The organism is Paludibaculum fermentans, from assembly GCF_015277775.1.
GTDB lineage: Bacteria > Acidobacteriota > Terriglobia > Bryobacterales > Bryobacteraceae > Paludibaculum > Paludibaculum fermentans.
Genome location: NZ_CP063849.1, coordinates 4,150,350 through 4,265,692 on the forward strand (window position 1 = coordinate 4,150,350; position 115,343 = coordinate 4,265,692).

General features: G+C 62.7%; 94 protein-coding genes (2 of these 94 cut by a window edge). 37 read left to right on the plus strand and 57 right to left on the minus strand.

Annotated elements, in window-relative coordinates; all coding sequences use genetic code 11:
• Both IRI77_RS16210 and IRI77_RS16215 read left to right on the plus strand, forming a co-directional pair.
• A protein-coding gene (locus IRI77_RS16210) for an outer membrane beta-barrel protein (RefSeq protein ID WP_194453084.1) crosses the window boundary here: on the plus strand, positions 1 to 372 show its final stretch. 2,886 nt of this gene lie to the left of the window's left edge; the window shows 372 of its 3,258 coding nt (coding positions 2,887–3,258); the start codon falls outside the window, past its left edge; the stop codon is at positions 370 to 372.
• Between the two features lie 78 nt (positions 373 to 450).
• On the plus strand, positions 451 to 1,707 hold the full coding sequence (locus tag IRI77_RS16215; protein ID WP_228486761.1) for a DUF3500 domain-containing protein: 1,257 nt from the start codon (positions 451 to 453) through the stop codon (positions 1,705 to 1,707).
• A gap of 3 nt (positions 1,708 to 1,710) precedes the next feature.
• Here the strand turns inward: IRI77_RS16215 and IRI77_RS16220 are convergent, their stop codons facing one another.
• Complete coding sequence (locus IRI77_RS16220) at positions 1,711 to 4,098, minus strand: DNA polymerase domain-containing protein (protein ID WP_194453085.1); 2,388 nt, start codon at positions 4,096 to 4,098, stop codon at positions 1,711 to 1,713.
• Between the two features lie 107 nt (positions 4,099 to 4,205).
• Between IRI77_RS16220 and IRI77_RS16225 the strand changes: the two genes are divergently transcribed.
• Positions 4,206 to 4,685: a hypothetical protein gene (locus tag IRI77_RS16225; protein ID WP_194453086.1), complete on the plus strand. Its 480-nt coding sequence runs from the start codon at positions 4,206 to 4,208 to the stop codon at positions 4,683 to 4,685.
• A 7-nt stretch (positions 4,686 to 4,692) separates the two neighbouring features.
• Here IRI77_RS16225 and IRI77_RS16230 read toward each other — a convergent pair whose 3' ends face one another.
• Genes IRI77_RS16230 through IRI77_RS16240 form a run of 3 tightly spaced genes read right to left on the minus strand, consistent with a single transcriptional unit; the run spans position 4,693 to position 6,667 of the window.
• Positions 4,693 to 5,271, minus strand: a complete 579-nt coding sequence (locus IRI77_RS16230; RefSeq protein ID WP_194453087.1) for a class IV adenylate cyclase — start codon at positions 5,269 to 5,271, stop codon at positions 4,693 to 4,695.
• Complete coding sequence (locus tag IRI77_RS16235) at positions 5,222 to 6,202, minus strand: SPFH domain-containing protein (protein ID WP_194453088.1); 981 nt, start codon at positions 6,200 to 6,202, stop codon at positions 5,222 to 5,224. Before IRI77_RS16235 ends, IRI77_RS16230 begins: the two co-directional genes overlap by 50 nt.
• Positions 6,203 to 6,220: 18 nt before the next feature.
• Positions 6,221 to 6,667, minus strand: coding sequence for an NfeD family protein (locus tag IRI77_RS16240; RefSeq protein ID WP_194453089.1), 447 nt, complete (start codon positions 6,665 to 6,667; stop codon positions 6,221 to 6,223).
• Between the two features lie 113 nt (positions 6,668 to 6,780).
• On the opposite strand from IRI77_RS16240, the gene IRI77_RS16245 reads away from it, so the two are divergent.
• From IRI77_RS16245 to IRI77_RS16255, 3 genes are all read left to right on the plus strand, one after another.
• Positions 6,781 to 8,118 carry a Gfo/Idh/MocA family protein gene (locus IRI77_RS16245; protein ID WP_194453090.1) on the plus strand — a complete coding sequence of 446 codons (1,338 nt, stop codon included), beginning with the start codon at positions 6,781 to 6,783 and terminating at the stop codon, positions 8,116 to 8,118.
• Positions 8,119 to 8,266: 148 nt separating this feature from the next.
• Positions 8,267 to 8,608: a PadR family transcriptional regulator gene (locus IRI77_RS16250; RefSeq protein WP_194453091.1), complete on the plus strand. Its 342-nt coding sequence runs from the start codon at positions 8,267 to 8,269 to the stop codon at positions 8,606 to 8,608.
• A gap of 3 nt (positions 8,609 to 8,611) precedes the next feature.
• Complete coding sequence (locus IRI77_RS16255) at positions 8,612 to 11,239, plus strand: ABC transporter permease (protein WP_194453092.1); 2,628 nt, start codon at positions 8,612 to 8,614, stop codon at positions 11,237 to 11,239.
• Positions 11,240 to 11,243: 4 nt separating this feature from the next.
• On the opposite strand, the gene IRI77_RS16260 is transcribed toward IRI77_RS16255, so the two are convergent.
• Together IRI77_RS16260 and IRI77_RS16265 are read right to left on the minus strand one after the other, a co-directional pair.
• Entirely contained in the window at positions 11,244 to 12,593 is a 1,350-nt protein-coding gene (locus tag IRI77_RS16260; RefSeq protein WP_194453093.1) for a Gfo/Idh/MocA family protein, read from the minus strand.
• 2 nt (positions 12,594 to 12,595) lie between these two features.
• Entirely contained in the window at positions 12,596 to 14,386 is a 1,791-nt protein-coding gene (locus IRI77_RS16265) for a M2 family metallopeptidase (RefSeq protein ID WP_194453094.1), read from the minus strand.
• Between the two features lie 95 nt (positions 14,387 to 14,481).
• On the opposite strand from IRI77_RS16265, the gene IRI77_RS16270 reads away from it, so the two are divergent.
• Together IRI77_RS16270 and IRI77_RS16275 are read left to right on the plus strand one after the other, a co-directional pair.
• Complete coding sequence (locus IRI77_RS16270) at positions 14,482 to 15,015, plus strand: GbsR/MarR family transcriptional regulator (RefSeq protein ID WP_194453095.1); 534 nt, start codon at positions 14,482 to 14,484, stop codon at positions 15,013 to 15,015.
• Positions 15,016 to 15,119: 104 nt separating this feature from the next.
• Positions 15,120 to 16,115: an SRPBCC family protein gene (locus tag IRI77_RS16275; RefSeq protein WP_194453096.1), complete on the plus strand. Its 996-nt coding sequence runs from the start codon at positions 15,120 to 15,122 to the stop codon at positions 16,113 to 16,115.
• Here the strand turns inward: IRI77_RS16275 and IRI77_RS16280 are convergent.
• The 9 genes from IRI77_RS16280 to IRI77_RS16320 all read right to left on the minus strand — a co-directional run bounded on the left by IRI77_RS16280 (position 16,013) and on the right by IRI77_RS16320 (position 26,250).
• A complete protein-coding gene (locus tag IRI77_RS16280) occupies positions 16,013 to 16,882 on the minus strand; it encodes an Fpg/Nei family DNA glycosylase (protein ID WP_194453097.1) in 870 nt (289 codons plus the stop codon). The genes IRI77_RS16275 and IRI77_RS16280 overlap by 103 nt on opposite strands.
• The gene (locus tag IRI77_RS16285) at positions 16,875 to 17,510 is read right to left on the minus strand and encodes a glycerophosphodiester phosphodiesterase (RefSeq protein ID WP_194453098.1); all 636 of its coding nucleotides are present in this window, start codon (positions 17,508 to 17,510) and stop codon (positions 16,875 to 16,877) included. The genes IRI77_RS16280 and IRI77_RS16285 overlap by 8 nt, the downstream gene beginning before the upstream one ends.
• Positions 17,511 to 17,538: 28 nt before the next feature.
• Positions 17,539 to 19,329 carry an aspartate--tRNA ligase gene (gene aspS / locus IRI77_RS16290; protein ID WP_194453099.1) on the minus strand — a complete coding sequence of 597 codons (1,791 nt, stop codon included), beginning with the start codon at positions 19,327 to 19,329 and terminating at the stop codon, positions 17,539 to 17,541.
• A 69-nt stretch (positions 19,330 to 19,398) separates the two neighbouring features.
• The gene (locus tag IRI77_RS16295; protein ID WP_194453100.1) at positions 19,399 to 21,018 is read right to left on the minus strand and encodes a cytochrome b N-terminal domain-containing protein; all 1,620 of its coding nucleotides are present in this window, start codon (positions 21,016 to 21,018) and stop codon (positions 19,399 to 19,401) included.
• A gap of 2 nt (positions 21,019 to 21,020) precedes the next feature.
• A complete protein-coding gene (locus IRI77_RS16300; protein ID WP_194453101.1) occupies positions 21,021 to 21,521 on the minus strand; it encodes a QcrA and Rieske domain-containing protein in 501 nt (166 codons plus the stop codon).
• Positions 21,522 to 21,593: 72 nt separating this feature from the next.
• Positions 21,594 to 21,998 carry a YybH family protein gene (locus IRI77_RS16305; RefSeq protein ID WP_194453102.1) on the minus strand — a complete coding sequence of 135 codons (405 nt, stop codon included), beginning with the start codon at positions 21,996 to 21,998 and terminating at the stop codon, positions 21,594 to 21,596.
• Positions 21,999 to 22,061: 63 nt separating this feature from the next.
• The gene (locus IRI77_RS16310; RefSeq protein ID WP_194453103.1) at positions 22,062 to 24,554 is read right to left on the minus strand and encodes a [protein-PII] uridylyltransferase family protein; all 2,493 of its coding nucleotides are present in this window, start codon (positions 24,552 to 24,554) and stop codon (positions 22,062 to 22,064) included.
• Positions 24,526 to 24,864: a P-II family nitrogen regulator gene (locus tag IRI77_RS16315; protein ID WP_194453104.1), complete on the minus strand. Its 339-nt coding sequence runs from the start codon at positions 24,862 to 24,864 to the stop codon at positions 24,526 to 24,528. The genes IRI77_RS16310 and IRI77_RS16315 overlap by 29 nt, the downstream gene beginning before the upstream one ends.
• Before the next feature lie 12 nt (positions 24,865 to 24,876).
• A complete protein-coding gene (locus IRI77_RS16320) occupies positions 24,877 to 26,250 on the minus strand; it encodes an ammonium transporter (RefSeq protein ID WP_194453678.1) in 1,374 nt (457 codons plus the stop codon).
• Between the two features lie 314 nt (positions 26,251 to 26,564).
• Here IRI77_RS16320 and IRI77_RS16325 point away from each other — a divergent pair, with 314 nt between their 5' ends.
• Together IRI77_RS16325 and IRI77_RS16330 are read left to right on the plus strand one after the other, a co-directional pair.
• Entirely contained in the window at positions 26,565 to 27,797 is a 1,233-nt protein-coding gene (locus IRI77_RS16325) for a cation:proton antiporter (RefSeq protein ID WP_194453105.1), read from the plus strand.
• 44 nt (positions 27,798 to 27,841) lie between these two features.
• The gene (locus tag IRI77_RS16330; protein ID WP_194453106.1) at positions 27,842 to 28,243 is read left to right on the plus strand and encodes a hypothetical protein; all 402 of its coding nucleotides are present in this window, start codon (positions 27,842 to 27,844) and stop codon (positions 28,241 to 28,243) included.
• A gap of 15 nt (positions 28,244 to 28,258) precedes the next feature.
• Here IRI77_RS16330 and IRI77_RS16335 read toward each other — a convergent pair whose 3' ends face one another.
• From IRI77_RS16335 to eat, 4 genes are read right to left on the minus strand one after another with little or no spacing between them, the layout of a single operon-like run.
• A complete protein-coding gene (locus tag IRI77_RS16335) occupies positions 28,259 to 30,325 on the minus strand; it encodes a hypothetical protein (RefSeq protein ID WP_194453107.1) in 2,067 nt (688 codons plus the stop codon).
• A 47-nt stretch (positions 30,326 to 30,372) separates the two neighbouring features.
• Positions 30,373 to 31,056, minus strand: a complete 684-nt coding sequence (gene eutC / locus IRI77_RS16340; protein ID WP_194453108.1) for an ethanolamine ammonia-lyase subunit EutC — start codon at positions 31,054 to 31,056, stop codon at positions 30,373 to 30,375.
• The gene (locus IRI77_RS16345) at positions 31,041 to 32,330 is read right to left on the minus strand and encodes an ethanolamine ammonia-lyase subunit EutB (protein WP_194453109.1); all 1,290 of its coding nucleotides are present in this window, start codon (positions 32,328 to 32,330) and stop codon (positions 31,041 to 31,043) included. The genes eutC and IRI77_RS16345 overlap by 16 nt, the downstream gene beginning before the upstream one ends.
• Entirely contained in the window at positions 32,327 to 33,736 is a 1,410-nt protein-coding gene (eat, locus tag IRI77_RS16350) for an ethanolamine permease (protein ID WP_194453110.1), read from the minus strand. The genes IRI77_RS16345 and eat overlap by 4 nt, the downstream gene beginning before the upstream one ends.
• Positions 33,737 to 33,992: 256 nt before the next feature.
• On the opposite strand from eat, the gene IRI77_RS16355 reads away from it, so the two are divergent.
• The gene (locus tag IRI77_RS16355) at positions 33,993 to 34,367 is read left to right on the plus strand and encodes a CTP-dependent riboflavin kinase (RefSeq protein WP_228486763.1); all 375 of its coding nucleotides are present in this window, start codon (positions 33,993 to 33,995) and stop codon (positions 34,365 to 34,367) included.
• Positions 34,368 to 34,620: 253 nt separating this feature from the next.
• Here the strand turns inward: IRI77_RS16355 and IRI77_RS16360 are convergent, their stop codons facing one another.
• The 4 genes from IRI77_RS16360 to IRI77_RS16375 all read right to left on the minus strand — a co-directional run bounded on the left by IRI77_RS16360 (position 34,621) and on the right by IRI77_RS16375 (position 39,603).
• Entirely contained in the window at positions 34,621 to 34,929 is a 309-nt protein-coding gene (locus tag IRI77_RS16360; RefSeq protein ID WP_194453111.1) for a hypothetical protein, read from the minus strand.
• A gap of 377 nt (positions 34,930 to 35,306) precedes the next feature.
• Positions 35,307 to 35,675 carry a hypothetical protein gene (locus IRI77_RS16365; protein ID WP_194453112.1) on the minus strand — a complete coding sequence of 123 codons (369 nt, stop codon included), beginning with the start codon at positions 35,673 to 35,675 and terminating at the stop codon, positions 35,307 to 35,309.
• 1,309 nt (positions 35,676 to 36,984) lie between these two features.
• Complete coding sequence (locus IRI77_RS16370; protein WP_194453113.1) at positions 36,985 to 37,371, minus strand: hypothetical protein; 387 nt, start codon at positions 37,369 to 37,371, stop codon at positions 36,985 to 36,987.
• 201 nt (positions 37,372 to 37,572) lie between these two features.
• Positions 37,573 to 39,603: an RHS repeat protein gene (locus IRI77_RS16375; RefSeq protein WP_194453114.1), complete on the minus strand. Its 2,031-nt coding sequence runs from the start codon at positions 39,601 to 39,603 to the stop codon at positions 37,573 to 37,575.
• 1,342 nt (positions 39,604 to 40,945) lie between these two features.
• On the opposite strand from IRI77_RS16375, the gene IRI77_RS16380 reads away from it, so the two are divergent.
• Both IRI77_RS16380 and IRI77_RS16385 read left to right on the plus strand, forming a co-directional pair.
• Positions 40,946 to 41,344 (plus strand): DUF6788 family protein, encoded by a 399-nt coding sequence (locus IRI77_RS16380; protein ID WP_194453115.1) that lies wholly within the window; start codon positions 40,946 to 40,948, stop codon positions 41,342 to 41,344.
• An 8-nt stretch (positions 41,345 to 41,352) separates the two neighbouring features.
• Positions 41,353 to 42,657 carry an ISKra4 family transposase gene (locus IRI77_RS16385; RefSeq protein WP_228486836.1) on the plus strand — a complete coding sequence of 435 codons (1,305 nt, stop codon included), beginning with the start codon at positions 41,353 to 41,355 and terminating at the stop codon, positions 42,655 to 42,657.
• Positions 42,658 to 42,965: 308 nt separating this feature from the next.
• On the opposite strand, the gene IRI77_RS16390 is transcribed toward IRI77_RS16385, so the two are convergent.
• From IRI77_RS16390 to IRI77_RS16425, 8 genes are all read right to left on the minus strand, one after another.
• Positions 42,966 to 43,613, minus strand: a complete 648-nt coding sequence (locus IRI77_RS16390; RefSeq protein ID WP_194453117.1) for a hypothetical protein — start codon at positions 43,611 to 43,613, stop codon at positions 42,966 to 42,968.
• Entirely contained in the window at positions 43,610 to 45,388 is a 1,779-nt protein-coding gene (locus tag IRI77_RS16395) for an RHS repeat-associated core domain-containing protein (RefSeq protein ID WP_194453118.1), read from the minus strand. The genes IRI77_RS16390 and IRI77_RS16395 overlap by 4 nt, the downstream gene beginning before the upstream one ends.
• 16 nt (positions 45,389 to 45,404) lie before the next feature.
• Positions 45,405 to 45,626, minus strand: coding sequence for a hypothetical protein (locus tag IRI77_RS16400; RefSeq protein ID WP_194453119.1), 222 nt, complete (start codon positions 45,624 to 45,626; stop codon positions 45,405 to 45,407).
• A 112-nt stretch (positions 45,627 to 45,738) separates the two neighbouring features.
• Positions 45,739 to 46,842 carry a WD40/YVTN/BNR-like repeat-containing protein gene (locus IRI77_RS16405; RefSeq protein ID WP_194453120.1) on the minus strand — a complete coding sequence of 368 codons (1,104 nt, stop codon included), beginning with the start codon at positions 46,840 to 46,842 and terminating at the stop codon, positions 45,739 to 45,741.
• 219 nt (positions 46,843 to 47,061) lie between these two features.
• Positions 47,062 to 47,406, minus strand: a complete 345-nt coding sequence (locus tag IRI77_RS16410) for a hypothetical protein (protein ID WP_194453121.1) — start codon at positions 47,404 to 47,406, stop codon at positions 47,062 to 47,064.
• 610 nt (positions 47,407 to 48,016) lie between these two features.
• Positions 48,017 to 49,627 carry an RHS repeat-associated core domain-containing protein gene (locus tag IRI77_RS16415; RefSeq protein WP_194453122.1) on the minus strand — a complete coding sequence of 537 codons (1,611 nt, stop codon included), beginning with the start codon at positions 49,625 to 49,627 and terminating at the stop codon, positions 48,017 to 48,019.
• A gap of 215 nt (positions 49,628 to 49,842) precedes the next feature.
• Positions 49,843 to 50,349: a hypothetical protein gene (locus tag IRI77_RS16420; RefSeq protein WP_194453123.1), complete on the minus strand. Its 507-nt coding sequence runs from the start codon at positions 50,347 to 50,349 to the stop codon at positions 49,843 to 49,845.
• The gene (locus tag IRI77_RS16425; RefSeq protein ID WP_228486764.1) at positions 50,346 to 54,644 is read right to left on the minus strand and encodes an RHS repeat-associated core domain-containing protein; all 4,299 of its coding nucleotides are present in this window, start codon (positions 54,642 to 54,644) and stop codon (positions 50,346 to 50,348) included. Before IRI77_RS16425 ends, IRI77_RS16420 begins: the two co-directional genes overlap by 4 nt.
• Between IRI77_RS16425 and IRI77_RS38655 the strand changes: the two genes are divergently transcribed.
• A complete protein-coding gene (locus IRI77_RS38655; RefSeq protein WP_407674117.1) occupies positions 54,606 to 55,271 on the plus strand; it encodes a tyrosine-type recombinase/integrase in 666 nt (221 codons plus the stop codon). The genes IRI77_RS16425 and IRI77_RS38655 overlap by 39 nt on opposite strands.
• 662 nt (positions 55,272 to 55,933) lie before the next feature.
• Here IRI77_RS38655 and IRI77_RS16435 read toward each other — a convergent pair.
• The 3 genes from IRI77_RS16435 to IRI77_RS16445 are packed head-to-tail and all read right to left on the minus strand — an operon-like array spanning position 55,934 to position 62,419.
• Complete coding sequence (locus IRI77_RS16435) at positions 55,934 to 56,548, minus strand: hypothetical protein (RefSeq protein ID WP_194453125.1); 615 nt, start codon at positions 56,546 to 56,548, stop codon at positions 55,934 to 55,936.
• A 25-nt stretch (positions 56,549 to 56,573) separates the two neighbouring features.
• Positions 56,574 to 62,117, minus strand: a complete 5,544-nt coding sequence (locus IRI77_RS16440; protein ID WP_194453126.1) for an RHS repeat-associated core domain-containing protein — start codon at positions 62,115 to 62,117, stop codon at positions 56,574 to 56,576.
• Positions 62,117 to 62,419 (minus strand): hypothetical protein, encoded by a 303-nt coding sequence (locus IRI77_RS16445; RefSeq protein ID WP_194453127.1) that lies wholly within the window; start codon positions 62,417 to 62,419, stop codon positions 62,117 to 62,119. Before IRI77_RS16445 ends, IRI77_RS16440 begins: the two co-directional genes overlap by 1 nt.
• A gap of 1,324 nt (positions 62,420 to 63,743) precedes the next feature.
• Between IRI77_RS16445 and IRI77_RS16450 the strand changes: the two genes are divergently transcribed.
• Positions 63,744 to 64,514 carry a hypothetical protein gene (locus tag IRI77_RS16450; RefSeq protein ID WP_194453128.1) on the plus strand — a complete coding sequence of 257 codons (771 nt, stop codon included), beginning with the start codon at positions 63,744 to 63,746 and terminating at the stop codon, positions 64,512 to 64,514.
• A gap of 499 nt (positions 64,515 to 65,013) precedes the next feature.
• The gene (locus tag IRI77_RS16455; protein WP_194453129.1) at positions 65,014 to 65,337 is read left to right on the plus strand and encodes a DUF4870 domain-containing protein; all 324 of its coding nucleotides are present in this window, start codon (positions 65,014 to 65,016) and stop codon (positions 65,335 to 65,337) included.
• Between the two features lie 25 nt (positions 65,338 to 65,362).
• Here the strand turns inward: IRI77_RS16455 and IRI77_RS16460 are convergent, their stop codons facing one another.
• The gene (locus IRI77_RS16460; protein ID WP_194453130.1) at positions 65,363 to 66,163 is read right to left on the minus strand and encodes a hypothetical protein; all 801 of its coding nucleotides are present in this window, start codon (positions 66,161 to 66,163) and stop codon (positions 65,363 to 65,365) included.
• A 110-nt stretch (positions 66,164 to 66,273) separates the two neighbouring features.
• On the opposite strand from IRI77_RS16460, the gene IRI77_RS38490 reads away from it, so the two are divergent.
• Positions 66,274 to 68,562, plus strand: coding sequence for an NADP-dependent malic enzyme (locus IRI77_RS38490; RefSeq protein ID WP_194453131.1), 2,289 nt, complete (start codon positions 66,274 to 66,276; stop codon positions 68,560 to 68,562).
• A 7-nt stretch (positions 68,563 to 68,569) separates the two neighbouring features.
• Here IRI77_RS38490 and IRI77_RS16470 read toward each other — a convergent pair whose 3' ends face one another.
• Both IRI77_RS16470 and IRI77_RS16475 read right to left on the minus strand, forming a co-directional pair.
• Entirely contained in the window at positions 68,570 to 68,980 is a 411-nt protein-coding gene (locus tag IRI77_RS16470; RefSeq protein WP_194453132.1) for a hypothetical protein, read from the minus strand.
• Positions 68,977 to 69,762 (minus strand): 3-keto-disaccharide hydrolase, encoded by a 786-nt coding sequence (locus IRI77_RS16475; protein ID WP_194453133.1) that lies wholly within the window; start codon positions 69,760 to 69,762, stop codon positions 68,977 to 68,979. The genes IRI77_RS16470 and IRI77_RS16475 overlap by 4 nt, the downstream gene beginning before the upstream one ends.
• A 9-nt stretch (positions 69,763 to 69,771) precedes the next feature.
• Here IRI77_RS16475 and IRI77_RS38070 point away from each other — a divergent pair, with 9 nt between their 5' ends.
• The 5 genes from IRI77_RS38070 to IRI77_RS16495 all read left to right on the plus strand — a co-directional run bounded on the left by IRI77_RS38070 (position 69,772) and on the right by IRI77_RS16495 (position 75,468).
• The gene (locus IRI77_RS38070; RefSeq protein ID WP_228486765.1) at positions 69,772 to 70,896 is read left to right on the plus strand and encodes a DUF309 domain-containing protein; all 1,125 of its coding nucleotides are present in this window, start codon (positions 69,772 to 69,774) and stop codon (positions 70,894 to 70,896) included.
• Positions 70,893 to 72,425 (plus strand): hydantoinase B/oxoprolinase family protein, encoded by a 1,533-nt coding sequence (locus tag IRI77_RS16480; RefSeq protein WP_228486766.1) that lies wholly within the window; start codon positions 70,893 to 70,895, stop codon positions 72,423 to 72,425. Before IRI77_RS38070 ends, IRI77_RS16480 begins: the two co-directional genes overlap by 4 nt.
• 7 nt (positions 72,426 to 72,432) lie before the next feature.
• Positions 72,433 to 72,810: a DMT family transporter gene (locus tag IRI77_RS16485; RefSeq protein WP_194453135.1), complete on the plus strand. Its 378-nt coding sequence runs from the start codon at positions 72,433 to 72,435 to the stop codon at positions 72,808 to 72,810.
• On the plus strand, positions 72,807 to 73,160 hold the full coding sequence (locus IRI77_RS16490; RefSeq protein WP_194453136.1) for a DMT family transporter: 354 nt from the start codon (positions 72,807 to 72,809) through the stop codon (positions 73,158 to 73,160). The genes IRI77_RS16485 and IRI77_RS16490 overlap by 4 nt, the downstream gene beginning before the upstream one ends.
• A 136-nt stretch (positions 73,161 to 73,296) precedes the next feature.
• Positions 73,297 to 75,468, plus strand: coding sequence for a hybrid sensor histidine kinase/response regulator (locus IRI77_RS16495; protein WP_194453137.1), 2,172 nt, complete (start codon positions 73,297 to 73,299; stop codon positions 75,466 to 75,468).
• On the opposite strand, the gene IRI77_RS16500 is transcribed toward IRI77_RS16495, so the two are convergent.
• The 5 genes from IRI77_RS16500 to xerD are packed head-to-tail and all read right to left on the minus strand — an operon-like array spanning position 75,418 to position 81,339.
• Complete coding sequence (locus IRI77_RS16500; RefSeq protein WP_194453138.1) at positions 75,418 to 76,200, minus strand: phosphatase PAP2 family protein; 783 nt, start codon at positions 76,198 to 76,200, stop codon at positions 75,418 to 75,420. The two genes, IRI77_RS16495 and IRI77_RS16500, sit on opposite strands and share 51 nt — an antisense overlap.
• Entirely contained in the window at positions 76,200 to 77,795 is a 1,596-nt protein-coding gene (locus tag IRI77_RS16505; RefSeq protein ID WP_194453139.1) for a hypothetical protein, read from the minus strand. The genes IRI77_RS16500 and IRI77_RS16505 overlap by 1 nt, the downstream gene beginning before the upstream one ends.
• Entirely contained in the window at positions 77,741 to 78,994 is a 1,254-nt protein-coding gene (locus tag IRI77_RS16510; RefSeq protein WP_194453140.1) for a BamA/TamA family outer membrane protein, read from the minus strand. Before IRI77_RS16510 ends, IRI77_RS16505 begins: the two co-directional genes overlap by 55 nt.
• Before the next feature lie 16 nt (positions 78,995 to 79,010).
• Entirely contained in the window at positions 79,011 to 80,333 is a 1,323-nt protein-coding gene (locus tag IRI77_RS16515) for a CCA tRNA nucleotidyltransferase (RefSeq protein ID WP_194453141.1), read from the minus strand.
• Between the two features lie 43 nt (positions 80,334 to 80,376).
• Positions 80,377 to 81,339, minus strand: a complete 963-nt coding sequence (gene xerD, locus IRI77_RS16520; protein ID WP_228486767.1) for a site-specific tyrosine recombinase XerD — start codon at positions 81,337 to 81,339, stop codon at positions 80,377 to 80,379.
• Between the two features lie 32 nt (positions 81,340 to 81,371).
• On the opposite strand from xerD, the gene IRI77_RS16525 reads away from it, so the two are divergent.
• Positions 81,372 to 81,857 (plus strand): DUF6982 domain-containing protein, encoded by a 486-nt coding sequence (locus IRI77_RS16525; RefSeq protein WP_194453142.1) that lies wholly within the window; start codon positions 81,372 to 81,374, stop codon positions 81,855 to 81,857.
• Here IRI77_RS16525 and IRI77_RS16530 read toward each other — a convergent pair.
• The 3 genes from IRI77_RS16530 to IRI77_RS16540 all read right to left on the minus strand — a co-directional run bounded on the left by IRI77_RS16530 (position 81,835) and on the right by IRI77_RS16540 (position 83,624).
• Positions 81,835 to 82,416: a 2'-5' RNA ligase family protein gene (locus IRI77_RS16530; RefSeq protein WP_194453143.1), complete on the minus strand. Its 582-nt coding sequence runs from the start codon at positions 82,414 to 82,416 to the stop codon at positions 81,835 to 81,837. The genes IRI77_RS16525 and IRI77_RS16530 overlap by 23 nt on opposite strands.
• Positions 82,417 to 82,486: 70 nt before the next feature.
• Positions 82,487 to 82,825: a hypothetical protein gene (locus tag IRI77_RS16535; protein WP_194453144.1), complete on the minus strand. Its 339-nt coding sequence runs from the start codon at positions 82,823 to 82,825 to the stop codon at positions 82,487 to 82,489.
• Between the two features lie 34 nt (positions 82,826 to 82,859).
• Positions 82,860 to 83,624 (minus strand): patatin-like phospholipase family protein, encoded by a 765-nt coding sequence (locus IRI77_RS16540; protein WP_228486838.1) that lies wholly within the window; start codon positions 83,622 to 83,624, stop codon positions 82,860 to 82,862.
• 23 nt (positions 83,625 to 83,647) lie between these two features.
• Between IRI77_RS16540 and IRI77_RS16545 the strand changes: the two genes are divergently transcribed.
• Together IRI77_RS16545 and IRI77_RS16550 are read left to right on the plus strand one after the other, a co-directional pair.
• Entirely contained in the window at positions 83,648 to 84,187 is a 540-nt protein-coding gene (locus IRI77_RS16545) for a hypothetical protein (RefSeq protein WP_194453146.1), read from the plus strand.
• Between the two features lie 10 nt (positions 84,188 to 84,197).
• Positions 84,198 to 85,409 (plus strand): efflux RND transporter periplasmic adaptor subunit, encoded by a 1,212-nt coding sequence (locus tag IRI77_RS16550; RefSeq protein ID WP_194453147.1) that lies wholly within the window; start codon positions 84,198 to 84,200, stop codon positions 85,407 to 85,409.
• Positions 85,410 to 85,426: 17 nt separating this feature from the next.
• Here the strand turns inward: IRI77_RS16550 and IRI77_RS16555 are convergent, their stop codons facing one another.
• Both IRI77_RS16555 and IRI77_RS16560 read right to left on the minus strand, forming a co-directional pair.
• Positions 85,427 to 86,338 carry a DnaJ domain-containing protein gene (locus tag IRI77_RS16555; protein ID WP_194453148.1) on the minus strand — a complete coding sequence of 304 codons (912 nt, stop codon included), beginning with the start codon at positions 86,336 to 86,338 and terminating at the stop codon, positions 85,427 to 85,429.
• Positions 86,339 to 86,448: 110 nt separating this feature from the next.
• Positions 86,449 to 87,465, minus strand: coding sequence for a peptidylprolyl isomerase (locus tag IRI77_RS16560; RefSeq protein WP_323745367.1), 1,017 nt, complete (start codon positions 87,463 to 87,465; stop codon positions 86,449 to 86,451).
• A gap of 118 nt (positions 87,466 to 87,583) precedes the next feature.
• Between IRI77_RS16560 and IRI77_RS16565 the strand changes: the two genes are divergently transcribed.
• The 5 genes from IRI77_RS16565 (at position 87,584) to IRI77_RS16585 (ending at position 96,325) form a co-directional block, all read left to right on the plus strand.
• Positions 87,584 to 89,338, plus strand: coding sequence for an ABC transporter ATP-binding protein (locus IRI77_RS16565; protein WP_228486768.1), 1,755 nt, complete (start codon positions 87,584 to 87,586; stop codon positions 89,336 to 89,338).
• A gap of 40 nt (positions 89,339 to 89,378) precedes the next feature.
• The gene (locus IRI77_RS16570) at positions 89,379 to 91,709 is read left to right on the plus strand and encodes an ATP-binding protein (RefSeq protein ID WP_228486769.1); all 2,331 of its coding nucleotides are present in this window, start codon (positions 89,379 to 89,381) and stop codon (positions 91,707 to 91,709) included.
• A 294-nt stretch (positions 91,710 to 92,003) separates the two neighbouring features.
• On the plus strand, positions 92,004 to 94,424 hold the full coding sequence (locus IRI77_RS16575; protein WP_194453150.1) for a TonB-dependent siderophore receptor: 2,421 nt from the start codon (positions 92,004 to 92,006) through the stop codon (positions 94,422 to 94,424).
• Between the two features lie 15 nt (positions 94,425 to 94,439).
• Positions 94,440 to 95,120: a Fe2+-dependent dioxygenase gene (locus IRI77_RS16580; RefSeq protein ID WP_194453151.1), complete on the plus strand. Its 681-nt coding sequence runs from the start codon at positions 94,440 to 94,442 to the stop codon at positions 95,118 to 95,120.
• Between the two features lie 11 nt (positions 95,121 to 95,131).
• Positions 95,132 to 96,325 carry a PepSY-associated TM helix domain-containing protein gene (locus IRI77_RS16585; protein WP_194453152.1) on the plus strand — a complete coding sequence of 398 codons (1,194 nt, stop codon included), beginning with the start codon at positions 95,132 to 95,134 and terminating at the stop codon, positions 96,323 to 96,325.
• Here the strand turns inward: IRI77_RS16585 and IRI77_RS16590 are convergent.
• The 3 genes from IRI77_RS16590 to IRI77_RS38660 all read right to left on the minus strand — a co-directional run bounded on the left by IRI77_RS16590 (position 96,322) and on the right by IRI77_RS38660 (position 98,083).
• Positions 96,322 to 96,918, minus strand: coding sequence for a J domain-containing protein (locus IRI77_RS16590; RefSeq protein WP_194453153.1), 597 nt, complete (start codon positions 96,916 to 96,918; stop codon positions 96,322 to 96,324). The genes IRI77_RS16585 and IRI77_RS16590 overlap by 4 nt on opposite strands.
• Before the next feature lie 551 nt (positions 96,919 to 97,469).
• On the minus strand, positions 97,470 to 97,811 hold the full coding sequence (locus IRI77_RS16595) for a cupin domain-containing protein (protein WP_194453154.1): 342 nt from the start codon (positions 97,809 to 97,811) through the stop codon (positions 97,470 to 97,472).
• The gene (locus tag IRI77_RS38660) at positions 97,808 to 98,083 is read right to left on the minus strand and encodes a 4Fe-4S binding protein (RefSeq protein WP_407674088.1); all 276 of its coding nucleotides are present in this window, start codon (positions 98,081 to 98,083) and stop codon (positions 97,808 to 97,810) included. Before IRI77_RS38660 ends, IRI77_RS16595 begins: the two co-directional genes overlap by 4 nt.
• Between IRI77_RS38660 and IRI77_RS16605 the strand changes: the two genes are divergently transcribed.
• The 3 genes from IRI77_RS16605 to IRI77_RS16615 all read left to right on the plus strand — a co-directional run bounded on the left by IRI77_RS16605 (position 98,035) and on the right by IRI77_RS16615 (position 102,258).
• Positions 98,035 to 98,736: a Crp/Fnr family transcriptional regulator gene (locus tag IRI77_RS16605; RefSeq protein ID WP_228486770.1), complete on the plus strand. Its 702-nt coding sequence runs from the start codon at positions 98,035 to 98,037 to the stop codon at positions 98,734 to 98,736. The genes IRI77_RS38660 and IRI77_RS16605 overlap by 49 nt on opposite strands.
• A gap of 257 nt (positions 98,737 to 98,993) precedes the next feature.
• Positions 98,994 to 100,061, plus strand: coding sequence for a TIGR04053 family radical SAM/SPASM domain-containing protein (locus tag IRI77_RS16610; RefSeq protein WP_194453157.1), 1,068 nt, complete (start codon positions 98,994 to 98,996; stop codon positions 100,059 to 100,061).
• A 1,309-nt stretch (positions 100,062 to 101,370) separates the two neighbouring features.
• Positions 101,371 to 102,258 (plus strand): alpha/beta fold hydrolase, encoded by an 888-nt coding sequence (locus tag IRI77_RS16615; RefSeq protein WP_194453158.1) that lies wholly within the window; start codon positions 101,371 to 101,373, stop codon positions 102,256 to 102,258.
• Positions 102,259 to 102,292: 34 nt separating this feature from the next.
• Here the strand turns inward: IRI77_RS16615 and IRI77_RS16620 are convergent, their stop codons facing one another.
• Complete coding sequence (locus IRI77_RS16620; protein WP_194453159.1) at positions 102,293 to 102,736, minus strand: SRPBCC family protein; 444 nt, start codon at positions 102,734 to 102,736, stop codon at positions 102,293 to 102,295.
• Positions 102,733 to 103,083 carry an ArsR/SmtB family transcription factor gene (locus tag IRI77_RS16625; RefSeq protein WP_194453160.1) on the minus strand — a complete coding sequence of 117 codons (351 nt, stop codon included), beginning with the start codon at positions 103,081 to 103,083 and terminating at the stop codon, positions 102,733 to 102,735. The genes IRI77_RS16620 and IRI77_RS16625 overlap by 4 nt, the downstream gene beginning before the upstream one ends.
• Positions 103,084 to 103,142: 59 nt before the next feature.
• Between IRI77_RS16625 and IRI77_RS16630 the strand changes: the two genes are divergently transcribed.
• Entirely contained in the window at positions 103,143 to 103,814 is a 672-nt protein-coding gene (locus IRI77_RS16630; protein WP_194453161.1) for an FMN-dependent NADH-azoreductase, read from the plus strand.
• A gap of 751 nt (positions 103,815 to 104,565) precedes the next feature.
• Here the strand turns inward: IRI77_RS16630 and IRI77_RS16635 are convergent.
• A complete protein-coding gene (locus IRI77_RS16635) occupies positions 104,566 to 105,759 on the minus strand; it encodes a serine hydrolase domain-containing protein (RefSeq protein WP_228486771.1) in 1,194 nt (397 codons plus the stop codon).
• Between the two features lie 906 nt (positions 105,760 to 106,665).
• Here IRI77_RS16635 and IRI77_RS16640 point away from each other — a divergent pair.
• The 3 genes from IRI77_RS16640 to IRI77_RS16650 all read left to right on the plus strand — a co-directional run bounded on the left by IRI77_RS16640 (position 106,666) and on the right by IRI77_RS16650 (position 110,611).
• The gene (locus tag IRI77_RS16640; RefSeq protein ID WP_228486772.1) at positions 106,666 to 108,207 is read left to right on the plus strand and encodes a sulfatase family protein; all 1,542 of its coding nucleotides are present in this window, start codon (positions 106,666 to 106,668) and stop codon (positions 108,205 to 108,207) included.
• Positions 108,208 to 108,304: 97 nt separating this feature from the next.
• Positions 108,305 to 108,751, plus strand: coding sequence for a hypothetical protein (locus tag IRI77_RS16645; RefSeq protein WP_194453163.1), 447 nt, complete (start codon positions 108,305 to 108,307; stop codon positions 108,749 to 108,751).
• 375 nt (positions 108,752 to 109,126) lie between these two features.
• Positions 109,127 to 110,611 carry a B12-binding domain-containing radical SAM protein gene (locus tag IRI77_RS16650; protein WP_194453164.1) on the plus strand — a complete coding sequence of 495 codons (1,485 nt, stop codon included), beginning with the start codon at positions 109,127 to 109,129 and terminating at the stop codon, positions 110,609 to 110,611.
• Between the two features lie 128 nt (positions 110,612 to 110,739).
• On the opposite strand, the gene IRI77_RS16655 is transcribed toward IRI77_RS16650, so the two are convergent.
• The 4 genes from IRI77_RS16655 to IRI77_RS16670 form a co-directional block, all read right to left on the minus strand.
• On the minus strand, positions 110,740 to 112,008 hold the full coding sequence (locus IRI77_RS16655; RefSeq protein WP_194453165.1) for a hypothetical protein: 1,269 nt from the start codon (positions 112,006 to 112,008) through the stop codon (positions 110,740 to 110,742).
• Positions 112,009 to 112,261: 253 nt separating this feature from the next.
• A complete protein-coding gene (locus IRI77_RS16660; protein ID WP_194453166.1) occupies positions 112,262 to 113,566 on the minus strand; it encodes a histidine-type phosphatase in 1,305 nt (434 codons plus the stop codon).
• A gap of 63 nt (positions 113,567 to 113,629) precedes the next feature.
• Positions 113,630 to 114,934 carry a histidine-type phosphatase gene (locus IRI77_RS16665; RefSeq protein WP_194453167.1) on the minus strand — a complete coding sequence of 435 codons (1,305 nt, stop codon included), beginning with the start codon at positions 114,932 to 114,934 and terminating at the stop codon, positions 113,630 to 113,632.
• Positions 114,935 to 115,058: 124 nt separating this feature from the next.
• Positions 115,059 to 115,343, minus strand: partial view of a phosphoesterase gene (locus tag IRI77_RS16670; protein WP_194453168.1) — the 3' portion only. The gene runs 2,706 nt beyond the window's last position; the window shows 285 of its 2,991 coding nt (coding positions 2,707–2,991); the start codon falls outside the window, past its right edge; it ends in the stop codon at positions 115,059 to 115,061.

A 115,343-nucleotide genomic window follows, 5' to 3' on the forward strand; every position in this document is an offset into this window, starting at 1 on the left:
TCGACCAACCGCCCGGTCAAAGAAGACTACTTCGGCCTCGGCGAGAAGAACAGCTCCTACTTCTCCATCCCCATCAACGTGCCTGGCGGCACGGGCCCCAACCAGGGACGCTTCGGCACCCTGGGCCGAAACACGTTCCGCGGCCCCGCCTTCCATAACTTCGACTTCTCGCTCATCAAAAACACGCCCATCGGACCCCGGGGCAATGCCGAACGCGTCGCCCTTCAGTTCCGCTTCGAAGTCTTCAACGCGTTCAACATCACGAACTTCAGCCTGCCTTCGAATCTGGTTCTGGGCCCTGGCTTCGGAATCATCAGCCGCACCGCCGGTTCCTCCCGCCAGATTCAGGTTTCCATGAAGATCGTCTATTAGCGCACCGCCCTATCTTCCATCATTCGCGGCAGCAAACGGTGCTATTCGCTGTATACTGGCCCACACCTGGGATTCAGTATGAACACGCCTCACCCTCCGGCCAAGAAGCACGCGCCCCATCATCACCACCCGCCGCGCCTGTCGCGGCGCATGCTCTTCTCCACCCTGATCCCGGGCGCGATCCTTGCGCCGAATGCGTTCCCACAAAACGCCTCAACCATGGCCGAAGCCTTCCGCCGCAGGTCGGCCGAGGCTGAGAGCAAGGGACTCGCTGACCCGTTCAAAGGCATCACGGCCAACGGCGCCATCGAACCCGGACTCTACGATCTCCACTCCACCGGTGTCTCCACTGCGCCCGTTCGCACGGCCGTCGAGCGCTTCCTGGCCAGCCTCACCAACGAGCAGCGCGGCCGCACCATGTTCCCGGTGGACGATCCCGAGTGGCGCAAGTGGATGAACCAGCACTTCTACGTTCGCCAGGGCGTCAGCTTCCAGGAGATGTCGGGCACCCAGCGCGACGCGGCGTTCGGAGTACTGGAAACCGCGCTCAGCGCCCGCGGCCTGAAGCTGACCCGCGACATCATGCGCCTCAATGAGACCCTGGCCGAACTCAGCGACGACCATGACTTCCTGGGTGAGTGGCGCTACCACATCACCGTCATGGGCAAGCCCTCAGCCACCGAACCCTGGGGCTTCCAGCTCGACGGACACCACATCATCATCAACTACTTCGTCCTGGGCGACCAGGTTGTGATGACGCCCTTCTTCGCCGGGTCGGAACCCGTCACCGCCACCTCCGGCAAATACAAAGGCATCTCGATCCTGCAGGACGAGCAACAGCGCGGACTCGAACTGCTGCTGCATCTCGACAGGACCCAGCAGGCAAAGGCCATCCTCAATCCCGAGAAGACGAAGAACTACAACCTGACCGAGGCCTTCCGGGACAACATCGTCCTCGACTACGCCGGAGCCCGCGCCGCCTCATTCTCCCAACCCCAGCGCAGGCAGTTGCTCGAACTCGTCGACCTGTATGTCGGCAATATGGACGAGGGGCACGCCAAGGTCCGCATGGACGAGGTGAAGAGGCACATCGAGCGGACCGCCTTCGCCTGGATCGGCGGCTCCGACGATGCCTCGGTTTACTACTACCGTATCCATAGCCCGGTAATCCTCATTGAATTCGACCACCAGCAGCCCGCGAACCTGCGCAAGTTCGCCAAGGATCCGAACATGCCCACGCGCCAGCACATCCACTGCGTGGTGCGGACCCCGAATGGCAACGACTACGGCAAGGACCTGCTGCGCCAGCACTACCTGTCGCACGCCCACGCCTGAGCGCTACTGCCGGTTCAGCACGCTGTGGATCGTGTCCAGCGACGGCGCAAACAATGACAATTGCCCGGGATCCGCAAAGACCGCCGCATAGTCGGCTGGAGTGAAGGCCCGCGCCAGCCGCGACGCGAAAGTATCGCGCAGCAGCCGTGAATAGTGATCGGCGTCGTAGTCCCGACGGTCCGGGCCATCCGCCGCGTAGGCCGCGTGCTCCGGCGATTCCACCACTCCGCCGGAACCGCCCTTCGCGCGGTAAACCCGTACCTTGTCACCCACACTCCAGGCCGTACGTCCGCTCGCCAGCATCGCTTCGTAAGCCAACTCCCGCCGGCTGTCCCTCGTCTCCAGATACTTAGCCGGCGACTTCGTCAGGCGGACGAAGGAGGACACTTCGTATGTAGGCAGCTCGCGCCGGCGCAGCGCATCCAGGGTCGCCAGGTACACATCGCGGACACCCGGAATGTCGCCGGCCAGCAGCCTCTCAATCGCGCGGCGCAGGAACGTCTCGCCATAGGGCTCCGCGCGGCTGGACCGGAACGCGACGCCTTTTAGCAGCAGTTTCCCTCCATATGTCAGCAGCGCGTAATTCTTCGGCTCGTGCGACAGCATCGCCGCATAGCGGCCCTCGAACTCCAGGTGGACCAGCGGCGGCAACAGCGCGGCCACTTCATCCACCGTCCGCCGCTCATCCGCCTCGGTCCAACTCTCCGGCACGGCAAAATAGACGCCGTCCGTGTCCGCCTCCAGCAGCGTCACCCCGCGCGCGGCCAGTTCCCGGCACATCAGGTCCAGCGTTGCCCGGCCTCGGCGCGTCACTTCATTGGCCGCATGCACATCGGCGAATCGCGTCAATGTCCCGCCTGCCGCCATGTAGCCGTAAGCGGTGTTCACGACCAGCTTCATCGCGGCCGAGAGAGCCTCCTGCGTGTACCGTTCAACTGAGCCGGCAGCCGCGGCCTTCGCCGCCGCCTTGGCCGCCAGCCGCCGCTCCACCAGCCGGTCGACAATCGCCAGCAGCGCGCCCAGGTGATCGCGCTTCGGACCAATCCGGAAAGCCCGCATCAACGAAGGGTACAGGCTGGCCACATCCGCCTTCACAATGCGGCGCGCCACGCCGCTGGCGAACAGGTGTAGCGCCGCCCCCTGGTGCGGAGTCCCGTCGCCCGCCTGATGCGCCGGCAGCGCCATGCCCGCCCGCAGGTAAGCCCGCACCAGCAGCGGATCCAGGACACCCGTGGCCGCGCCCGCGTCCGCCAGGCGCTCATACCGCCGCGGAGCCATCCTCGCCAACGCAAACGCCGCCCCGCCCAGCATCCGCGCCACTTCGGCCACCTCCTCCACATCAGAGGTCGCATAGCGGCGCACCCGCTCCGGATCGCGCTGGTACACCTCGTGGATCCGGTCGCCGGGAATGTACTCACGGTCCTCTTTGGCGATGCCCAGGTGCCGCGCCACCGCCTTCAGGCCGTGCCCCGGCAGTTCGCGTGTCGCGAAGTCGTAACGCAGCACCGCGTCCAGCGTATCGATCAACTCCCGCCCCGGAGCGATGAAACGAACCCGCCGCCGCGCATCTCCCTCACTCGCCGTACCCCGCCGCGCCGCCCTTTGCCGCAGCCCGCCCGAGCCGATGCGGCCCAAGGCCAGCACCACGCCCAGCCGCTCCGCCCGCGTATCCAGAAACGGCAGGTCGAACCCATGCAGGTTGTGGTTCTCGATCACATCCGGATCCTCGGCCTGCACCACCGCCACCAACTGCCGGATCAGTTCCGCTTCCGCTTCATCGCTGTCGTCACGAGCCTCAAGCACCTGCGTCGCCCCGGACGGCGCGCGCACGGAGATCATGAAGATGCGGCAGCTCTCGGGGGAAAGGCCGGTCGTCTCCAGGTCAAACTGCATCCGGCGCAGCTTGTCGAAGGGCAGGTCGCGGAAATACGTCCGCCCGGTGGCCACCAGATACTGCTCCTCCGGCGACAGCGACAGAACCGTATCGTGGCCCAGGTCCCGCAGGTGCCCAATGCGCTTCCCCAGCCGTTGTGAAGCCCCGTGCAGCAGCGCCGAGGAAAGGGTACGCCCGTCTTCTGCGGACACCAGGAATCTCAGTTCCCCCGGCCCATCCAGCACTCGATATTCGATCAGGGCATCCGCCGACCCCGCCAGCCCCAGCCGGTCCCCGACATGCAGCAGATCGTCCAACCGGTCCAGCAGCAGCCAGGGCCGGAACCGGACCCGCTCGCGCACCAATTGGCCGGTCTCGGGCAGCCGCCGCCACACCAGCGCCCATCCGTCGTTCTCCGCCCACACGGAAACGATGCCTGGCGTGGGGTCCCAGCCCCACAGCCATTCGTCCTGCGATTGGCCGGCCTTATCACGATGCTCTGCCGACTCACTGTGCATGGAAATCAACTACCCGCCGATTGCTTACCCCACCCTCAGGTCCATTCTATCCATCGGCCGGGAACGCCCCCATTGGCCCCCGCCGCGGGCACTGCTACGATGACGCCATGCAGGGCGAGTATGCGGTTACCGTCGAGACGACCACGTGGCTTTCCGGCCCGATCCTGACGTTCATCAACAAACTATTGATGCCCATCGCCTGGTTCGGCTTTGTGATTGGAGTACCCGCCTGGGTCTTCATCACGGCAGGCCAGCTCGCCATCGCCCGCGACTTCTACTTCATCGTTGGTTTTGCGGTTGTGGCCACCGCGCTGTTGTCGTGGTTCACGGCCCACCTGCAATTGGTGGGTTATCAGGGCCGCTACCTGCTCGTCGCCAACTACTGGAAAAAGGCGGCCATTCCTTTCCAACAGGTGGAGGCCGTGGAATCGGTCTGGTGGTATCGGGGCCGCCTCGTGCGCATCCGCTTCAACCAGCCCACGCCCTTCGGCTCCGTTGTTTACTACATGCCGAAATGGGCCATGTTCCGGGGCATGTTCTCATCGCCGGAAAAAGAGCTTCAGTCGGTGCTGTACAACCGCGACTGACCCTGGCCTAGGCAAACACCATGTTCTGGCTGTGCCAGCTGTGTTTTTCGCGATACTCCCGGAACAAGCTCCCATAGCTCTTCAGGACGTAATGCCCCGCGTTGAACCCTAGCTCCACCGCTGTCTTGTCGATCCAGCTTGCCTCGCCCTCCAACTCCAGGAACACGCCAATCGGAGTCTCATCCAGCACCGCATGGCCCGGCTCGCCGACGCGTGCGAAGGTCGTGCGGTACTTCTCATACCGGAACGACACCTCGTACCCAAGCCCGTTCAGGATCCCCAGCGCCGCGTTCGCATCGGCCACGCAGGTCTCCACCTCGGGCCGCGTCTTGTGGGGACCGCCTTCCGGCGGCCCTTTAAAGGTCAGAATCGTCTCGCCGCGAAAATCGCGCAGCCGCAGCAGCCGGCGTGTGTGCATCAGCTCGCTGCCAGGTGTATCCAGCAGCATGTTCGCTTCAAACGCCCGTTCATGCGCGGCCACGAAGCCGGCGGCGGATAGCACCTGCAATGCCGCTTCGGCGGAAGGAACGGCCAGCTTAACCTCGGTCTCGCGGGGCAGGGGTTGGTCTGGTTGGGACTGGAGCATCCCCTCCAGTATGACCTTGCTTGTGGATCACGTTCATCGCCACGCTGAGCATTGAGGCCACATCGCCCAGATTCGACGGAACCACGATCGTCGAGCTCGCCTTCGCAATGCGTCCGAACTCGGTGACATATTGCTCCGCCACTCTCAACTGAACAGCCTCAAAGCCGCCGGGTTCATTGATCGCCTGGGCGACCCGCCGCAAGCCCTCCGCGGTCGCGCTGGCGATCGACAGAATCGCCGACGCCTGGCCTTCCGCCTCGTTGATCTGCTGCTGCTTGCGGGCTTCCGAAGCCTTGATCACCTTCTGCTTCTCACCCTCGGCCGTGTTGATGTTGGCGTCGCGGTCCGCTTCGGAATTCAGGATCGTGGCACGTTTCTCGCGCTCGGCACGCATCTGCTTTTCCATCGCGGACAGGATGTCCTGCGGCGGATTGATGCTCTTGATCTCATACCGCAGCACCTTCACGCCCCAGGGCTCGGTCGCCTTATCCAACTCGCTGACGACCAGCGCGTTGATATTCGACCGCTCCTCAAACGTCCGGTCCAGGTCGATCTTGCCGATCTCCGAACGCAGCGTCGTCTGCGCCAACTGCCGGATCGCGAAGCCGAAATCCGAAATGCCGTAAGAAGCCCGCTCCGGGTTCAGCACCTTCAAATAGAGAATGCCGTCCACCGCCACCTGGACGTTGTCCCGCGTGATGCATACCTGCTCCGGTATATCGATCGCCTGCTCCTTCAATGAGTGCCGGTAGCGGATCACGTCGACAAACGGCGTCAGGATGTGGAAGCCCGCTTGCAGCGTGCCTGCGTATTTGCCCAGCCGTTCCACTACAAATGCCGACTGTTGCGGCACAACGATCGCCGTTTTGGCGAGGATCGTGAGGACCAAAAGGATGAGAACGAGAACGACCAGCAGACCACCGATTTCCATAATCTCCTCCGGAATTACCTACAGACTTCTCACTTCGAGCGTCAAACCATCCACACGCTCCACCCGGCAGCGCGTGGACTTCGGAATGAGCGTCTCACTCACGTTGCGCGCGTTCCACGACGTGCCGCGCAGCTCCACTTTGCCGATGCCCTGCACCGGAATCTCCTCCATGGCGGAGGCAATTTCGTTGGTCAGGTTGTCCACGTCCGAAACAGGTGTCAGCTTGCGAAACCGCTCCAGCAGCGGCTTGCGGAAGAACATCAGGCCGGCCACCGAGGCGGCCACAAACAGCAGGCCTTCCAGCGCCAGCCCGAACTCGAATCCGAGCATCTTTACCAGCCCGACCAGCAATGCGGCCACACCAAAGAAAATGAGGTAGAAGCCGCCGGGCGTCAGAATTTCGCCGGCGAGCAGCAGAAGGCCGATCACCAGCCACGCCCACCACGTCATAAAGTAACTTCCCATACGGAAGGGATCTCCTTCGTGTGCAGATCATAACGCATCACGGACCTGAGCGTAGGCTCTCGCGCAGAGATAAGATAGTTAAGGATTCTGACCCCCTCGAGGTGTGTAAAACCATGTCAAGCGAAAATACGAACCGCCGGCAATTCGTGGCCGGTGCGGCAGCCCTGACGCTGGCCTCCCAGGCTATGGCGAAGTCGGGTGGAATGAACAAAATGGCCCCCGCCCGCGTGATCGGCGCCAACGACAAGATCAACGTCGCAGTGATCGGTGTCGGCGGACGTGGCGCTTACGTGGCGGACAAGTTCGACAAGTACGCACAAACCGTCAAGCCTGGCGCCTGCCAGATCGTCGGGGTCTGCGATACCTACCAGAAGCGCGTGACGGCCGCCAAAGACCGTTTTAAGTGCAAGGGCACGCTCGACTACCGCGAACTGATCTCCGATCCCGGCGTCGACGCGGTCATCGTTGCCACCCCTGACCACTGGCACGCCCCCATCGCCCTCGCCGCCATGGACAACGGCAAGGATGTCTACCTCGAAAAGCCCATGTGCCACACGGTGGACGAGGTCAAGCAACTGATGTCCACGGTCAAGGAAACCGGCCGCGTCCTGCAGGTCGGCTCCCAGACCACCTCCGCTGACCAGTGGTGGAAAGCCCGCAAGGCCATCGAAGAAGGCCGCATCGGCAAGATGATCATGAGCCAGGGCAGCTACCATCGCAACTCTACCGAGGGCGAATGGAACTGGAAGATCGATCCCGGCGCCGGCCCCGAAGGCAAGGGTGAGGACTTCATCGACTGGAAGATGTGGCTTGGCAAGGCGCCCAAGCGCTCCTTCGACGCCGACCGCTTCTTCCGTTTCCGCAAGTACTGGGATTACTCCGGCGGCATCGCCACCGACCTGTTCTTCCACGTCATGGCGCCCATGAACATCTGCTGGAGCGAGGCCCAGTTCCCGGTCAAGGTTTCCGGCAGCGGCGGCATCTACCAGTTCAAGGATGAGCGTGAAGTGCCGGATACGTTCCACTTCATGGCCGAATACGCCAAGGGCTTCTCCGTCGTGCTCACCAGCTCGATGGCCAACTCCCAGCACATCCCCGGCCTCATCCGCGGCCACGAAGGCACCATCGTCATGGTGGAGCACGGCATGTTCGAAAGCTCGACGCCCTTCATCACGGTCAAGCCCGAAAAGCGCGTGATGAGCGCCGACTACAAGTCCAAGTTCGGCGAAGAAGTCGTGAAGATCGACGTCGAGCAGAAGGACATCATGTTCGAGCACATCGGCAACTTCCTGGATTGCGTCCACAGCCGCCAGAAGCCGACCCTCAACGTCGAGACCGCCGGCCACGCTCAGGTCGTCATCACCATGGCCGTCCAGAGCTACCGCCAGGGCAAGGTTCTCTACTTCGACGAGAAGAACTTCAAGATCGTCGACAAGCCCGTCAAGGCGTAACTCTTCCTCCCTTCCGAAACTCGAGGGCCGGGGCCGCAAGCTCCGGCCCTTCGTGTCTTTACACCCGATTTGTTTACAGCGGCGCCGCTTGACGAATCCGGGCGTTTCAGGCCAAACTACCATCGACAGTCGATAGGAACGACCATCGATGGGAAAGAAACCCGCACCCCCGCCAGACCTCGTGCCCGGCACGCTGGAAATGCTCATCCTGAAGACGCTCACCCACGGCGCCATGCACGGCTACGGCATCGCCCAAAGGCTGGACCAGCTCTCCGAAGGCGTCCTCCAGGTGGGCGAAGGTTCCCTCTACCCGGCCCTGCAGCGCCTGCTGCTCAATGAGTGGGCCGAGGCCGAGTGGGCCGTCACCGAGAACAACCGCCGCGCGCGCTACTACCACATCACCGCCGCCGGCCGCCGCCGGCTTGCCCAGGAGCGCGCCGGCTACGACCGCATGAGCGTCGCCATCGCCCGCGTCATGGAGGCCGTCTAAGCCATGCGCCGCCTCTGGAAGCGCCTTCATCGGTTCCGCCATCGGAAGCAGTTCGACGCCGACCTCGCCGAGGAACTCGAGTTTCACCGCCGGCTCAAACAGGAAGAACTCCAGGCCGCCGGCCTCACCGAACCGGAGAGCCGCTACGCCGCCCAGCGCCGCATGGGCAACCTGGCCCTCGCCACTGAGGATGCCCGCGGCATCTGGCTCTGGCATAACCTGGAAACCCTCTGGCAGGACTTCGCCTACGGCCTGCGCGGACTCGCCCGCCACCGCGGCTTCACTCTCACCGCCGTCCTCACCCTCGCTCTCGGCATCGGCGTCAACACCAGCCTCTTCACCGGCTTCAACGCGATGGTTTTTCGATCCTGGGACGTGCGCGATCCCGGCCGCGTGGCAGGAGTCTTTACGGTGCACAGGACCCCTTCGGGCGAAATCCGGTATCGCGGCATGTCCTACCCGGAATTCTCAACCCTGCGTGACCAGACGAAGCAAATGGCCGGCCTGGTGGCGCTGAGCTACGGCGGCCCGCAAATGCGCACCGACCCCGGAGCATCGTCACGCCTCAGCATCAACTACGTTTCGGGCGACTACTTCCAGGTGCTTGGCGTCGATGCCGCCTGGGGCCGTACTTTCACGAGGGACGAAGACCAGCTTGCCGATCCCAGGGCCGTCCTGGTGCTGAGCCATGCGGCCTGGGTGAGCCAGTTTGGCTCGGATCGCTCCATTGTCGGCCGGACAATCTCGCTCAATTACAAACCGTTCGTCGTGCTGGGTGTGCTGCCGGAGAACTTCAAAGGCACCGACATGGTGGGCCCGGACCTCTGGACGCCTTTGGCAGCCATCAGAATCCTGCAGCCACGCAGCACCGAGCTCAGCAGCGCCGACCAATGCTGCGTGGCTGTCTTCGGCCGGCTTGCCCCCAATGTGGATCGCGCCCAGGCGCGCGATGAACTCACTGCCATCCAGCGTCAGGCCGCTGAACGGTTCAACCGCCCAGCCAACGAGATCTTCCTCACCCGCGCAAGCATCGTCGTTACACCCGAGCGCCAGAAGAAAATCATGCCCGCCATGCTGCTGCTGTTCCTGGCCGTCAGCCTGGTGCTGCTCATCGCCTGCGCGAATGTCGCCAATCTCCTGTTAGCCCGCGGCGCAGCCCGCCAGCACGAAATCGGCGTCCGCCTCGCGCTCGGAGCCGGGCGCCTCCGCATCATCCGCCAGTTGCTCACTGAGAGCCTGTCCCTTGGCCTGCTCGGGGGCGCCGCCGGTATAGGTTTGAGTCTCGTTCTTCCCGGTTTCGTACTCAACCATCTCGCCGACGAACCTCTCGCCCTCGATCTGCAGCCCGACTATCGGGTCCTCCTGTACACCCTCTTCCTCTCGATCCTCGCCAGCGTTGCCTGCGGTCTGGTGCCCGCCTTCCACACCACTCGCACCGACCTCCACGCCACCATGAAAGGCTCCGGCGGCAGGTCGGGCCGGCCTTCGTGGTTGAGAACGTCGCTGCTCGGTGCGCAGGTCGCCTTCAGCCTCGTCCTGCTGGCCTCCACTGGACTCCTGGTCCGCGGCCTGCAACGCGCCGCCCGCATCGATCCCGGATTTGATACCCGCGGCATAGTCCTGATGTCACTCGACCTCGGCATGCTTGACTACGACGCCGTACGCGCTCAGGACTTCCTCCGCCGCCTCACGGACCGTGTGTCGGCCCTGCCCGGAGTCACCTCCGTCTCCACCGCCGTCATCGCGCCGCTGGGCAACGCCAGAATGCGCACCAGCGTCGCCGTCAATGGACAGGAAGCATTGGCCAAAAACGGACTCAACAACGTCACCTTCAACGAAGTATCCCCCGGCTTCCTCGAGACACTTCGCATCCCCATTACCCAGGGACGCTCGTTTCAGGCTCAGGACCAGGGCCGCAAAGTCGCCATCATCAACCAGGCCATGGCCCAGCGCTTCTGGCCTGGCCTCAATCCGGTGGGCCGGACCTTCACTTCAGATGTCGCCTATGAAGTCATCGGAGTCAGTCGCAATGCCCAGGAAACACAACTCGGCAGGGCGATCGAGCCTTACTACTACTCACTCTCCAACGGCTCATCCAGCAGCCAGCTAGTCATTCGTTTCCAGGACACCTTCAACGCGCCCCTGTCCGAGCTGACCGCCCTGCCCACCCAGCTCGATCAGGCCGTTCGTCCCCGGTTGCGCCTCATGGAGGAGTCCATTCAGTCCCAGTTGCACGGCGCACGCATGGCCAGCTTCATCAGCGGCGGACTCGGTCTGCTCGCCCTCCTCCTCGCCTGCGTAGGCATCTATGGCGTGACCGCCTTCGTCGTCCAACAGCGCTTCCGGGAAATCGGCATACGCATGGCGCTCGGAGCTCAGCGCCGCGACGTCCTGTTCCTGCTGCTGAGCCAGAACCTGCGCATTGTCGTCGCGGGCGCCCTCGTCGGCGTGGCCGCCTCCGTAGCCGCCGCCTCCGCCTTGAGGGAGTTCCTCTACGGCATCAGCCCGCTGGACCCGGCCGCTCACATCGCGATGACGGCCATCCTCTTGAGCGCCGCCCTTCTCGCGACGTTCCTGCCGGCCCGGCGCGCCGCCAGCATTCAGCCCGTTGTCATCCTGCGACAGGAGTGATCTACTACAGCCCGGCCAGCGTCCACGGCTTGCGGTACTCACGCCGCAGCATCTCGTTGGCCTTCGCGCTGTTCTTGAATTGTTCTTTGGCGCCGTCCCACTGCAGCTTTTCGCCCGTGCGCAGCGCTATGTTGCCGATCAGGCACGTTGCCGTGCTGTGGTGCCCGATCTCGATGTCGCCCACCGGCTTCTCGCGCGATTTGAGGCAGTCGACGAAGTTCCGCACATGCGGCTGATGCTGGAAGGATGTGGTCGCCCGCTCCGCCATCGTCAGGCCCGTAAAGAACTGCCCCAGGCCGTTCAAATCGTCGTACGCTTCCCTCGAGCCCTGCGTCACCTTCTCCGAGTGCATCTCCATCTGCGGGATGATCTCGTACCCGGCCCGGTCGATGAACAGCGTCCCCTTGGTCCCCTGCAGCATGATCCCGTAGCTGCCGAAGCTCTTGTTGCCCGGATGCCCGTTCGGTCCAAAGCTATTGTGGACCAGTGTGGAATACCGCACCAGCAGGTTGCCCGGATACTCCCAGATCACCTCCTGCGTGTCCGCGCAGTCACGGCAGTCGTCGTAAAACCACTTGCCGCCCGAACTCGTCACCGTCAGCGGCGTGTCCACCTCCAACGCCCAGTGCACAATGTCGATCAGGTGGACACACCAGTTCGTCAATTCCCCGCCCGCATAATCCCAGAACGCCCGGAAGTTCCGCCGCGCCGGATTGTACGGAATCTTCGGCGCGGGCCCCAGCCACAGATCCCAATCCAGCCCCTCCGGCACCGGAGCATCCTCAGGGTGCCCCATGCCTTTGTTCGAGGCCGAGAATCCGTGATTCCAGCACTGCGCGAAGTGGACCTTGCCGATCCGCCCCTCCTTCACAGCCGCCACGGCCCTTTGGAAGTGCGCGCCCGACCGCTGCTGGATGCCCACCTGCATCACCCGCTTGTGCCGCCGCGCCGCCTCCACCATCAGCCGCCCCTCCCGCACATTGTGCGAAATGGGCTTCTCCACGTACACGTCCTTGCCCGCCTCGCACGCCTGGATGGCGATCAGCGGATGCCAGTGGTCCGGCGTTGCCACCACCACGGCATCCACGTCCTTGCGCTCCAGAATGCGGCGGTAGTCGTTGTAGAGGTCCGCCTTCCCGGTGAGCATCTTCGCGGCGGTCTCGGCGTTCGGCCGGTACACGTCGCAAAGCGCCCGGATCTCCACCTCGGGCTGCTTCTGAAAATCGGCCAGGTCGCTGCGGCCCATGCCGCCGCAGCCGATCAGCGCCACCCCGATCTTGTCGTTGGCCGCCACTGCCTCGGTTGCCGCCGCGGCCGCCACGGCCGGAGTCGCCAGGAAGGTTCTTCTGTTCATCGTTACCAGCCCACCGGCTTTCCTTTGTTCTGTTCGATCAGCCACTTCTCCAGCGGGGCGAAATACGCCCGCACCGCGTTGCCGTCCATCTGCCGCGTCCCGGTCAGCTTCTCCAGCGCGTCCGGCCAGGGCTTGCTGATGCCCAGCTCCAGCCCGTCGGCCAGGCGCTTACCCGCTTCCTTGTTGCCGTAGATCGAGCAGCGATTCACCGGATCCTTGCACCCCGCCGTCTCGCTCAACGCCTTGTGGAACTGGAACTGCAGAATGTGTGCCAGGAAATACCGCGTGTACGGCACGTTCCCCGGTACGTGATACTTTGCGCCCGGATCGAAGAACTCTTCCCCACGCACCGATGCCGGCGCCACGCCCTGATACTTCTGCCGCAGCTCCCACCACACCTGGTTGTACTTGTCCGGCGGCACCTGCCCCGAGTACACCTTCCAGCGCCATTGATCAATCAACAGCCCGAACGGCAGGAACGCCACCTTGTCCAGCGCCTTCTGCAGCAGCAGGCCGATGTCCTTCGACGCGTCCGGCGCCTTGTTGATCAGCCCCAGCTTTATCAGGTAGTCCGGCGTCAGCGACAGCGCGATCGTGTCGCCAATCGCTTCGTGGAAACCGTCGTTGGCGGAATTGCGGAACAGGAACGGCTGCTTGTTATAGGCGCGCTGATAGAAGTTATGGCCGAGCTCGTGGTGGATGACATCGAAATCCTCTTCCGTGATGTCGATGCACATCTTCACGCGCAGATCGTTGTCGTTATCCACATCCCAGGCGCTCGCGTGGCAGACTACGTCGCGATCCCGCGGCCGCACAAACAGCGACCGCTCCCAGAACGTCGGCGGCAGCGGCGCAAACCCCAGCGAAGTGAAGAACCCCTCGCCGTACTTCACCATCTGCTTTGCGTCAGTCTTCTTCGCCTTCAGAATCGCATTCAGGTCGTAGCCGACATCCGCGTCCTTCGGGGCCAGCAGCGGATACACGTTGTTCCATTGCTGCGCCCAGATGTTGCCCAGCAGATGAGCCGGAATCGGTCCGTTCTCCGGCACCGCGTCCTTGCCGTACTTCTCCCGCAGCTTCCAGCGCGTGTAGGCATGCAGTTGCAGGTACAACGGCTTCACCTGCTCCCACAGGCGGTCCAACTCTTTGGCGAACTCGTCCGGCGGCATGTCGTACTGCGAGCGCCACAACGCGCCCGTGTCGGCAAAACCAATCTCCTTCGAGCCCTTGTTGGCCAGTTCCACCAGCCGCACGAAATCCTTCTTCATCGGCGGTGAGATGCTGTGCCAGCCCGTCCAGGCCTCCAGCAGCTGCTTCGGATCCCGGCTGGTCGCCATGATCTTCGTGATGTCGTCGATGGTCATGCACTTCGACTGGTCGCCGCCCGGGCAGTACTTGCCCTTGCCGTAGGTGGCGTCCAGCGACGCGGCCAGTTTCGCCGTCTCGGCCGCTTCCTTCGGATCCGCCGGCGCCGGCAGCGTCAGGGACAGCTTCAGCAGCAGCAACTTGCGCCGCAGCACGTCGTCCACCTTCACGGCATCATACTTGGCCGCATCCTTTGCGTATTGCACCTGCAGCGCGGTGACGCGTTCACTCGCCTTGGCGTTCAAGGCTTCCGTATCCTGCGTGATGAAATTCTGCTGCACCCACTGGGCCTGGCCGGCCTCATTCGTGGCGGCAAACAGCTTCGCTTCCGCGTCATCGACAAACTTCTTCGCGTCCTCGGCCGTCGGCTGGTTGCCGCAGGCGGCCAGGAGCAAGGCAATTGGAACAAGCGCAATTCGGCGATCCATGTTGGGTAGTGTATTCCACTCCACAGGTGGCCCGTGCAAACCCCTTGACTTGATTCCGAAATTCCTGTAATTTCTGTTTAGACAGAAATTACAGTATGGAAAAGTTAAGCCCAACTTCGGAACGCTTTATCCTTCACTGGGGCGAACTCGGCACCCGCTGGGGTCTCAACCGCACCGTCGCCCAGATCCATGCGCTGCTCTACATCTCGCCGCAAGCCCTGCCGGCCGACGAGATCGCGCGCCTGCTCTCCGTAGCCCGCTCCAACGTCAGCACCAGCCTGCGCGAACTCCAGGGCTGGGGCATCGTCAAAGTCGTCCACGTCCTGGGCGACCGCCGCGACCACTTTGAATCCCTCAAGGACGTGTGGGAGCTCTTCTACGTCATCCTCGACGAGCGCAAGCGCCGCGAGATCGACCCCACGCTGGCCCTGCTCAAGGAGTGCGCCATGGCCGCCGGAGAAAGCACACCGGAAGACCGCGAAGCTCGCAAGCGCATCCGCGAGATGCTCAACTTCTTCGAAGAAACCAGCTCCCTTTACGACGAGTTCCGCCGCCTGCCCGGCGGAGCCCTGCGCCAGCTCCTCCGCTTCAAAGGCCAGCTCCGGCGCCTCTTTTCCACCGCCTCCTGACACCCGTCCCCGTCGACTGGAGGGCGGACCCCCAAGTCGGCGCAGGGTCCCCTGACCCTGCCTCTTCCGCTAACTCAGCCAACCCCACCGTCCCAGGAGGACCCATGTGGCGTAGCATTGCCCTGACCACGCTCTTTGCCGTTGCCGCCACGGCGCTCATCTCCAACTTCCCCGCCTACGCCCTCGGACTCTTCGTCCTCCTGCCCGTCTGCATCGGCGTAGTCGCAGCCCTGCTGGCCAACTCGCTCGACGATCAGCGCCGCGGAAAGACCGTTGTCCTCCTTGCCCTGCTTGCCGGTGCCCTCATCCTGGTCGCCATCATGCTCGAAGGCGTAATCTGCCTGCTGATGGCCGCCCCCATCGCCATCCCACTCGCCCTCCTGGGCGTGGCAATCGGCAACTCAATCCGCAACCCCAAGCACGCCCTGGCCCCGGCCCTGCTCCTGGCCCCCCTCTTCGGCGGCGTGGAAACCCAACTCCCCAACCACCCCGCCCTCCGATCCGTCGAAACCGTAGTCGACATCCAGGCTCCGCCCGAAACCGTCTGGCGGCATGTCATTGAGTTCCCCCATCTCCCGCAACCCCGTGAATGGTACTTCCAGGCCGGCATCGCCTACCCCCTCCGGGCCCGCATCGAAGGCCGTGGCCCCGGCGCCGTCCGCTACTGCGAGTTCTCCACCGGACCCTTCGTCGAACCCATCACCACCTGGGACGAACCCAAACTGTTGGCCTTCCGCGTCACCAGCAACCCCGAGCCCATGCGCGAACTGTCGCCCTACGACATCCACCCCGCCCACCTGCACGGTTGGTTCGACTCCAAGCGGGGTCAGTTCCGCCTGGAGCCCCTGCCCAACGGCGGTACCCGCCTTCACGGCACCACCTGGTACACGCAGCGCCTTCAGCCCGAACCCTACTGGTCGATGTGGACGGACGCCATCATCCACCGCATCCACCAGCGGGTTCTCGATCACATTCGTGACGTATCAGAGGGAGATCGTCAAGGCAGGTCGTCGATCGACTTGGGCCAGTCCGACCCCAGCAGCCGCGACAACGACCGGTCCGCCAGCAGCCGTCCGCCGGTCTGGCAGCGTGGGCAGTAGTTCGTCTCGTTCGACGCATAGCGGATCCGCTGCACCGTCGTGCCGCACTCCGGGCAAGGCTTCTTGAACTTGCCGTGCACGGCCATCTCTTCCCGGAACGCCGTCACTTTTTCGGGGAACCCGCCGCCCGCCTCGGCCCGCAGCCGGTCGGTCCACCACACGAGCGTCGCCTTCGTTGCCTCGTAGAGCCGCTCCAGGTCCGCGTCGCTCAGCTTCTGCGACAACGCCACCGGCGACAGCCGGGCCTTCTGCAGGATCTCGTCGGAGTACGCGTTGCCGATCCCGCTGAACAGGTGCGGATCGGTCAGTGACCGCTTCAGCGTATGATTCTCGCGCCGCAGCGCGGCCATAAACTCGGCCAGCGTGCACTCCAGCGGCTCCAGTCCGCCTGGATCCAGCGCGCGCACACCCTCCTCGCCCTGCGCCATATGTAGCGACGCCCGGTGCTGCGTGCCCGCTTCAGTGAGATTCAAGGTCCCGCTGGAGAACACGAACGACGCCAGCACTTTGCCCGCCTTCCGCTGCCAGTGCAGCCGGCCCGCTATCATCAGGTGCAGCACCATCCACACGTCGTTCCCGAAGCCGAACGCGATGCGCTTGCCCACGCGCCTCAACCGGCGCACCACCTGACCTTCGGACGCCTTCACTGGCGGCGTCACGGTCCTCAATAAGAAAGGAGTCTTGAACTCCACCCGCTCCAACCGTTCATTCAGGACCCGAGCCTCCAGCGCCTCGATGTACACCTGAATGTCCGGCAGTTCAGGCATGGCGTTTCGCTTCCCGCAGCCAGGGCACCAGTGATGAAGGCCGGTCGGTCTGAATGCCGGTCACTCCTTTGTCGATGGCCTGCTGCCAGAACTCGGGGAAGTCGGTCTTGCCCTGGCGGTCCAGGAAGAGGTCGCAGCCGGCCTCCTGGCACAGGGCCACCAGTTCCGGCTTGAAATCCCAATCGCTGAAAGCAACGGCCACGGGCTTCAACTGTTTCAGGTTGTCGCGCAGCACATCCACGCCCACCGCCTCCGGCATGCACGGCCAGCCCGGCCGTAGCTGGACCAGTTCGCGCAGCAGCGCCTGGCTGCCATAGGTGTAGATGGACTCGCGCATCCCGTGCGCCTCCACCTTGGCAATGATCGAAGCCGGCATGGCTTGCTTCACGTCCAGGTAGATGCGGATCTTCCCCTTCGACAGGTCGAGCACCTCGTCGAAAGTCGGCAGCTCTTCCCCGGGCTTCAGCGGATCATGCTTGATCAGCATCTTCCCGTCGGGGGCCGTCCTTAGGTCAATCTCGATAAAGTCGCACCCTAACGCAATGGCCGCCGAATAGGCGGCCAAGGAGTTTTGAGGTTGTTGTTCGTGCGCGCCCCGGTGGGCGATCACTTTGATCCCTGAGTTCACGGATATTGATCCTCAGCGAAGGTCAGTCTCAGCTTTGCGGACGGCGCAACTGGATACCCAGTTCACGCAGCTGCCGCTCGCTCGCCGGCGCGGGCGCCTCCGACATCAAGTCGGTGCCCTTCGCCGTCTTCGGGAACGGAATCACCTCGCGGATCGAAGACTCGCCCGCCAGGATCATCACCAGCCGGTCCAGGCCCAGCGCAATGCCGCCATGTGGCGGAGCTCCGTAGGTCAGCGCATCCAGCAGGTAGCCAAACCGCGCCTGAGCCTCTTCCAGCGAGAATCCAACCGCCGAAAAGACCTGTGACTGGATGTCCTGTCGGTGGATACGAATCGAACCGCTACCCAGCTCCACACCGTTTAACACGATGTCGTAGCTGCGCGCCCGGCACCGCGCCGGATCCGTCGTCAGCTTCCCAAGGTCTTCGTCCTTCGGCGACGTGAACGGATGGTGCGCCGCCACCCAGCGCTCGTCTTCATCGTTCCATTCAAACATCGGGAAGTCGAGCACCCACAGGAACCGGAAATCGGTCGGATCCAGCAGCTTATGCCGGTCGTTGTACTTCTGGCCCGCATACAGCCGCAGTTGGCCGCACGCCTGGTAAACCGTCTCTTCCGGACGCTGCCCCTTCGGCTCGTCGCGCCAACCGGCCAGCAGCAGCAGGTCGTTCTCGCCGGCGCCGGTCCGCTCGCGCACCTTTTCAACGACACCCGGGAAGTCCCGCTCCAGGCGTTTCGGGTCGTCGTAGACCGTCAGGCCGCGCTCACGGCCATAGTCCTTCAGTTCGTCGCGCTCCTTGCGGCTCAGCGCACCCGTACTCGGGATATGGATCGCCACCAGCGGCAGGCCCTCGCGGGTCAAACCCGCATCGGCCGGGAACAGGTCTTCCACCGGCCAGAACCGCGGCAGGCGCAGGTCCGGCTTGTCGATGCCGTAACCCTGCATCGCCTCGGCATAGGTCATCCGTGGGAACGGAGCCTTGACCGTGTAGCCCGCCACCGCGCAAACCTTCTCCAGCAGCGGCTCGATTGTCTGGAAGATCTGTTCTTCCTGGGGGAAGGACATCTCCAAGTCAATCTGCGTGAACTCGTACTGCCGGTCGGCGCGCAGATCCTCATCGCGGAAGCAGCGCACAATCTGGAAGTACTTGTCATACCCGCTGATCATCAGCAACTGCTTGAAGATCTGGGGCGACTGCGGCAAAGCGTAGAAATTGCCCGGCTGGATGCGGGAAGGCACCAGGAAGTCGCGTGCGCCTTCGGGCGTCGACTTCGTCATGAAGGGCGTTTCGATCTCGAGGAAGCCCTGGCCGGACAGCTCGTTACGCACTTCCAGCGAGATCTTGGAGCGCAGCATCACGTTGCGCTGCATGTGCGGCCGCCGCAGGTCGACATAGCGGTACTTCAACCGCATGTCTTCGTTGACGTCCACGTGCTCTTCCATCGGGAACGGAGGCGTCTCGCTGGTGTTCAGCATCCACATCTTCTCCGCCACAATCTCCACCTCGCCGGTGGGGATGTTCGGATTGATGTTCTCCGCTGTGCGGGCCTCTACCAGGCCTTCCACCGCGATGACATATTCCGACCGCAACATCTCGGCCTTGCCATGCAGGGCACCGTCACATTCGGCGCGGAAGACGATTTGGGTGACCCCTTCGCGGTCGCGCAGGTGGATAAAGATCACACCTCCCAGGTCGCGCCGGCGGTAGACCCACCCCATCAAAACGACGCGCTGGCCTTCGTTGGCCGCGCGGAGTGCGCCGCACGAGTGGGTGCGGCGCAGGTCGCCGAGAAAATCCAAAGGAACTTGTTGAGCCATGCTAGAGACTGCGAATTTCGAGTATCTCTACATTGTATCCTGCCCGCTCGTCGAGCATGGCCCCAAACCCTATGGAAGTGACAAGAGATACTTCGTGATCGTCTCGTTTTGCTGGGCCGTGAACGGATAGGCAGGCATCATGGAGTCCTTTGTGAATTTCTGCGGATCCAGGAAGTGGCCCTTTACCCATGTGGCGTCGCGCCGGTGCGCCAGGCCGTTCAGGGGCGGTCCGGACTTCATCCCCACGCCATTCACCTGGTGGCACATGTTGCACCGGTTCTTCTGATACAGCGCGGCCCCCTCCAGCACATACTGCGGGATGTCTTGCATTTTCATGGCGTTCTGGGGTGTCAGCTTGAGCAGGAAGGCCGCCATCGCATTCAATTGCGAATCGCTCAGCGAGACCGACGGCATCTGGCTCCCCGGCACCATCGAAGCCGGTTGCTTGAAATGCGCAATCATCCAGGCCGCATCGCGAGCCGCCCCGCCGGCGCCCAGGTTCGGGCCGGGCTTGTCTTCCTGCCGCAGTCCCAGCGTATGGCACGTGCCGCAGCTTTCCGACTTGAAGTACGCCACACCGGCCAGTTCCTCCGGAGTCAGGTCGCGCCATTCCATCGGACCCTCCCGGTCGGCCGCGAATGCCTCCGGCGGAGTAGACCGCACCGCCGCGGTGGTCAGGCCAGTCCAGGTGATCGCCGCCAGAATCACGATCGCGAACGCGGTGGTCCGCTTCGTCACACGGATCACCGGAGCGCGGTCCAGGAACGGCACCAGGAACAACAGGCCAACACCCAAAGTCGGCAGCACCACGCTGGCCAGGATCTCCAGCGGACCCTCGCAGTACTTCAGCAGTTGGAAGAGGAACAGGAAATACCACTCGGGCCGGGGAATAAAGGTTGTATCCGTGGGATCGGCCAGCCGGCCCAGCGGAGCCTTGGCGATCACCGCCAGCGAGAAGAGGACAATGAAGGCCAGCGAAATAGCGGCCGTGTCCTTGAACACCTGCCGCGGATAGAACTTCTGCTTCGGCTTCAGTTCATCCCCCGGAGCCGGAGCCACGCCGTGCCGCCGCACCAGGTAGACGTGCAACAGGATCAGCAGCATGGTCAGCGGTGGCAGCACCAGCACGTGCACGGCGTAGAATCGCGCGAAGGTGACGACCCCGACACCGTTCTCGGCGCCCATCAGCCGCAGCACATACGGACCCGCGCCGGGTGCGCTGGCCGAGATCTGCGTCGTCACCACCGTGCCCCAATAGGCCCGGTTGTCCCACGGCAGCAGGTAGCCGGTCAGTGCGAACGCCAGCGTCACCAGCAGCAGGATCACACCCATCATCCAGGTGGCTTCCCTAGGCTTCTTGTACGCACCCCATAGGAACACCTGCACCATGTGCAGCACCACGATGATCACCATCATGGAAGCGCCCCAGTGGTGCAGCCCGCGGATCAGCGCGCCGCCGGTCAACTCCGTCATGATGTAGCGCAGGCTGTTGTAGGCCTCGCCCGGCGTCGGCGCATAGTTCAGCGCCAGCATGATGCCGGTGAAGGCCTGGGTGATGAAGAGGAACATCGCCACTGAGCCGAACACCTGGTGCCAGCCTGCGGAAGCGGGAATCTCTTCGTCGAGGAAATGTTGGATGGCCGAAGGCGCACCCGTGCGGTCTTCCAACCAATCGAGGATGGTGCGCATCGTTATGCTCCCTTCGTCTTCGATTGCTCGGGGCCGATCAACAGGCGCGTGCCGTCTACCTTGACCAGGTAGCGGTCCAGCGGCCTGGGCGCCGGGCCGTTGAGCACCTTCCCGTCAATCGAGAAGTTCGACGTATGGCACGGGCACAGGAACTGTCCTTTCGATTCTTCCCAATGATAGGCGCACCCCAGATGCGTGCATTGCGGCGTGTAAGCCACCACCTCTTTCTCCGAAAGCCGGACCACCCAGGCCGTCGATTTTTCAGTGATGATCTTCCAGCCGTCCATACGCACCCGCCGGAACGGCAGTTCCTCCGGAGCGTTGAGCTTGAGCTGGCTGATATCGCCGGCGTCGACCCAGCCGCCGGTGGAATGGCTCTTGGCCGGTGTGAAGAGGTAGACAAAGGCAGGAATGCCCAGCGCACCTCCGATCAGCGCACTCAGCGCCTGCGTCGCGCGGACCAGAAAGCCGCGCCGTCCTTGGTTGTCCGTGTTGTACTGCATCGTTAGACCATAGCCGCGCGCTGCGCGGACTGTGATTGAGACACACCGGACCACCGGACGGAACAGTCGGACTTACGAGTTAGAAGAAAAGCTATCTACCACCGCCCGCCAGCGCCCATCCGCCAGCCTGCGGTATACCACGAGATACTTGCCCAGTTCCGTATGCAGCAAACCCGGGTGGGTCTCCCTCGTCAGCGCGTAGCGCCCCACTCCGTAGGCGATACTCCGGTCCACCTCGATCTGGGAGGTCTCCACCTTCACATCCACGAGCCCCGACCGGAATAGCGCCATCCAGAATTCGTGGATGGCTTCCTTTCCTTGAATTAGGGGACAGCCAGCGATTTGGAGCTGCGCGTCCTCGGCATAGAATAACTCAACCAACCGATCGGAGTCGCGCTGGCGGACGCTCCGCATTAACTCCTCGTCCAGCGACTGCAGGTCGCGGACGATGGGATCCAGGGCCACGGCTCCAGGCATCGAGGTCCCCTCCTTGCCTGAAGCATGGGCAGTGCCTCCACCGGTGTCAAGGGCCCAGTTACCTTAACCGCAGGCAGCCAGCAGGGCGTCACGCAACGACTCGGCCGATTCCTGGCTCAACTTGCCCCCGCCGCTGGTGACGTGGAAGACGTCAATCGCCTTGTGGGCTTCCGTATCCACCAGCACCACCTCGATATTGCCGGTGGCGCGCGAGATGGCCGAACTCAACAGGTGCAGCAACCCAGGCTTGTCCTGCGTCACCACTTCAAAAATGGTGGCGGAAGGCGAGGCCTCGTTGTCCAGCGCCACTGTGGATTGAATCGCGCCCAGCCTGCTCGGCGGGGCTTTCACCGGACGATGCTTCAGCAGCTCATCTACCCGCACGGCGCCGGTGATGACCTTCCTCAGCACGGCCCTCAACCGCTCCAATTCAGGCGGATTCAGGTCCAGCGACCGGTGCGGATCGACAAACACAAAGCCATCCGCGACAAAGCCATGCGCGTTGGAGAACGCCTCAGCCTTCAGGATGTCGAGTCCGAAGGAAGACAGCGCCCCGGCAATCGAGGCAAAGAGGAACGGCCGGTCGGCGGCCACCAGCGAAAGATGCCAGGTGCCTTCGCGGCGCTCCACGCTGAGATCCGCCCCGGAGTCCTTGGCCTCTTTGTAGAGCAGCGAATGCGCCTTCGCCTGCTCTTTGGTGTGGGTCCAGAGGTAGCGGCTGGGCAGCCCTTCGAGGAACTCCGCCAGCAGCGGATCCACCGCCCCATACGCGTCACGCGGATTGTCGCTCGGCTCGGCTGACAGCTCGCCCGTCAGGTGGCGGTTAACGATGCGGTACAGCCGCCAGATCTGCTCCATGCGCCAGGGCGTCATTGCCGTGGAGTTCACGGCGCTGACATCGGCGAAGGTGAGCAGCGTGAGCAGGCGCAGCCGTTCGGCGGTCTTGATCTCGTGCGCCAGCGCCGAAGCCACGGCCGGGTCGGCGAAATCTTTCGTCTGCAAGGCCGACGACAGGATCAGGTGCTTTTCAATGATGGTAAGGACAGACTCTGTATCCAGCTCTGACGCGCCGATGCGGGTCAGGAACTCGCGGCCCAACTTCACCGCCTCCTGGCTGTGATCGTTGCCGGAACCCTTCCCGATGTCGTGCAGCAGCAGCGCCAGGCGCAGCAGCCAGAGTTGATCGGAGGCCTCCTCCATCATCTCGGCGAAGCGTTTCTCCGTCCCTTCCTTCGCCTCGGCGAGGCCGGCCAGCACCTCCAGCGTGACGATCGTGTGCTCGTCCACTGTGTACTGGTGATAGAAGTCGCGCACCACCAGGTGATCGATGCGTTCCCATTCAGGCAGGATCACCGACAGGAATCCGGTCGCCCGCATTGCGCGTAGCGCCTCCGGCGTATGCGGCAGATTGAGAAACTCGCGCCAGAACGCAGCCTTCGGTGGCTTGTCGTGGAAGTGGTGCGACCACACCAGCAGGTGTGAGATCATCCGCTGCTCGGTTTGCCGGGCCAGCGGCACGCCGTGCCGGGCCACAAACAGGAACATGCGCAGCGGCAGTTCGGGATCTACTTCCAGATCGTGCGGATTGCGTAGGAAGACCAGATCGCGGGAAACCGTGAACTCCGAGTTCGACAGGCGGGAACGCCAGTCGCGGAAGTTCGCCATCAGGCTGCGGTCCTGGGATTCCGAAGTCTCAAGCTCGTACAAACAGTTTCGGAGAATGGCGGAGCCATGCCGGTAGTAGGCCCGCATCCACTCAGCCGGGTCGTGCCACGGAGAGAACGCCGCCGCCGAAATCTCGTCCTGCGATTCGAAGTTCAGCAGATTGTTGTCGCGGCCCGAGCGAAAATGGAGGAAGCAGCGCACGGAAGCCAGGAACTCGGCCGGTCGCGGGTCGCCGCCGTTCTCTGAGCCGGCATCGCGGTCTTTCAGCAGGCGCAGCCAGTGAATGGTCTGCAGGTCGCGCAGGCCTCCTGGCGTCTCTTTGAGATCCGGCTCCAGCCGATAAATCGTGTTGTGGAAACGCGCATGGCGGGATCGAGCCATCTTGCACATGCGTCGTGTCAGATCGCGCCGGTCGGCCGCGAGGAACTTGGCGAAGCGCTCGCGCAGCGTCGCGTACAGGGTCCGGTCACCCGTCAGGATCCGTTCGTCCAAGAGCGAAACCGTCAGTTCGAAATTGCCCTCATGTACGGCGGAGCACTCCTCCACCGTGTGCACCGAGTGCGATACCCGCAACCCGGCGTCCCACAACGTGCGCAGGAACTCGCTGAGAGCGGCTTTAGCCTCCTTTGAATCAAAAGCGCGGCGGGCCAGCAACATCAGGTCGACATCGGAGTAGGGAAAGAGCTCCCTACGTCCGTAGCCGCCCACCGCCAAAAGGGTCAACCCCTCCGGGATCACCGGAGCGATGACCTGCGAAAAGGCTTCCAGCACCAGTGAATCCACCAGTGCCGTGCGATTCTTCAGGACGGGCTGGGGGTTCCCGTCCTGAAGAAAGCGCGCGCGCCAAAGCGCGAACTCGTCGTTAGAGCGCTGCTTCGCCGTGATCGTCATTGCGGATTCGAATCGCGTTCTCCACCGGCAGGATGAAGATCTTGCCGTCGCCGATCTTACCGCTGCGCGCAGCGGCGGCCAGCGTGGCGACGATTTCGTCTACCCGGGCATCGCTGACCACAAGCTCGATCTTCACCTTGGGCAGGAGATCAACCTGATACTCCTGGCCGCGGTAAACCTCTTTGTGTCCCTTCTGCCGGCCGTGGCCGCGCACTTCGATGATTGTCATTCCATCGACGCCGATACCTTTCAGCGCCTCTTTGACTTCTTCCAGCTTGAACGGCTGAATAATGGCTTCGATCTTCTTCATGGGCTTACCTCTCTAGGCCTCCAGATTGTAGCCTTCTTCGCCGTGCATCGACAGGTCGAGACCTTCGACTTCCTGATCGGCGGTGGCTCGCAGGCCGCACGTCAAATCTGCAACCTTCAAACAGATAAAACTACCAACCGCTCCCAGCACCAGCGCAATCGCAACACCAATTGCCTGATTCACGATCTGGCCGCCGTTGCCGTCGACCAAACCGAGCGGGAGAGCCTTGCCCGACGGATCCTTCAGGGCGTTGTTCACCGCGTTCGTAGCAAAGACACCCGTCAGAAGAGCGCCCAGTGTTCCGCCCGCGCCGTGCACGCCAAAGGCATCCAGCGAGTCGTCATAACCGAACTTGTTCTTTACGACCACCACCATGAAGTAGCAGAACACGCCGGCGATGAAGCCGATGATCAGCGCCGACATGGGATCCACAAAGCCGGAGGCCGGGGTAATGGCGACCAGACCCGCCACACAACCCGAAATCCCGCCCAGTACGGAAGGCTTGCCGGACCGGAACCATTCCGCCAGAAGCCAGCCGATGGCGGCCGCGGCCGCTCCGAAGTGAGTCGCAACGAAGGCCGAGGTTGCCAGACCGCCCGCGCCCAGCGCGGAACCGGCGTTAAACCCAAACCAGCCAAACCAGAGGAGGCAGGCGCCAATGAAGCTCAACACCAGACTGTGAGGCCTCATCGGTTCCACCTGGTAGCCCTGCCTGGGCTTCAGATAGATCGCCGCCACCAGGGCCGATATGCCCGAAGTGATGTGCACCACCGTGCCGCCGGCGAAGTCGAAGCAGGGAATCTTTCCACCCAGAAACGCGTTCAAAAGGCCGCCCTTGCCCCACACCATGTGAGCCATGGGGAAGTACACGATCAGCAGCCACAAAGTCGTATAAACCAGCATCGCGCTGAACTTAATGCGTTCCGCGTACGCGCCGGAGATCAGCGCAGGGGTAATGATGGCGAACATCAATTGGAACGCCATGAACGTCAACTGCGGAATGGTGGCGGCGTAGTCCGGGTTCGGGTCAACGCCTACCCCATGAAGGAATATGTACTTGAATCCGCCAACGAAGGCATTGCCTTCGCTAAAGGCCAGGCTGTAGCCAACCACGGCCCACAGGACAGTTGCCAGGGCCATCAGGATGAAGCTGTGCATCATCGTGCCCAGGACGTTCTTGCTTCTCACCAACCCGCCATAAAAGAGAGCCAGGCCCGGTCCGGTCATCAACAGCACCAGGGCGCAGCTGACGAGCATCCAGGCGTTGTCCCCGGATGTTTGCGCCGACTTTACCGCGGCATCCAGGGCTTCGAGTTTCTGATCGACACTCGCAGGCGCTTGCGCCAGCACGAGGCCAGTAGATAGGGCGAGGGCGGATACGCCCATCAGGATCTTTCTGAACACTATTTCACTTCTCCTCTCGTGCCACTCGCGGGAGTGGACACGGTTTAGCGGTGCTCTTACTTGGGGCGTCGCGAACAGCCTCGCCCAGGAACGGCAAACGAATCGACGTCGACGAGAGAGACAGTACGGGAGTCGGCCTGAGAAACCAGACGGGGGTTTGGTTTCTCATCGTACACTGCGGCACATGGGCTGACTAACAGATAAATCTTCTGAAGGTCAGTGAAAATTTTTATTGCCTGATTTCAGCGGGATACAAGTGCGCGGCGAGGACCTGATAACCCTAAGATAGTAGGAAGATGAACACCCCTTCACCAGTGCCGGCCGGCACACCGGACCCGATCCATCTGCCCCTGCAAATGCTCATCGTCTTCGGCTCGGCCAAGCTGCTGGCGGAGCTGGCGGAGCGGTTGCGGATGCCGGGAATCGTCGGTGGACTGCTGGCGGGCATCCTGATCGGCCCCTCGGCGCTGGGCTGGATCCAGTACGACAGCCTGCTCCACGCGCTGGCCGAACTGGGCGTGATGTTCCTTCTCTTCCAGGTCGGCCTGGAGGTGAAGGCAACCGAACTGATGCGTGCCGGCAAGACAGCCATGATCGTCGCCATGCTAGGCGTCATCCTGCCGTTCATCCTGGGCTGGGCGATCATGCTGGGCGCCGGGCATCCCCACCTGGAATCGATCTTCATGGGTGCGGCGATGGTCGCCACCAGCGTCGGCATCACCGCCCAAGTGCTGGCAGGCAAGGGCTTACTGAAACACCGCACAGCCCAGATCATCCTCGCGGCGGCGGTGATCGACGACGTGCTGGGCCTGCTGGTACTGGCTGTGGTTTCGTCAATGGGCGAAGGAAAAGGCATCGACTTCCTGGGCCTGGCCACAACAGCCGTTGTCTCGATCGGCTTCGTGGTCGCGGTGGCCAAGTTCGGAACCAGGACCGTCAACATCGTCCTGCCTAAGATGATGGAGAAATCACGCGCCCAGGAGGGTGAATTCGCCATCGCGGTCTGCTTCCTGTTCATCATGGCCCTGCTGGCGACCTACTCCGGTGTGGCCGCCATCGTCGGAGCCTTCCTGGCGGGCATGGCCCTGGCCGAGATCGCCTCGCACCGGCTGCACACCCTGGTGCAGGGCGCGGGCGAGTTGATGATCCCGTTCTTCCTGGCCTCCATCGGACTGCAACTGGACCTGCGCATCTTCTCCAGCCCTTCGACCCTCGGGCTGGCGGTGGTGATCCTGCTGGCGGCGGTCGTATCCAAAGCCGTGGGCTGCGGCTTGGGCGCCTACGGACTGGGCCTCAAGGATGCAACCAGGATTGGACTCGGCATGGTGCCCCGCGGCGAAGTCGGCATGGTGGTGGCGCAGGTGGGCCTCAGCAAAGGCAACATCAGCCAGGAGGTCTACGGAATCGCCGTCTTCATGGCGGTGATGACGACGATCGTGGCCCCTCCCCTGCTCAGCTTCGCCTACCGCGACCTGGCGGTCACCGGCCCCGCCGGCGAAGATGATCAGCCGCATGTCCGCCTGGGATGAACAAAGCGCTACAATCGTCAAAGGCTCATTTCAAAGGATTTACCATGGCAGAGATCGTTACCTACTTCTCCCTCACCGTCGCCAACAAGCCCGGTGAAGGGGCCAAACTCCTGACCTCCCTCAAGGATGCGGGCATCAACATGTTGGCCTTCTGGGGTTATCCCGTGAAAGGCAAGAAGGCTCAGTTGGACATCGCGCCCACCGACCCGAAGGCGTTCACCAAGGCAGCCAAGAAGCTGGGGCTGGAAGTCAGCGCCAAGCAGAGCTCGCTCTACGTCGCCGGCGCCGACCAGCCCGGCACCGTCGCCGAATCGCTGGCGAAACTGGCCGCGGCCGGCATCTCCGTTCGCGCCGCCCAGGCCCTCAGCACCGGCGACGGCAAGTTCGCCGTCCTGATCCAGGTCGCCGACGACGACGTCAAGAAGGCCAAGAAGGCCCTCAAGTAGTTCTCCAGCGGGCGGTTACAGGAACAGTTTGGGCAGATGGCGCGGTGCGTCGGCAAAGGGCTTGTCCTGGCCGGCCGCCACTGTGTACATCCGTTCGTGACTGCTGATGGCCGCCCGCCCCAGTTCCTCATAGGCGCGGTTGCAGACGTCCAGGAAGCCGATATTGTAGTTCTCCCCATCGAAGCGCCCCAGGGCGCTTTCGTCGTATAGGGTGAACCAGTGAACACCCACGCAGTTCGGCTGGGCGGCGGCATCCTCCAGGTAGTAGCGATAGGCCTTGCCGCGGTCTTCCTGGTTCTTCAAATGACCGATGCCGGAGGCCGGCAAGCCCACGTCGAGCGCGCCGAAGTGCCATTCGCCCACCATCACCGGCATCTTCACCAGGCTGTGAATCTTGTTCACCGTCTCCGCCGGCACCTTCTCCTGGTAGCAATTCATGCTGAAGACATCAAAGGACTTCATGCCGGGCACGGCCCAATCTTCCGGCACGCCCTGCCAGCGCATGCCTAAGTTCAGGTGATTGGGATCCACCTGCCTGCAGGCCTTGGAGATCGTCTGGAAGTAGCGCTCAACCATCACCGCGCTGAACGCTCGCAGGTCCGGCATGGCTTCCGGCGGCAGCACCCCCTGCCACTTCCCCTGGGCCACCTTGTCAAACACAACCGCAGTGTTCCAGGCCTTCGAGATCGCGGCGTCGCTGTCGTACTTCCCGCGCAGGAAGCGCACCAGTTCCTGGCGCGTGGCGCAGATGCTGGCGTTGTAGAGCATCCCCACCGCCGGCAGTTCCGACGAGAACGCCCAGGTGGGCTCATTCATGAGAAAGTAGCCGATCAGGGCCGGATCGTTGGCCGTGCTCTTGAGCTCGGCGGCGTACTCTGCCGCGTCCTGCTCAAACGCGGCATGGAAGACGTCCGGAAAGTCCCGGTAGACCATGCCGCAGCGGGTGCCGCGGAAGCTCATGGGCCGGACATAGGGGAAAGCCGCCTTGGCGGCGAACTCCCACTCACTCCAGTTGCCCACCGTGTTAAACCGCAGGCGCTTCAGCTCGGCCAGCGTGATACGGGCCCATTTGTCGCGCCAGCCTTCGCGGCCCAGCGCCCGGATCATGTTGGCGGCCAAATAGTTAACGGTTTTGGAACCACTGCGCTGGCGGTCGCCGTTGCGGACGGCATCGGCGTACTCGGGCAGTTCCGGCAGCCACTTCAGGGCAGCCTGGATCCCGTCGACCCGGGCGTCAACATCGACGCGCACGCAGTCGATGCCGGCCGACCAGAAGGCGTACCCGTCGGGATCCACCAGCCACCAGCGGCCATCCTGCTGTTTCGTGCGGAACCAGCCAGTGGGCTCAGTCAGCTTCCGAGCCTTCCAGCCGCCCCACTTCGAGAACCCCTCAGGCCAGCTCTGACCTGGCGCCGCATCCAACTGTCCTTTGATGCGCGCCTTCAACTCCTCGGCCGTACGCGTCTTGGCCGGCCACTCCAGCAGGACGCTTTGCCCGAACTCGTCCAGCAGGACGCCCTTGGGCAGCACCGGCTCTGTGAGCTTGGGCGGCAGGTTGGGCAGGATACGCAGGTCGGTCATGCACCAGCGGACCGGTTGAGGGCCCTTGCGCAGGATGGTGAAGGCGAGACGATCGACCTTGGCCAGGTCAACCCGGTCCCCTCCGAAGGTGGGCTTGAGAAACGCGCCGTCGCGGTCGGACATCCACTGGCTCTGGTCGACCAGGGCGAGGTCCAATCGCATCCGGAAGGAGCATTGATTCAGCGCGCCAAAACGGAAGGTCAGCTCGCGACCCTTCGCGCCTTCCCCAAGGGTGATCTGGAACACGGCCAGTTCGCGGCCATCCAGCAGCATGTCGGCGGCGAGGCAGCGCTGGCGCAGCAGTGTGCCGGGCTTGAACTCAAAGGCCATCCCATCACCGGCCGCTTCCGCCGAATACCACTTGGCGCCATCGACCGGCGTTGCCCCATCTTCTTCTCCGAGCTTGCCCAAAGTCTTCCAAACGCCAAGCTTCGATCCGTCGGCGGCCGCGGCCGTTGCCGCGGTGATGGCCGAAATGGTCAAGAATTTCCTGCGATCCATGAGAAAAAATGACTCCAGGGGGAATCTATCAGAGTCGCGCCTCCGTGTCACAACAGCAGCGCGTCCTCCTTCAGCGCCACGCCCGACAAACGGCGGGCGCGAGCCTCCTGCATGAGAAAGTGGAGCTTGTGGGCGGCGAGGGCATAATCGAGCCCCTCCGGGCGGACATTGGATATACAGTTGCGCTCGGCGTCGGTGCGTCCGGCCCGCGGCGCCCAAGTCAGATAGATACCGAGACTGTCAGGCGAGGTGAGCCCGGGCCGCTCGCCGATCAGCAGCACAACCAGCGCGGCGCCCAGCCGCTGGCCGATCTCATCGCCGATGGCGACGCGGCCCTGGAGCACGACATGCAGCGGCGGCAGCCGCCAGCCTTCCAGCTTCGGCAGTAAGGCTGCCAGCAACGGCCGAGCGTGGCGTTCGACAGCGACGGCAGACAAGCCATCGGCCACGATAAGGGCCGCGTCATACTCACCCGGAGCCAGCAGCCCGGCGGAGTCGGAACTCAGACGGCGGCCGAGATCCGGACGGCGCAGGTAAGTGGCCCGATCGAGCGCGGCGCTGCGCAACAGGACATGCGGCGGCAGGTGGCACGGATCCAAAGCCTGGTGCACGGCGTCCCGGGCGCGGGCATGATCCAACTGGAAGCGCAGCAGCTCGGCCGTGGGCAGGCTGTGACCGGCCCGGCCCAGGGCGACCCGCGCGTTGGTGAAGGCTCTCAGGTCAATAGCCATTGGTTTGGTGTCAGGGTCGGCTGCGACTCGAGCCAGGCTTCGAACTCCGGCGCCGGTTTCAGGCCCAGCGTGGAGCGCAGGTACAGCGCATCGTGGAAGCTGGTGCTCTGGTAGTGCAGCATGATATCGTCCGCCCCGGGCACGCCCATGATGTAGTTGACGCCCGCGACACCCAGCATGGTCAGCAGGGCGTCCATGTCATCCTGGTCGGCTTCGGCATGGTTGGTGTAGCAGACGTCGCAGCCCATCGGCAGCCCCAGGAGCTTGCCGCAAAAGTGGTCCTCCAGTCCGGCCCGCAGGATCTGCTTGCCGTCGTAAAGGTACTCCGGGCCGATGAAGCCGACGACGGTATTGACCAGCAGGGGCTCGTAGCGCCGGGCGACAGCGTAGGCGCGGGCCTCGCAGGTGAGCTGATCGACGCCGTGATGCGCATTGGCGGAGAGGGCGCTGCCCTGCCCCGTTTCGAAGTACATGACGTTCTCGCCGCGCCGCAGTTCGCGGGCGGCCTGCCACGCTTCGTCGAGCAGGGCGAGGTTCACGCCGAAGCTGGTGTTGGCGGCCTCCGTCCCGGCGATGGACTGGAAGACGAGGTCGATGGGCGCTCCCCGCTGCAGCGCCTGCATCTGCGTCGTGACATGCGCCAGCACGCAGTTCTGCGTGGGGATGGCATAGGCCTGCCGCATGTCGTCGAGCAGGCGCAGCAGGTTGTGCACGACCGTGACATTGTCGGTCGCCGGATTGATGCCGATCACGGCGTCGCCGTTGCCATACGAGAGACCATCCAGCACACTGGCGGCGATGCCCTTGGGATCGTCCGTAGGGTGGTTCGGCTGGAGACGCGTGGCCAGCCGGCCCGGCAGCCCGATGGTGGTCCGGAAGTGGGTGACGACCCGGCGCTTGGCAGCCACACTGACGAGATCCTGCAGCCGCATGATCTTGGAGACGGCGGCCGCCATCTCCGGCGTGAGCCCGGGTGAGAGGGCGGCGAGGGTCTGTCCATCGGCAGCCTCGGAGAGCAGCCAGTCGCGAAAGCCGCCGACGGTAAGATGCGCGATCGGCGCGAAAGCCGCCGCATCGTGCGAATCGCAGATGAGGCGCGTCACCTCGTCGGACTCGTACGGGATCACGGGTTCGTTCAGAAACCGACGCAGCGGGACCTCGGCCAGTTGCATCTGGGCGCGCACACGCTGTTCCGCGGTCTCGGCGGCCAGGCCGGCCAGTTGGTCGCCGGAGCGCAGCGGCGACGCCCGGGCCAGCAGTTCCCTCAGGTTCATGCTTCCTCTCCGGCTTGCGCCGCGAACTCCTCTTCCGGGGCCAGGATCAGGCGATGACGCGCGTGCAGCCAGAAGTAGAGGATGCCCAGGAAGAACCACACGGCCGCGCCCCACACGCCTTTGTTGTACTCCGAATTGAAGAACAGGGCCAGCAGCGTGACGGCGGCGATCAGCATGGCCAGAATGGCGCCGGAGCGGCCCAGCGGGCTCAGGTAGGGGCGCTCCAGCAGCGGAAACTTCGACCGCAGCATCAGGAACGAGACCATCTGCAGGATGTAGGCGAGAACGGCTCCGAAGACGGCCATGTTGAGCAGGATGGCGCCCACCGGACTGTTCTGCGGCGTAAGGTGGATCGCCAGGGCGGCGCAGAAACCAAGAGCGGCTCCGGCCACAAGGGCCCGGTGGGGCGTACGGCGCTGGCCGTGAGTGACCGAGAGCCAGCGGGGGAAGTAGCCGGCGCGGGACAGCGAATAGATCTGGCGTCCGTAGGCAAAGATGATCGTGTGGAAGCTGGCGATGAGGCCGGTGCAGGCGACCAGCGAGAGGACGCGGGTGCCGGCTCCTTTGCCGAAAATGGTTTGGAAGCCGAGGAACAGTGGTTCGCTCGACGCGCCCACGGCCTTGGCTCCGGGGGCAATGCCGGCGCTGAGGAACAGCGTGAGGAAGGCGCAGAGGACCAGGGTGGCGAGACCCCACAGCAGTCCGCGAGGCATGTCGCGCTTGGGATCGTGACTCTCCTCCGCCGCCAGCGGCAGTTGCTCAATGGCGAGATAGAACCACAGCGCAAAGGGCATGGCGGATAAGACACCGGCGCCGCCAACCGGGAACCAGTCGCCGGACCACCGGGCGAGGTCGAAGTGGGGCATGGCGCCGATCCAGAAGACCAGCAGGACAGCCAGCGCGGCCAGGGTGATGACGACGGAGAAGCGGAAGGAGAGTTCAACACCCCACACGTTCAGGGCGACGAACACGGCATAGCAGGCAAGCCACCACAGCGGCGCGAATTCACGCGGAGTGCCGAAAATGGCGCCCAGGTAGCCGCCGATGCCCACGACAATGACCGCGGGGGTGAGGATGTACTCCATATTCTCGGCGAGCCCGGTGATGTAGCCGCCCCACGGGCCCATGGCCGTGCGCGCGAACGAGTAGGCTCCGCCGGTATGAGGCAGGGCCGGAGACATCTCCGCGATCGAGAAGCACAGGCCGGAGTACATCAGCGTGACGATGACGACCGCGACGAGCATGCCGCCGAATCCGCCGGCGGCGAGACCGAAGTTCCAGCCGAAGAAGTCGCCGGAAATGACGGCGCCAACGCCAAGCGCCCACAGGTGCAGGACGCGCGCATGGCGGCGGAGTTGGCGTTGTTCCAGATAGGCCGCGTCGGCGGCCGTGTAGGTGGTTTTCAAAGTTACTCCAGAAACGACGGCACGTCGCGGTGCGAAGGACTTTCGCTTAGGATAGCGGAACAGCGGGGGCGCACGGTTGGGTTCGATTCAGTACGCCCCGAACCCGTGCCGGCAGCCCCAGTCGCGCTGGCACTCCGTGGCGGAAATCCAGCAAGACCCGCGCCAGCGGCTGACAAGCCCGAATCCAGGCAACCAGACCCCGCCCAGGCTTCTAACGGGCGCGCGCCAGCCGGAATCCCTCGACGAGCCTGGCGAAATGCCACTCCTGTACTGCAAACCAGTAAGCGGTTTGGGCATCTTCGGCTACTGGATCGGACAACTGGGGGACCACTACGAGCGCAAGACCGGCATGCACCTCTACTCCGGCACTCTCAACCTTGAGCTACCCGAGTCTGATTCGCTGCCACCCAATCCCCTTCGCCCGGAAGCGCATGAGTATGGCGGCCGCGTCTCTGTGAACATCGTGCCCTGCCTCATTCTCGGACGGCCCGCCTTCCTCCTCCTCACAGACCAGAACGAAATCGGAACCGGCCACCATCCGCGCAACCTCATCGAAATCGCCACGGACTTAGGCCTGCGCGATGCCTATTCACTGCGGGATGGCGATCCGATCGAAGTCGAGATTCCATAGCCCGGACCGCCCGCTCGGGTACGCCGCACCCAATGTCAATCGTGGATCAATACCCGCGAGAGGCTCCGGCCCCACCCGGCGCGGGTACGCCGCGTAGGACACGAACCCTGTTTCAGGCCCCGTGCACTCTGGATCCGATCTCGACCCCGGCGAGCCTCGCCATCGGGACCCGGCAGCCCCGCAAAGAGCCTGCCCGGCAAAGGAAACGGTACCCCGGGTTTCCGCCACTCAACCCCCTGCAACTCCACGAGTCCTACCCCAGCATCACCTCCGCCGCCCAGATCCCAAGCGCGAGGCTGCAGAGAATCCAGATACCCAAACCCGCATACACCATCCGGGCGATCCTTTCCTGAACCACATCGGTGCGCCCTTCGATGCGGGCAAAAACCATCGCGCCGAACCTGTGCGCCAACCAGGAGCAGAGGAAGCCCAAGCCGGCGCCCACGACCAGAGCCAGCCCGTACCCAGCCCAATTTGCATGCGCCTGCTTCGCCACGCCGTAGGCGCCCATTCCAGGCATGACAAGGCACATGAGCAGAAGCAGATCCCATAGGCTCACCACGTCAGTTGCCTCCAATCCACAAATGCCCCACCTCGGCCTCAGCCCCGGTCCTCAATGGAGCCCCCACGGCCCCCCTGACCGCCAAAGTGGAGGGAAGCGCCCCTGGACCGGAACACGTGGGACGGCGGACCCCCTGGTCGGCGGGCGACCCCCTGGTCGGCCACCCGGAGGCTCATCGTAAACCACCAGCCTGATTTTCAACGGAGTCCCCCTGGCTCCCCGGGCCACCAAAATGATGGGAAGCGCCACTGGACCGGAGCACGTGGGACGGCGGACCCCCTGGTCGGCGGGCGACCCCCTGGTCGGCCACCCGGAGGCTCATCGCCACCCACCCATCCCCAGTCCCAGAGCGTGAGCGACGGGCTACCCGAACACCTTCAATGCAGGCCCACACCGGCCCTCGCCCGCAACGACCTGAGCAGCGCCCGCACCACCGCGGCGCTCGCCCAGAAAACCACTCCGCCATACAGGAGATTCACTAACACCCACGGGAAGGGGACCGCCATCAGGCTCCCGCCGATCAGCCACACCGAAAACACGAATCCATAAACGCAAAACACGCCGCCCGCCCACCTCTGCTTCAGCAGCAATCCGATCCCAAGAATGAGAAGAAACGCGCCAAGCACCCGGAAGGGCCGCAGTTCCGCTGCCCGGATCCCGGCCCCCTGCTGGCTGAGCCGAAAAACTGCAAAGCAGAAAGCCGCAAGGATCACATGCCCGGCGCCCAGCCAGCGAAACAGAGTCATGCTTCCCCGTCATGGGTCCGTTCTCTCACGACTAGTTGACGGCCGCAGGGACAGAAGCGTGGAGGTCGCGTACCTCACCAAAGCGCCCGGCAGCCCTCACCGACCTCCGCATGCATGGTCCGTGTCGCAATCGCAAAACCCGCACCTTGCGCACCTGCCAATGAGGGCCTCGCCCAGAGCCAACAACCACTACGCAGATCCACGGCACGCCGCCAAGCCTGGCAAGAGGCCGAGTTCACCAGGCCACCGCCCGGCCCGCTGCCAGCCGGACAACGTTCGGTTCGGCCATCGGATACTCAGCACCGTTGCCTCATCGCACAGCCGGCTTCACGGTGTCGTTCGAAATCGGATCAATGTCCGGTCTGTCAGGGCCCAGCCTCCCTTCTCATTCAGTAACAGCACCTGCTCGAAATTCGCAGTGCCCTTACCCGATAGAAGGGTCAGCGGACGGACCTCAACGCAATCATCCCAACTCCAAAGGCCAATCGAGCCGCAATCACGACGAGGATCCCTAGCGCTACTCCTTTCTTGTCTTTGGCTGTCAACACACAGAACGCCGTGAGGGTCCCAAAAATGACCAGCTTGACCGCCCAAAGATGAACCGAAGGCTCCACCATCAGGGCAAGGATGCAAATTGTTGACAAAACGCCGAGAACTCCTCGAACGGTGTCACCTCGGCTAAGTGGATGATCTAGGGACAAGCGATGAGCCCCACACCATAGACGGAAACCTCATATAGCACTTTCCCCTTTGAAAACGTATTCAATAGCCCCCCGCCGTTCGCTCCGGAAGGCTGCTGGCAATGGATGCTGGAACCATCCCAGCCGGTGTCAAACAAGAGGCCATGCCCTCACCATGGGCAGCCCTGCGCGACGGGAGCCGGCGCTTGGAGACCCGATGGATCAAGAAGAGTGAGCAGGTCATTTCCCACATAGGTGTATCCGATTCCATGATCCAGGATTCGCAGCTCCCCGCTAGCCCGGCATGGACCCCTGGACGAGCCGTGCCACAACCGTCCCCAACAGAAATGTCAATGCGAAGCTGACCGCAGGACGACGTCGATTTCCCATCGTGAGCGCAACCAGGGCAACTGAATAAAGACAAAGGGCGGCAGGATGCTGTTGCATCCGCACATAACGCGAAAGAAGGCTGTCGTTCATAGGCACAGCCCAGCTTTGCCAGGGAACCCGTATCAATACTCCGGCCAGCAGCCCGGCCACAGGGCTGAGCACAGTTGTGAATCGGGCCGCCTTGCCTGCCTTGCCCGGTTGAGCATTACCATGGCTTCGAAGGCTCACTTCGCCCCGCCTCATAGAGGGGAGCATGCTCGACATAAATGCGGTTCTCCGAAACGGAACGAATCGCCCGGAACCTCTCTCAACGATGAAGAACAGAAGCCCAAACGGCGGCAGGAAAGCCGGAACCTGACGTATCCAAGGGCGGGCAGCAAGGAACAGCGCACATCGACGACGTCGTCTGGCAGCTTTCCCCATGAGACGAAATGCCGGTAGTAGCGATGCTCTCCCTCCAGGCGGATATCGGCCGCGCTGAGATACAAAGCGATGAGAACTGCGGGGAACACGGCCCAGGCCTTTTGCTCGTTTCCGAACAGGAGCACCGAGGTCATGCAGATACCCATCAAAGGGAGAAGGAACTTGAAAAGCGCTCGCATGGAAAGCGTTTCGTTTGCTGCCATCCTTCTCACCTCTCGAATTCAGTCTATCCCGGCAAAACTCAACCGTCCGTCGCGACCCTTGGCCGTCACCCCCTCCGCGGTTTCCATAGAGCCTGGTAAGCCAAACGGCCCATCGCAAACAAGGGATTCGACAAAAAACGCAGCACCGGGGGAGAGAAGAGGTTCTCCGGCCGAAGCCCCCAATGGATCGTAATGTAAACACTACTCAATAAGAAGAGGCCATCGATGCAGGATATGACCATCCAAACAGCAAGAGGATCGTTCCCGCGCCCTGCCACAACCGGCGCCACGAATCGAAACAGGAGATGGACGATCGCCACGAGGAAGAGCAGCCGCGCAATCCGGACATTGGTTCGCGTCGGAGCCACAACCGGACTCCAGAACTCCCGGCTCGGATAGATCTGAAACGTAGCGCACAGCACGCCACCATGGATAACAAACACCGTCAACCAGAAAGTCAGATCGCCTGGCAGCGCCTTCTGGGACGCAATCCAGAAGAACTGAAGCAAGAGCCCAAGCAGGGTTCCGACGAACCCGTAAAGGAACAGGAACAGCGCAATACACGCCTTCATGCGGACTCGCCCTCCGCCCCAACGGGTCATACGTGTAATTCTCTTCTTCCCCCGTCACCCAGTTGTGCTTCTGCGCCAGCCGCCCATCGTTGGCTGTCGACGAGTACCAGTAATTGATGTCCGTGCCCAGGCCCGTCTGCTCCGTCAACTGATTCCGGCCGTTGTATTGGAACGTCTCCAACCCCAGGCTCGCACCCGTAGGCAGATCCGTCGGGTAAGCCACGCTGACTGAAGTGGCCCGCATCGATGAAAGCATTTGCCCCGCGGGATTGTAAGTGGCTGAGTTCACCAAGTCCACGCCCGGGCCGCTGCCCGACGTGACCTTCTGCAGTTGGCCCATCGCGTCGTAGCCGTAGTTCAACGTCAGCCTCGGGAAGATGTCGTAAGTCGTGGGGGTGTTCTGGCGCCCGTATTGCGGGTAGACCAACTGGGTCACCTTGCCCTCGTTGTCATAAGAGTAGTCGACCGTCGGCGTCATGTACGAAGTCCCGCCGAAGTCAGAAGCCTTGCTCGTCAGCAGCCCCGCCGCCGTGTAGCTATAGTGCTCCGTCACCGCGTTCGGAATCGATACGGCAGCCAACCGCCCCCAGATGTTGCGCGTGGAAGAACCGGCTCCGTCGTAGTCGTACGTGTTCGTAGTCCGCTGGTTCACGTCTTCCGCCCCAGTCGACACCGGATACCGCTTCACCATCGTCACGCGTCCATACGCGTCATAGACATTCTCGACCTTTTGGTTCTTCGCGTCCACCTTGGTCGCCAGCCGTCCCATCGAGTCATACGTGTAGGTGGTGGTGCCCGTCTCCGGCTTCGTCTCCGTCTGCAGCCGGAATGCCGAGTCATACCCAAACGTCCGCAACTGCGTTGTCGATCCGCGAGTCATCGACACCTGCGTCAGCTTGTCCGCCATGTTGTACGTGTAGAAGGTGTCCAGATCCGATCCGCCGGCCGGATTCTTCTCCGAAACCTTCGTCAGGTTCCCCATCACATCCACCGTGTGGATCTTGTAGCGGCCTGCTGGATCGGTCACCTTCACCGTGTTGCCAACATAGAGATAGGTCGTGTAGCCGGCATTCAACGGCGGAGTCACCTTCGTCGTTCGGCCCCGCGCGTCATACTCGTACTGCGTCCAGTAGACCGTTCCGCCCGTGACATAAGGCTGCGATACCCGCTTCACCTTGCCCACGGCAGAGCACGCGCACGGCCCGTACTCGGTATCGACAATCGACACAACGGTGCTGCCATTGCCGCGTTCCACCTTCACCGGTCTGCCCAAACCATCGACCGTCGTCCGTACCCACTTCCCATTGGTCGTTGCCGTGCTGGTCGCCAGCGTGGATGAGGGTCCAGCGACAACGGCATTGGTGTACGCGTAATTCGTCACCGCCCCAAGCGCCGACGTGGTGGTCGACGGCCGGGTCATTGAATCATAGGTGAACGCCGCGGTCGCCGAGTTCGGCCCCGTCGTCGAACTCAGCCCCAGAAAGGTATTGAACTGGCTGCTGCTCGCCAGATTTGACTCGCCATTCGGGGTCACCACCGAAGGCATCGTGTAGTGGCTGGCCGACGTCATCGAATAGTCCACGGCGATCCCGCCCACAGTCTGCGATTTCACCACGGTTCCGCCGATGTTGTAGCTGAGGCAAACTGGCGCCTTAAGCATTGCCCTCAGCATCCTGTTCGGCATCCTGCCCCATATGGGCGTGATATATCACCTCTTCAGCCGGTGCGCAGCACCGTGGTTGCCATTTGTCAATGAATACTGTGTCCGCATCACTTCACAAGCCTGATGAAGGCGGTCGCAAGCCATCCGCTTGTGATCGCTGCGACGGTCATCCAAAGCACGGTGGAGGCGTACAACACTCCGAGGTATCGCTCGCGGACTCGCGTTGAACTCAACCCTGCCGCGTTTGCTGCAACCTTGCTTGCGATCCTTGTCAACGTCCACACGCAACACGCTCCGACCGCCGATCCAGCGACGATAGCGAGAGCAAAACCGACCCAGTTGGCCGCCGCAGCCTCAGCCGAATTGACCGCTCCGGCTATCGCCACAAGGAAGCAGATGCCAAGCAATAACGTCCAAAGCACTAGCAGCCCCCGGTCAGCGATTTTAGGAACTGTGCAATCCCTGAACCTGAAAAACCGGTTGCTGCTGCAGCCGCCGCTGCATCCGGGCCTGTTGCTAACCAATCTCCAACCGAGCCCTTGCCGGGATCGAAGTGATTCTGGATGTCTCGGCTAAAGCTCCATCCGCGAGTTGCCGGAGGATTAATGGCGTCACCAACTCGACCGCCAGTTCCCGAGCCAGCAAGAAAACCACCGGCGACGGATCCTACGTCATAGGCCAACCCCGCATAATTTCCCGACTGGGCATTATTGATGATGGATTTGCTTGTAAAGTATCCCCCGACAGCCCCAGTCAGCAGAAGACCACCAGTAACTACTGCCGCTGGAACTCCAATCGTAGCCGCACCGATTGCAACACCTCCGACGACTAGTGCGGACGCCGCGCCGACTGCGATCCCCTTGCCTAGGCAAGGCAGTATCTGCTCTTTCTGCTTCGTGATTGCGCCACCGCCGCCACCTCCTCCACTTTCACCGAGGCCCGTGGTCTCGCTGCCGCCTTGTGGCAGCCAATCCCATGAGCTAGGGTCAGAGCCCTCGGGGGCGGATTCATTGGGCGGATCTGGATCTGCGAAGGCGTATACGTTCGATACCAACGTGTCTCCTCCTCCTCCTCCGATATCAGTACTGGCGGAACCATTACACGTAACGTCAAACCAGAGGCTATACCATACGACTGTGCACCCTTGTCCCGTCGGTGCCGCCGCTTGACGGCCGGTAGGATCAAGAAGACTGACTGGGTCATTTACCACATAAGCATACCGATTCCAGCTCTGCGGATCCGCCGGGGTTGCGCGACACAGAAGTGGAGGTTTGTCGGGTTCCTTTTTTGTGGCTCGATTCTGAGCGTATGTGATACGTTCAGTCTAGGAGGCCTCATCATGCTCCAATCCTTGCCGGATTTGGAAGATCAAAAACGCGCCCTGGCGCGCGCCATCTCTGCGTTGGGCGATTTCCGGCCCGGGTCCATCACCGGCATCGTCCGCCGCTGCGGCAAGCCCACTTGCCATTGCGCACGTCCCGGCGATCCGGGACACGGTCCCAACCTGCGTCTCACCTATAAACTCCAGGGCAAGACCTTCACCGAATCCCTGCCAACGCCCGTCGCCGTGCGGAAAGCCGAAGCCGAGATCGCCGAGTTCCGCAAGTTTCAGGAACTCAATCACGCCTTCGTGCAAGTCAGCGAGCAGATCTGCCGCCTGCGGCCGGTGCAAGAGACTCTCACGCCGCAGGAAAAAAAACGGCCGATGCGATCCAGAGCGAAGTCGCCCAGGAAGTAGGCCGTCTGCTGCAGGTCGTCTTCAGCGGCCTCCGCAAGTCCGAGCGAGTCGATCTGGAGGCCGTCGAAACACTGGTGCGCCGATCGATGCACCGTGCCGGCGCCACAATGCTCGGACGTCTACTGTCGGAACCGGCAGCCCCGACGGACCGCCCATCATGTGGGTGTGGACACCGGGCGCGCTATCACGATACCCGCGCGCGCCAGTTGTTGACCATGCTGGGGCCGGTCGAATTTCAGCGCGGCTACTATCTCTGCCCGCATTGCCATCAGGGCCAGAGCCCGCGCGACCGGGAACTGGACGTGGAAGGCACGGGGTTCTCGCCCGGTGTGCGGCGCATGATGGCCGCCGTGGGCTCGGAGACCAGCTTCGAGCAGGGCCGCGAGCAGTTGGAGCTGCTGGCCGGATTGGAAGTAACCTCCAAGTCCGTCGAGCGCCAATCGGAAGCTATCGGCGCCGATATCGAAGCCGGCGACCGGAAAGAGATCCGCCGCGCCAAACAACTGGAACTGCCCGAGGTCTGCACCCTCGCCGTGCCGGTCTTCTACATCGAAATGGACGGCACCGGGATACCGGTGACGGTCAAGGAGAGAGCGGGCCGCGCCGGTAAGACCGAGGGCCAACCGGCTCGCACGCGCGAGGTCAAGCTCGGCTGCGTATTCACCCAGACCACCACGGACGAGGACGGACGGCCCATCCGTGATCCAGACTCGACTTCCTATGTCGCCGCCCTCGAGACGGCCGAAGAATTCGGCTTACGCCTGTACACCGAAGCCTGGCGGCGCGGCTGGAGCGGGGCGCGGCAGAAAGCCGTGCTCGGCGACGGCGCAGTCTGGATCTGGAATCTCGCCGAACAGCACTTTCCTGGTGCAATCCAGATTGTGGACCTCTATCACGCTCGGCAGCACATCTGGGAACTGGCCGCCAAACTCTTCCCCAACGACGAGCGAACGCGCAAACGATGGGCGGCCCTCTGTGTGGACCGACTCGATACAGGCAAGATCGAAGCGTTGGTGAAGATCCTGCGGCAGCTGCGCCCGGACAGTGACAAACTCGCCCAGGATGTCGACAACGACGCCGACTACTTCGAACGCAACGCCGAGCGCATGCGTTACCCGAAGTTCCGTGCCCAAGGTCTGTTTGTCGGCTCTGGCGTCGTCGAGGCCGGCTGTCGAACGGTGGTCGGCAAGCGCCTCAAGTGCTCCGGCATATTCTGGACCGTCCGTGGCGCCAACGCCATACTCGCCTTACGCTGTTGCCGACTCAGCAGCCGCTTCGAAGATTACGGGGAATCCCGATCACGCGCCGCTTGATCTTCCATTTTTATGTCGCGCACCCGGCAACTAGCCGAGCGGGCGCCGCGCCGAGATGCCCGAAGCCTCTTGGATTAGATAGGGTCCGAGGGTTTACCAGCAAGGACAGGGGGCGTCTAGTCATCAGTAGTCCCTCAACAGTCAGTGTCACATTCGTGTCGCCTCGTCGAGCAGCTGTCGCTCGGCGCAGCCGGTTTCTAGATTCCGTATCAACGGAGAATACATACTTTCCCTTGAGCTCCATCAGAACAAGTTTTGAGTCAGGCCAATCAATTGCAACCCAATTCGTAAATGCGTAGCAAGGAAGGTTACTGCGGGCGGATGGGCGCCAGCACAACGATCAAATCGGAATCACGAGGATCACCCCGCTTGCATACGTTGGTGACCGACTGTGATTCATATCCATCACTCTCCACGGAACCGGTCATCGTCTCGCCGAACTCCATGAACCGGAAGATTCTTCCTCGACTGTCACTGACAATGGTTTGTTCGCGCGACTTCAACCCCTCATGGGGATCCAAGAATTTCGCCCCAATCAGTGCGCTACCGTCTTTTGCCTTCACCCGGATCGTCAACATGCACCCACCAAGGGGTACCCACCCATCCCCAGAGCAATTGTCATAAGTGATATTGATCCTCCGTGTCTGCATCCAGTACCGCTTCAACTGACCTACGCTTACAGTGCCGCAGAGAACACCGCCGACAGTGAGGCGAACTAAGCCGGAAGGAGCGTCGCAGATCCTCGCGAGCCCCTGTTCGTTCGTCAAGGCGGACATCAACGGCTTCCCACTGTCGTCAAACAGGGAAACCGAAGTAGCCGCGGCGGGGTTGCCGGTCGATGACCTGACGATCACCTCAAAAGCACAGTATTCCCGCTGTTCTTGGCTGCCCCGTAAACTGGGCGAGCTCAAAAGAAACGCGCCCAGAATGAGCCACAATAGTGAACTTCGATTCATTTTATACACTTCTCGTAAGCGGGAAGATTGAAATCCCTATTGCTTGCTTCCTGAGGCGCATTTCCTCCAAGATTAGTGTGCTTGAACTCATGAAGCAGGATGAGTGAAGCGAGGCCTGATGTTGTCAGGCTCACCCCAAGCTCAGCGCTCATTACACCTAGATAATTGAAAGTCTGCGCACTACCGGAAGCTGCGTCCTTCGCATCAATTGCACTAAAATCAAACCAATTGTAATTGTAGTTCACAGAAACAATGTTCCCTTTCGCTTGCGCAGGAGGTGGCGTACCCTGGGCGACCTTCGTCCCGCCATTCGGACCTGGTGTGACGAGCAGCTGTCCTAGGTATTTTTGCTCGAACGAGACCTTCCCAAATGCACCTTGCGCATCTTGGGCAGATTTGAAGCCGAACATCTCGTAGCAGTCCTTTTTCGACAGCGCCTCAGACGCGCCGTTATAGCCCGCCGGCTTCCAAATAGATTCATTGCCGTCTCCTCCCGTTTCTAGGCTAGTCGACCCGCTTCCGCCTACTCCCTCACCCATAGATGCATCGGGCATTAGTTTCGCCGAAACTCCGCTACCGCCAACTGCCTGGGAATTCCCAGCTTGTCCGCCGTTGTTGGTATCTGAGTCACCGTGCAGGGTGTTCGATCCAGCGTCCCACCAATCTAGCCCGAAGGGATCGTAGCGACTGATTGGATCACCAACAACATAGGCATACCGATTCCAACTCCCCGGATCCTCCGGCCCCCCGCTAGCCCGATAAGGATCCGCCGAAGTAAACCGCCCCCAGGCCGACGCATAATACCGGTTCTGAGCATAATCCAACCCGGTATAAACATCCCGCTTATACGTAGTGAACGTCTCGTCCTGATCCACCGTCACCGCCCCCGAGACCTCCCCGTACGGATACACCCGCCCATGCGTCCCATCAGGGCTCCCCAACCGGTCCGGCTTCACGCCCGTCCACCCATTCAGCACCAAGCGCCCGCCGAAGTACACCCGCAGCTTCGCCTGGCACAGGAATGGTGAACCGGACACCGTGCACACTGAATAAGTCCCCAACACCTCGCCGCCTTGGCCATACACTGTGTACGTCCAGTTCCCGCCCTGCAACTTCTTCACCCGCAGGTTCCCTGGACCATACTTGTACGTCTCTGTGACGCTCGGAGTCACAATCTGCGTCATCCGGTTCTCGATGTCATACGACGCCGTCACCGACCCCGACGGCGTCGACCACCCCGTCATGTTCCCATTCGAGTCGTAGCCAAAACCCGCCCCATTCAGCCGGTTCGTCGCCGTATCCACCGTCTGCACCGTCGAAGGAGCCGTCCCCTTCGTCACATTCTGCTGCAGCCTATCGCCGAATCCGTCGTACACGAAAGACAACCCCCACTGCGTCCCCGTCGTGTACGCCGTCGCCAGCCGGCCCAGCGAATCGTACGTGTAGTTCTCTTCTTCCCCCGTCACCCAGTTGTGCTTCTGCGCCAGCCGCCCATCGTTGGCTGTCGACGAGTACCAGTAATTGATGTCCGTGCCCAGGCCCGTCTGCTCCGTCAACTGATTCCGCCCATTGTACTGGAACGTCTCCAACCCCAGGCTCGCACCCGTAGGCAGATCCGTTGTGGAACTCACACCCACCGTAGTCGCACGCATCGACGAAAGCAATTGCCCGGCAGGATTGTAAGTGGCCGAGTTCACCAGGTCCACGCCCGGACCGCTCCCCGACGTCACCTTCTGCAACTGCCCCATCGCATCGTACCCATAGTTCAGGGTCAATCGTTGCGTGAAGATGTCATAGGTGGTGGGGGGTATTCAGACGCCCATAAACCGGGTACACCATCTGGGTCACCTTACCCTCGTTGTCATACGAGTAGTTGACCTCTGGAGTCATAAACGAAGTGCTGCCGAAGTCCGAAATCTTGCTGGTCAGCAGGCCCGCCGATGTGTAGCTATAGTGCTCCGTCACCGCACCCGGAACAGCCACCGCGGCCAGCCGCCCCCATATATTACGCATGGAGGAGTTCGAATCTTCGCGATTCAGCCCAACCCCGCAACTTGGGCTGCTAGCCGGACAAGGTTCTGTTCGGTGATCGGATAATCAGCACCGTTGACTCATCGCTCAGGCTTCACGGTGTCGTTCGAAATCGGAGCAATGTCCGGTCTGTCAGTACCCAGCCTTCCGTCTCATTCAGCAATAGCACCTGCTCGAAATTCGCAGCTCCCTTACCCGACAGGAGGGTCCAACTTCGTCCGCCATCCCGAGTTTCCAACAACCCACCAGACATATCCACGCCCCACCCCGTATAGCGAGTGAGGAAGCCGAAGGATAGAAAATAGCTGGGCTCAGGTGAAGACTGCGATCGAATCGTATGACTTGGTGCCACCTGACACCATGTCCTTGCTCCATCTGTTGTGCGGAAAACTGAGCCATCATCGGCACTCAGGAAGCCATGCGATTCGCTCACCAGATACACAAGCCGAAACGTAGCCTCAGAGCGCTGACTCCTGGATCCACACGCTGGTCCATCCACGCTGCTTCGCTGCCACTGCCTGCCGCCGTCGGTTGTGAATAGCGTGCCCGACTCCATCAAAGCGACACCGTGAGCCTCATCGACGAAAGAGAGACCCGTGATCCGGTAGGTGTCCTCCAACGCCGGTAAGCGCTGCCGTACCCAGTGCATGCCCAAATCGTCGGTGAAGAAGATCGCAGGCTCCAGAATCGACCTGACCCCTTGCGCATCTACGCTGATGGCGTTGTTCGGAGCATCCTCATCAGACTTCGCAGGCCGGTACACCCCCCCGTAGACCCAGCCAACTCGACCGTGCCGCTTGAATTCCAGTCCGTTGATCTCGCCGTGGCCGTGTCCCGCTGGCACTGGGGGAAGCTCGTTCCAGCTTCTGCCTAAGTCACGGGTAAATAGCAAGCTATTTTCACAGAGCACAATGCCGGATTGATCAAACCACTGTGCATCCCAGATACGACGGCATGGGGATCCATTGACCTCAACTCTGACCGGCAACCATGATGCATCGTTCCCCGCTTTGCGCCAAAGCCCGGATCTTGATAGGAGCCAAGGCTCTCCACCATCCGCAAGCTGTATCTTGTGCCATGCGGACAAGTCCGGCAAGTCACTCTCGAAGGTGAGTTCAGTCAATGGAGAAGCCCGCTGAGCTCGCTCGGGCCACGGAAATACAACAACTACCAACGTCGCAAATGTACGCAGCCACATCGTGTGTTTCCTCCCCCGCCCCGCCGGCATGCAGCCACAATGCCCCGTCACCGAACCAGGAACAGCCACCGCGGCAAGCCGCCCCCAGATCGTCCGAGCGGAGGAGTTCAACCCGTCGTGGTCACCCATGGCAAACGGCTCCTCTACGCCCTCAGGGCTTTGTAGTCTGTGGCAGAAGCCCCCGCTAGCCGCGCGACTTCGGCCACAAGCTGTCAGCCATCACGGCCGGGCATCACCGCCCTTTGCCGGCTCCGGCGTCGTCTCCCCCGCCATCCTGACGGCATCCCAGACGCACCACACGCAGTTCACCGCGAAGCCAAGCCAAATCCAATCCCCATCTTCGAGCCCCATCCCCACAGCCAGGCCGCCCCACATCACACTCTGCTCGACGAGAGCTTGAACGGGACGGGTCACTTTCCCTCTGAGAAGGACGGATGTCAGCACGCCAAGCGCCAGGATCGCCGCTGCAATGAGAAACCGCGGGCGACGCCCGTTGGCTTGGAGCAGTCCAGCCGCGGCCGTCACCACGGCAAGGGCCATCAAAACCCAGGTTCGAGTAGTCATCCGCATCACGACCTGCTGATTCCCCAATTACACCTATGAATTCGTGGAAAACCGCCCCCACGAACTCACAGAATACCGCTGCTGCACACAATCCAACCCGCTCCCTACCTCCGCTGATATGTTGTGAATGTCTGGTCCCGCTCCACCAGGCTCTCCCTGTCGCCCTTTCACCGTGCACCCTCTCTCCCTGCTCTTTCCCTTGGCGTGCATCCGGGCATTCGCGCCTTGAGAACAGGACGCGCCTCGTCTGGAAGGTTGGATGACCTCCAAATCTCTTCCTGCTTTCGTTCGATTGTTGGCGACAGGATTCGAGTACATCCAAACGGCTCCCATACGTCGCCGGTCCATGGGTTCACAGCGAAATACTGCACTGCGACCTTCTCAATCGACGGGACGTATACTTGTGCCTGGAGAGTGATGAAGTCGGGGGCCCAGTAGTAAAGCCAGGGCCGCACGGCGATTTTCGTACCTCCGCCGTCGTAGCCAAGACGGGCAAGCGCATCTCGAACGAGATCCGCGGCGGCCGCCTTGCTGACAACAGGATCAAGTGCGAACCCTGCGGGGCTCGCCGCGAGTAGCATGAGTATGAGTGAAATTGCCCTGGTCATTGCTAGTGTGAATTGAGGCAGTCCTGAAAGGTCTTCTCGAAGCTGCCGAAGTAGCTGGCTGAACCGGCGTTTATCCCGTGAGCTACTAGTATACTGGCAAACTGTTTGGGGTCCGTTACGCCGATCAAATACTTCCCGTCAGTTGCAGCGAATGATTTGAACGAGTCCGCGGCACTATTGTAACTCGCCACAAGAGCGTAATAACCCTTGAACCGCCCTTTTGTGATCATTTCGCTTGCTTGCATCCATGGGTGGGTTGAGGACTGATAGGCGTACTTGGGACCCGGCATTCGTGTTCCTGGCTTCCAAACTGTCTCGAGATTAAAGAAACTATTGCCGTTTTTTGCGAAGTCGCCATTCCCCCATCCTGACTCGATCGCCGCAGCCGTTAAGACGTTCGCCTCAGATAGCCCCGTGGCAAGCGCGTCAGCTCCGTGGGCGTCTATCCAGGCCTGGAAGTTAGATGGACACTCCCACGCCGGAGCTTCAGGCTTGTAGGGCTCCGGACTTCCACAATCGAAATCGCTGACTCCAGTGCTCAAGAAATCCATCCCGATCGAACAGCCTCCAGCCCCGCCACCTCCCCCATCTCCACCCAATCCGGAACTTTCCCGGCAGGCTAACTCATCCCACGTGGTGGCCGAGAACATACAGACATTCTCTAAATTGGTGTCGAGAGCAGCCCTATTGGTCCCCTGCCGATCGGTGAAGTTAACGGTGTCACTTCCTACATACGAATACCGGTTCCAGGATCCAGGTTCCTCCGGTCCCCCACTAGCTCGGTACGGATCCGCCGTCGTAAACCGCCCCCAAGCCGACGCGTAATACCGGTTCTGAGCATAATCCAGCCCAGTCCCAACATCCCGCTTATACGTAGTGAAAGTCTCGTCCTGATCCACCGACACCGACCCCGAAACCTCCCCGTACGGATACACCCGGCCATGCGTCCCATCCGGGCTCCCCAGCCGGTCCGGCTTCACGCCCGTCCACCCATTCAGCACCAGCCGTCCACCGAAATACACTCGCAGCTTCGCATCGCACAGGAACGACACCCCACCCACCGAACAGCCCGTGAACGTCCCCAGCGCCTCACCACCCTGCCCATACACCGTGTACACCCACGAACTCCCCTGCGACTTCCTCACCCGCAAATTCCCCGGAACATACTTATACGTCTCCGTCACACCCGGAGTCACACTCTGCGTCATCCGGTTCTCAATGTCATACGAGGCCGTCACGGACCCCGACGGCGTCGACCACCCCGTCATATTCCCATTCGAGTCGTAGCCGAACCCCGCCCCATTCAGCCGGTTAGTCGCCGTATCCACCGTCTGCACCGTCGAAGGAGCCGGCCCCTTCGTCACATTCTGCTGCAGCCTGTTGCCGAATCCGTCATACACGAAAGACAATCCCCACTGCGGGCCCGTCGTGTACGCCGTCGCCAACCGCCCCAGCGAATCGTAGGTGTAATTCTCCTCTTCCCCCGTCACCCAGTTGTGCTTCTGCGCCAGCCGCCCATCGTTGGCTGTCGCCGAGTACCAGTAATTGATGTCCGTGCCCAGGCCCGTCTGCTCCGTCAACTGATTCCGCCCACTGTACTGGAACGTCTCCAACCCCACCTTCACCGTATTGCCGGCTGGCTAGAGAGTGCACATGTGTGGAATCTCCGCCAGAGCCGCACCCCCGTCTGTTCAAATGCTGGTGCGGCTTATCGATAAGTGAAGGTGGCGGCAGCACTCACTTGCACATTTAATAAAATATCTGATTTTCCAAGTGCTTCTGGAGGGCTTAAAAGGTTGCGTAACGCATTCACTCTAACTGGCAATAACTAGTTTACTTCTACATCCAAGATGCGCTTGATAACTAGTCGAGCGGGCGCCGCGCCGAGATGCCCGAAGCCCCTTGGATTGGATGGGGCCCGAGGGTTGACCAGCATGGATAGGGGGGTTCTAGTCATCAGAAGTCCCTCAACAGTCAGTGTCACATTCGTGTCGCCTCGTCGAGCAGCTGTCGCCCGGCGCAGCCGGTTTCTGGATTCCGTATCAACGGGGAATACATACTTTCCCTTGAGCTCCATCTGAACAAGTTTTGAGTCAGGCCAATCAATCGCAATCCAATTCCTAAATGCGTAGCCACTGACATTTATTGTCGGCCCGCAGTTGTTATCGACAAGCCACTCCCCGACCTCGCTGCTGAACTCAGCCTTGATGGTTACAATTGCTCCATTCAAGTCTGATATATTCCTAAGCGCCTCGCAGACCGAATAACTGTGATCCTGCTGCTGAAATGCAATAAGCTGGGAGCACATCAGTAGCGCCGTAATTATAGTTCTCATGGGGCACAATGCTCCTTAATCCAAGCATCATTCGCTATGCTCTCTTGAGTATTGCCACTATCATTTGCCAGGCGGTTTCCACCGTAAATCACATCGTACGCGTGCGCCAGTTCGTGCAAAATTGTAAGAATACGATCAGTATCGCTACCCAGGAACCAATTTGAGCCCAAGCTGTCATTTATCGTGATGGCAGCACCCTGTTCTATCTCTGCGCCTGGCTCTACTATGTAAACCTGAGTCGTGGCGGAAATAGTAGGCTTGGAAATACTGCCATACTGGATCCATCCGTACTCGGTATTACCGGAGGCCAGTGCTTCCAAGAGGACCGCGGGGCTTGGCCCGGTTGCGCCGAAAATGGATGCACACGTCGGATTGGTCCGCAGAATGTGACCGGCGGAGGCAATGGCGTTGTCTTTAAGACCCTGCAATCCGGGTTTTGGATCAAACTTCCTTGGCGGGGTGCTCTGCTCCTCGCCCGGCGCTCCACCAGACCAACCAGTCATCTCGACCGCACCACCCCCAAGTCCCCCGCCCAGGTAACAGCTCCGAGCGGCATAGCCAAATCCACCTATGCCCCCAGCCATATTGAAACAGCGGAATTGGTCCTCTTCGTCAGGAGACATCAGCATTAGGCCCGATCTATCGGTAAAGCTCACCGGATCATTCTCCACATACGCATACCGATTCCAGCTCTGCGGATTCGCCGGCCCCCCGCTAGCCCGATACGGATCCGCCGTGGTAAATCTTCCCCACGAACTCGCGTAATACCGGTTCTGAGCATAATCCAACCCAGTCCCAACATCCCGCTTATACGTAGTGAAAGTCTCGTCCTGATCCACCGTCACCGCCCCCGAAACCTCCCCGTACGGATACACCCGCCCATGCGTCCCATCCGGACTCCCCAGCCGGTCCGGCTTCACCCCCGTCCACCCATTCAGCACCAGCCGCCCGCCGAAGTACACTCGCAGCTTCGCTTCGCACAGGAACGACACCCCGCCCACCGAACAGCCAGTGAACGTCCCCAGCGCCTCGCCACCCTGCCCATACACCGTGTACGTCCACGTCCCGCCCTGATACTTCTTCACTCGCAGATTCCCCGGACCATACTTGTACGTCTCCGTCACGCTCGGAGTCACAATCTGCGTCATCCGGTTCTCGATGTCATACGAGGCCGTCACCGACCCCGACGGCGTCGACCACCCCGTCATATTCCCATTCGAGTCGTAGCCGAACCCCGCCCCATTCAGCCGGTTCGTCGCCGTATCCACAGTCTGCACCGTCGAAGGAGCCGTCCCCTTCGTCACGTTCTGCTGCAGCCTGTTTCCGAATCCGTCATACACGAAAGACAGGCCCCACTGCGTCCCCGTCGTGTACGCCGTCGCCAGCCGCCCGAGTGAATCGTAGGTGTAGTTCTCTTCTTCCCCCGTCACCCAGTTGTGTTTCTGCGCCAGCCGACCATCGTTGGCTGTCGCCGAGTACCAGTAGTTGATGTCCGTGCCCAGGCCCGTCTGCTCCGTCAACTGATTCCGCCCATTGTACTGGAACGTCTCCAGGCCCAGGCTCGCACCCGTAGGCAGATCCGTTGTGGAACTCACACCCACCGTAGTCGCACGCATCGACGAAAGCAATTGCCCGGCCGCATTGTAGGTGGCCGAGTTCACCAGGTCCACGCCCGGCCCGCTGCCCGACGTCACCTTCTGCAATTGCCCCATCGCGTCGTAGCCGTAGTTCAGCGTCAGCCGCGGGAATATATCGTAGGTCGTGGGGGTGTTCAGGCGCCCATACTGCGGATAGACCATCTGAGTCACCTTGCCCTCATTGTCATAAGAGTAGTCAACCGTCGGCGTCATGTACGAAGTCCCGCCGTAGTCGGAAGCCTTGCTCGTCAGCAGCCCCGCCGAAGTGTAGCTGTAGTGCTCCGTCACCGCGTTCGGAATCGATACGGCAGCCAACCGCCCCCAGATGTTGCGGGTGGCAGAACCCGACCCATCGTAGTCATACGTGTTCGTAGTCCGCTGGTTCACGTCTTCCGCCCCAGTCGACACCGGATACCGCTTCACCATCGTCACGCGCCCATACGCGTCATAGACATTCTCGACCTTTTGGTTCTTCGCGTCCACCTTGGTAGACGGCCGTCCCATCGAGTCATATGTGTAGGTCGTGGTGCCCGTCTCCGGTTTCGTCTCCGTCTGCAACCGGAACGCTGAGTCATACCCAAACGTCCGCAACTGCGTTGTCGATCCGCGAGTCATCGATACCTGGGTCAGCTTGTCCGCCATGTTGTACGTGTAGAACGTGTCTAAATCCGCTCCGCCGGCCGGATTCTTTTCCGAAACCTTCGTCAGGTTCCCCATCACATCCACCGTGTGGATCTTATAGCGGCCCGCCGGGTCGGTCACCTTCACCGTGTTGCCAACATAGAGATAAGTCGTGTAGCCGGCATTCAGAGGCGGCGTCACCTTCGTCGTTCGGCCCCGCGCGTCATATTCGTACTGCGTCCAATAGACCGTTCCGCCCGTGACATAAGGCTGAGACACCCGCTTCACCTTGCCCACGGCCGAGCAGGCGCACGGCCCATACTCGGTATCGACAATCGACACAACGGTGCTGCCATTGCCGCGTTCCACCTTCACCGGTCTGCCCAAACCATCGACCGTCGTCCGTACCCACTTCCCATTGGTCGTTGCCGTGCTGGTCGCCAGCGTGGATGAGGGTCCAGCGACAACGGCATTGGTGTACGCGTAATTCGTCACCGCCCCAAGCGCCGACGTGGTGGTCGACGGCCGGGTCATTGAATCATAGGTGAACGCCGCGGTCGCCGAGTTCGGCCCCGTCGTCGAACTCAGCCCCAGAAAGGTATTGAACTGGCTGCTGCTCGCCAGATTTGACTCGCCATTCGGGGTCACCACCGAAGGCATCGTGTAGTGGCTGGCCGACGTCACCGAGTAGTCGACGGCGATCCCGCCCACAGTCTGCGATTTCACGACAGTCCCGCCGATGTTATAGCTAAGGCAAACGGGCGCCTTGCCCAGCACCGCAACATAGGTCACGTTGCCTCGCCACGTCAACGACGTCGAGTACCGTGCATCATGCTCCGTGATATCCGTGACATCGGTCAGGTTCGTGCTGTTCGCCGGGCAACTCCCGGCCGGCCCCGTATCGTAATCGTACGTCGCCGTCTGCACCGTCGTCGTACCCTCGATAATCTCCGACTTCACCAGCAGATTGTTGATGCCGACCCACCCGAGGCCGTACGAGTACGTGTTCTTGTACTTCCGCTTGAGTGTGGGACTGGTCAGGCCGTAGTCGAAGAGACGCTGCTCCGTCACGTTGCCCCAGCCATCCCGGTCGATTTCGACTCTGGAGACCTTCGGGACGCCTGAAGAGTTAGGATCCAACGTCGTGGTCGAACTATTCAGGTAGACATTCCCCTTGATGTCCGTGGTCCAGGTGTCGTCCCGATGCAGCAGAACCGGGTAGGTGAGGGAGGTATCGCGTTGCTCAAAGGCAGTGCTGGCCCCATAGGAAATCGATGTCGCCACATCATCAAGGGTGTAGACGCGCGTGTCCCGCCCGTTCGCATCGCTCACGGTCCTCGCCTTGTGCGCGAACAAAGGCGTGCCGGTATCCGTTGCGGCAATCCCATACGTCAACTGAGTCCCGTTCGGCTGGCTCGTGAGCTTCCGGCTATTCACCTCGCGGAAGGTCTTCCCGTTCCCAAAGAGGAAGTTTGTGTACGCCCACTCAACCACTCCACCATACGGGAACGTAACCTTGGTCAACTCCCCGGCTTGGTTCGTGCCGTACTCGAACAGGTGGGGTACTCCGAGATTCGTGATGTTCACCCCGGTCAATAGGTCCACCGTGGCGAATTGAGCATTGGGGGTGAAAGGCGACTTCAGCGCTTGGCTCGTGCTGTAGCTGAGCGCATACTCCTCGCCCAAGCCAACATTGTTATTGATCTGCGTGAGGTGCGGCAGTCCCGTGCTGGTGTACACGAAATCGTACGATTTGCCGTAGCTGGCGTTCGCCCGGACATCACTGATCCAACTGATGCGTCCGCTCGAATCCGCCAGATTCGTTCCGATACCGGAGGCATAGCCCGCAATGATGTAGTTTCCGTTTCTGTCGTAGAAGGCGGTCGGATAGATCGTGCCGCTATCCGCGACACTTTTCGGCTCCTGTTGGCGTTCGGGGACACCCATCAGGGCAAACCGGCCGAGTCCTTCACTCTGACCGAGTTCGACGTGGCATTTGTGCTCGCATTTCTGGAATACCTGGAGGAGGAGCGGCACAACACGGTCCGCAGCCGGAATGCTCGTCTGGCGTCAATTCGATCTTTCTTGCGGTTTGCTGTCTTGCAGGAGCCGGCAGCATTGCCCACAATCCACCGTGTTTTGGCCATACTGCTGAAACGGTGTGACAAGCCGCTGCTTGGCTATCTGACACGCGACGAGATACAAGCCATCCTGAGCGCCCCAGACACCGCCACGTGGCCGGGCCGAAGGGACCACGCGTTGCTGTTGACGCTCTACAACACGGGCGCCCGCGTTTCGGAAGCCGCCGGAATTACTGTGGCCGATGTGACATTCGAAGGGAGCGCTTCGATTAGAATCCATGGCAAAGGCAGAAAGGACCGTCTCGTGCCGCTGTGGCGCACAACGATGCAACAGATTCGCGAGTGGTTGCCCGAGGTTAATTCCGCGCCGGAGCGGCCGCTGTTTCCGAGCCGTTTCGGGTCGCCATTGACTAGATCAGCGATCACGGAACGACTGCAGCGTGCGGTACGGTCTGCAACCGCGACGTGCCCACAACTAGCGGGAAGACGCATCTCACCGCATACGCTGCGACACTCGACGGCCATGCACTTGCTGCAGTCGGGCGTCGACATCAGCGTGATTTGCTCTGTGGTTGGGACATGAGAGTCCTGCGACAACGCACATCTACGTGGAAGCTGATCTGAAAATGAAGGAAGCGGCACTCAAGGCGGTCAAGCCGCCCGAAACACGCAATGTTCGCTATCGGCCACCAGGCAGATTGCTGCACTTTCTGCAGAGCCTCTGATTATGTGCAGCCGGCGCCTATGCCGACCAGCACAGTTCGTGTCCAACTGCCGCGACCATGCCCTTCACAGGACTCACGCTGGTTTGGGCCGGATCCGAACTTCACATAATCGCCGACTGAGCATAATTGCGCTTATGTGCAGTTGCACATAAGCGGAAGAACTGGATCCACCTGGGAAGCGCAAAGGCGGGGCCGAAGGTGGCGGCGATTCTGTCGGTGGTAGAAACCTGCAGGCGGCTGGGCGTGCCGATCCGAGAGTACCTGGCTGCCGTACTACCGGGCTTGAACGACGTGAGCATCCAGAAGATGCCGGAACTGACACCGATTGCTTGGGCTGCCAAGCGGAGACAGGCCGTCCTCGGGCTTGTCAAGGTGGGGTGGTGAGACGCTTACAAATCTCATGTCCACGCGTGCGCATGACTTCACAGTAGGGCAGGCTGAGGACGCCTTCACGATGTGGTTTGCGTAGCGCTCACTGGAAGGCTGACCCCTTTCCGCCTATACCGCGGATAGATCAGACTTACTCGGGCAACGCCTTTTCGGGCGCGTCAATTTCGATCTCCTTTGAAATACTGCGAACTTCAACAATCCGGCTATCCTTGAGAACTCCCGCGTTCATCACAAACACCATGTACCGCCCAGGCAACAAATGCGGGATCGCAAAAGTGCCGGTATCGTCAATCTCGATGTTCCGGGCATCTCCCGAATTAATCCCAACAATCCGAATCCAGAATGGCGGATTTGTCAACAGTGCCCTTGCCACGCGGCCTATTAATGATGGCTGTCGATCCGGCTCTGGGGTTTCAATATCAGCCACAACTAAGCTCAATGGAACGAATGACTTACCTGCAGAGAAGTCACCAATATCGGCATACTTCCGAAAACCATTTGCATCCACTGAGACAACATACGCGCCGGGCGGAATCGTGATACGGCTCTCCTTCGGATAGCGAATCCAACGCGGACTCCCCCACCCCCCCATCGGCTTAAGCTGCACCATCGCTTCAGATACCGGATTTCCCCAGCCGTCCGTAACCAGGACGTGAATATTGGCCATCCTGGCACTGTCAGATATCGGACCCTGTCCTGATGCCGCTATTGACGTCAGCACGAACAGCGTGAAAACGTGATTCATAGATAAAATCATTTCTAGAATTGATTCAAAAGCACTTGGTTTTCAGCAATGGCGAAAATTCCGAGATAGACTTATTTATTTTCCCCTCGATATCAGAATCCGTTAAGCCAGTTACATTGTGCACCAACTCATGCATGACAGTCGCCATGTCTTCGTAGTACCCGCCTCCCCACCATTTCTGGTTTAGATAGACCCGATTGCCATTGAGCTCTGCGAGAGCTTTGGTGTTAGAATTTTTTCCAATGTAGTCGCTAACAGTGGTAGAGCCCCATTGTGCAGACGCTTGAGACGCCAACGCGGTGTTCGAGTAGAGGCTGGCATACAAAACAGTACTTCCTGGCGCTTCAATGAAGATGACCTTGCTGGCGGCGTCGGCAATAGCGGCGCCGTTCGTGCCCAGGGACGCCAACAACTCCTCACAATCCTTGCTCCATTGCTTCTTCTTTGCGATGTCATCTGCTCCTCGTCGGGCTACCTTGAAAGCCTGCTCAAATGTGATCTTGCCTCCACCGCTACCTCCTCCTCCACCGCTCAATTCACGTGGGCCACCCCCGCCACCCCCTTCGCCGTCATCAAAGAACGAATAGGTATCAAACTGACTGCAGGCAAGGGTATTGCTTGTGCCGTACCAGGCACATGCACTCCAATGATACGTGATCATCCATTTCTGGAGGCCGCCCGGATCATTGAAGTTCACCGGGTCACCCTCCACATACGCATACCGGTTCCAACTCCCCGGATCCTCCGGCCCCCCGCTAGCCCGATACGGATCCGCTGTAGTAAACCGCCCCCAAGCCGACGCGTAATACCGATTCTGAGCATAGTCCAACCCGGTATAAACATCCCGTTTATAGGTCGTGAACGTCTCGTCCTGATCCACCGACACCGACCCCGAAACCTCCCCGTACGGATAAACCCGGCCATGCGTCCCATCCGGACTCCCCAACCGGTCCGGCTTCACCCCCGTCCACCCATTCAGCACCAGCCGTCCACCGAAATACACTCGCAGCTTCGCATCGCACAGGAACGACACACCGCTCACCGAACAGCCTGTGTAGGTCCCCAGCACCTCGCCCCCCTGCCCGTAAACCGTATAAGTCCACGTACCACCTTGATATTTCTTCACGCGCAGATTTCCTGGACCATACTTGTACGTCTCCGAGACGCTTGGCGTGGTTATCTGCGTCATCTTATTGTCGATGTCATACGACGCGGTGACTGGACCTAAGGGTGTCGACCAGTCAGTCATGTTCCCATTCGCGTCGTATCCGAACCCTGAGCCGTTCAACCTGTTCGTCGCCGTGTTCACAGTCTGCACCGTCGAAGGAGCCGTCCCCTTCGTCACATTCTGCTGCAGCCTGTTTCCGAATCCGTCATACGCAAACGACAGCCCCCACTCCGGACCCGTCGTGTACGCCGTCGCCAGCCGGCCTAGCGAATCGTATGAGTAGTTCTCTTCCTCGGTGGTTTGCCAGTTCTTCTTCTGCGTCAGCCGCCCATCATTGGCGGTGACCGAATAGCGATACTCCAGATCGCTAATCCCGTACGCCTGCCTCGTCAACTGATTTCGGCCGTTGTATTGAAAGGTCTCCGGTGACCCCGGACCGCTCCCGGTGGGCAGATCAGTGGCTGAGTCCAGCCCAACCGAACTCAATCGATTGAGCGAAACCAGCTGCCCGGCTGCGTTATACATCGCGGAAGTCACCAGGGGAGTCCCGGGCCCGCTGCCCGACGTGATCCCCTGCAGTTGCCCCATCGCGTCGTACCCATAGTTCAGGGTCAATCGCTGCGTGAAGATGTCATAGGTGGTGGGGGTATTCAGTCGCCCATAGATCGGGTACACCATCTGGGTCACCTTGCCCTCGTTGTCATACGAGTAGTTGACCTCCGGAGTCATATACCCACTGCTGCCGAAGTCCGAAATCTTGCTCGTCAGCAGCCCCGCCGACGTGTAGCTGTAGTGCTCCGTCACCGCGTTCGGAATCGATACGGCAGCCAACCGCCCCCAGATATTCCTGGTGGAAGAACCCGACCCATCGTAGTCATACGTGTTCGTAGTCCGCTGGTTCACGTCTTCCGCCCCAGTCGACACCGGATACCGCTTCACCATCGTCACGCGTCCATACGCGTCATAGACATTCTCGACCTTTTGGTTCTTCGCGTCCACCTTGGTCGCCGGCCGTCCCATCGAGTCATACGTGTAGGTGGTGGTGCCCGTCTCCGGCTTCGTCTCCGTCTGCAGCCGGAATGCCGAGTCATAACCAAACGTCCGCAACTGCGTTGTCGATCCGCGAGTCATCGACACCTGCGTCAGCTTGTCCGCCATGTTGTACGTGTACAACGTGTCCAGATCCGATCCGCCGGCCGGATTCTTCTCCGAAACCTTCGTCAGGTTCCCCATCACGTCCACCGTGTGGATCTTGTAGCGGCCCGCCGGGTCGGTCACCTTCACCGTGTTGCCGACGTAGACATAAGTCGTGTAGCCGGCATTCAGCGGCGGCGTTACCTTCGTCGTTCGGCCCCGGGCATCATACTCATACTGAGTCCAGTAGACCGTTCCACCCGTGACATAAGGCTGCGATACCCGCTTCACCTTGCCCACGGCCGAGCAGGCGCACGGCCCATACTCGGTATCGACAATCGACACGACGGTGCTGCCATTGCCGCGTTCCACCTTCACCGTTCTACCCAATCCATCAACAGTCGTCCGGACCCACTTCCCATTCGTCGTCGCCGTGCTGGTAGCCAGCGTGGTGCCCGATCGGTTCGTGTACGCGTAGTTCGTCACCGCCCCAAGCGCCGACGTGGTGGTCGACGGCCGGGTCATGGAATCGTAAGTAAACGCCGCAGTCGCCGAGTTCGGCCCCGTCGTCGAACTCAGCCCTAGAAAGGTATTGAACTGGCTGCTGCTGGCCAGGTTCGATTCGCTATTCGGGGTCACCACCGAAGGCATCGTGTAGTGGCTGGCCGACGTCACCGAGTAGTCGACGGCGATCCCGCCCACGGTCTGCGATTTCACCACGGTCCCGCCGATGTTATAGCTGAGGCAAACGGGCGCCTTGCCCAGCACCGCAACATAGGTCACGTTGCCTCGCCAGGTCAACGACGTCGAGTACCGTGCATCATGCTCCGTGATATCCGTGACATCCGTCAGGTTCGTGCTGTTCGCCGGGCAGCTCCCCGCCGGCCCCGTATCGTAATCGTACGTCGCCGTCTGCACCGTCGTCGTACCCTCGATGATCTCCGACTTCACCAGCAGGTTGTTGATGCCGACCCATCCCAGCCCATACGAGTAGGTGTTCTTGTACTTTCGCTTGAGTGTGGGACTGGTCAGGCCGTAGTCGAAGAGACGCTGCTCCGTCACGTTGCCCCAGCCATCCCGGTCGATTTCGACTCTGGAGACCTTCGGGACGCCTGAGGAGGCGGGATCCAACGTCGTGGTTGAGCTATTCAGGTAGACATTTCCCTTGATGTCCGTGGTCCAGGTGTCGTCCCGATGCAGCAGAACCGGGTAGGTGAGGGAGGTATCGCGTTGCTCAAAGGCAGTGCTGGCCCCATAGGAAATCGATGTCGCCACATCATCAAGGGTGTAGACGCGCGTGTCCCGCCCATTCGCATCGCTCACGGTCCTCGCCTTGTGCGCGAACAACGGCGTGCCGGTATCCGTTGCGGCAATCCCATACGTCAACTGAGTCCCGTTCGGCTGGCTCGTGAGCTTCCGGCTATTCACCTCGCGGAAGGTCTTCCCGTTCCCAAAGAGGAAGTTTGTGTACGCCCACTCAACCACTCCACCATACGGGAACGTAACCTTGGTCAACTCCCCGGCTTGGTTCGTGCCGTACTCGAACAGGTGGGGTACTCCGAGATTCGTGATGTTCACCCCGGTCAATAGGTCCACCGTGGCGAATTGAGCATTGGGGGTGAAAGGCGACTTCAGCGCTTGGCTCGTGCTGTAGCTGAGCGCATACTCCTCGCCCAAGCCAACATTGTTATTGATCTGCGTGAGGTGCGGCAGTCCCGTGCTGGTGTACACGAAATCGTACGATCTGCCGTAACTGGCGTTCGCCCGGACATCGCTGATCCAACTGATGCGTCCGCTCGAATCCGCCAGATTCGTTCCGATACCGGAGGCATAGCCCGCAATGATGTAGTTTCCGTTTCTGTCGTAGAAGGCGGTCGGATAGATCGTGCCGCTATCCGGTTCGTCCCCTTGCGAGGCGCAGAAGAAATACCAGAACGAGCCATCGGGGAAGATCAACTGGTTGTTCGCCGGGTCGAATCTGATGTAAATGCCCTGAGTCGATCGCCAGATATTGCTCTCGTTGACGTCGAGCCGGTACTCCGCGCCGGTTGAGTCCACATACGTATAGTGATCGATCAGCCAGTAGTCTTTGTAGCTCGGTCGGATGTAGCCAGCCGTGAACATCCATCCGTACCCATAGCCAATATCCCGGCCCATGTTCCATGTGCCGTTGCTGTCGCTGCGCCAGTTCTGGGAATTGTAGTGCAGTGACAATGTCAGCTTGGACCCATCCCGTCGAGTGGGGTTGACCAGGGGCAAAGTAAAATTCAAATTGCCAGAGAACATATCAATGTTTTCGCCGGCTGCGCCCCAGTACGACCCCGTCGCCTTCACTCCGAGGCGGCGGCTCTCGCCCGTGCTGCTGGCTGGTGTGGTGACAGGCACCGTCAAGGCGGTGCTCCAGTTGCCATGCCGATCCATTGCGGAAATGCTGTAGCTGTAGGTTGTCGAAGCTGTCACCGCGGCGTCCGTGAACAGCCCGCCTCTCGTGAAGACCAACGGCGAGGCGTTCCTGGCGATCTGGTAGCGCACGACGCCGGTTCCATTCGCGTCGTCCGGCGCTCCATCCCACTGCATGTCGACACTCGCCGGCATCGGCCACGTTGCCACACTGGAAAGCGTCATCGCGGCCGGCGCGGTCCGGTCCAATGGCCCCAGATCGACTCGCGTGATACTCGCATTGGCGCTGCTGTTCCGAATTCCAACGCCCGCCTTGCCGGTCGTCAGGGACGAAGACACCTGGATCGGATCCGTCGCCAGGACCCCGTCCAGATAAACGTAGAGATACCTCGAATCCGTGATCACCGATTGCATCGCCATGGACATCCTGCAGCCCACGGGCTTTGTAATCAGATTGGTGATCACGCCACCCACCCGCTGGCTGATGACCATCGTGGCCAGATACCCGCCAGTGGTCCATTGCGGATTCTGCAATTCGATCGCGACGTAGGAACCGGCCGCACCGCTCGGAGCGCTCAGCGCATCCGACGATGCCCGCAAGTAATGCACATAGGTCGCGCCAGTAGTGTTGAGATTGAGGTCCGTCCGGATTTCGTAGGAAGCCGTGCCATCGGGTACGGCTACTTTTGAGATCAGGGCGCCGCCGTTAGCATCGGAGGTGTGCAGGCCGATCGTGCCGCCGTCGAGCACTCCGTTCTGCTGCCAATTCGCTGTGCTGATGCTGCTGAATGTATCGGAGAAGTAGTAGGTGTAGGCACCGCAGAGCGGCACCGCGGCCAATGCCAGGAAGAGTAGGCTGCGGCGCATTAGTTCTTGCCTCCCTGGACCTTGAAGCCGGCGAACTCCTCGAAACTGAAGTCCTTTTTGTACTTTCTAAACTCGGCTTCCATCGCCTGGCGGCTGCTCTTCCCGTGCTCAAACACGGCTACGCCTGGCTCCTTCGAAGCGGCAATCGCGTTTATCTTTTCCAGGCTCGCCTTCGTCGGCCGCTGCACAGAGAACTCGACAATCGCGAATTTTTCGTCGTCACTGAGGACATAGTGGTAGTTCACGAAGTCCTCGCTGGCGCGTCCGCTCTCCTGCGCCTTCTGTGGCGAGTCCGTCAGCAATGGTCGCCGTGGATCATCCCATGTACCCGCCCCAGTCATGGGGACGACTGCAATCACTCGTCGGGAGGGGGCTTGCTGCCCGTAAGTCAGAGCAACACACACTGTGATCGCCGCGGCGAACAGGGATCGATAGTGCCAGGTGGAGCGAAGCGACATGGTTGTCAGAATAGAAAGAAAATGAGATCTCCGTCAATTTTTATCTGTTACAAACTGAAAACGAATTACGGAGAATCTGCGCCGGCCACTCCTTCACAAGTGCAGATAATTGCAACATCCACATCTTTAGATGGTATCTTATGGAATTAGTAGAACTACGCAATGCCACTACAATTCCGGAGAGAATTATCCACAGCTGGCACAATGCCGAACCGCCGCGCTTTTTGGTGCGTGTTCTGAATTCGGAACAGAATCGGCTACCCGCTCATTTTGTCGCTTTCCTCGGCATGCTCTGTTTTCTTTGGAGTACCCGCGCTTGTTCTGAATTCGGAACATACTCGCCGTTGAATCGAAGCGTGAAGGGCCAACGGAGTCAGTCCGTTGGTCAATGCACTCCATGCCTCACTTGCATCCCTGAGCCCGTGCGTGGCGGACACTGGCTACCCACCGCGCCGTCGGCGCCTCGATCTCGTTGGATTGCGCAAAACCGCCGGCATCAACCAAACGAAGCCATTAATTAAAATTTATCAATTGTTGCCTGCCACCCACTGAAGACAGTCGACGTGCTGTACAGGGGACGCGGAGCAGTCCCCACCTAAAATGGATGAAATGAACGGCCGATCATGGGCCCCAACTGCAGGAACCCTTCGGCCAAGGTGACCTGCTCTGAGGTCCTGATCGTCACATGCACAGCACACGCAATGCTCCAATCAACCAAAGGGAAAAGCACGCAGCCCAAAGAGTCTTCAAGAGCCCCCAAATCCCGAAAAGCACGCCCAGCGGAAGCCGGGTGCAGAGCCGCGACGAAAAGGAGCGGGGGCACCACCGCTCACCTCCAGCCCATAACAAGAAGCCGCACCCGCACCCACCGTACACCTCCAAAGCAGCAGACCCGGCAGCAAGCGCATCGTCAAAAGAGGGCGTCGATCACGTTCCGAATCACGACCGCTTTGAACGTCAAACAGCCGGCGCAATCCACCCGCGGGCCGCCCCAGCCCGTCCGCCCCCACTTCTCCCCCGTTTTGCTCAACCCCGAATCAGCGGTCACCACACTTCGAACTATTTCTTCGACCGCTAACCCACTAAAAACAAACCATAACGCCCACCCACCCCCGTCCACGCCGAGCTAAAAACTTCCGACTATCCTATACCCTGTCCATCGAGGCAGATGATGAAGCAACTGACAAACTCGAAAGAGACGGCAATCAACGGCGGCCGCACGCGCGGACCGGTGATTCCGCAAAGCGAAACCCGCAAACAACACAACGCAACCAGCAACGGGCGAAATGCCATCCATAACCAGATCGCGACCTACATCCACGACTTACGCCCCGTCAACAACTGGGAGAAACTTCTCGTTCACGAACTCGCCACGATCCAATGGGAAATGGATCGCCACTTGTCCCTCCACACCCCCACTCCCGGCCGCGGGAGAAACCAGGGCGGCTCCATCCACGGCATCACCACCCGCAATCGCTCGACCCGCGCCGCCGGCCCACTCCTGGGGTGGATGCAATCTTTGGAATCCTTCGGGAGCGAACTCACCCACCTGCAGACAGCCCGCCGCAAAGTTCTGAACACCCTCACCGCCCACCACCGCGGCGGCCGGGCCTTCCAGACCACCAATCCGCTCTCCGTGAGGGAACAAAGCCATCAGCCGACCACCACACCACCAACCAGAAACCCGGCCCACCCCGCCAATCCACTCTCCCTGAGCGAACAAAGCCACCAGCCAAACACCCCACCACCGACCAGAAACCCAGCCCACCCGTCCTCCAGCCCGGCACAACCCACCAATCCACCGTCCCTGAGCGAACAAACCCATCAGCCGACTACCCCGGCACCAACCAGAAACCCGGCCCGCCCCACCAATCCACTCTCCCTGAGCGAACAAACCCATCGCAAACCGGCGCCGTCCCCGCCACGCCGCTCCACCTGACGCACCCGCCCTCGACGCCGCAACCCCAGCCGCCCGCCCTCTCGATCTTTGACATCCACACCTCAGCGCTCCGCCCATCCTGCGGCCGCCGTCCGCCCCCCGCAACCGAAACCATCCCCAGGGGGGTGACTTTACACAGGCCGCAGATTACTATTGACACAATGCGCGATTGAGCCAGGCCTGATCGACTGGCCTCCTGTTCGGAGTAGGAGATTTCAATTCGACACCCGGCCCTCATACCCAGACCCGTTCCGTCTGATTCCGGGATATCCTGTGCGCCCGCCACCCGGCGGGGTCAGCCTCGCTCATCGCGCAACGCCAGACCACCAAGGAGGATCGAATGCCCTTTTGCCCCAAGTGCGGCACAAACGTAAATGGTAGCTTCTGCCCAAACTGCGGCACGTCCGTCGCGGCACCCCCGCCTGGACCGCCCCCCGGCGCTCCGCCCCCGGGCCAATATACGCCCCCAGCCGCCGCCGCCCCTGGCCTCACTGAGAATATGGCCTGCGCCTTCTGCTACCTGCTCACCTTCATCACGGGGATCCTCTTCCTCGTGATCGCGCCCTACAACCAGAGCGCCCGCGTCCGCTTCCACGCCTGGCAAGCCATCCTGTTCGGTGCGGCCTGGTTTATCTTCAGCATCGGCCTCAGCGTCCTGTTCGGCATACTGCCCTACATGGGCATGATGTATCTGATGCTGCGGTCCCTGCTCGGCTTGGCCATGTTCGCCTTCTGGCTGTTCTTGATGTACAAGGCCTATCAGGGCGAACACTTCGAGATCCCCGTCATCGGGCCGTTCGCCCGCCAGCAGGCCAAGTACTAACTGCTCTTCAGCGGACCATGCCGCCTCAGAACTTCGGCATGGTCCGCAGGATCCCCATCGTGTTCGCGCCCTTCGCGTAATCGATGGAATGCAGCGGCGCCCAGCCCTTCCCGTCCGGTCCCAACCCCATCGTCCCGATATACCGGACATCTTCCTGCTTCGTGCCCATCAGGATCACCGCATACCCGCGGTCCTTATACTCCAACAGCCGGTACTGCAGCTCGCCGCTCTCCGGCTTGAACCGGTCCGCCGACGGCTGCCCCAGCTTCCGCACGATGCCGAAGTAGTCGTCCTCGCGATTCAGCTCCAGGTACCCCTGGTCCTTCGCCACGAACGTCGGCTTCGCGTCCGGAGTGAACTTCACCAGCGCCCAGATCATCAGCCCCAACGTCACCACCGAGAAGAACGTCACCATGATCATCTTCCCGATGCGCGACTCGTTGCCCATCGCGCCCGTGCCCATGATCGCGCCCAGCCCCGTCGGCTCCGAAGGATCCGCCACCGCCTTCGGTCCCGGCGGACGGCTCATCGGCGCCACCGGCATCGAGTACACCTTGCGCTTCATCGGCCACACCGCGCCCGTCTTGTACTCCAGCTCCTGCGTCAGGCCCACAATCATGACGGGTTTGTCCGTCTCCGAAATCCCCCCGAAATACTGCCGCGGGATGGCAATCTCCAGATCCTCCTGGGTATTCCGGACCATCATCTCGCTCCAGGTGGCTTCCCGCAGCCGCCATTCGTTGTTCTCTACCCCACTAATAGGTGGGTAGAAAGAGAACGGTCGGTCGATTAGTTCGGCGTGTGGCGGCGCCGGGGGCGTGCTCATGGTACCTTCCTAACAGATGATAGCGAGTTAGGGGTTGGCTCGGTTACCCTGCCGGTCACTATCCAAAGCGAATAAAAGGGTGTATCTAAGTAGTGGAAAGGAATCCGGCCATGTCGCTCCGGGATTTAGAAGCTCTCGAATACCATTCATCTTCACCTGCGGGCAAGGTTTCGGTCGTACCCACCAAACCCTGCCGCACGCAACGCGATCTTAGCTTGGCCTATACGCCAGGCGTTGCCGTCCCATGCCTTGAAATTCATAGGGATCCGTCTCTCGTCTATAACTACACCGCCAAGGGCAACCTCGTCGCCGTCGTGTCCAACGGCACCGCGGTCCTCGGCCTCGGCAACATCGGGCCCGCCGCCGGCAAACCGGTCATGGAAGGCAAAGGCGTCCTCTTTAAGAGATTCGCCGACATCGACGTCTTCGACCTGGAACTCGCCACCGAGGACCCCAAAGAGGTCATCCGCACCTGCCAGTTGCTCGAGCCCACCTTCGGCGGCATCAACCTGGAAGACATCAAGGCCCCTGAATGCTTCGAGATCGAGGAGGAACTCCGCCGCACCCTCAAGATCCCCGTCTTTCATGACGACCAGCACGGCACCGCCATCATCTCCGGAGCCGCCCTCGTCAATGCCCTCTCCCTCGTGGGCAAGAAGCTCGAGGACGCCAGAATCGTCTTCTCCGGAGCCGGCGCCAGCGCCATCAGTTGCGCGAATCACTACATCCGCCTCGGCGCCAACCTCGAAAACATCCTCATGTGCGACACCAAGGGCGTCATCCACGACGGCCGCGCCGAGGGGATGAATAAGTACAAGGTCAAGTTCGCCCGCAAGACGGAAAAACGCACCCTCCTCGATGCCATGCACGGCGCCGACGTCTTCATCGGCCTCTCCCAGGCCAACTGCGTCACGCCCGAAATGCTCCTCGCCATGGCCGATCGGCCCGTCGTCTTCGCCTTGTCTAATCCTGACCCAGAGATCAAGTATGAGACGGCCATCGCCACCCGCCAGGACCTCATCCTCGCCACCGGCCGCTCCGACTATCCCAATCAGGTCAACAACGTCCTCGGCTTCCCCTTCATCTTCCGCGGAGCCCTCGACGTCCGCGCCACCGCCATCAACGACGAGATGAAGCTCGCCGCCACCCACGCCCTCGCCGAACTCGCCCGCATGGATGTCCCCGACTCCGTCCGCCGCGCCTACGGCGTCGAAAACATGGAGTTCGGCACCGACTACATCATCCCCAAGCCGTTCGACTCCCGCGTCCTCACCTTCGTCGCGCCCGCCGTCGCCAAGGCCGCCATGGAGACCGGTGTCGCCCAGGTCAACGTCGACCTCGACGAGTACCGCGAGCAGCTCGAACGCCGCCTCGGCAAGAGCCAGGAGATCATGCGCATGGTCATCCACAAGGCTCAGCGTGAACCCCGCCGCGTCGTCTTCCCCGAAGGTACCCAGGACAAGATCCTCCGCGCCGCCCAGGTCCTCATCGACGAAGCTATCGCCCGCCCCGTCCTCATCGGGCCGGAAGACCGCATCTTCGCCCGCGCCGAGGAACTCCGCCTCCGCATCAGGGGCCACGTCGACATCGTCGACCCGGCCACCAGCCCCCGCGCCGAGGCGTACATCACCGAGTACATCCATCTCCGCCAACGCAAGGGCGTCACCCACACCGAGGCGCCCCACCTCATGCTGAACCCCACCCGCTTCAGCGCCATGATGGTTCATCTCGGAGACGCCGATGCCATGATCGGCGGCATCACCCAGAACTACCCGGACACCATCCGCCCCGCCCTCGAGATCATCGCCAAGCGCCCCGGCGTCACCAAGGTCTCCGGCATGTACATGATGATCACCCCCAAGGGGCAGCTCTACTTCATCGCCGATACCACCGTAAACATCGAGCCCTCGGCCGCCGACCTGGCCGAGATCGCCATCGCCGCCGCCGACACCGTGGCCAGCTTCGACATCGATCCGCGCATCGCCATGCTGTCCTTCTCCACCTTCGGCTCCTCCCGCCATCCGCTGGCGCAAAAGGTCGCCGCCGCCGCCGAGATGGTCCGCCAGCGCCGTCCGGAACTAGTGGTCGAGGGGGAACTGATGGCCGACGCCGCCGTCGTGCCCGAGATGCTCGCCGACTACCCGTTCTGCCGCATGCCCAACGCCGCAAACGTCCTCATCGCGCCCAACCTGGAAGCCGGCAACATCGCCTACAAGCTGCTCATGCGGCTGGGAGGTTGCGAAGCGATCGGCCCCATCCTGATGGGCTTCTCCAAGCCGGTGCACGTCCTGCAGCGCGGCTGCGAGGTCAACGACATCGTGCACATGGCCGCCCTCGCGGTCGTCGAGGCCCAGGCGCTCGGCGCCCGCAAACCGGCGCCTTCCGAAGTGCCGGCCTGATCGCCGCCTATTCGAATCCAAGCCGGCCGAGCAGCTCTTCCACCTGCTCGGCCGATACCTCTACCGGAGCGTTCATCTCCACCGGAGTCTCCCGCGTGTCGAACGCCTCGAACAGCGCCATCTTCGCAATCGCATAGCGCTCGTTATCGGCCAGCCCGCGCCCGTGCCCCGCTTCCCACGCCGACACGCTCGCACCCGGCACCCGCACCTGCACCTCGAACCAGGTCTTGCGGTCGCCGCTTACCGTGAACACGTGCTCGCGCCGCCCCGGCAGGTCGCGCAGCCCTTCATAGAAGTACTCATACGCGTAGCCGCTCATCGCCAGGTAGTTCTTCTGCCGCCGGATCGCCGGCACGCCGCGCAAAGGCGCCGGCGCCGAACTCTTCTCGCGCTGCACCAGCCCGCGCAGCCACTTCATTTCTTCCCGCCGCCCTTCACGGGCAACAGCTCGATCTTCCGCACGAACACCTCGGCCGCCTCGCTCTGCACCTGGAGCTTGCCCTGCGTGTGGTCGCCGTCAAAGCCCTCGTTCACCTTCACGCCGTTCAGGTAGTACACCAGGTGCCCGCCCTCGGCGATCACTTCGCTCCGGTTCCACTGCCCCACCGGCTTCTCCACATCCACCGGCCCCCGGTACCCAAACGTGTCCGTCCACTTGATGTCACGCCCATACCAGTTCACACGGCCTGAATCGCGCGTCACCCGCGGCGCGCCCTGCTGCCAGTAGAGCTGCTTGTCTTCCTTCGTAATCGCCTCCACCGTCATCTTCGGCTTGGCCGCACCCTTCACCATCAGCATGTCGCCCGTGCCGCCCTCGATCATCTGGTACTCGATCGACTCCAGCCAGCCGCTGCCCGCCGCTCCGTCCACGCCCGTCCCGTGCAGCAGGATGCCGCTGTCGCGCGCTTTGCCCACGCGCGGCGCCAGGTTCTCCTGGCCCCACTTCCACTCCATCACCAGGTGGTAGTCGCGGTACTCCTTCTCCGTCGTGATGGCGCCCCACTCCGCGCCGCTGATGTGGATCATCCCGTTCGCCACGGTGAAGACCTTCTTCGGATCCTCCCGGTGCGAGTCCTTCAGGAAGGTATAGAAATTCGTCAGATCCTTGCCATTGAACAGCTTGATCTTCTTGGTGGGCTTCACTGCATCGGCTGCGGTGGCCAGGCCGGCCAGCAGCACAAGTAGAAGGGCGGTGCGCATACTTTTATCATGCGTGATGTGACGCCCGGCCTGCAGCGTGGAATCGCGCTTTTCAACGACGGCGCCTTCTTCGAAGCACACGAGGAACTCGAAGCCGTGTGGCTCCACGCCGCCTACATCGACCGCTTCTTCCTGCAGGCCCTCATCCACTGCGCCGTCGCCTGCCATCACGCCTCGCAAAACAACCCGGCCGGCGCGTTCAAACAAATCGACAAAGGCCTCCGCAAGCTCGCCGGCTACCTGCCCGTCTGCCACGGCGTCGATACCCGCCGGCTCTACCTCGACGCCCAGGCGTGGCGCGCCCATTGGCTGGAAGGCTACAATCGGCGTGAAGACATGAGGGCCTGGGCTGCAATCGTCACCGTCTCCATTGCACTCGCGCAGGAGCCGCCGAAGATCAGGGAGATCGCGGCCGCCTGCGGCGACCAGGAGATCCTTGAGTTCGGCCTCGAATGCTCCGCCGACGAGCCGTGCCCCGTGTTCCTGGAACTCTCAGCCGTCGAGGTCGTCGGCGCGAAGGTCTTCCTCACCGGCAATCTCCACACCCCCGCCACCACGCTGGCCTCCCTCCTGCTGGCCAGCGACGACGAGGGCAAGACTTGGACCGAGCCCGCCGCCCGCATCCGCGGCGCCGCCCTCGACCAGATCCAGTTCGCCGACTTCGAGAACGGCTGGGCCGCCGGCACCATCAGCGGCTCCCTGCCCAAGGATCCCTTCTTCCTCAAGACCACCGACGGAGGCAAAACCTGGCGCCGCATCCCTCTCTTCGAGGACACCTTCTACGGCTCCATCGACCAGTTCTGGTTCGACTCCAAGTCGCACGGCATGTTGGTCGTGAACCGCAAAGGCGCGCGCGGCATTCCCTTCCAGAAGATGGAAACCATGACCGGCGGCGACTCCTGGATGACCCGCGAAGTCAGCCCCAAGCCCGTCGCCCCCATCCGGCCCAAAACCGCCGCCAACTCCGACTGGCGCATCCGCACCGACACCGCCTCAAAGACCTTCCGCCTCGAACGCCGCCAGGACAACCGTTGGACCCAGGTCTACTCGTTCCCCGTCCGCGCCGGAGTCTGCAAGCCCGAGCCGCCCAAGCCGCAGGAACCGCCCAAGATCCAGGAGCCGCCGCCTCAGTGAAGCGACCCGATCCCATTGAGCTCGAGTTCTTCCGCCAGCTTCTCGTCTCCATCCCCGAGGAGATGGGTGTCGTGCTGCGCAAGACCGCCTTCTCGGCCAATATCAAGGAACGCCGCGACTACTCCTGCGCCGTCTACGACGCCCAGGCCCGCACCATCGCCATGGGCGACCACATGCCCGTGCACCTGGGCGCCATGCCGCTCAGCGTGGAGCACGTCCTGCGCCAGTTCGACCTCCGGCCCGGCGACGTCGCCGTCGTGAACGATCCCTTCGCCGGCGGCACCCACCTGCCCGACATCACCGCCGTCGCCGGCGTCTTCCCCGATCAGTCCAGGCCCGCCGCGTTCTACGTCGCCGCCCGCGCCCACCATTCCGATGTCGGCGGCATGAGCCCCGGCTCCATGCCTCTGGCGCGCGAGATCTACCAGGAAGGCCTGCGCCTCCCCCCCATCCTGCTGGTGAGGGAAGGCAAGCTGGACGACGGGCTCATGCGCCTGATCCTGGCCAACGTCCGCACGCCGGACGAACGCGAAGGCGACCTGCTCGCCCAGTGGATGGCCATGGAACGCGGCGCGGCCCGGCTCACCGAGGCTGTCGCCCGCTACGGCCTGCCCCGCCTGAACGCCAATGTCACGGCCCTGGCCGATTACGCCCAGCGCCGCATGACCGCCGCCCTGAAGTCGCTGCCGGCGGGCTGCTACCGGTTTGAGGATTCCCTCGACGAGGGCGTCACTATCCGCGCCTCCATCACCATTTCAGACGGGCGAGCCACGGTCGATTTCAGCGGCACGGATCCGCAGGTGGCCGGCCCGGTCAACGCCAACTACGCCGTCACCCTATCCGCCGTCTTCTACGTCTTCCGCTGCCTGCTGGACGGCGACGTACCCGCCAACGCCGGCCTGCTGCGGCCCATCACCGTCGTCGCGCCGGCCGGTTCCGTGGTGAACGCCAACCCTCCGGCGGCCATGGCGGCCGGCAACGTCGAAACCTCCCAGCGCATCACGGATGTCCTGCTGGGCGCCCTGTCCACTGCCGCTCCGCAACTCATCCCCGCCGCTTCGCAGGGCACCATGAACAACCTCAGCTTCGGCGGCGACGGCTTCGCCTGGTACGAGACCATCGCCGGCGGCATGGGCGCGGCTCAGAACTGCGACGGGCAGAGCGCCGTGCACACCCACATGACCAACTCCTGGAACACGCCGATAGAGGCCTTCGAGCACAGCCACCCCGTCCGTGTCCGTGCTTATCACGTCCGCCGCGGCTCCGGCGGCGCGGGCCGTCATCGCGGCGGAGACGGCATCGTCCGCGAAATCGAGTTCCTGGCGCCGGCCGATGTCACCATCCTGGCCGATCGCCGCGTTCGCCCACCCTACGGTCTGGATGGCGGACAACCCGGAGCCCTGGGCCGCACCCTCCTCCGCACAGGAGGGAAATCCCGGGTTCTCGCCGGCAAAATCCGCCTGGACGTCCAACCCGGCGATCTCCTCAGAATCGAAACCCCGGGCGGCGGCGGCTTCGGGCTAGAATAGGAACTTCGTGCCCCAAGAGTCTTACCGTTTCTCCCACAGGCAATCCGTGGGCCTTGTCTTCCTGTGCACTCTGTTTGGAGTGGCCGCCCAGTATTTCATCAAGAGCAGTGGCTCGGGCTTGAGCGTCCTCACCCTCCACGCCCTCATCACCAACTTTCCTCTGTGGGCGGGACTCAGCCTGTACGGCATCAGCACCTGCCTGCTCATCCTGGCCCTGCGGGATGGCGAGTTGTCGCTGCTTTACCCGGTCATCTCGCTCACGTACGTCTGGGTGAGCATCCTCTCGGTGGCCGTCTTCCACGAGAAGATGAACATCTACAAGATCGCCGGCATCGCCACAATCTGCCTGGGCGTTGCCCTGCTCGGGAAGGGGAAGAGCAAATGACGGCCACCCCCCTCTCGTCCATCCTGCTCGTCTTCACCGCCAGCTTCATTGGCAGCTTCGGCGCCGTGTTTCTGAAGTGGGGCGCCGGACGGCTGCATCGCGACCTCAAGTCGCTGATCTACAACTGGCGTCTCGCCGTCGGCATCGCCCTCTACCTGCTTTCGTTCGTCTTCTATTACCTGGGCCTGCGCGTCGGCGAATTGAGCGTGCTCTACCCGATGGTCGCCCTCGGCTACGTCTGGACGGTGGTCTGGTCCCGATTCTTCTTCGGCGAACCCTTCTCACCGCGCAAGATCGGCGGCCTGCTTCTCATCGTCTGCGGCGTGGCCCTGCTCAAGCTGGGCAATTGAGCGTCACCCCCCTTAGCCCAAAGCCCAAATAGTGCGGGCGCCCTGCCCGTCCAGCGAAAATATTCCAGGGCCTCAGGCGAATCCCTATCCTCCCCAAGGACATAATGTTCGATAAGGATTAGGGATCTCCCGGCGAATGATTTCCGCTTTCCAGTTGTGGGGCCGCAAGCGCACACGCGTTATCGTTGTCTCGGGGCTCGGCCTGGCTGTCGCAGTGGCCGCCGCAGGCTTCTTCCTCCAACGCCGGAGCACCGCTCCAGCGCCGGTGGTGTGTATCATCGGCACCGACAACGCCTTTCCCTACCACTACATAGGCCGCTCCGGGAAGGCGGAGGGCATGATCGCCGAGGTCGTGAACGAGGCGGCGCGGCGTGCGGGCATCCGTCTGGACTGGCGGTTGCGGGTAGAGGGACCGACCTTGGCCCTCGGCGACAAAAAGGTACAGGTTTGGCCGCTTCTATCTTACCGGCCGGACTTCTGGCCCGCCTTTCATCTCACCCGGCCCTACCTCCAGAACACCTACGTGCTGCTGACACGGGACCCGGAACTGGCGACTCCAGCCGGAGAGCAGCGGCTGAGGAAGATTGCCCTGGCGAACCTCCCCCTGATCAAATCGCTGGCCGGCAAGGAATTCCCGAACGCTGAGATCGTCGGCACGAAGAACCGGGAAGAGGCGCTCTCCACCCTCTGCCGGGGCCAGGTGGAGGCCACCCTCATGGAATCGCGCGCCGCTCAACGCGCGGCGCTGGTGCGCCCGCCGGATTGCGGCAATGTCGAACTGCATTCCATAGGGCTCGACCTGCCTGCCTCACAGCTTGGGCTGGCGTCCACCAAGGAGAGTGCGGAACTGGCAGACCGGTTGCGGCTGGAAATCGACGGCATGCTCTCCGATGGCACCATGGCCCGTCTCCTGCGCCGCTGGAACTACTACTACAGCGGAGAAGCGGAGACCATGTACCGCGCCCAGGAGGCCTATTCCGCCCGCCGCCTCTCTTTGATGCTGGCCGCCGTACTCGGCCTGCTCTCCATCCTGCTCTACTTCGCCTTGGTGAGGATGCGCCGGGCCAAGCGGGCCGCGCAGGCGGCCAATGCCGCCAAATCGCAGTTCCTGGCGAACATGAGCCATGAGATCCGCACGCCGCTGCACGGCATCCTTGGGTTGTCGCAGATCCTGGCGGACACGCCGCTGCAATCCGAACAGAAGGACCTGCTCGACATGATGCAGAATTCCGGCCAGGTCCTGGTCGGGATTGTCGACGACCTGCTGGATCTGTCGCGCATTGAACGGGGCCGGCTGGTGGTTCAGTCCCGGCCGATGCAGCCGGCCGGCCTCATTCGCGACACCGTGCGCGTGTTTGAGCCGCAAGCGAACGCCAAGCGGGTGCGCCTGGCCGTGGAGGGGCTGGACAGCCTGCCGGCCGTCGCGCTGGGCGATCAGGTGCGAATCCGCCAGGTGCTCAGCAATCTGATCTCAAATGCACTGAAGTTTACTTCCAACGGTGAGGTCCGCGTGAGCGTGACGTCCGATTCCGGCGAGCCCGCTCCGATGGCCAGGATCACGGTGACGGACACCGGCATCGGCATCGCGCCGGAAAAGCAGGCCAGGATCTTCGAGAAGTTCGTCCAGGCCGACAGCAGCATCGGACGCCGGTTTGGCGGCACCGGGCTGGGGCTGGCCATCGCCAAACAACTGGTGGAGGCCATGCGTGGCACCATCGGCCTGTCCAGCGTCGAGGGTAGCGGCGCAAGCTTCTGGTTCACCGTTCCGCTGCCGCCTTCCCTGGCGAAGCTGAATGGGACCACGCCGCCCATGCACGGGCAACTGTGCCTGCCGGCCCCGCACGAGAACCAACCCGCAGCCCGCATCCTGTTGGCCGAGGACAACGCCGTGAACCAGCGCATCGCAAAGCGGCTGATCGAGCGTGCCGGCCATCAGGTGACCATCGTCAATGACGGCGAAAGCGCCATCAGGAGGTGGCGCGAGGCCGAGTTCGACGCGGTCTTCATGGATTGCCAGATGCCCGGCATTGATGGCTACGAGGCGACCGGCGAGATCCGAAGGCTGGAAAAGGGCTTGCGGCGCACGCCGATTATCGCCCTCACCGCCGCCGCCATGGGCGGAGAGCGCGAGCGCTGTCTGAGCGCCGGGATGGACGACTACCTTGCGAAACCCATCGACCTGGCGGAATTCAGCCGGGTCCTGGCATCGTGGGTCGAGCCCCGGACCGCCTTCCGCAACTCCGTTCCGCCGCCAGAATCAGCGGTTCTCAGCGGCACGGGCGACCGAACGCCCGATGAGGATGCCTGAGAACGCACCGAAATAGATGTCGGCCGAGAAGTGCCGCCTCGAGGACACGCGGGAGAGGCTGACCGCCGTCGCCACGCCGTACAGCGTCACAGCCACCCACTTCGGACATTTCCGGTTCTGCGCGATGGCCGTCGCCACCGCAAAGGAACTCAACGTGTGTCCGGACGGAAAGCTCGATCCGCCGCTCCACAGGCTGCCGCGCCCGCCCGGCGCATCGGGCCGCTCGCGCCAGAACACCCACTTCGTCGCATAGGTCACCAGCAGTCCGCTCGCGAGCGCTTCCACGCCGGCCCGGCCCATGGAGGTGGCAGCGGGTTCGTGGCCATAGTGGCCCACCAGGGTGGTCACTCCGGCGCCCACGGCCAAGCCGTAGCCTGACCCGATCCGAGACACCCGGCCGCTCCAGAGAATCTGGTCGGCCGTATTCGGCAAAGAGTCGCTGATGCGCCGGTCCAGCGCTTTCAGGCCCACGGTCCCACCCACCAACGGCACGGCAATGGTCCAGAACTGCCGCTGCGTCATGTGGAAGGGCGAGGTCCAGATGCGTTTCTGATCCGCGGTCACGTCGCGCAGGAAGCGGGTGGCCGGGTTGCCGGGTTGTGGGCTGGGCTGCGCCGCCACGGCAGGCGGAGCCGGTTCCGGCTCAGGATCCGTGGGCGTGTCCAGCGGCGTCTGTGCGAAAGCGGTAAGGCCCGCCAAACCAAGAGAAAGCAGCACGGACCAGTGGCGCATCACCACACCCTTTCGATTCCCACAATTGCTCCGCTGTTACGACGGATGTAAACCGTGACTGATTTCGTACTGTCGCCGCGCATCGCGATGCGAGCCGCCGCGTACGCACTGCCGACCTGATCGAGCCCCGCGGCGGGCGTCATGGCTCCCGTGGCGTTGTCAAAGGAGAACCAGGCTGTGTCGTACTGCCGGGGCTGCACAAAGTTGAACTTCACGGCCAGGTCCTCAAACTTCAGGACGCCGCCATCGACTGAAAACTGCTCCAATGCCAGCACCTTGGTGAAGTAGACCCGCCCGATCCTGTCGCGGCGTTCCGCCAGGGTCTTGGTGATATAGTCCACCACGGACGAGTCGGAATACTGTCCGGTCTCGACGATGGTCCGGATGTCCTCGTCGCTGAAGGCCATCACGCGCTTGGCGGCCCAATAGGCGTCGTCGGGCTGCATCTGCACGAAAGCGGGATTCGGGTAGTTGGAGGCCCACTTCAGGGGATCGAAGACTTTGGATTCCAACCGGCCGATGGCGGGCTGGTGCGGGTAGGCCGCGGTCTCCCACGGCTCAGGCGCAAAGCCCAGTTGCCCCATCTTTTTCAGGGCATTGCGGCCGGTGGGAATGATGAAGGCGTTGCCGTTGCGCGCGTCCTTGGGCATGTCGCTATCGGAGCCCAGGATGGAGCCGAAATCGATCAGGAAGTGGCGTATGCGTTGAGCGCCTTCGGGTCCAGCCAGGACGTCCAGCGAGTTCCGGCCCTTGGCATCGGTGTGGTTCAGCCAGGCGCAGAACACGGCCATGCCGCGCAGGTCGCGCCGGGTCTCATGGGGGACCAGGTCGTTTGGATCGTCGGATCGGATGCCCTCATAGCTGAACGGGCCCACCGGCTTGCCCGGCGTGGCCAGGCTGGCAATGACGCGGCGGCTGCCGTCCGCACGGCGCGCCATCTTGAACTTCAGGCGGTCGATGTCGCGCTGGGTCATCGGCCGGGGTTTACCATTGACGCCGGTGACCTTGGCCTTGGGGCTGATGCTGAGTTCCTCGTCCTTGATGTTGACGATGTAGTTCTCGGGTGTGTTGTAGCCCAGGGCGTAGAAGAAGTGGGCCCCCAGGACGTCGGCGGCGGTGGCCATTTCCGGGTTCGTTCGCGGGTCGGGCTTCACGAAGTACAACCGGCCCTTGGCGTCGGTCATGCGGAAGCCGGGCGTGATGCCGTCGGTTTTGGCGCCGACCACCAGAAACGGAGGCTGCGGCGCGCTGCTGTCGCCCGGACCGCGCTTCAGCGCTTCCAGGCTCAAGCGGTGGCCGAGACTGTGCCGGTTGGTGAACCAATCGCTATCCGGCACCTCGCCCAGCGTGTTGATGGCCTGCGACGGTCCGATCTTCAGTACCGGCTCGCGCAGCGACTGGTAGAAGAAGTCGTAGAGGTCGTTCGGGTCCAGGGTCTCCACGCTCTTGACCGGAACGGGCTTCGGTACGCGCGCAATGGGATCGTCCGGGTAGAAGCGGGGCTTCTGCCCGCTGGCCGGCGCCACGCACGCAGCCGCGGCTAGAACAAGTAGCGGAAGATTTCGCGCGAGAAAGCGTTGTCGAATTTGAACCATATCATCCAACCTTCGCGGCTGAATCCTGTATCCAGCCGCAGCACCACCGTGTCGCGTGTTTTGGCCCGGAAACCGAAGCCGCCCGTGTATCGCAAATTATCCAGGCTGATCTGGCTGGGATGCGAGAAGACCCGGCCGGCATCCACGAACAGCGCCATGTCCAGGCCCGGAGCCACTTCCCAGCGGTACTCCGACGAGAGCAGGATGCTGTTGTTGTCGCGGTACCGGAACAGCTTGTAGCCGCGCAGGTCGTTTGCATCACCCAGGGTCGACTGCAGGTAGAACGGCACCACATTGCCGCGGTCCGTCCAACTGAGCTCCGTCAGGGCCCGCAGTGCGATCACGCGCTTTTCGTTGAAGAACGGGAAGTACTGCTCCGTCCAGCCGTCAAAGCGGCGAAAGCTGTAGCCTCGCCCGTTCTGGTCGTCGTAGTTGAGCAGGCGCGCCACATAGTTGCCGCCGCGATGCGGATTGCCCGGATTGTCCCGGAAATCCACCTGGGCGAAAGGCCCATAGCGGACAAAGTTGGTCTGCTGCTGGATGCCCGGCGCCATGGAGGGCGGGAAGAGCGTGTCGGAGGAGGGGTACTCCTTATTCGTGCCCGGGCCCACATTCACCCGCAGGTAGCCGGCGTACATGCCGACGTCCCAGTTGCGGCGGTCCGGCCGCCAGGAGAGGCGCCCGTCGAACGAGGTGTCTTCTTCCCGGAAGTAGGTACGGTCGCCTTCCTTCGAATTCGGGCCGGAGCCGTAATAAGGATTGCGCGGCGCGTCGGAGTGCCGTGCAAAGAAACTGGCGCGGATGCGCTCGCCCGCCAGGTGCGGCAGGGACAGTTCCGTTGCGCCAGCCCAGTATTTCTTGAGGCTGCCCGCGAGAGAGGCGCGGAAGATCAGGTTTTCGTGCAGTAGGTCGGGGCGGTTGTACAATACGCCCGCGGCGAAGCCCGAGCCCGTCACCAGGCCGCCCATGCGGACACCTAAGCCCACCTTGGGAGCGAGAATTCCGCGCAGCGCCGAGTTGAAGTATTTGTCGAAGAGGGCCTCACCCTTCTCGAGCTGGGGCTTCTTCAGGCTTTCGGCCTTCTTCGCCTGCTCTTGGGCGATCTCCTCCTCCCGCGATTCGGGTGGTGCCGGGGCTACGGCTTGTGCGAACACAATTCGGGCGCCCAGGAGAGTGATGAGTGTTACGTTTCTAATCAAGACGATTACGGTAAGTTTAGCGGAACCGCGATCCCCGGACCATACCCTTTGGGGGGGGTGCCGGAGCGGGCTCGGGTTCCGGTGGGGGTACTGGTTTCCGGATGCGTCCGTCCAGGTGCGCGTTGATCCTGTCATCCTTGGCCTTGGCAAACTTCGGACTGCCGGGCTCCAGCCCCGTGGCCTGGGTCACCTCGGCATCCGTCACGTCCATCGCGGTCGCCAGGTATTTGGTGAAGTGGTTCTTGATGCGGTCCTGCACCGACCGTTCGGTCGATTTCAGGAAAAGCAGCAGGGTCTCTTCTCCTGGCGCCTTCTTCAGGACGTCGTATACATGCGATGCCCGGGAGAGCTTCGCCGATTTGAGAATCGATTCCAGTTTCTTGGCCCGCGCCTCGAGCTTCTGCCAGGGATCGGCCTCTTCCTTGGTCATCTTCGTGGTTTCGATGAGCTGAGCCCGCTCTTTCACTGAGAGCAACTGCGTCATGCAGTACATGGAGAGCCCATACCAATCCACGGTGAAGCCGGCCCCGAACGGGATCATGGCCTTGCTCTTGGTGATCTTCTGGAAGGCGGCGGCGTTCAGCTTGGGTCCGGCCAGCGCCGGGCTGAACAGCTTCAGCATGTCGTGATCCTCGAGTTCCTTGAGGATGTCGTAGGGGCTGGATTCGAGGGCGATCTGGCGCAATTCGGAGAACAGGGCCCGGCCGGGAATGTACTTCTCCATGCCGGCCTCGCGCGCGTTTTTGAACTGCTGCAGGGTGCGTTCGTCGATAGTGAAGCCCAGCCGCGCTTTGAAACGGATGAGGCGGAGCAGCCGGACCGGGTCGTCGTAGAGGGAATAGTTGGAGATCGCCCGCAGTTCCTTGCGTTCCAGGTCGGACGCGCCGTTCGTGGGGTCGATCATGAGGCCGCGCGAGGCGCGGTTGAGCGAGAGGGCGATGGCGTTGATGGTGAAATCGCGGCCGCGCAGGTCTTCGTGGACGGTTGCCGGCGTGATCTGGGGCTTGGCCCCGGGTTTGCCGTACTTTTCCTGCCGGGCCATGCTGATTTCCGACCTGACGCCGTTCGGAAAGCGCACGTCGACCATTTTGCGGTGCTCATCAATGGAGACGATCTCCGCGATGCCGCTTTTGACCATGTTCTTGGCCAGCTTCAGGGCCGGACCCTCGACGGTGAAGTCGAGGTCCCGGATGGGGAAGCCGCCGAGCATATCGCGCATGGCGCCGCCTGTCAGGAACAGGCTCAGGTTCGCCTCGGCCGCCGCGGATTGCACTGACGCCAGCACGGTGTTTTGTTCCGCGCTGAGGTGGCTCTCCAGAATGAACATGTAATCGCTCATGACATTTCCATCTCCGGCATCCCCGTCACTGGCCGAACTCCGGTCAACTCCGTGGGTGGTGCTTATCCACCACGGTGCGCAACCGAGACCTCAGCACATGCGTGTAGATCTGTGTGGTGGCAATGTCGGCATGCCCCAGCATCGATTGCACGCTGCGTAAATCCGCTCCCCGGTCCAAGAGGTGAGTAGCAAAGCTGTGCCGCACCACGTGGGGCGTCAGCCGATGAAAGATGCCGGCGTTCCGGCCGTGTCCACCCAACAACTTCCAGAAACCCTGGCGCGTCATGGCACCGCCGCGCTGGGTGACAAACAGGTAAGCGCTCGATTTGGACTTCAGGATGGCACTGCGGGCGGAAGTCTGATACGCCTCGACGCACTCCCGGGCCTTACTCCCGAGAGGTACTAGCCGCTGTTTGTTTCGCTTTCCCGTCACACGCAAGAATCCGAGCTGCAGATTCAGGTCGGTCACCTTGAGAGTGCACAGCTCAGACACCCTCAAACCGCAGGCGTAGAGAACTTCCAGCATCGCACGATCCCGGCAGCCCGTAGGCGTCGACGTGTCCGGAGCCGCGAGAAGATCTTCAACTTGCTGTAGATTCAGGAACTTGGGGAGGTTCTGCCACTGTCTGGGCGATTGCAGCAGGGCGGTGGGGTCCTCGCCAATGCGGTTTTCGCTGAGGAGAAATCGATAAAAACTTCTCAATGTGCTGAGACGCCGCGCGATGGAGCGGCTGGAAAGGCCGCGGGCCGGCAGGCTGTCGAGATACTGGCGCACCGTCTCTTCGCCCGGTACTCCAGTTTCCTTGCGGGCTTCGCAGAATCGATGGAAGTCCTTCAAATCAAGGGAGTAAGCAGACAACGAGAGGGCTGCTAGCCCCTTCTCGACGCGCGCGTAGGTCAAAAAAGCCTCAGCCGCCGGGCTGAGAGCGCCCTCGGTTGTCATCGCTGCAATGATACAATACTTGCGTAATTGTTTGAAAGTAAAGGACCGCTTGGCGTGGCCCATTCATCCCCCACGCTCCGCGAAGAACTCCCAAATTGAGTGGCTCGACCGCCAAAAAAGTAATCCTGGAACGGTTCGACCGTGAACGCATCCGCGGCTTTGTGCATCCGCAGACCTATTTACAGGCGTCTGGAGTGGAGATTCTCAGCCCCGACGGCAGCGTTGCCGTGATTCCGTACGTGCAGGTGAAGGCGGTTTCGTTTGTCCGGGACCTGGAAGGGAATGGGGTCTTGGCGGAACGCCGCGAATTCCTCGCGCGCCCCAAGACATCCGGCCTCTGGGTGGAGTTGCAGTTCCGGGACGGCGACCTGCTGGAAGGCGTCATCCCCAACAATCTGCTGGTGATCGAGCCGCAGGGCTATGCGTTGAGCCCGCCCGAGGCAGCCGGTAACGCGCAGCGCGTATTTGTGCCCAGGCAGGCCCTGAGCCAGGTGCTTGTGCTCGGCGTCGTGGGCGGAAAACGGAAGAGGTCCGGACCCGAAGCCGAACCCCAGCAGATCAGGCTGTTCGCAGAAGAGTAGTTTCCGGCAGCTCGTACTCGCTCAGCGTGTCCCACTTCGTCGGATTGCTATTCCGCACAAAGACGACATGATGGATGGCGAAGGAGCGGCTGCCCCGGTAGGACGCCCAGCGCTGACGAGCATACTCCAGCTTCTCCGCCACGGTTTCCGGCCGCAGTTCCTGGGCCAGCGTGATGTGCGGGTGGAAGGGGAACGGCTCGTCATAGGCCATCAGGCCGCCGGAGAGTTCCTGGTGATACTCCTCGATCGCGGTGCGGCCCTGTTCCAGGTTCAGGTAGATCACATTGGTACCCGGGAACAGCTCGACTTCTCCGAGGGTGACCTCGAAGGGACTGAGCCGCTGGATCTTAGGAGCGAGATCCTCGACGAGATCGTCCTGACAGGCTTTCAACTGGCGGGGCGGCAGGAGGGTAACATGCGCCCTGAGCTTGCATCCGGGGACCAGTTCAGCCCGGAGCTCGTTGAGAAAGGCACCCAGTGGGTCGGGGATGTACTGTACGAGGGCGTAGTAGCCGAAACAGCACCTCCCCACCAAATGCCCATTTGATGAAGCGTCCATCAGGTTCCATTCTAACCGGAGTTAGAGGGTTAGATTCAGCCCTCTCGTACTCCCCGCCGAACCTGAACTTTCAGCCTAGTCCGGCGGACTGCATTACCGGTGACCCGGCGGCCAATGGCGCCGATTCCAGCCCGCTCTTCACTTCCGGCAGAACCCAGCGGGCTTCTTCGAATCCTACATACTTGCAGATGCGGATCTCCCCCGCTTCGGATTCAAGGACATCACCGATCTCGAGAGCGCCTTCGGTGCCGCGCAGGTTCATCCAGGCGTCGTAGAAGCCGGCGGCCTGCAGTTCGCCCGCCGGGTCAAAGTCCCTGGGCTTGATGGCGGTGACGCCGCTGGTGTGCGGAGCCCAGCGGAACTGCTGCCGCGGGACTTCCTTCATCCGGTGTAGACGGAACAGTGGCATACCGCCACATTCTCCCTCTTAAAACAGGGTCAAGTCAAAATGTTTGAATCGCGCGCTCCGCGTCTCTTCGCCCCAGGTCGATCCACCTGCGGGCGTTGTCCCGGGTCCAGGCCAATGCGTCGCGGGCGGTGCCGAGCGGCTGGGCGGGTTCGATCCAGACAACCCGGATCCCGGCCGGAGCTGGTGCACCGGGATGGGACAGCTTGAGCAGTGCCTGGCGGGCCGTGCGCAGCCACCAGGGTCCGCCGCTGGGCAGCAGGTTGACGGCGACGATGGTGGTCGCGCCCTGTTCGACGGCGGCCCATAGGGGGACTGAGCCCAGCAGGCCGCCATCCATGGAGAGGCGGCCATCGACGCGGTAGAGCGGAAAGATGCCCGGCAGGGCGCAGGATGCCGCCAGGTGATGCCAATCGATGCCGGGTGTCAGGATGGCGCGCGGCCGGCGGCGCAGCACGTCGGTGATGGCGACGGCGCACGGCTTCACCGGCTGCAGCCGGGTGTGTACGTCCTGGATGCTGCGCTCGAAGGAATCCCGCTGGATGCAGCCGCCCAGGAGCCGGCGCGGCCAGCGCCACTGCAGCAGGGATCCCATTTCCGGCCGCAACCATTCCTCGATCCAGGCCTCACCGCGGCAATCGGCGGCGGCGGCCCAGGCATTCACGGCTCCGATGGAGGCTCCGGCAAAGAGGTCGAACTCGACCCTGCCCTGGAGCACGGACCAGACCCCGGCCTCGTAGGCGCCGAACATGCCTCCGCCGCCAAAGACGAGCGCGGATTTGTCATTTGCGGGCGGCGGAATAGTGGTAGGCTCCTGGAAAGATCATGGCACTGGACACCTCGTTCCTGCAGCCGGCCGTGACGGCCATCCTCGATCTGGACGGTTCGGGCGAGCGCCTGCTGCCGCTGGAATGCAAGACACCGTCGAATGCGGAGGCAGTGGCCCTGCTGGAATCGGCCGGCTCCGCGCAGCTTTTCCCTGGCTCTCGTTCACCGGAAGGGGCGATGGCCGGGCTGTGGTTGTATTTCTCGTGTTTTGAGCAATCGCACGCCTTGGCGCAAGAGCTACCTACGCTGGAGGGCAGTTACTGGCACGCGATCGTCCACCGGCAGGAGCCGGACGACTGGAACTCGGGCTACTGGTTCCGCCGGGTGGGGGCCCATCCGGTATTTCCCGAGCTGTTCGATGGGGCCCGGGCGCTGGGCTATGAGCCGTCCGGTTCGGCCTGGGATCCGTTTGCCTTCATTGAGTTTTGTGCGGCCGCAAGAAATCGGCCCGGCAGCGCAACCGAACGAGTGGCTCGCGAGGTCCAACGTTTAGAATGGCAGTTACTATTTGCCTGGTGTGCGCGCGTGCGACGATAGAAGCAGTTTCATGAAACGCTGGTTCTGGATCCTGTTCCTGGTCATCGTGGCCGCTGCCGGGCTGTGGTTGGCTTCCAAACGCAATGCTCCGCCGGAATCGCCATTTGCCCGCGCCCACAGGGAGACGCTGGTGAGCATGCTCACCACGAACGGCAAAACCGAGCCGGTGGAGTGGTCTCCGGTCCACGCTGAGCGCGAGGGCCGGGTGGTGCGCCTGCTGGTGCAGCGCGGCCAGACCGTGGGTGCCGGCGCCGTCCTGGCGGAGCTGGAGAACAACGACGCGCAATCCGAGCTGGCCGCCGCGCAGTCGCGGCTGGAGCAGGCGAAGGCTGAACTGGCCAACTTGCAGCGGGGCGGACGCGCGGCGGAACTCGTTGAAATCGAAGGACAACTGAAGCGGTTCCAGGTGGAGCGCGAGCCGGCCAGGCGCGAAGTTGCGTCACTGGAACGGCTGGTCACGAACCAAGCCGCGACGCGCGCGGAACTGGACGCCGCCAAGGATAAGCTGGCCCAACTGGATGCGCAGATCGCCGCGCAACAGGCGCGCCGCACGGCCCTGGTGGGTCAAGGGGATATCCCGGTCGCACAGGCCCGGGTGCGGGACGCCGAGGCGGCCGTCAGCCTGGCGCAGCGCCGCAAAGAGCTGTCGGTGATCCGGGCGCCGCGCAGCGGCGTGGTCTATGATCTCGCGGCGAAATCGGGCGCCTGGCTCGGCGCGGGCGACCTGGTCGCCAAGGTCGGCGACACCTCAAAGCTGCGGGTGACCGTGTATATCGACGAACCGGACCTGGGGCGCATCCGCAAGGGGCTGCCGGTCGCCATCACCTGGCAGGCCGAACCGCGCGGAGAGTGGAAGGGCGTCGTCGACGAGATCCCTACCCAGGTGATCGCGTTGGGCACCCGCCAGGTGGGCGAGGTGGTAACGCTGGCCGACAACCCGAATCACGACCTGCCGCCGGGCGCCAACATCGACGCCAAGATCCGGGCCCAGGTGGTGGAGAACGCCATCACGATCCCGAAAGCGGCCCTGCGCCGGGAGAATGGCGAGCTGGGTGTGTTCGTGCTGAAGGCCGGGAAGCTGGAGTGGAAGAAGGTGACGGTGGGCGTCTCCAGCGAGACGAAGGCCGAGATCCAATCCGGCGTCAGCGACGGCGACAGCGTGGCCCTGCCGTCAGAATCGGCCATCGCGGCCGGCATGACGGTGACGCCCGTTTATCCTTAACTACCGGTTGCGCAGGATCAGGCCGGGCGGGACATGGCGGCCGGCAACTGGTGATCTTCCGCGACACGTAGGTGCTGGGTTTCGGCCTCGATCAGTTCCGTCTGGTCCACACCGGACACGGTGATCTGGTAGCGGTTGTTGTCTGAGCGGGTCACGAAGCCGCGCTCCTTCAGATACCAGAGCGTGAATTCCAGGTGGTCGCGCGGGATCCCCAGCAGGTCTTCCAACTCGAAGAGGCTCATCGAGGGCGACTGCACGTCCTGCATCCGCTTGCGGTAAAGGACGCTGAGCACGCCGTAGCGTTTGGACTTCTCCGCCGCCGGGCCGCGAGCCGACTCGGGCGAATGGAACACCTTCCAGCGGGCCTTGAGCGTTTGGGCGTAGACCGCGTCGTAAGCCGCGCGGCGCGCCGGATGGCCCAGGATCTCGAAGGCCTTCGTCAGCTTCTTGAAGACTTCCTCGTTACCGGACTCTTTGTTATCAGGGTGATAGCGCTGGGCCAGCAGGCGATAGACGCGGTGGATGGTGTCGTGGAGGGCCTTGGGGTTGAGCTGCAGGAGCTCGTAGAGGTCTTCCTCGGGCAGGGTGCCGAGGTGCACGCCGGCGTTGTCCGCCGCCGCGGCTTCGCACAGCAGGCCCACGCGGTAGAAGCCCATGGCTCCGGTGCGGCACCAGCAGACCTTGGCGCGTTCGGCGAGCTCAAAACCCATGGACGAAGTTTCGCCGGGCGCTCGGAGCTGAATGACCAGGCCGATGGGCAGGGCGACCCGCGTCTGCAGACCGGCTCCGCCTTCGCTGATGTCGACGAGCATCGCTGCCGCGGCCTGCCGCACATTGTAGGCATCGTCGAAGGTCATGCGAACCTCGACGGGCTGGGTCTTGAGGATCCGCCTGCGGTTGCGCCGCTCGCTGGGACTGTTTTCCGCCATCTCCATACAGTTCGGCAATCTGCACCGATCTGATTAGGGTTACTTCACGAAACAGCCGCCGGTTTAATGTGGGGGGACTCGCGCGGAGGGCGCGAGTCCCGTTAGGCGGGCTACTGCTTTTCGGTGGGCACCGCGGGTCCGGCCGCCCCAAAGTAGGTCGGATCCAGCACCGGCTTGCCGGCTGCCTTGATGGCGTCCATCGCCTTCTGTGCGGCTTCCGACTGCAGGCGGCGTTCGATCTCGGGCTTCACTTCGTCGAAGGGCTTGGCGCCACGTTCCTGCACCTGGATCAGGTGGTAGCCGAACTGAGTCTTCACCGGCTGGCTGAGCTCGCCGATCGGGAGGGAGAAGACGGCCTGGTCGAACTGGGGCACCATCTTACCTTTGCCGAACGCGCCGCCCAGATCGCCGCCCATGGCGCCGCTGCCGGTGTCGTCCGACTCGGCCTTGGCGAGCGTGGCGAAGTCCTCGCCCTTGGCGATCTTCTCGCGGATCTCGTTGGTCTTGGCGAGCGCCTCTTCTTCCGTCAGGTCCTTCTGGTCCTTCTTCAGGGGAACGCGGGACCCCTTGAAGCGGATGAGGATGTGGCGGGCCTTGGCGCTGGCGAACTCGTCCTTATGGGCCTCGAACCAGGCCTTCTCGGCGGCTTCGGTCGGCTTGTTCTGTTCCAGGAGCCGCTGATAGAGGTTGGAGGCGAGGAAGCTTTCGGCCTGCAGTTGGAGCTGGAGCTTCACTGAGGGGTTCTCGTCGATCTTGAGCTTGCGGGCCTCGGCGGCGTAGGTGTAGATCTCGCTGAGCTGCTCTGCCAGCTTACGGCGCGCTTCCGGGGTGTTGCCGCCCAACTGGTTCTTGAGGTTGGCCGGGAGGTTCGCCATCATGTCGTCGAACTGCGTTTTCGTCATCTTCTTCGCACCGGCGGAGAAGACGATGGGGTCGGCGCCGGCCGGCTTGGCAGCGGCGGCGGGAGCGGCGGCGGGCTTTGCGGGAGCCGCGGCCGGGGTGGCAGCCGGTTTTGCGGCCGCCGGCTTGGCCGGAGATGCCTGAGTCGGCGCCTGCTTCGCGGGGGCGGCGGCAGGTGCCTGCGCCCATACGGCGCCGCCAAGCATCACAATAAGGAGAACTCGCATATTCCTCATGGTAACCCGCCCATCCGCTAAAGCTGAGAGAACCCCCTCGCGCCTGAAAGGCGACGGGCCGAAGAAACCGACAAGCTGGAAGGCTGTCTGGCCGGACGTGAAGGAGCTGATGAAGCCGCGGCGGAATCAACTGCTGCTGGGGCTCGGGCTCATCTTTATCAGCCGCTCCGCCGGATTGGTGCTGCCCAGTTCCACCAAGTACCTGGTCGACGACATCATCGGCAAGCACAAGCCGGAACTGCTGACGCCGCTGATTCTGGCGGTTCTGGCGGCGACCACGGTCCAGGGCGTAACGTCCTTTTGGCTCACACAGTTACTGTCGAAGTCGGCCCAGAAGCTGATCGCGGAACTGCGCTGCAAAGTGCAGTCTCACGTCGGCCGGTTGCCGGTCACTTACTTCGATACCAACAAGAGCGGCCAGCTCGTCTCGCGGATCATGAACGACGTGGAAGGGGTCCGCAACCTGGTGGGCACCGGCCTGGTGGAATTCGTCGGCGGACTGCTGACGGCGTTCCTGGCGTTCTTCATGCTGCTGCGGATCAGCCCGTTATTGACCATGCTGGCACTGGCCGTCGTTTTGACCTTTTCGCTGGTTTTACAGCGGGCGTTCAAGACTCTTCGCCCTATCTTTCGGGAGCGTGGCAAGATCACGGCTGAGGTCACCGGGCGATTGACGGAGTCACTGGGCGGCATCCGGGTGATCAAGGGATACCATGCCGAGGAGCGGGAAGAGACCGTCTTCCGGGCCGGCGCGCAGCGGATCCTGGACAACGTGCTGCAGTCACTGACGGGCGTTTCCCTGATGAGCCTGTCGGCCACGGTCCTTCTAGGTCTGGTGGGCGCGCTGGTGATGTTTGTTGGCGGGCGGCAGATCCTGAACGGCACCTTGACCCTGGGCGGCTTCGTAACCTTTACCGCCTTCCTCGCCATCCTGGTCGCCCCGGTCTTCCAGATCGTGGGTATTGGGACGCAGTTGACCGAGGCGCTGGCCGGATTGGAACGGACTCGCGAGATCCTCAACGAGCAGGCGGAAGACGCCGATCCGAACCGGACCGCGGTGATGGGTCCGATTCGCGGCGATGTGCTGTTCGAGGACGTCCACTTCTCTTATGAGGAGGGCAAGGAAGTCCTGCACGGGGTCAGCTTCCATGCGCCGCCCGGGACGGTGACCGCACTGGTTGGGTCCTCCGGATCCGGCAAGTCCACCACCATCGGGCTGATCTCCGCCTTCCACGCCCCGACGACCGGCACGGTGCTGGTCGACGGGCAGGATCTCTCGAAGGTCCGGCTGTCGAGCTACCGCACGCAGTTGGGCGTCGTGCTGCAGGAGACGTTTCTGTTCGACGGGACGATCCGCGAGAATGTGGCCTTTGCGCGGCCGCATGCGACCGAGGCCGAGATCATGGAAGCCTGCCGCATTGCGCGCGTCGATGAATTTGCGGAACGGTTCCCGGAAGGGTACGAGACCGTGGTCGGCGAGCGGGGCGTCAAGCTGAGCGGCGGGCAGAAGCAGCGCGTCTCGATCGCCCGCGCGATCCTGGCGGATCCGCGGATCCTGATCCTGGACGAGGCGACGTCGAGCCTGGATAGCGAGACGGAAGCGCTGATCCAGCACGGGCTCGGCTACCTGATGCAGGGCCGCACCACGTTTGTCATTGCGCACCGCCTTTCGACGATCCGGCGGGCAGACCAGATCCTGGTGATGGAAGACGGCCTGCTGGTGGAGAAGGGCGCGCACCACGAGCTGTACGCCAATCGCGGGCGCTACTACGATCTGTATACGCGGCAGCACGGCATCGAAACCAACCTGTTCCTGGCGCCCGGCGAAGGGGATACTTTCGACGAACCGCAAGCGGCCAAATAGCCCGGTCGCGGGGCAGCGAGTCCTTCTACAATGAGCAGGTATGCTGCCTGACTATGAGAAGCTCGGCGCCTTCTACCTGGGCCGTTTGAAGGACACAGACCAGACCCTGTTGTACGACAGCAAGGACCTCACGACGCATGCCGTGTGCGTGGGGATGACGGGCTCCGGCAAGACCGGTCTGTGCCTGGGCCTGCTGGAAGAGGCGGCGATCGACGGGATTCCGGCGCTGGTGATCGATCCCAAGGGCGACCTGGCGAACCTGCTGCTGACGTTCCCTGCCCTGGAGGCGGCCGACTTCGAGCCCTGGGTGAACCCGGACGAGGCGCGGAACAAGGGGCTGGAAGTGCCGGCGTTTGCGGCCGCCGAAGCCGAGAAGTGGAAGAAGGGCCTGGCGCAGTGGGGGCAGGATGGCGCGCGGATCCAGCGGCTGCGCGATGCGTGCGAGTTCGCGGTGTATACGCCGGGCTCCGATGCGGGCATCCCGGTCTCCATCATCAAGTCGTTCGATGCGCCATCGCAGGCGATCCTGGACGACCGTGAAGCGCTGAGGGACCGTGTGAGCTCCACGGCTACGTCGCTGCTGGCGCTGGCCGGGATCGATGCCGATCCGGTGCAGTCGCGCGAGCACATCCTGCTGTCGACGATCCTGGACACGGCGTGGCGGGCGGGCGCGAGCCTCGACCTGGCGTCCATCATCGGGCAGATCCAGAAGCCGCCGTTCCAGCGCGTGGGCGTGCTGGATCTCGATTCCTTCTACCCGGCGAAGGAGCGGTTCGGACTGGCGATGGCGTTGAACAATCTGCTGGCGTCGCCGGGCTTCGAGGCGTGGCTCAACGGGGATCCGCTCGACATCGACGCGATGCTGTGGACGCCCAAGGGCAAGCCTCGCATCAGCATCTTCTCCATCGCGCACCTCAGCGATACGGAGCGCATGTTCTTCGTCTCCCTGCTACTGAACCAGACCCTGTCGTGGGTGCGCAGCCAGAGCGGCACGTCGTCGCTGCGGGCTCTGCTCTACATGGACGAGATCTTCGGGTACTTCCCGCCGATTGCGAATCCGCCGTCGAAGAAGCCGCTGCTGACGCTGCTGAAGCAGGCGCGGGCGTTCGGGTTGGGCGTGGTGCTGGCGACGCAGAATCCGGTGGACCTGGACTACAAGGGGTTGGGCAACACCGGCACGTGGTTCATTGGCCGGCTGCAGACGGAACGGGACAAGGCGCGGGTGCTGGAAGGGCTGGAAGGCGCAGCGGCTTCGACCGGCGCGAAGTTCGATCGCGGCGCGATGGAGCAGATCCTGGCCGGGCTGGGCAATCGCGTCTTCCTGCTGAATAACGTGCACGAGGACGGCCCGGTGCTGTTCCAGACGCGTTGGACGCTGTCTTACCTGCGGGGTCCTCTGGCGCGGCCGGAGATCAAGCGGCTGATGCAGGCCGCGCCACGGGCAGTGGTCGATGATGCCGTGGTGGCGGAGGTGCCGGGCGAGTCGTCGACGGTGCCGGTGCTGCCTCCGGATGTGAGCCAGTTGTTCGTGCCGTTGAAGGGCTCCGTGCTGAGCTATGAGCCGCGGATCCTCGGCGTCGCCCGCGTGCAGTTTGCCGATGCCAAGCTGGGCGTCGATGAGGTGCGCGATTGTCTCTACGCCTGCCCCATCACGGATGAGGCGATTCCGGTGGACTGGCCACAGGCCGAGGCGCTGGACGTGCCCCTGAACGATCTGGAGAAGACGCCCACGGATGGGGCGACCTTTGCGGAACTGCCGGCGATTGCGGCTCGCGGGAAGAACTATGCCATCTGGCAGAAGTCGTTCGCGACCTGGCTGTTCCAGAACCAGTCGCTGGAACTGTTGCGGAGCCCGTCGACGGGTGAGCTTTCGCGGATCGGCGAAGCGGAACGGGACTTCCGGCTGCGGATCCAGCAGTCGGCTCGCGAGGCGCGGGATGGGCAGATCCAGGATCTGCGGGCGAAGTACGCGCCGAAGCTCCAGACGCTGGATGACCGATTGCAGCGGGCGCAGTTGAAACTGGAGCAGGAGAAGGCGCAGGCGACCTCGCAGACGTTGAGCTCCGTGCTGTCCATCGGCACCTCGATCCTGGGGGCGTTCATGGGCCGCAAGACGATCAGCGCCGCCAACATCAACCGCATCGGCACGGCCGCGCGGGCGGCGACGAAGATCGGCAAGGAGCGCGGCGACGTGGGGCTGGCTACGGATACGGTGGAGAGCGTGCAGGCCCGGTTGCAGGAGCTGAATCAGCAACTGGCGGACGAGATTGCAGCCATTCCCGAAGTCGGCAACGAGGAGTTCGGCTCCATCACTTTGAAGCCGAAGAAGACGGGCATCCAGGTGCAGTTGGTCTCGCTGGTCTGGATGTAGGATCCCGCCCTCATTTTTTCCGCGTCGCAATTGAAACTCAGTTGCAGAACGCGTGATCTTGCCCTATATTAACTAAAAGATCTGCAATTCACTTGCAACTTAGGGATATCTGAGGCGGACCCAGGGGAGGTTCGCGGAAGAGGTCCGGGTCTAAACGTTCATCTCTTGGCCGAGCGGCGTCCAGACCCGGAAGATCGACAACCTGTCAGGGCCGGCGACCTCGTCCGATTATAGGCGCGCCGGTTCCTCACTTCCAAGCATTGCGGCCTGGGATGGCCGCACAGAGAGGGACACATGCGTATCAGGATCAAGCGCCGCACCGCGCCGCGGCGGGATTATGCCCAGAGATGGCCGATCGCCTACCGCTGGCTGGCGACCGGTGTGCTGGTGGCTTACACAGCCGTGGGCAGCACTGTCGTGGCCAACGCGCAGACCGGCTCCTCCGCCCAGGGGCCGGCGGCGCAGGCGCTGTCGCTGGAGGTCAGGCGGTATGACATCCCGGCGGGCACGCTGGGAGAGGCGCTGGCGGCGCTGGAGACCGCAAGTGGTTTGCAATTTGAGATTCGCAAGTCCGGAATCAGGGACCTTGCATCGCCCGGCGTCTCGGGTCTGTATACGCTGCAGCAGGCGTTGCAGCAGGCGTTGAAGGGCACGCGAGTCGTGTATTCCAATGCCGGCACGGGCGTCGTGGCGCTGGACCTGGAGGGCCTCAACTCCACGTTGGAGGTGCAGGAGCGGGTCCTGATGACCTCGCCGCACTACACGGAGCCATTGCGGAACACGCCGCAAACGATCACGGTGATCCCGAAGGAGCTGATTGAGCAGCAGGGCGCCACGACGCTGCGCGACGTGTTGCGCAATGTGCCGGGATTGACGATGACGGCCGGAGAGGGCGGTACGCCGGCGGGGGACAATCTGAACCTGCGCGGCTTCAGCGCGCGCAACGACCTGTTTGTCGATGGCTCGAGAGACCTGGGTCCGCAGGCTCGCGATCCGTTCAACATGGAGCAGGTGGAGGTGGTGAAGGGACCGCAGTCGGCGTTCACGGGCCGCGGGTCGGCGGGCGGCTCCATCAACATGGTGAGCAAGGCTCCGGGGCTGAAGCCGGTGTATGGCGGCAGCGTGATGTTCGGCACGGACGGGACGAAGCGGTTCTCGGCCGATGTGAACACGCCCGTGCGGTTCCTGGGGGAGCGCACCGGCTTCCGGCTGAACCTGCTGTCGCACGACGGCGGCGTGGCGGGCCGTGATGTTGTCAACAACCAGCGCTGGGGCTTCGCGCCATCGCTGGCCTTCGGGCTGGGCTCGCCGACGCGCCTCACCCTGAGCTACTACAAGCTGAAGCAGGACAACATTCCCGACTACGGCATTCCGTGGGTACCGAACACGAATACGGTGCTGACGGGGTATCTGGACAAGCCGGCTCCGGTGCCGCGCGAGACGTTCTATGGGCTGGCGAACCGCGATTACGAGCGGCTGAGCTCGGACATGGCGACGGTGCGGTTCGAACACGACTTCAGCGACAACCTGTCGTTCCGGAATCAGTTCCGCTACGGCAAATCGAAGCGCGATTCGCTGGCGACGCCGCCACGGTTCCTGAACACGACATCAACCACGATCAACCGCGAGGCGCGCGCCTGGTACACGGAAGACGACATCTACGACAACCAGGCGGATGTGAGAGGGACGGCGACCACCGGCAAGGTCCGTCACGCCTACAACGCGGGCTTCGTGCTGACTCATGAGGCAAACCTGCGGACGGCGCGGACGGTGACGGGCACGTCGACTACTACGCTGTTGAATCCGAATGCCGAGGATCCCTTCACCGGCGTCTATACGAACAGCCCGTACATTGGGGATGTGAAGGGCAACACGCAGGCCGTGTATGCCTTCGACACGCTGAAGTTCGGACGCAAATGGGAGGCGAGCGGCGGCCTGCGCTGGGAGAGGTTCGACGTCGATGGCGTGAACACCACGCCGGCGGCGGTGACGCGCGTCGACAAGATGCTCTCGGGCCGCACGGGCCTGGTATTCAAGCCGGGCGAGCATGGCAGCCTCTACGCATCGTACGGAACGTCGATGAACCCTTCGCTGGAGGGCCTGACCTACGGTGTGGCGAATACGGCGATCCAGCCGGAGAAGACCTATACGGTGGAGGGCGGCTCGAAGTGGGACCTGTTCGGCGAGCGGCTGTCGCTGACGGGCGCGGTGTTCCGGGTGGACAAGACCAACGCGAGGACACCGGGGCTGAATCCGGACGATCCGCCGCAGGTGCTGCAGGGCACGCAGCGGGTATCGGGCCTTGAAAGCGGTGTTTCGGGCAAGCTGACGCGCAACCTGAGCCTGTTCGGCGCCTATACGTTCATGGACGCTGAGATCGTGAAGTCGAACACGCCGGCGGAAGTGGGCCGGGCCATTCAGAACGCTCCGCAGAATTCGTTCAATCTGTGGGCGAGCTACCGGTACAAGCGGCTGATGTTCGGCGGCGGGCCGCGCGTGGTGGGCAAGCGGTATGGGAACAACACGAACACGCGCTGGGTGGACAAGTACTGGACGATGGACGCCTATGCGTCGTATGCGGTGAACCGGCATCTGGACCTGCGGCTGAACCTCAACAACCTGAATAATGCCTATTACTACGACCGTTTGGGCGGCGGCCATGTGGTGCCGGGCGCGGCGCGATCGGCGCTGGTCAGCTTTGGGATCCGGTTCTAGTCACGGGACACAACGATGCTGCTGCAGATCCCGGATGTACTGACTTTGGAGCAGGTGGCGTACTGCCGCCGCCTGCTGGATGAAGCGAACTGGATTGACGGGCGGGTGACGGCCGGGCCGCAGTCCGGCCTGGTAAAGAACAACCAGCAACTGCCGGAGGATCTTCCGGCGGCGCGGGCGATGGGCGACCTGATCCTGGCGGCGCTGGAGAGGAATCCGCTGTTCATGGCGGCGGCGCTGCCGGCCAAGGTGTTTCCACCACTGTTCAACCGCTATGCGGGCGGGCAGTCGTTCGGCAACCACGTGGATAACGCGATCCGGCAGGTGAGCGGGACTCCGCATCGGATCCGGACGGACCTGTCGGCGACGCTGTTTTTCGCTGGACCGGAGGAGTATGAAGGGGGCGAACTGGTGGTGGAGGATACGTACGGCGCGCACAGCGTGAAGCTGCCTCCGGGCCATCTGATCCTATACCCCTCGACCAGCCTGCACCATGTCAGGCCGGTGACGCAGGGGGCGCGCATCTGCTCGTTCTTCTGGCTGCAGAGCATGGTGCGGGACGACGGCGAGCGGACGCTGATGTTCGACCTGGACATGGCGATCCAGCGGCTGTCGGAGGAGGCTCCGCAGCATCCTTCCGTGGTGGGCTTGACCGCTGTGTATCACAATCTGCTGCGCCGCTGGGCTGACGTGTAGAGGTAGCCGCGATGACCTTCCGCAAGACCATTTTCTGGCTCCACCTGATCTCCGGCTGCGTGGCCGGGGTGATTGTCCTGATCATGTCGGTGACGGGTGTGCTGCTGACTTACGAGCGGCAGACGATCGACTGGTTCGACCGTGGATTGCGGGCGCCTCAACAGCCGGGCCGGCCGAGGATGCCGCTGGAAGCGTTATTGGCGGCGCAGCCCGCGGCCCCCACGACGGTGACGCTGCGGGCTGAACCGGGTGAGCCGGTGATGCTGACGTACGGACGGGAAGGCACAGTGTACGTCGATGCGTACACGGGCGCGACGCTGGGCAAGGGGCATACGGGGGTCCGGAAGTTCTTCCAGTCGATGACGTCGTGGCATCGCTGGCTGGGGCAGGAAGGACCGGGGCGGCAGACGGCGCGGGCGATTACGGGTGCGTGCAATCTGGCGTTTCTGTTCCTGTTGATGAGCGGGCTGGTGCTGTGGTGGCCGAGGCGCTGGACCGCAGCGTCGTTGCGGGCCGTCACGTGGTTCAACGGCCAGGCGACGGGCAAGGCGCGCGATTTCAACTGGCACAACGTGATCGGGTTCTGGTCGCTGGCGCCGCTGTTGCTGGTGGTGGCCAGCGGAGTGGTGATGTCGTATCCATGGGCCAATGCCCTGCTGTACCGGATGACCGGCAGCGAACTGCCGGTGCAGGGCGCAGGTGGTGGGTCAGGAGGAGGCCCACCGCGTGGGGAGGGGCGCGGGCCGCGCGGCGAAGAACGCCGGCCGGCCGCCCCCTCCTATGAGGGGCTCGATCTGCTGGTGGAGAACGCCAAGCGGCAGGACCCGGAGTGGCGGGTGCTGAGCTTCCGGCCGGCCGGGCCGCGACGGGCTCCGCTGGCCTTCACCCTGGACCGGGCGGAACGCGGGCGTCCGGACCTGCGAACCACGGTGACGCTGGACCGCGAGTCCGGCGAGGCCGTCAAGCTGGAGCGGTTCTCCGACCAGAGTGCGGGCCGGCGGCTGCGGACCTGGGTGCGGTGGGTGCATACGGGCGAGGCCGGCGGCGTGACGGGGCAGACCGTGGCGGGGTTGGTGTCGCTGGGCGGGGTGTTCCTGGTCTATACGGGCGTGGCATTGTCGCTGCGGCGGCTGGCGGCGTGGAGGCGGCGGCGAGGCCGCCAAGCCGACGTCGTGGAGACGGCCAAGGCAGACAGGCTGGGTTAGCGGTTCTTGCTGTTGAGCAGCGCCTTGGGATAGATCATGACGCCCGACTCGGAGGCGCGGAAGATCCTGTAGAGGAGATCGTTGCCGGGGAGTTGGGTTTCCAGGTAGTCGACGCCTTCGGCCGTGACGATGAAGCTGCTGCGGTCGTCCTGGGTGACGAACTTCTTCGCTTTCAGGTACCACATGGCGAACTGGAGGTGCTCGCGCGGGAAGGCCATGAGGTGCTCCAGGTCGAGCATCGAGAGGGCGGAGTAGTCCGGGTTGGCGCGACGTTTGGCGTAGAGCAGGCAGAGGATGCCGATGCGGATTTTGGCTTCCGCGTCGATGCCGTCGGTGAACTCCTTGGACTGGAAGACGGGGAGGGCGTCGGGCTGGGTGAGTTCCAGTTTCAGGTCGTACTGTTCGCGGGCAGCGGGGTCGCTGAGGACCTCGTAGGCTTCGCGGTAGAGGCGGAAGCGTTCGGCGTCGCCGGTTTCGCGGTTGTCGGGGTGGTAGCGGGCGGCGAAGATCTTGTAGACGCGCTGGATGGTCTCGGGCTCGGCCTTAGGGTGGATCTGAAGCAGGTCGTAGTAGTTCACCGAGGCGGAGGTCATGAGCGTTGTATCGGCGGGATGGGCGGGAATCTTTGGGGTGTACGGGGGGAGAAGTGGGACGACCGGGGGGTCGTCTGCGGACGAGGGCGTCCGCCCTCCTGTCGGGGTTGACGGTGGCTGCAAACGATTCGATGTTGTGGGGGAGGAGAAGAGGGCCGACCAGGGGGTCGGCTGCGGACGAGGGCGTCCGCCCTCCTGTCGGGGTTGGGAGTGGCTGCAAACGATTCGATGTTGCGGTGGATGAGAAGAGGGCCGACCAGGGGGTCGGCTGCGGACGAGAGCGTCCGCCCTCCTGTCGGGGTTGGCGGTGGCTGCAAACGATTCGATGTTGTGGGGGAGGAGAAGAGGGCCGACCAGGGGGTCGGCTGCGGACGAGGGCGTCCGCCCTCCTGTCCGGGTGGGCGGTGGCTGCAGACCATTCGATGTTGTGGTGGAGGAGAAGAGGGCCGGCAAGGGTGCCGACTGCGGACGAGGGCGTCCGCCCTCCTGTCGGTTGGCGGGAGCGTGCGCTGCGGCGAACTGACGGTTTGGGCGGACGTTCTCGGGGTGGTTTAGGGTTTGGGGTCGGCGGGCGGGTTCTTGATCATGGTCAGGAGCATGACGACCTCGGATTTGGCCTGGATGCCGTGCTCGAGGAGCGGGGTCATGTAGGCGAAAGCGCCTTCGGCGGCCTCCATGGTGTCCTCTCCCAGGCGGAGGGTGGCTTCGCCGCTGACGATGTAAATTGTGGCCGGCATGGGGGCCGTATGGGCCGAGAGTTCCTGGCCCGGGGCAAAGGTGAACTGGATCACCTTGGTTCGGGTGTCGTTCTGCAGGGTACGGCTGAGGATGCCGTTCTCGGGCAGCGGCGAATGGTCCTTCAAGTCGTTGACAAATATGTATTTTTCACTCATTTTGTGACTCCGTTTATAGTGCTGTTGAGAATGGTGGTAGGGGCCGGGATCAGCTCGACGATGGCGCGGACGGGACATGCGGTTACGCAAAGGGGTTCGCCGGCGAAGAGGACGCACTCCGTGCAGAGGAGCGGGTCGATGCGGAAGCGGGGCCTGGCTCGCTGGATGGCGCCGGTTGGGCACGTTGAGTGGCATGCTCCACATGCGATACATTGAAACCCGATTGCAAAAGCCATCTGAATCTCCGCTATCTCCCCTGCGGCGGGAGACATTCGACAAGACGTCGTTGTTCACGACGCTGACGCCCGAGGAGCGGCAGCAGATTGCGGCGCTCGCTGTGGAAAAGACGTACGCGGCCGGGGAGACCCTGTTTTTCGAAGGCACGCCCTGCGAGGGGCTGCATGTGATCGGGTCGGGCAGCGTGAAGATCCTGAAGACCAGCCCTTCGGGCCGGGAGATTATGTTGGGGGTGGAGTCGGCTCCGTCGAGCGTGGCGGAGGTGCCGCTGTTCGACAACGGCGACTATCCGGCTACGGTGACGGCGCTGAAGGATTGCGTGATCTTCCTGGTGAGAAAGGAGGACTTCCGGCGGTTCTGCCGGCAGCATCCGGAGGTGCCGATCAAGGTTCTGGCGCTGGTGGGCCGGCGGTTGCGCGGGCTTGTGGGCGTGATTGAGGCCGTGACGTTCGGGAGCGTGCGGCAGAGACTGGCTCAGGCGCTGCTGCAGGCGGAACGGGAGTCCGATGGGAGCGTCCAGATTCCGCTGACGCACGAAGAGCTGGCCCTGCGGCTGGGCACTGTGCGCGAAGTGGTTTCGCGGAACCTGGCCCGATTTCAGGCCGAGGGGATTGTCCGCATTGTGAAGAGGCAGATCGAGATTGCGGACCGGGCGGCCTTGCAGGCCGAGGCGGATACCGAGTACTGAGACGGGTGCCAGATTCGACGTGGGCGGGGTCAGGGGACCCCGCGCGGACCAGGGGGTCCGCCGTCCTGTTCTGGTGGCGGAGGGCTTCGAGGAGGCATCCGGGCACATCGATGGATGTCTACCCGCGGCTGCCTTTCGAAGTGAGTTTCCGCTGATCACGTTTCCAGCATGCGGCTGAAACGGCTGGGGGACCGTGACTTTCGTCACCGACAGAACAAAAAAGTCCAGATAAATTGAGGTTGTTGGCGGACAACCTTATGCGCGACTTTTCACAAGCTCCTTTTCTCGTGATTTGGGAAGTGACCCAGGCCTGCGACCTGGCCTGCAAGCACTGCCGGGCTTCGGCGCGGCCGGACCGCGATCCGGGCGAACTGTCCCTAGAAGAGGCGCGCGCGACGCTGCGGCAGATCAAGGATTTTGGCGATCCGCTGCTGGTGTTCACGGGCGGGGATCCGCTGAAGCGGCCGGACCTGTTTGAGTTGCTGCGGGAGAGCGTGGCCCTGGGGCTGCGGACGACGGTGACGCCGAGCGCGACTCCGCTGCTGACGGAAGACGCGGTGTCGCGGATCCAAGATTGCGGCGTATCGCGGATGGCGGTGAGCCTGGACGGGGCGGATGCGGCGGCGCACGACAGTTTCCGGCAGGTGGCCGGGTCCTACGACCGGACGATGGCGGCGCTGCGTCATGCGGCGCGGATCGGGCTGGAGACGCAGATCAACACGACGGTGACACGGCACAATATGGGGTCGCTGGACCGGATTGCGCAGGTGGTGGGCGAAGAGAAGGCGCGGTTGTGGAGTGTGTTCTTCCTGGTGGTGACGGGGCGGGCTTCGCTGGCGGACGATTTGACGGCGGAAGAGTATGAGCAGGTGTTTGAGTACCTGTACCAGACGTCGCTGACGGCTTCGTTCGACATCAAGACGACGGAGGCGCAGCACTACCGGCGGTATGTGGCGCAGAGGCGGAAGGCGCAAGGGGGCGGAGCGGGTCCTCGGATGGCGGGGGCTCCGGCGGGCATTATTCAGCGGCAGGCCGGGATCAATGACGGGAAGGGGTTCCTGTTTATCTCCCATACAGGTGAGATCTTCCCTTCGGGTTTCCTGGAAGTGTCGGCGGGGAATGTGCGGCGGACCCCGCTGCAGCAGGCTTATTGCGACTCGGGATTGTTCCGGGTGCTGCGGAACTCGGATGCGCTGGTGGGCAAGTGCGGCGGGTGCGAGTACCGGAATCTGTGCGGCGGGTCGAGGAGCCGGGCGTTTGCTTTGACGGGGGATTACCTGGAGTCGGATCCGCGGTGCTCGTATGTGCCGGCGAGTGCGGCCTGAGAGTGGGTTTGATCCCTCAAATCCGGAGAATTGGCGGTTTGGGGGCGGGTTGAGGTGGCCGGGCTGGGCAATGGGTTTGTTCGCTCAGTGCGAGTGGATTGGCAGCTCCCTTGGGGCGGCTTTTCCTGGCGCTGGGGCCGGACGGCCTTGGAAGTGGGTTTGCTCGGCCAAAGTTCTGAGGAACGAAGTGTTGGGGACTGGGTGAGCGGGGCGGGAGCCGGGATGGGTTTGTTCCCTCAAAGCTGAAGCATCGACGGTTGGGCCGGCTTGGAGCGGCGGGCCGGGGCGGTGGGTCTGTTCCCTCGGGGCGAGTGGATTGTCTGCTCCCTTCGGCGTCTTTTGCCGGTTCTGGGGCTGGGGGACACGGTTGTCCTTGAGCGTAGGGTGCTGCTTCCGGTTGGTCTGAGCAGCGTTGGCAATGGGTTTGTTCCCTCAAATATCAGAGATGGGCGTTTGGGCCGGCACGGGCGGCCGGGCGGGGCATTGGGTTTGTTCGCTCGGGGCGAGCGGATTTGAGGTTTGAGGTCGCCGTTGAGATTGAGTGTGGCGGCGGCCTCGAGTGGGTTTGTTCACTCAAAGACGCGGGAAACTGAGACACCGGGGTGGCATGCGAGTTCGGGGCCGGACGAGGAGCGGGCGGTCTGGCCGGCGCCCGGAGGCCCAGGGCGGGACTCCGGGTGTACGTCCTTCGGGATGGGCGGTGAGGTTTTCAATGATCCGTGAGGAACCCGATGGCTGCGGCCAACTGGCGCCTCCGCGGGGCTATGCGCTCCGCGTTCGGGGAGAGTATGGCATGGGGGTCGAAGCGGTTTCGAAGGAGATGGCGGTAAGTGATTGAAAGGACGCATCCGATTTATTTCGTTCGGGCGTGACCGGGAGGATCGCCATGGCCGGAAACGGCGGGTTCCTGGGCTGCGTCCCAGGTCGGCCCGGATATGCGGGCGGGGCTGAAGCCCCGCGCAGCATAAATGCCGCCCCACAACGAGCAGGATCTGAAGTGGTTTGTGCCCGCCGCTTTTAGGGGGCGATGTCCTTCTGGGAACGAGGGTGGGTCAGTTCGGGCAGCTTCCTCGTCGGGCATGTTGCGGAACCTTGAGGGCTTTGGCGTGTCTAATCGGCTGACTATGTAGAGAGCCGGTGTGCGGCTGTTTCGCCTGATCCCGGCCGGGCGCGCCGGTGAGGGGATGGGGTGTTTGCTCTTTGTGAGTGGGGACGGGTTTGACGCGAGGCGTCTGCCAGAGCCGGCGGCGGGTTTTTCCGGGACGGGTGGCGCGGGTGCGCCGCGGCTCCGTGATCCGGGCGTGATCCGATGAGCGTCCCTGACTACTATCCGTACCGATCCGCGGCGATGAAAGAGGAGTATCTGGCTCACTACGATGCCCTCGCCGCGAAACAGTGGCCACTCGATTCCGAGACCAGGATGGCGCCGACGACACAGGGCTCGACGTTTGTCCGGATCAGCGGTCCGGCCGATGCGCCTCCGCTGGTCCTGCTGCCTGGCGCCGGAGCGACTTCGCTGATGTGGGCCCAGAATATCGAGGCCCTTTCGTGTGAGTTCCGCACGTATGCGGTTGACCAGTTGGGCGAGATCGGCCGCAGCACCTGCCGGCAACCGTTTCAGAACCTGAATGATCAGATGAAATGGCTGGATGAGCTGTTTACGGCCCTGGCGCTGGGCGACGGGCTCCGCCTGGCAGGGATGTCGTATGGCGGCGCACTGACGGCGCAGTACTCGTTACGGCACCCGGAGCGCGTGAAGAAGGCCGTGCTGCTGGCGCCCGCGGCGTCCGTCTACCGGCTGACTCTCCAGTTTGCGTTGCGGATGGTGCTGGTGGTGATTTCCGCCGACCGGTACCTGCCCAAGCTGGCGAACTGGATGTTTGCGGACGCGGCTCGCAGCGATCCGGAATGGCTGGAGGAGACGATGGTGGAGTTGTTTATCAACATGAGGAAGCTGCAGCCGCGGAAGACGCCGATTCCTCCCGTCGTGAAGGATGCGGAGTGGGCTGGATTGCGCGTGCCGACGCTGTTTCTGGTGGGCGAGCACGAGACCATCTATCCGGCGGAGAAGGCGGTGCGGCGGATGCGGAGGGTGGCGCCCATGGTGACGCCGGAGGTGGTGCCGGGGGCGGGCCACGATCTGCATGTGGTGCAGGCGGACCTGGTCAACCGGCGGATGGTGGAGTTCCTGCGATAGCGGGTGCCGGGCTCCACTCAGCGCTCGCGGCCGGCTACGGCTGGAGGCGCGGACCGGATTCGAGGTGGAGCTGGAGCTTCTCGAGGATGAGGGTCCAGCCGGCGGTGAGTTGTGTGGACGAGTGGGCCTCGGGGAAGCGCTCGTGCGTCAGGAGCAGTTCGCAGTGGCCGTCCCGCGGGCGGAGCTCTATGGTGACCAACGTCTCCTGATGGTTCCAACGGGAGGAGATCCAGGTGAACTGGAGCCGGGTAGGCCGGTCGAGCACCAGGAATTCTCCGGTGTTCACGAAGCGCTCGTGCGGCGCGAGCATGACGATCTGGAAGCGGCCGCCGACGCGGGGATCGAGGTCGACTTCGCTGGCCGTGACCGGGCCGGGGCACATCCAGCGCGGCATGCCTTCGGCGTCGAGCCAGGCGTCAAAGACCTCTTCGCAGGAGGCCTGCAAGGTGCGGCGGATGGTGACGGTTTGAGTGGTCATCGAGGGCCTCGCTTGCGCTTGTCGATGAGATGCGATTCGAGGGCGTCGAGGCGGGTGCTCCAGAACTCGGAGTAGTAACTCATCCAGGTCAGCGCTTCGTCGAAGCGGGCTGTTTCCAGGCGGCAGGAGTGTTCGCGGCCTTGAATGCTGCGGCGGATGAGGCCGGCGCGTTCCAGCGTCTTCACGTGTTTGGAGACGGCGTTCAGGCTCATGTCGTAGGGTTGGGCCAGTTCGGAGATGGTGAGGGCTCCCTCGCGCAGGCGGTGGAGCATGGAGCGGCGGGTGGCGTCGGCTACGGCGCCGAAGATGAGGTCCAGGCTCTCTTCCTGCTGGGCGGTGCGGGTCATGGTGTTTCCTGCAACGCTTCGATTGTAATCATTCAACCGAAGGGTTGACAATCAACCAAATGGTTGAATATTCTGACGGCATGGAAAACGTAAAGCCGATGTTGCTGCATATCGACTCGAGCCCAATGGGCGAAGGGTCCGTTTCGCGGGCGTTGACGCGCGAGTTCGTGGAACGGTGGCGGAGTGCGCACCCTGGCGGGACGGTGGTTTCGCGGGACCTGACAGCGCAGCCGATTCCGGTGATCGACGCGGTATGGATAGTGGCGAATCTGACGGCGAAGGAGTCGCGGAGCGCGGAGCAGGAGAAGGCTCTCGCGTTATCGACGGAGTTGACGCAGGAGCTGATGGCGGCGGATGAGTGTGTGATTGGGCTGCCGATGCACAACTGGGGTCCGAGTTCGAGCTTCAAGCTGTGGGTGGATCAGATTGTGCGGTTCGGGGAGACGATTGTGGTGACGCCGGAGGGGCCGCGGGGGACGCTGGGGGCCCTGCGCTTGACGGTGATCGTGGCGGCGGGGCGGCCGTATGGTCCGGGGTCGGCTGATGCTTCGAACAATCATCTGGTGCCCTGGCTGCGGACGTTCTTCGCGAACCTGGGGGTGACCGAGCTACGGGTGGTCTTGGCGGATGGGACGGTGCGGCTGCGGTATGGGCAGATTGGGTGGGCGGAGTTGCTGGGACCGCATCTGGAGGTGGTCCGGGGGCTGGCGGGGGCGGGGGGGCGGGGGTGAATGGTTTTTTTGGGGGGAAGAAGGCCGGCACGAATGCCGGCCCGCAAGCCTGGAGGCATACCCCACGAAAGAATGCATGCGACGTTGGGGTTGACGTTGAGATTCGGCTGCGGTGGGGGTGCGGGGGGCAGTGGTTTGGGGGAAGAAGGCCGGCACGATTGCCGGCCCGCAAGCCTGGAGGCATACCCCACGAAAGAATGCATGCGACGTTGGGGTTGGCGTTGTGATTCGGCGTCGGTGCGGGGTGCGGCGAGCCGTGGTTTGGGTGAAGATGGCCGGCACGACTGCCGGCCCGCAAGCCTGGTGGCATGCCCCACGTAAGGAGGAATGCCCCTACGGGAGGACACCTACTCCACGAAAAAAGCATGCCCCACGGGAGGAGGCATGCGACGTTGGGGTTGACGTTGAGGTTCGGCATCGGCGGGGGTGCGGGGGGCAGTGGTTTGGGTGAAGATGGCCGGCACGATTGCCGGCCCGCAAGCCTGGTGGCATGCCCCACGTAAGGAGGCATACTCCACGAGGAAGCAGGCCCCACGGGAGGAGGCAGGCTCCACGGGAGGAGGCATGACCCGCGAGAGGAGACATGCTCCACGGGAGGAGGCCTGACCCACGAGAGGAGGCATGCTCCACGGGGGGATGGGCGCGGGGTTGGGGTTGGAGTTTTGGTGGACTCCATGGGGCGTTCGTGGGAGCTGTGCTACCGGCTTGCGGCGGCGGGTTGAAGAGCAGCGCAGCGGACGCGCTGGCGGGGTTAGGATTTGCCGGCGGAGTCGCCGTACTCCCAGTCGAAGGGGACTCCGGTTTTGCCCAGGAGGAAGCGGACCAGGTCGGCGAAGCCTGCTTCGGCGCGAACGTCATTGGAGAGGATGAGGACACAGCGTTGGCTGGACTCGAGGCAGACCATGGTGTTGGCGGTCGAGTCGTTGTGGCCGCCTTTGAAGAAGCCGTGGCCCTGGGGGCCGTCGAAAACGACCACGCCCAAGCCGGCGTAGAGATCCTTGCGTTGTTTGGCGGCCGGCAGGTCGGGTTGGGACGCGGGGAACTGGTGGGCCGTCGTGATGTGGAGCTGGCGCTTCGTGATTTCGGCTCGGGCGGTGGCGCTGAGGCCTTCTCCGCGAACGAGGGCGGCGACGAATTTCGACAGATCCGAGATGGTGGTGTCCATGGAGCCGGCGGCGCGCACCTTGCTGCGCTGGTCGTGTTCCTCGGGCTTGCCCTGGTCGTTCCAGCCGTCGGCGAGGTTGGCGGCGAAGGAGTCGCGCCAGACGAGGCTGGTGCGGGTCATGCCGAGCCGGTCGAAGTTGGCTTGGGTGAGGTCGCCGACATCGAGCCCGAGCCCCTTGGCTTTGCTGCCGCGTTCGATGACGGACTGGAGGAGGATGAGGCCCTCCCCGGAGTAGCTGTAGCGGGTGCCGGGCTCGAAATGGATACGCAGCTTCTGGTCGGGTTCCAGGAAGAAGAAATTGCTGAAGCCGATGGAGTGGGTGAGAGCCATGCGGGCGGTGATCTTCTCCCAGCGGGGGTCGGAGGCGAGGTCCTTGTAGGGGCCGTATTTGTCGGGGAAGACGGGGTCCGGGCCGTACGCGGGAAGAGGCTTATCGAGGTAGTTCTTGATGGGGGTATCGAGCTTGAGCCTGCCCTGGTCGACGAGTTGCATGACGGTATAGGCGAAGACGGTTTTGGTGAGGGAGGCGCCGTACATGACGGTGTCGGACGTGAGCGGGTCGCCCTTGGCGTTGCGGATGCCGTAGGCCTGGGTGTAGGTGACCTTGCCGTGATCGATGACGGAGAGGGCGAGGCCGCGGGCGTGGGTCTTCTCCATGAGTTTGCGGACTTCCGAGTCGATGGAGGCGGGGGCTGGGAGGGTCTGGGCGAAGGCGGCCAGGGGGAGAACGACGAGGGCCATGGCTCGGGTGGGTCTTGTGAGGATCGTTTTCAGGGTCATGGTTGGTTCTGGGGTGGTGTGTATGTAGGTACGTTGGGGGAGGGGGGAAGTTCCAGGATTTGGATGGGAAATACCTCAGCTCGACAGGGGAAGGGCAAGCCTTTACGCGGATGCTAGCATGAGACGGGCACACGTCGTTTGGCTGCGCCAGTTCCATGCGGTCAACAACTGCCGAAGCAGAGGCTCATGACTTGTAGAGAATTCGAAGACGCGATGAGCGAGGAGTTCGGCTCAGTCGACAAGACGCACTGGCAAAGCGTGATAGTCCGTGGGGCCTGGGACGAAATCTCCCACCACTCGACTTATACTGACCATCTTGTCTCCTGCGATGGTTGCGTCACAAGCCTCTATCAGTTTCTCGATGTCCGGCAATGGATCGAGTATCGCTCCCAGCCTTGCTTTCATGTCGCGTATTATTCGGGCGAGGTTCCTGAACGGTGCCTGGAACGTCACTTGGGGCTATACTCGATCATCACGGATAGGGAAAGTCAAACTGGGATCGTGATTGGATTCTGCCCGTGGTGTGGCGTGAATCTCCCTGTGGGGATTGAGTACGAATCATCCAAAACTGGGCAGACACGGCCCGCGGTTGAGACCTGACGTGCGTCCCAACCCGACAAACCTGACGACCGAGGGGCAAGTGCTACCGTCCGACACAGCGGAGTCCATCTAGGCTGAGCCGCGCTCAGGGGCCATCAGTCTAGCCAGATCGGGACAAACTGTCCGTTCTGTGCATTTCCAGGCTGCCGGCGTTGGCAGGTCGATTCGTGCGGGGGCACAGCGGCAGCCCATCGCGAGTCCGTCGAAGGGGCTCCGCACACCGGCCGCGCACAAGCGAGCGAGATTCCACGCGCTGTCCGGAATAGTATGCTGAGAAGCACGATGCCCAGTATTTCCCGTCGTAGCATGCTTACCTTGCCGTTGCTTGCCGGCCGTCCTTTCGCCAATGTCGCACGCGGTGGATCCGCCGCGACCTCGCGGCCGAACATACTCTTCGTGATGACGGACGACCATGCTTCGCAGGCGATCAGTTGCTATGGCAGCAAGGTGAACCAGACTCCGAACTTCGACAGGCTGGCCAAGGAAGGCATGCGCATGGATCGGGTGTTTGCCACGAACTCCATCTGCACGCCGAGCCGAGCTACGATTCTCACGGGGAAATACAGCCATTTGAACGGAGTGCCGGTGTTCAACCGGTTCGACGGCGCACAACCCACCGTCGCCAAGCTGCTGCAGCAGGCCGGCTACTACACGGCCATGGTGGGCAAGTGGCACCTGGGCAGCGACCCCACGGGCTTCGATTATTGGAATATCCTACCCGGACAGGGCGTGTACAACAACCCGACCTTGTACGACAAAGACGGGTCCGCTGTATACAAGGGCTATGCCACGGATATCATCACCGACATCACGATGGATGTCGTGAAGAACCGGCCCAAAGACAAGCCTTTCTTCCTGATGTGCCACCACAAGGCTCCGCATCGTGAGTGGACGCCGGATGAGAAGCACCGGAAGATGTTCGAGAACCTCCGCATCCCGCAACCCGCCACTCTGCGCGACGACTACGCCGGGCGGACCGATGCGTTGCGGGAACAGCAGCAGTCGGTGTTCCGGGACCTGACACGCTACGACCTGAAGATCAAACCGCCGGCCGGGCTTTCCGGCGGCGACCTGCGCCAGTGGCTGATGGCGAAGCCGAATGAAGTCGAGATTGAAGTGGACGGCGTGAAGAAGACTCTCGCCGGCCGGGAACTGGAAGATTGGAAGTACCAGCGCTACATGCAGGATTACCTGGCCTGTGTGCAGAGCGTGGACGACAACATGGGCCGGCTGCTGGATTCCCTGGACGCTAACGGGATCGCGGAGAACACGGTGGTGATCTACACGAGCGACCAGGGCTTCTTCCTGGGCGAGCACGGTCTTTTCGATAAGCGGTTTATGTACGAGGAGTCGCTGCGGATGCCGTTCCTGGTGCGGTGGCCGGCCGGCATCCGGCCCGGCAGCACCTCAGAGGCGATTGGGATCAATTGCGACTTTGCGCCGACGTTCCTGGATCTCGCCGGCCAGTCCACGCCCAGCGACATGCAGGGCCGCAGCTTCCTGCCGGTTTGGAAGGGGAAGACTCCGCGGAACTGGCGCCACTCGATGTACTACCGGTATTACCACGATCCAGGGGATCACAACACGCGCGCCCATTATGGAGTCCGGACGGACAGGCACAAGCTGATCTACTACTGGAAGAAGGATCAGTGGGAGTGCTACGACCTGGCGGCGGACCCGGCGGAGATGCACAACATCTATGACGAGCCGAAGGCGCAGAAGCTGGTGGCGCGGTTGAAGAAGGAGCTGTACCGGCTGAAGAAGGAGCTGAAGGACGACGACCAATTTGCGAATGAGCAACCTAAGGAGTCGTCGTATGTTCCGGCGCCTCCGCCGAAGAAGCAGTGAACTTCGAGGCACAGACACTCTTCCAGCATTGGATGGAACAATGCGCTCTGAAGTTTGATAGTGAATCCCGGATCTTCCTGATTTGCCGTTACGTCGAATGCGCTTTCTTGCTTACACGGGGACGCTGGATTTCGATGATGGTGTCGATCCAGCAATGCTGGCGGCTCACCTCACCGAGTGTCTTCGCGCAGCCGGCGCATGTTCGGTGAGAGCAGGTCCTGGCATTGTAGGGTTCAGTGGCGGGTTCTATCGCGTGCTGCCTTGGCACATGCTCGTTCCGTTTGAGCGGGGCGAAGTCATCGTGGACGAGTCAACCCACGAAGTCCGCTACAGACTCAGCGTGGCTCACGTGGCAATCGCCATAACGCTGATGATGGCGTGGATGGGTGTGACTGCCTGGCAGCCGATGAAGCACAGCCTGATCTTGCTGTTCATTGTTCCGATCGGGTGGCTTTGGCTCTTTGTCCCGAACGTTCTGTTTGGCGCGCGGCGATTCGAGGAGTTCCTTCGAAGAGCGATCGACTCCGCGCCGGCGAAGACATAGCCGTGTGGGACGTCACCCGGCGCCGTGCCATTGAGTTTGCGGACGACGACGGGCTATCGGGACATGACCCCACTCCAGCGCGGTCCGGGCCTTCGTCGTGGCCTGTTTTGGAGTCAGGTCCTGGATAACTGGCTGGGGCGGCGGTAGCGAGCAGCGCAGCCAAAGGAACCGACCCTGTCCATTCCGCCGGCATTTGGATCCGCTTCCCTCATACAACCGAGCCAACCGAGCACGCCGGGATGATGGCAGGGCAGGGCACGTCGTACGGTTCATATTCTCTTGACATAATATACTTTGCATTATAAAGTACTTTCTATGATTGCTATCGATCAGCCCTGGATGCGGGCTCCGCGACGACGATGGATGCCGTTGGCGATGTCTCGAGCACCTTTCCTGGATCCGGAGCTGCCGGCTGGGCCGGTGCGGCCGCGGTATGCGCTGTTGATCAATCCGTTCTACTCGAAGGACCCGCACGCCAGCTTTGGGAAGCATGTGCTCACGCCTTCGCTGGCTTTGACCAGCTTTGCGGCGACCACTCCGGCGCATTGGCGGGTGGAGTATTGGGATGAGAATCTGCTGGACGGACGGCCACCGTTCGAACCGCTGCCGGAAGTGGTGGGGATTACCGTCCACCTGACTTTCGCGGAGCGGGCGTTTGCTTTGGCGCGGTGGTACCGGCAGCGCGGCTGCAAAGTGATTCTGGGCGGGCTGCATGTGCTGTCGTGCCCGGAGGAGTGCGCTCCGTTTGCGGATGCGTTGGCGCTGGGGGACGGCGTGCGGCTGTGGCCGCGGATTCTGGCCGATGTGGAGGCCGGGAACTTGCGGTCACAGTATTTGGCCACGTATGAGAGCGACTACCGGGAAGATCCGGCGCCGCGGCGGTCGATTTTGCCGAGGCGGAGTTTTCTCACGACGACCAGCTTGATTGCCACACGCGGGTGCCACAACCGGTGCGGCTTCTGTTATCTGGCGACGGAGGGGCTGCGGATGCCGTACCGGATGAGGGATCCGGCTCAAATTGCGGAGGAGTTTGCGGCGGACGGGCAGCCGTACGGAGTGTTCGTCGATAACAATCTGGGCTCAAACCGGGCCTATTTGCGGGCATTGTGCCAGGCGTTGCGGCCGTTGGAGAAGATCTGGAGCGCGGCGGTGTCGATCGATGTGACGGATGACCTGGGCCTGATCCGGGAGATGGCGCTCGCGGGGTGCACAGGCGTGTTTGTAGGCTTCGAGTCGTTGACGGATGCGAATCTGGCGGAGGCCCGCAAGAAGTCTCCGAAAGCGGAGGACTACGCGCGGCGGGTGCGGATGCTGCACGATTGCGGGATCCAGGTGAACGGGTCGTTTGTGCTGGGGTTCGATCACGACCGGAAGGATGTGTTTGCGCGGACGGCGGAATGGGTGGAGGAGAACCGGCTGGAGTGCTCGACGTTCCATATCCTGACGCCGTATCCGGCGACTCCGCTGTTCCGGCAGATGGAGGCGGAAGGGCGGCTGCTGCACCGGGATTGGGCACGTTATGACACGGCGCATGCGGTGTTCCGGCCGAAGCACATGACTCCGGAGGAGCTGGAACGGGGGTACGCGTGGATGTACGAACGGCTGTTCTCGCATGCGTCGATCTGGCGGCGGAGGCCGGCCGATTGGCGGGCGGTGGGGCCGTACCTGGGGATGTCCTATCTGTACAAGCGGTCGAACTGGCTGTGGCGCTTCCTGATTGGACAGCATTGGGTGCATGGGGTGTGGCGGCCTCTGGTGGAGGTGACGCGGCGCCGGCATTTGCGGTTCCGGGCCGGACTGGAAGCCGGGCGCGCGGAGGGGCGAGGTGTGGCGGTTGGGGTGGTGTCTGGCGGGGTTTGAACGGATGTCGCGGGCCGTCCGGGGGCGAAGGGCGGCTGCTCACGCTGCCGGGTTTGGGCAGGGTATGAGCCAGCCTCCAGGTGGGTTGGCTGGCTCTGGTGAGTTCCGCGGTGGATCTTCAGCGCCGGTTAGCGGGATTTCAGACTGATCCGGACCGGAGTGTTTGCGGGGAGAAAAACGTCCTCTCCACGCGCCAGGAAGGTGGTGTAGACGCTGAAGCCGGCTCCGGTGAAGGCGATACCGGAGGCTACGGTTCGCGAAGTCTGGGCTAACACCGTGCCGATGAGGCCCAGGCCGACGGCTCCGGATTCAGCACGGCCGGCGAGGTCCTGATCGGGGATGCCCTCGGCATCAATGTCCTGATGGAGAGAGAGTCCTGCCACCGCGACGGCGAGGGCCGGGAAGAGGAAGCGGGATTTTGGGCTGTCCACGCGAACGGCGCCCTCGTTGTTAATAGCCATATGGGCCTGGGATGGGGCTTCCGCGCCCTCCAGGTAGCCCTGGATGCTCTCCGCCGGCGCCCCGGGCCGTTGCAACTGGCGAAAGACGAAGAAGACGCGCCCGTTGCGGTGGAGTGCGCGTGCGGGTTGTGCATCCACAATGTCTCCGTGGAGGAGTGTCCCTTCCGGGATCGGAGGAGCCTGTCCGGCGGGATACCAGGGCCGGGTGACTACGGCTTCCACCTTGCCGCCGATGCGCGCGGTTCGGGAATTCACGGGGTGGAGAAGACGGGCGTGGACCTGTTGGCCGCCGGTAGAATCCGCTGCTAATGCGAAGGATTCGGACTGTGCGGCAGTTAGCAGTGGGGCCGTGACGGGACGGCTCAGGGTGGGGCTGAAGAGTGTGCCGCGCGACCAGGACTGGCGATGGTAAGGGAGCATGCCGATGAGCGCGGATTTCAGGAGGCTGAGTTTGGAAGGCGGCTGGAACGCCAATGCAGCGGCTGAGCCGGCTGGAGAGGTTGGCGTGGACGGATTCTTTCCGGGGGCTGAGACGCGGGCGGTGTTGGCTGCGCCGCCGACAGAGGTGGTTTGGAGCGCGAGGCGCGTACCGCCATTGAGGATCAAGGTGTGAAACTCCGCACGGACTTCGCGCGGCGGCGTGAAGTTGCCGGAGAGGAGGGCGTGGAGACGGCGAGCGAGGGGCACTCCACCGATCCACGCGATGCGGCCCTCGACCTGAGCACCGGCAGGGAGGACCAGGCGATCCACGAGATAGATGGGGTCGATCAATGCGCCCTTGATCGGGTCGCCGAGATGACGGGTGGACACCTTGCTTTCCAGCGCTACGCGGAGTGGGGTGCCCGCGGGGAGGGTGGAGTCCAGATGAACGGCCGGTGTCTGCTGAGCAAACGCGGAGAGGGCCAGGGTGCAGAAGAGTAGGGATGGGCGCGTCATGGAAGTCACTTTCTTGGGCCGAGCGGAGTTCGGATTTGAGGGCGGGTTGCCGTCCGTGGACGGCAACTGACCAGCCAGGGGACTGGCCGCGGAGCATGGGGTCCGCCGTCCCACGCTATGGCTGCTGATTGCTGCTTCAACGGGCTCGGAGAGATTGAGGGCCATCTGGGAATCAGTTCGGATCCGGCTTCCCGGCGGCTCGCGGTGGAGGGCCCGGGCGGCTCTCCACGCACTTGCCGCGGAGGGGTTGAGGTTAGTTCACGCGATCGGCGAAATGCGGCACGATGGCGTGGTTCGCTACCGAGACGAAGTCGGCGAGGGCGCAGTCGTTGTTGGCGTTGCGGGTGCTGCAGCCTGGGATGAAGATGGGGGCGGTGGCCGGCGGCGTGGTGAGCGACAGAGGTGTGCGGTTGCGCAGCTGGTCGAGGGTCTGGGCGATGTAGGAGGCGCGCACAAAGTACTCGCCGGTGCTCTGAGACTGACGGAGCTGGAAGACAAGGGCGCCGCCGGGCGGGCAGAAGTCGGGCTGATAAGTGGGCAGGATCCAATTGAGGTTCAGGAGTCCGGCAAGCCCGGTGATGTTGACGTCCGAACCGACCAGCATGACCACCTTCGTGGAGGGATCGCCGAGCGAGCCGGTGGTGGGGGTTCCAGTGGCCGCCTGCAACAGGGAGCGCACCACGTGGGAGGCCATGTTGGAGCTCTCCACACCGGCCAGATAGGGCGTGCGGAAGCTGAGGTCGATCGCGAGCATGTAGAGGCGGGTGGCCTGGCCGATTCCGTCGACGTTCAATTGACCCCATGCCACGTCAGAGAGCGGCAGCCCATCGGCGTACTGCATGAGGAACGGGTCGACGGCGCCGGAGATGGGGGAAAGAGCACCGATATTGACCGGCACTCCGGCTGTGATTTCGATGGGCAGCGCGGTGACATCGATGACGCCCTTTGGCGCCGCGGGCGGCGGGGTCTGGCTCAGCGGGTAGCCGAGCAGGACGGAGCGAGCGAGTGCGAGTTCCGGGGCGTAAGCGGTGGTCACAAGCTGGCCATCGCCGCCGAGGCGGCCTTTCACGGCCTGGACTGCTTTCTTTTGATCGAGGCGGGCGACTCCGGCTCCGATGGGGTCGAAGAGCGGGTCGCTCTGGGAATCGGGGTAGGTGTTGACGGTCACGGCCGCGGCGGGGAGGAGTCCGGTGGCGAAGGACTGTGCGGTGACGCGGGTCCGTTCCAAGGTATTGGCGCGGAAGTAGGTGAAGACCGCATCGGCTGCATCGTTGCCGGTGAGGAGACCTTCCTTGGTGAGCCAGAGGCGGTAGTAGGCGCCGAGGAGGCCCTCGAGCTTCGCGCCGTTGGCCGTAAGGATGCCGGTGCCCACGCTGGGGATGGGGAAGGGCTTGGCGGCGAAGGTGTCGATCAGGGAGTTGGGCGCGACTGGAGCGCGCACGCTATGCCGACCGAAAATGATAACTTGCCGGAGCTTTGTGTCATCGGCGGTTTGAGCCGCGGCGAAGGGAGCGCAGAGGAGTGTCAGGGCGACGAGGCGGACAAAGGTATTTCTCATATTTCACCGTGAGGACATATTGACGTTGAACAGATGTCTGGGTTGGGCCTGAGGGCGGCGAGGTTAGTTCACGCGATCGGCAAAATGCGGCACGATAGCTTGGTTCGCTACCGAGACGAAATCGGCGAGGGCGCAGTCGTTGGTGGCGTTCCGAGTGCTGCAGCCGGGAATGAAGATGGGGGCGATGCCCGGCGGCGTCGTGAGCGAAAGCGGGGTGCGGTTGCGCAGTTGGTCCAGCGTCTGGGCGATATAGGTGGCGCGGACGAAGTACTCGCCGCTGCTCTGCGACTGGCGCAACTGGAAGACCAGGGCCCCGCCGGGCGGGCAGAAATCAGCCTGATGGGTGGGCAGGATCCAATCGAGGTTCAGGAGTCCGGCGAGCGCAGTGATGTTGACGTCCGAGGCGACCAGCATGACCACCTTGGTGGAGGGATCGCCGAGCGCGCCGGTGGTGGGGGTTCCAGTGGCCGCCTGCAACAGGGAGCGCACCACGTGGGAGGCCAGGTTGGAGCTCTGTACGCCGGCCAGATAAGGCGTGCGGAAACTGAGATCGAGGGCAAGCGTGGAGAGGCGCGTGGCCTGGCCGATGCCGTCGACAGTCAATTGGCCCCAGGCCACGTCAGAGAGAGGCAGCCCGTCGGCGTACTGCATGATGAATGGATCGACAGCGGCCGAAATGAGGGAGAGGCCACCGATGTTGACCGGCGCGCCGGCCGTAATTTCGATGGGCAGAGCGGTGACATCAATGACGCCTTTCGGCGCGGCCGGCGGGGGCGTCTGGCTCGTCGGGTAGCCGAGCAGGACGGACCGCGCGAGTGCCAGTTCCGGAGCGTAGGCGGAGGTCACAAGCTGGCCATCGCCACCGAGGCGGCCTTTGACGGCCTGGACGGCTTTCTTCTGGTCGAGGCGGGCCACCCCGGCTCCGATGGGGTCGAAGATCGGGTCGCTCTGGGAATCGGGGTAAGTGTTGACCGTCACGGCCGCGGCGGGGAGGAGCCCGATGGCGAAGGACTGCGCGGTGACGCGGGTCCGTTCCAGGGTATTGGCGCGGAAGTAGGTGAAGGCCGCGTCAGCTTCGTCGTTGCCGGTGAGGAGTCCTTCCTTGGTAAGCCAGAGCCGGTAATAGGCGCCGAGAAGGCTCTCCAGTTTCGCTCCGTTGGCCGTGAGGATGCCCGGGCCCACGCTGGAGACGGGGAACGGCCTGGCAGCAAAGGTGTCGAGCGTCGAGTTGGGCGCGACTGGAGCGCGCACGCTGTGACGGCCGAAAATGATGACTTGGCGAAGCTTGGTGTCGTCGGCGGTTTGAGCCGCGGCGAAGGGAGCGCAAAGGAGTGTCAGCGCGACGAGGCGGACAAGGGTATTTCTCATATTTCACCGGGAGGACATATTGACGGTAGACGGCTGTCTGGCTTGGGGCTGAAGGCGGCGCGGCCCGCGCGCGGCACGAAGGCCGCGCGCGGGTTCCGCCGCTCTCCGAAGGTTGGAGAGATGGCTATTTCGTGGACTGCCGGTAACGCTCGAGCAGTTCCTTGCGGTTCTGCCGGAGATCCCGGCCGGTGGTGGAGGCGGGATAAGGCTTGTTGCCCTTGAGTCCCTTCCAGAGGATGCGATTGAAGTCCTGAGGATCGACCCGATCCTCGGATTCGAAGTCCATGCCTTTCATGGCACGCACCCAGTAGGAGGCCTTGTGGGCCGGCTTCGGGATGACCAGGCCGGCGGGCTTAGGCGGCAGCGGCAGCTTCGTGTTGTAAAGCATGGGAGATGGCGCGGCGCTGAA

Coding starts and splice junctions, on each gene's coding strand:
- IRI77_RS16535 (WP_194453144.1), bottom strand. CDS start 82,825: ATGCCACTGTTCCGTCTACACCGGATGAAGGAAGTCCCGCGGCAGCAG.
- IRI77_RS16475 (WP_194453133.1), bottom strand. CDS start 69,762: ATGCGCACCGCCCTTCTACTTGTGCTGCTGGCCGGCCTGGCCACCGCA.
- IRI77_RS16595 (WP_194453154.1), bottom strand. CDS start 97,811: ATGAGTGAAAAATACATATTTGTCAACGACTTGAAGGACCATTCGCCG.
- IRI77_RS16245 (WP_194453090.1), top strand. CDS start 6,781: ATGTCAAGCGAAAATACGAACCGCCGGCAATTCGTGGCCGGTGCGGCA.
- IRI77_RS16560 (WP_323745367.1), bottom strand. CDS start 87,465: ATGCGAGTTCTCCTTATTGTGATGCTTGGCGGCGCCGTATGGGCGCAG.
- IRI77_RS16655 (WP_194453165.1), bottom strand. CDS start 112,008: ATGACGCGCCCATCCCTACTCTTCTGCACCCTGGCCCTCTCCGCGTTT.
- IRI77_RS38660 (WP_407674088.1), bottom strand. CDS start 98,083: ATGTCTCCCGCCGCAGGGGAGATAGCGGAGATTCAGATGGCTTTTGCA.
- IRI77_RS16625 (WP_194453160.1), bottom strand. CDS start 103,083: ATGACCCGCACCGCCCAGCAGGAAGAGAGCCTGGACCTCATCTTCGGC.
- eutC (WP_194453108.1), bottom strand. CDS start 31,056: ATGGCTATTGACCTGAGAGCCTTCACCAACGCGCGGGTCGCCCTGGGC.
- IRI77_RS16570 (WP_228486769.1), top strand. CDS start 89,379: ATGCTGCCTGACTATGAGAAGCTCGGCGCCTTCTACCTGGGCCGTTTG.
- IRI77_RS16280 (WP_194453097.1), bottom strand. CDS start 16,882: ATGCCTGAACTGCCGGACATTCAGGTGTACATCGAGGCGCTGGAGGCT.
- IRI77_RS16310 (WP_194453103.1), bottom strand. CDS start 24,554: ATGACGATCACGGCGAAGCAGCGCTCTAACGACGAGTTCGCGCTTTGG.
- IRI77_RS16615 (WP_194453158.1), top strand. CDS start 101,371: ATGAGCGTCCCTGACTACTATCCGTACCGATCCGCGGCGATGAAAGAG.
- IRI77_RS16645 (WP_194453163.1), top strand. CDS start 108,305: ATGCGCTTTCTTGCTTACACGGGGACGCTGGATTTCGATGATGGTGTC.
- IRI77_RS16400 (WP_194453119.1), bottom strand. CDS start 45,626: ATGCGTAATATATGGGGGCGGCTGGCCGCGGTGGCTGTTCCGGGTGCG.
- IRI77_RS16555 (WP_194453148.1), bottom strand. CDS start 86,338: ATGGCGGAAAACAGTCCCAGCGAGCGGCGCAACCGCAGGCGGATCCTC.
- IRI77_RS16460 (WP_194453130.1), bottom strand. CDS start 66,163: ATGAGCACGCCCCCGGCGCCGCCACACGCCGAACTAATCGACCGACCG.
- IRI77_RS16660 (WP_194453166.1), bottom strand. CDS start 113,566: ATGAGAAATACCTTTGTCCGCCTCGTCGCCCTGACACTCCTCTGCGCT.
- IRI77_RS16355 (WP_228486763.1), top strand. CDS start 33,993: ATGCCACTCCTGTACTGCAAACCAGTAAGCGGTTTGGGCATCTTCGGC.
- IRI77_RS16255 (WP_194453092.1), top strand. CDS start 8,612: ATGCGCCGCCTCTGGAAGCGCCTTCATCGGTTCCGCCATCGGAAGCAG.
- IRI77_RS16495 (WP_194453137.1), top strand. CDS start 73,297: ATGATTTCCGCTTTCCAGTTGTGGGGCCGCAAGCGCACACGCGTTATC.
- IRI77_RS16300 (WP_194453101.1), bottom strand. CDS start 21,521: ATGCAGTACAACACGGACAACCAAGGACGGCGCGGCTTTCTGGTCCGC.
- IRI77_RS16270 (WP_194453095.1), top strand. CDS start 14,482: ATGGAAAAGTTAAGCCCAACTTCGGAACGCTTTATCCTTCACTGGGGC.
- IRI77_RS16220 (WP_194453085.1), bottom strand. CDS start 4,098: ATGCACAGTGAGTCGGCAGAGCATCGTGATAAGGCCGGCCAATCGCAG.
- IRI77_RS16450 (WP_194453128.1), top strand. CDS start 63,744: ATGATGAAGCAACTGACAAACTCGAAAGAGACGGCAATCAACGGCGGC.
- IRI77_RS16240 (WP_194453089.1), bottom strand. CDS start 6,667: ATGGGAAGTTACTTTATGACGTGGTGGGCGTGGCTGGTGATCGGCCTT.
- IRI77_RS16580 (WP_194453151.1), top strand. CDS start 94,440: ATGCTGCTGCAGATCCCGGATGTACTGACTTTGGAGCAGGTGGCGTAC.
- IRI77_RS16225 (WP_194453086.1), top strand. CDS start 4,206: ATGCAGGGCGAGTATGCGGTTACCGTCGAGACGACCACGTGGCTTTCC.
- xerD (WP_228486767.1), bottom strand. CDS start 81,339: ATGGGCCACGCCAAGCGGTCCTTTACTTTCAAACAATTACGCAAGTAT.
- IRI77_RS16650 (WP_194453164.1), top strand. CDS start 109,127: ATGTCTCGAGCACCTTTCCTGGATCCGGAGCTGCCGGCTGGGCCGGTG.
- IRI77_RS16505 (WP_194453139.1), bottom strand. CDS start 77,795: ATGGTTCAAATTCGACAACGCTTTCTCGCGCGAAATCTTCCGCTACTT.
- IRI77_RS16315 (WP_194453104.1), bottom strand. CDS start 24,864: ATGAAGAAGATCGAAGCCATTATTCAGCCGTTCAAGCTGGAAGAAGTC.
- IRI77_RS16380 (WP_194453115.1), top strand. CDS start 40,946: ATGCTCCAATCCTTGCCGGATTTGGAAGATCAAAAACGCGCCCTGGCG.
- IRI77_RS16235 (WP_194453088.1), bottom strand. CDS start 6,202: ATGGAAATCGGTGGTCTGCTGGTCGTTCTCGTTCTCATCCTTTTGGTC.
- aspS (WP_194453099.1), bottom strand. CDS start 19,329: ATGGCTCAACAAGTTCCTTTGGATTTTCTCGGCGACCTGCGCCGCACC.
- IRI77_RS16440 (WP_194453126.1), bottom strand. CDS start 62,117: ATGCGCCGCAGCCTACTCTTCCTGGCATTGGCCGCGGTGCCGCTCTGC.
- IRI77_RS38070 (WP_228486765.1), top strand. CDS start 69,772: ATGCGTGATGTGACGCCCGGCCTGCAGCGTGGAATCGCGCTTTTCAAC.
- IRI77_RS16305 (WP_194453102.1), bottom strand. CDS start 21,998: ATGCCTGGAGCCGTGGCCCTGGATCCCATCGTCCGCGACCTGCAGTCG.
- IRI77_RS16550 (WP_194453147.1), top strand. CDS start 84,198: ATGAAACGCTGGTTCTGGATCCTGTTCCTGGTCATCGTGGCCGCTGCC.
- IRI77_RS16230 (WP_194453087.1), bottom strand. CDS start 5,271: ATGCTCCAGTCCCAACCAGACCAACCCCTGCCCCGCGAGACCGAGGTT.
- IRI77_RS16620 (WP_194453159.1), bottom strand. CDS start 102,736: ATGACCACTCAAACCGTCACCATCCGCCGCACCTTGCAGGCCTCCTGC.
- IRI77_RS16215 (WP_228486761.1), top strand. CDS start 451: ATGAACACGCCTCACCCTCCGGCCAAGAAGCACGCGCCCCATCATCAC.
- IRI77_RS16275 (WP_194453096.1), top strand. CDS start 15,120: ATGTGGCGTAGCATTGCCCTGACCACGCTCTTTGCCGTTGCCGCCACG.
- IRI77_RS16590 (WP_194453153.1), bottom strand. CDS start 96,918: ATGACCTCCGCCTCGGTGAACTACTACGACCTGCTTCAGATCCACCCT.
- IRI77_RS16575 (WP_194453150.1), top strand. CDS start 92,004: ATGCGTATCAGGATCAAGCGCCGCACCGCGCCGCGGCGGGATTATGCC.
- IRI77_RS16455 (WP_194453129.1), top strand. CDS start 65,014: ATGGCCTGCGCCTTCTGCTACCTGCTCACCTTCATCACGGGGATCCTC.
- IRI77_RS16330 (WP_194453106.1), top strand. CDS start 27,842: ATGGCAGAGATCGTTACCTACTTCTCCCTCACCGTCGCCAACAAGCCC.
- IRI77_RS16515 (WP_194453141.1), bottom strand. CDS start 80,333: ATGAGCGATTACATGTTCATTCTGGAGAGCCACCTCAGCGCGGAACAA.
- IRI77_RS16545 (WP_194453146.1), top strand. CDS start 83,648: ATGGCACTGGACACCTCGTTCCTGCAGCCGGCCGTGACGGCCATCCTC.
- IRI77_RS16420 (WP_194453123.1), bottom strand. CDS start 50,349: ATGAGAACTATAATTACGGCGCTACTGATGTGCTCCCAGCTTATTGCA.
- IRI77_RS16640 (WP_228486772.1), top strand. CDS start 106,666: ATGCTTACCTTGCCGTTGCTTGCCGGCCGTCCTTTCGCCAATGTCGCA.
- IRI77_RS16585 (WP_194453152.1), top strand. CDS start 95,132: ATGACCTTCCGCAAGACCATTTTCTGGCTCCACCTGATCTCCGGCTGC.
- IRI77_RS16435 (WP_194453125.1), bottom strand. CDS start 56,548: ATGAATCACGTTTTCACGCTGTTCGTGCTGACGTCAATAGCGGCATCA.
- IRI77_RS16250 (WP_194453091.1), top strand. CDS start 8,267: ATGGGAAAGAAACCCGCACCCCCGCCAGACCTCGTGCCCGGCACGCTG.
- IRI77_RS16390 (WP_194453117.1), bottom strand. CDS start 43,613: ATGAATCGAAGTTCACTATTGTGGCTCATTCTGGGCGCGTTTCTTTTG.
- IRI77_RS16405 (WP_194453120.1), bottom strand. CDS start 46,842: ATGTGGCTGCGTACATTTGCGACGTTGGTAGTTGTTGTATTTCCGTGG.
- IRI77_RS16470 (WP_194453132.1), bottom strand. CDS start 68,980: ATGAAGTGGCTGCGCGGGCTGGTGCAGCGCGAGAAGAGTTCGGCGCCG.
- IRI77_RS16335 (WP_194453107.1), bottom strand. CDS start 30,325: ATGGATCGCAGGAAATTCTTGACCATTTCGGCCATCACCGCGGCAACG.
- IRI77_RS16260 (WP_194453093.1), bottom strand. CDS start 12,593: ATGAACAGAAGAACCTTCCTGGCGACTCCGGCCGTGGCGGCCGCGGCG.
- IRI77_RS16345 (WP_194453109.1), bottom strand. CDS start 32,330: ATGAACCTGAGGGAACTGCTGGCCCGGGCGTCGCCGCTGCGCTCCGGC.
- IRI77_RS16375 (WP_194453114.1), bottom strand. CDS start 39,603: ATGCTTAAGGCGCCAGTTTGCCTCAGCTACAACATCGGCGGAACCGTG.
- IRI77_RS16610 (WP_194453157.1), top strand. CDS start 98,994: ATGCGCGACTTTTCACAAGCTCCTTTTCTCGTGATTTGGGAAGTGACC.
- IRI77_RS38490 (WP_194453131.1), top strand. CDS start 66,274: ATGTCGCTCCGGGATTTAGAAGCTCTCGAATACCATTCATCTTCACCT.
- IRI77_RS16565 (WP_228486768.1), top strand. CDS start 87,584: ATGAAGCCGCGGCGGAATCAACTGCTGCTGGGGCTCGGGCTCATCTTT.
- IRI77_RS16365 (WP_194453112.1), bottom strand. CDS start 35,675: ATGACTCTGTTTCGCTGGCTGGGCGCCGGGCATGTGATCCTTGCGGCT.
- IRI77_RS16665 (WP_194453167.1), bottom strand. CDS start 114,934: ATGAGAAATACCCTTGTCCGCCTCGTCGCGCTGACACTCCTTTGCGCT.
- IRI77_RS16500 (WP_194453138.1), bottom strand. CDS start 76,200: ATGCGCCACTGGTCCGTGCTGCTTTCTCTTGGTTTGGCGGGCCTTACC.
- IRI77_RS16295 (WP_194453100.1), bottom strand. CDS start 21,018: ATGCGCACCATCCTCGATTGGTTGGAAGACCGCACGGGTGCGCCTTCG.
- IRI77_RS16265 (WP_194453094.1), bottom strand. CDS start 14,386: ATGGATCGCCGAATTGCGCTTGTTCCAATTGCCTTGCTCCTGGCCGCC.
- IRI77_RS16530 (WP_194453143.1), bottom strand. CDS start 82,416: ATGGACGCTTCATCAAATGGGCATTTGGTGGGGAGGTGCTGTTTCGGC.
- IRI77_RS16320 (WP_194453678.1), bottom strand. CDS start 26,250: ATGGGCGTATCCGCCCTCGCCCTATCTACTGGCCTCGTGCTGGCGCAA.
- IRI77_RS16370 (WP_194453113.1), bottom strand. CDS start 37,371: ATGGCAGCAAACGAAACGCTTTCCATGCGAGCGCTTTTCAAGTTCCTT.
- IRI77_RS16490 (WP_194453136.1), top strand. CDS start 72,807: ATGACGGCCACCCCCCTCTCGTCCATCCTGCTCGTCTTCACCGCCAGC.
- IRI77_RS16630 (WP_194453161.1), top strand. CDS start 103,143: ATGGTTGAATATTCTGACGGCATGGAAAACGTAAAGCCGATGTTGCTG.
- IRI77_RS16325 (WP_194453105.1), top strand. CDS start 26,565: ATGAACACCCCTTCACCAGTGCCGGCCGGCACACCGGACCCGATCCAT.
- IRI77_RS16635 (WP_228486771.1), bottom strand. CDS start 105,759: ATGACCCTGAAAACGATCCTCACAAGACCCACCCGAGCCATGGCCCTC.
- IRI77_RS16410 (WP_194453121.1), bottom strand. CDS start 47,406: ATGACTACTCGAACCTGGGTTTTGATGGCCCTTGCCGTGGTGACGGCC.